A 114,495-nucleotide genomic window follows, 5' to 3' on the forward strand; every position below is an offset into this window, starting at 1 on the left:
GGGACTACGGGGCGGCACTCGGGCTCGGCCGCTGGACCGGTCCCTCCCGCCGTCGCGGCGGTCCGCGCCGCGGGGTGGGAACCGGCGTCGGCGTGACTGCGGGTTCGGTTCGTTCGGTCGTCTGGGGCTGGATGGCCGGCGGCGGAGGGGTTTCAGGCGCCTTCTTCGCGGCCTCTGCCTCCGGCGCCGCAACTGCGGCCGGCTTTGTACTCTCGAAGCCGTTAAGGATGACCGGAATGCCCCCCGGTCCGTTGCCCACCATGACCACCTTGCTGTTCGGCGACTGCGCCAGCTTCAAGGTGGCCTCGATCCCCGTCCAGCGGAGATAGGCGTCGGAAATGGTCGGCGTGACGATCTCCTGGAACCTGCGAATGCCGTTCGCCTCGACCTCCTTGCGCTGGCTCTCGAGGATCTCGCTCTGCACCTTGAAGCGGTACTCCTCGACATATTCGGCCTGTGCGAACTTGCGTTCCACGGCCGCCCGAAGCGTCTCGGGAAGCTTCACCTCCGATATCAGGACGTCGGTCAACGAGATCGGAGCCAGCGGGCCCTGCTCCTCGGTCGCGCCGCCAATGTTCGAGCTCCGGGACGAGACGAGCGTCCGATAGATCGTATCCTGGATGGCGTGACGGTCTTTGGCGTACAGATCCTCGGCCCTGGATCTGGATATCGTTTCGCGCAGGATGGATCCCACCTCGGGAATCAGAAGCAGCCTGACATAGTCCGGACCGATCGAGCGGTGCAGCGCGCCCAGCTGATTGCGTCTCGCCCGCCAACGGACGCTCGCGGTCACCCGCAGGTTCAGTCCGTCATTGGAGACGACCCCGAAATCCTCGGTGAACTCCTGCAGCCTCGTGTCGTAGACAATGAGCTGGTCCCACGGGAAGATCAGATGAAGGCCTTCGTCCCTGGCAGGACTGACCATGTCGGTACCGCCGAAAAAGCGCCACCACATCACGCCTGCATGTCCTGCCGGTACCGTGATCACCATGTGACGCCAGAGCATGAACACGACGAAGAGCGTGAGCAGGATCAGGAAAATCAAGCCTGTCGACAGCTGGCGGATGGTGCGTTGAACATTCATGCCGGGCCGACCGGCTTCAGTCGCCCGTCCTCCATGTGGTAGCGCCGGTCCGCCAGCTCGAAATAGCGCTCGTCATGCGTCACAGCGATGATCGCCTTGCCGGTCGCCTTGATGCGGGGGAGAATGGTTCGATAGAAACGCTCCCGGTAGCCGGGATCCTGATCCGCGGCCCACTCGTCGAGGACCAGGATCGGGCGCGCGTCGGCCATCGCCAGCGACAGCGCCAGCCGCTTGCGCTGGCCGGTGGAGAACGCCTCGGGGTCGTAGCCCTGTTCGAAATCCGGCGGCAGTTTGTCGGCAATATCGAGGTCCTGCGCGTTCTGCCGAAACAGCGCCAATCCCGCCTCGTCCAATCCATAGGGCTTTCGAAACGTGTGGAAGTCCGCAAAGACCGTCGAGAACAGACCACGATAGCTCTCCATCGTCGCCTCGGACATCACCTGGCCGTCGACGGAGATCGTACCGTGCCCGGCCGGGTAGAGCCCCGTCAGCACCCGCAGCATCGTCGTCTTGCCGGATCCGTTGTTGCCGGTGACGAACACGAGCTCGCCCGGCGCCAATTCGAATGTCACGTCGCGGATTGCAAAGCCCTCCTCGCCGACGCCGCGCCGATGAGCATAACCGACGCGGTCCATCTGCATGCGCTCGAACGTCCGCGGCGCTGGGGATGCAACCTGTGCCACCTTGCCACGCTGGTCGAGCGAGGCTTCGAATTCATCGATGCCGCTGAGGGAGAAGCGTGCGATGGAAAGCGGCTCGGCGGCCCGCACCAGTGCTCCGAGCGGCCCAAGCAGGAACAGCTCGGTGGTCACGATCCTGGAGAGCTCCTCCCCCGCGACGCTGGAGATCAGCGGCAGGATGAAGACCACGGTCGCGCCGAGCATGTAGGACGTGGAGCCGGCCAGGATGACCAGATCGCTGATCACGGCCGCGCCCTTGGTGCGGCATTTCGCAACATTGCCCGAGAGCTCGACGATCTCCCGATGGATCGCGTCCTGCTTCAGCCGGCTCAGGCGTAGTTCCTTGAAGCCGTCGACCAGGTCCTCGGCGGTCGCGCGCAAGGCCGCATCCGCGCGCGCGGCCCCGATCATCTGCGTCTTCAGCTCGCCTTCGCGGTTCAGATAGTACTGAATGATCAACCCGACGAAGATCACGGTGAGAACACCGGTGACGAACGATTGCCAGAACAGATCGATCATGACGAGCAGCAGCAGGATGCCGTTCTGAAATCCGCTCAGCATCGGCATGACTGCCTGCGACACCGCCTCGTAATGGCGAGCCATGCCATCCAGCAAGGCCGTCCGGCTGACCTGATTGAGATCGCTCAGGTCGAGCTGCAGGACCTTGACCGCGACACGCACCCGCTGCTCATGGAGCGCATCCTCGATCGCCCGGGCGCTTTTCCTCAGCAGCAGAGTCTGGGCATAGCGATAAATCAGCAGCAAGCCGACGAATGCCAGCCCCAGTTCAAGGGACTTGAATTCGTCGTTCTGCTCGCTGACGCCGGCCGTGATCACCATGATGATGAACGTTCCGGAGACTGCCGAAAGCATTGCGACCAGCAGCAGGTCCAGCGGCGAAGCCAGCGCAATGACAGGTAGTCGCTTTGGAACCGAGAGCCGGATATCCCGGCTCTTCAGCAAGAGCCCGATCAGCCGCCTGCCCAAGTTCGAACCTGGCTCGGCCGCGGATGACTCGGATGTACTCATTTTGAAATCCGGCTAGGACGCGCTGCGCCGCATTCCGAGAATAAAGACGATGAACATGACCAGAGGCGTCAACACGAAGGACAGCAGGAAAAAGCCGGCGAAACCGATCACCCGGTCACGGGCGAGATACCCGACCAGCAGGCAGCAAGCCAGATAGACGAGGAATGGCCCGACCATCGGGCGGCGCTACGTCGCCGCCGGCGGCTTGCCGCGCCTGAACTCGGCCTTCAGATCATCCGCAATCGATGTAGCGCTGAAATCGCCGGGCTTGCCGCCTCCCGCCAGATGGCGGGCGAAAACCTTGCCGATGGCGTAGGTCGCGGCGGCACCAAATGCCGACACCGACGCAATGCCCGCCAACGTGCCCACACCCGGTACGGCCTTCATCACCGCCCCGGCGGCCGCGCCTGGTATCAGCGTGCCGGGAAGAACGGACACAATGGCGTTGGCTGCTTCCTTGCCGAACGAATGGCCATACACATTGCTGAGATCCATCAGCATCCGCGTCTGAACGGCTCCGAGGGCAACGAGGTCCACGAACGGTAGCGGGACGAGACCGGCTGCGGCCGACCATTTCACGGCCGACGACACGATCTGGCCAACGTTGTCCAATTTGGCTTCGTCGAGGCCGCCATCGCGAACATCGGCATCACCAGTGGTTGCGCCGGTCACGGTCGATACGGTGGTCATCGCTGCAATCCCCCAATAAAGCTCGCGACCATACACTCGATTCTAATCAAGACAAAAGCCGCAGTTGCATGCGTAGCGGTTTTCCACGTCATTGCGAAGCTGAGAATTTTCAGCCGCGCATGTAACGCACGCAGCGAATCGTAGCGGGCTGCTCTATGCTGAGACGTTCTTCATGCAACTCCTTGTTGCGTTCGCCATTGCTTGACCGAAAAATGCATCCGGAGCCCCGAGAAGCGCCAAATGATCAACACCCAGCAAGTCAGAAGCACTGTCGACGGCATCATCGTCGAGGTCATGAAATCGTCAGGGGCCGGGCGAAGCCGCCTTGGCAATTGCCAGTCCGTCGAGCCGCAAATGCAGCTGAAGGACTTCGGCCTCGACAGCCTCGACATCGTGGAGCTGGTCAGCGTGCTCGAGACCAAGTTCGACATCGAAGTGTCGGACGATGTCTTTGAGGCCATCAAGACGGTCGACGACCTCTACACCTACATGTCCGCGACATTGGCGCAGAAAGCTGCATTGGCGCAGAAGGCGACACCGGCGCAGCAAAAAGCAAGTTGACGCCGTCGCATGTCGAGCTGGCGAAGCTCTTCCTGAACATCCTGGGAAGCGGCAATCTGTCTTCGCTGAAGGACATCTTCAGCGAAGACATCCGGATCGAGTATCCGGGGCTGCGCGCCGTGGCGGGCAGCGGCAAGGTCGTGCTGTTGCTCAAGAGGATCTTCTCGCAATTCGAGACATTGCGGTTCGAGGCGCTCGACTTCATCCAGGATGGCGAGAAGCTCTGCGTCACCTGGAAGAACGACGGACGGCTGAAGACGGGCGATGCGTTCCGTAACGAGGGCGCTACCGTGCTCCACATCAGGAACGGCGCCATAGAATACGTCAGCGACTATTTCAAATACGATCGGAAAGATACCCAGCCATGACGATCGAAGGATCTGCTTCAGTGATGCCCAATCCCGCATTCCGCAAGTCGGTGGGCGACGGGCACGCGGCGATCGACCTGAAGGATCCCGATTTTCATTCCCGTCCCGATCAGTATCAGCTGCTCAAGCAGCTGCGCGACAACGATCCGATCTACTGGAATCCGGAGGTCGGCGGCCCCGGCTTCTGGGCGGTGACCCGCTTCGACGATGTCGAGGCCGTCACCCGCGCCCGTGACGTCTTCTCCACCGACTACAGGCGGGGCGGAATGCGCATCTTCGACGCCAAGGACGTGACGGCCAATCCCCGTCCGGACATCTTTGCCATCGACCCGCCGGACCACACCACCTTCAGGAAGGCATTTCAGCCGGTCTTCTCCGCCGAAGCGGTTGCGACCTTCAAGGACAGGGCCCGGCAGCGAATCCGGCGTCTGATCGCCGGCATCGCCCCCCGGGGGCGCGCGGAGTTCGTCTCGGAGATCGCCAATCCCGTCGCCGCCGGCCTGCTGACCGACCTCCTCGAGGTCCCCGAGGCTGACGGGACGACACTGATGACATGGTCGAACGCCATGATCGGAGACGACGACGATGACTACGTTCCATCCATCGACCACCGCATTCAGTGCGTCCGCGCGCTGGACCGGTATGTCGAGGCGCTCATCAAGGAGCGGGCGGGATCGGACCGGACCGATTTCCTGACCGTCGTGACCCGCCTGACGATCGACAACAAGCCGCTGGACCTCGATGCACTCTGCGAGAACTTCGCGAGTTTCGTGGTCGCCGCCAACGAAACCACACGGCATACGATGACGCGATCCATCGTCGCGCTCACCGAGAATCCGTCCGAGCGCGCCAAACTTCAGGCCGATCCCGCCCTGGTGCCCCAGGCAACGAAGGAATTCGTGCGCTGGGCCACGCCGCTCATTCACGCACGCCGGACCGCCACCCGGGATACCGTGCTGGCAGGCCAGAACATTCGCGAAGGCGACAAGGTCGTGCTTTGGTACAAGTCCGCCAATCGCGACGACAGTCGTTGGCCGGATGCCATGCAGTTCAAGGTCGATCGCTATTGCAGCAAGGACGCGCCGAACCACATCTCGTTCGGCTCGGGGATCAATCACTGCCTGGGCTGGCGATACGCCGAGATGCAGATCACGATCCTGTTCGAGGAACTGCTCGCGACGCTGCCCGACATTCACGCCATCGGCGCCCCGAAGCTGCTGCGGTCGAACTTCATTGCCGGCATCAAGGCGCTCGATGTCGCATTCACCCCGGTTGGTCGTCCGGCCTGACCGACGAATTGACGGGTTCGGCCGCCGCTTCCGATCACGATCCTCGGGTCGCTGCCCGGATCATGTTGCGGCTCAGGATGGCGCCAATCCTGGCCGCGTGCGGCGGTTCGAACACCGAATAGTGGCCGGCGTCCACCCCCACGATTTCGATGGCGCCGCTGGTCACCGCCCCGAGCGACGAGCTTAGATCCGCATCGAGATTGTCGGTGGCGCGGACGAAGACAAGAGGCGCGCGGACGCGACGCGGCGTATGGTCCGCAAGCAGCCGACCGCTCCATTCGAAAGCCGCGGCGATCCGGTCAAGCAGGTCCTCCGACGTTTCGTCGCCACCGGACAGCGACGCATCCCCCTCTCCTCCCAGCATCGAGCCCGGCACGGTGCGGGGACCCGCGACGTCGGCGCTGACGTTGGAGAAGTAGGAATCAATCAGAAACAGAACAGCCACCTCATCACCCTCGGCCTCCAGCAGGCGCGTCATGTCGTGGGCGACAACCCCGCCGAACGACCAGCCCATCAAATGATAGGGACCGCGAGGCTGCACAGTCCGGAGGGCGTCGACATACCCCCGCGCCATGTCGGCAATTGACCCGGGCGGCGGCGCCGCATCGACGACACCAGCCGCCTGCAGCCCATAGACGGGAATTCGGACGTCGAGGCCGTCCAGCATGCGATAGTACACTTGGGCCAGCCCCGCGGCGGGAGGGACGCAGAACAGCGGCCTCAGCGAGCCGGAGACGCGCAGACGCACGAGCTGGTGATGGGCCGCGGCGAATTCGCGCGCGGTGATCGCCTTCGCCAGTGCCCTCGGGGTCGGATTGTCGAAAACCAGCTCGATCGGCAGTTCGCGGCCATGGTCGGCCCGCAGACGCGAGGCCAGTTGCATCACCATCAGCGAGTGCCCGCCGAGCAAGAAGAAATTGTCCAGCACGGTGACGCGGTCGGCGCCAGTGAGCGAACCGAACAGCCGGCAAATGTCCGCCTCGAGATCGCTCTCGGGTTCAACACGATCAGCCGACACGTCCCGCTGGCCTCTCGGCAATGACCTGCGGTCGAGCTTGCCATTGGGCAGGAGCGGCATGGTTTCCAGCACGACCACGACCGACGGCACCATCACCGGCGGCAGCGTGGTGACCAGCACCGCGCGCAAACCGGAGCCGTCGAGCCGGACGTCGCCGGACGGCACCACATAAGCCACCAGGCGCGCATCCGCACTGCTGTCGTCGAAGATCGCCGCCGCTTCGGCAACCCCGGCCTGCCCCAGCAACGCTAGCTCGATTTCTGCCAGTTCGATCCGCACACCCCGAAGCTTGACCTGTTCGTCCTTGCGACCGCAGAAAACGATCTCTCCATCCGCATCGCGATAGGCGCGATCGCCCGTACGATACATGCGCTCCCCGGCTGCGCCGAACGGACACGGCAGAAAACGCTCGGCCGTCAATCCGGGCCGCCGCCAATATCCCCGGGTAAGGCCAGCGCCGGAGATATAGATCTCTCCGACAACCCCGAGCGGCATTGGGCGCAGGCATTCGTCGAGGATGTGGACGCCGTAGCTCGGCAGGGCGCGACCGATCGGAATGGCCTGGTCAACGGCAACGGCGGCAATCTCGAACGCTGTTGCGTCGATGCAGGCCTCCGTCGGCCCGTACATGTTGAAGAACCGGCAGGATGGCAGGCGCGAACGGAGCTTCTCCAGCAACGGCGCCGGCAGCACTTCGCCGCCCAGGATCAACACACGAAGCGTGGACAATCCGATCGGAATGGAATCGGCGATCACGGCGGCGAATGACGGAACGACATCGATATGCGTGGCGGCCAAATTGACCACCGACCGCATGAACAGCGCCGGATCACTCGTCTCGGCCGGCGACAGGACGATGCAGGTTGCTCCCGCCACCAGCGGCAGGAGCATCTGATGGATGCTCGGATCAAAACTCATCGAGCTGGAGAACACGAAACGCGACGATGGCCCGACATCCCACAGGCCAAGCTGGTCGCCGAGCTTGCCGACCAGGTTCTGATGCGTGAGCGCCACGCCCTTGGGCCTGCCTGTCGAACCAGAGGTGTAGATCAGGAACGCAATGTTCTGCGCCTGCAACGGTGCCGACCGGTCCGACTGGCTCAATGGCTCCGGGTCGCACGCCGCGATCCCCTCTTCCACCGCACCATTGCCAAGCACGATTGCCGCAATGTCGTGCCCTGCGAAAATGTCCGCAGTGCCGCGCTGAGTGAGCACGACCGGAGCGCCGCTGTCCGCGATCATATGGCTCAGCCGCTCGGCTGGATGTTGTGGGTCCAGCGGCAGACAGCCGCCTCCCGCCTTCAGCACCGCCAGCACGGCCGCCACCGCTTCCAGACTGCGGTCCAGTCCGATGGCGACCACTGTTTCCGGGCCAACGCCGCGATCGATGAGATAACGTGCGAGGCGGTTCGAGCGCTTGTCGAGTTCGTCATAGGTCTGCGACTGGCCACCGCCGACGATGGCGACCCTGCCGCTGGCGGCGGCGAATGCAGCAGCCAGAACGTCAGGGAGCGTCTTGCCGATCGTTGCTGCGGTAGTGGTGGTCACCGGATCGGCGCGTGGCTCGTCGATGTCGACCGGCAGCGCGAGCGCACCGACGGGAAAGCCTGTTGTCGCGATCTGTGCGGCGATGGCGACGATCCGCGACAAATGCGACTGCAGATCCGTCCGACGATAAAGGGCGGCATTGCCATCGAGATCCATGCGCAATCGTCCCTCCGCCTTGTTGTCGATCAGGCTCAGGGACAGATCGCGGACGGGACCGTAAGAGAGATAGTGCGATGATGACTGCGCGCCGCTGAACTGCAGATCCTGGTCCACCAGCATGATGTTCACGGACAGGCTGAAATAGTCCGGCTCGCCCGGCCGCAGCCCCAGATCGTTGCGGACGTGTTCGAAGCGATAGGCTTGATGGCGCAGCGCAAGCCGCATCTGCCGCGAGATATCCCTGGCGACCGCATCGAAGCCAAGTCCCGGCGAAACATTGACCCGCAGGTGGCATTCGTTCGACGCCATCGCCGGGAAGGCTCGCGCCGCGCTTGCCAGGCGGCCCAGCAGTTGCGTGCCGAGCACGACCTCGTGCTGCCCCTGATAGACCGATTGCAGGACCGCGGCGGCGGCCATCAGCAGGTGCTCGGGTCTGATCCCGGCCTGTCGTGACAGTTCGCGCAGTTGATCGGAGACCGACGCCGGCAAATAGCAGGTCTCGCGCAGAACGGCATCGGACGAGCCGCCGGCGCGGGCACCGGTCGCGGACCAACTGCTCATCTTTTCGGCGCCGGCGAGAGTCGTCTTCCAGTAGCGGCGGTCGTCGTCACATCGGGATGACTTACGATAAGCCTGCGCTTCGCTCGCCATCGCGGCCGTGCCGCCCAGCGGATAGTCGGGACACGACTGCCCTTCTCGCAGCGCTGAATAGGTTTCAGCCAGGCGATTGCCGACGATCCAGGCCGACTGACCGTCGAAGGCAATGTGATGATAGATCTGGCCCCAAAGCCAGCGCGCATCAGCGGTCTGAAGCAGCAGCCAGCGGAACGGCGGCTCGGTCTCCAGCCGGAAGGGACGGCGGAGCTCCGAATTGATCCGACCGACCGCTGCTGCCGACGGATCCGGCGCCTGCCTGACATCGATGATCGACAGTATCTCGCCGCGAGCCGCAACCACTTCCTGCCATAGCGCGTCGTCGCGCGCATAACATCTGAGGCGGAGCGACTCGGTGTGGTCGACGACATGCTCGGCGGCCGTCGCCAGCGTCCGCAGATCCAGCTCACCGACGATCTCGGTGTACAAGCCTATGTTGTAGACACAGCCCGTCTTATCGAGCAGCTGTCCAAACCAGATGTCACGCTGGGCAACCGACAGCGGAAAGCGTTCTGGCGCAATCGACGCTTCCCTCATCACACCGAAGCTCCCGCGGATCTGCAAGATTCAACCGTTCAACGCTGGACGGTCCGGTCCGGGAGTTTGCCGGCACGCATGTCGATCCAGCAGCTTTCGACGAAGGCCAGACAGTCGGCCTTTTGCGCCGCCGAATGTGCCTGATTCCAGCCAGCTGGAATCGGCTTGGCAGCCGGCCAGATCGCATATTGCGCGTCATGATTGACAAGGACGACGAATTCATCGCCGTCGATTGACCAATTGCCAGACGCTGGCTCCCCATCCATCGCGCCTTACCTGATCATGGCCTGACCGATCACGCCGGACGGCATCGATTTTCGTCTCGCACGGCCGATGATTCGAGTCCAGCAGCGGCCCTTCATCGCTACCACAGCGATGCGGCCTCGCGCGCATCCGCGATCGCGAATTTCGCCTCAGGCGGCTAGATCGTCACCTGCGTTCCGACCTCGACCACGCGGCCGGAGGGGATCTGGAAATAGTCGGTTGCGTCGTTGGCGGAGCGGCTGAGCGAGATGAACAGCCGGTCCTGCCAGCGGGGCATGCCGGAATGGGCGGCGGGCTTCAGCGCCCTGCGCGACAGGAAGAACGAGGTCGACATGATGTCGAACTGCCAGCCGAGCTTGCGGGCGATCGCCAGCGCCTTCGGCACGTTCGGCGATTCCATGAAGCCGAACTTCAGCGTCACCTTGGAGAAGGTCGGGCTGATCTGCTCCAGCCTCACCCGCTCGGCCGGGTCGATGCGCGGGGTCTGCGCGGTCTCGATGGTGAGAATGACGTTCTTCTCGTGCAGCACCTTGTAGTGCTTCAGACTATGCATCAGCGCGGTCGGCGCGCTCAGCGGATCGCTGGTCAGGAACACGGCGGTGCCGGGCACCCGCTGCGGCGGCCGCTTCTCCAGCATCGCCACGAGATCGGCGAGCGGAAATTCGAGCTTGCGCGACTTCTCGAACAGCAGCCGGCTGCCGCGCCGCCACGTGTACATCAGGATGATCATCAGCGCGCCGAGCGCCAGCGGCACCCAGCCGCCTTCGAACACCTTGAGCAGGTTGGCGGAGAGAAAGGTCAGGTCGAGGAACAGGAACGGCGCAATCAGCGCGGCGGCCGCGAACGGCGACCACTTCCAGACCTTCCAGATCACGACAAAGCCCATCATCGCCGTGACCACCATGGTGCCGGTCACGGAGATGCCATAGGCCGAGGCGAGCGCACTGGAGGAACGGAACAGCAGCACCAGCAGCACCACCGCGACCAGCAGCAACTGGTTGATGCGCGGGATGAAGATCTGGCCGGAATGGGCTTCCGATGTATGACGAATTTCGAAGCGCGGCAGCAGGCCAAGTTGAATCGCCTGGCGTGTCAGCGAATAGGCGCCGGTGATGACCGCCTGGCTCGCGATCACGGTGGCGGCGGTGGCGAGCACGACCATGCAGCCGCGGAAAAAACCCTGCGGGAAGAGCTGGAAGAACGGGCTCACGATCGCGCCGGGATCGCCGAGCACGAGCGCGCCCTGCCCCAGATAGTTCAGCGCCAGCGACGGCAGCACGATGAACAGCCACGCGGTCTGGATCGGCCGTTTGCCGAAATGGCCGAGATCGGCATAGAGCGCCTCGGCACCGGTGACGGCCAGAAACACCGCGCCCAGCGTCACGAAGCTGATGATGCCGTGGTGGAGCATGAAGGACACGGCGTAGAGCGGGTTCAGCGCATACAGCACCTGCGGCTGTTCGATGATCGGATGGATCGCCGCCAGTGCGATCACCGCGAACCACACGCACATCACAGGGCCGAAGAAGGCCGCGACCCGGGCGGTGCCGCGCGACTGCACGGCAAAAAGGCAGGCCAGGATCACCACCGTCAGCGGCACGATGTAGGGCTCGAACCGCAGCGTGACGTCCTTCATGCCTTCAATTGCCGACAGCACCGAGAGCGCCGGCGTGATCACGGCATCGCCATAGAACAGCGCGCCGGAGATGATGCCGAGCATGACGATGGTCGCCCCGCCAGTGCCGACCGCGCGCTGCGCCAGCGCCATCAGAGCGAGCGTGCCGCCTTCGCCGTTGTTGTCGGCGCGGAGCAGGATCACGACGTATTTCAGGGTCACCACGACGAGCAGCGCCCACAGGATCAGCGAGAGCACGCCGAGCACGGCGGCCTGGGTCGGCGCCCCCTCAGTCCCCGACGCAGCCATCACGGCTTCCCGGAACGCATAGAGCGGGCTGGTGCCGATATCGCCGTAGACGACCCCGATGCTGCCGAGCGTCAGCGCACCGAAACGGGCGGTCGTATGGGCTTCGCCATGCCCATTGGCCGCCGCCGTTTCCGGGGCGGAAATCGCTATATCACTTGTCATGGGAGAGCCCAGTGGCCTCTAAAATGCTTCACTGCACAACGGCGGAAGAGCGCGCGGCTTATAGTCCTGCGCTGCCGGCATAGCCTAGCCCGTTTCTGGGCCCTCACCATGCAAAAATCGCATAAGTCCGTCGATTGCAATCAGATGGTGACTTGTGTGCCGACTTCAACCACCCGCCCGGTGGGAATCTGGAAATAGTCGGTGGCGTCATTGGCGGACCGGCTCAGCGCGATGAACAAATGGTCCTGCCACAGCGGCATGCCGGACTGCGCCGAGGCCTTGAGCGACCTCCGTGACACGAAGAATGACGTCGACATGATGTCGAACTGCCAGCCCTGCTTGCGCGCGATCGCGAGTGCCTTGGGCACGTTCGGCTGCTCCATGTAACCGAACCTCAGCCGGACCTTCGAGAACTTCTCGCTGACCTTCTCCATCCTGAACCGATCCACCAGATCGACCCGCGGCGTATGCGCCGTCTCGATGGTCAAGATCACGTTGTGCTCGTGCAGCACCTTGTTGTGCTTGAGATTATGCAGCAGCGCGGTCGGCACAAAGGAAGGATCGCTGGTGAGGAAGACCGCGGTGCCCTTGACGATGTGCGGCGGCCGCTTCTCCAGGCTTTTGATCAGGTCGTCCAGCGGCACCTCGATCCGGCGCGTCTTCTGGATCAGGATCGCCGAGCCGCGCCGCCAGGTCCAGATCGTCCCGGCCATGGCGACGCCGAACAGCAGCGGCACCCAGGCGCCCTCGAGCAGCTTGAGCAGATTGGCGCTGAAGAAGGTCATGTCGACGACGACGAAAGGCACGATCACGGCAGCCGCCGTCGCGGCACGCCAGTTCCACAGCTTCCAGATCACGACAAACCCCATGATGCCGTCGGCAACCATGGTGGTGGAGACCGCGATGCCATAGGCCGAAGCCAGATTGCTGGAGCTGTGGAACAACAACACCAGCAGCATCACGCCGATCAGCAGCAGCCGGTTCACGCGCGGCAGATAGATCTGGCCGGCATGGGTCTCGGAGGTGTAGCGCACCTCGAAGCGCGGCAAGAGGCCGAGTTGCACCGCCTGATAGACCAGCGAATAGGCGCCGGTGATCACCGCCTGGCTCGCGATCACGGTCGCCGCGGTCGCAAGTCCGACCAGCGGCAACACCAGATACTCGGGCACCATGCTGTAGAAGGAATGCTCAATCGCGCTGGGATCGGACAGCACCAGCGCGCCCTGTCCGAAATAGTTGATCAGCAGCGACGGCAGCACGAAGAACATCCAGGCGGACTGGATCGGCTTGCGGCCGAAATGGCCGAGATCGGCATAGAGCGCCTCGCCACCGGTCACCGCCAGGAACACCGCGCCGAGCGTGACCAGACCGATCGTGCCGTGCGACAGCAGGAATTGCAGCGCGTAATAGGGATTGATAGCGGCCAGCACCGACGGATCGTCGGCGATGTGAACGATGCCCATCACCGCCAGGCAGGTGAACCAGATCACCATCACCGGGCCGAAGGCCGAGGCCACCAGCGCCGTCCCCTTGCTCTGGACCGCGAACAGCAGCGCCAGGATGAAGACGGTGAGCGGCACGACATAGTGCTCGAAGGCGGGCGTGGCGAGCTTGAGACCTTCGACCGCCGACAACACCGAGATCGCCGGTGTGATCATGGAATCGCCGATGAACATGGAGGCGCCGACCACGCCGAGCGCGAGCAGGAACCAGCTTCGCCGCCCGAGCGCACGCTGGCCCAGCGCCATCAGCGAGAGCGTGCCGCCCTCCCCGTTATTGTCGGCGCGCAGCAGCAGCAGGACGTATTTGGCGGTGACGACGATAAAGAGCGCCCACAGGATCAGCGACAGCACGCCGAGCACCATGACCCGCGACACCGGCTCGCCGTGGGCCGCGCCTCTGACCGCCTCGTGGAATGCGTAGAGCGGCGAGGTGCCGATATCGCCAAAGACGACGCCGATGCTCCCGAGCGTAAGGGACCAAAAGCCCGAAGTGACCGGCCCTTCCTGGGTCTCGGTCGATGTGATGCTCGCCGTCATGTGGATGGAAAACGCTTCGTCCCTGGAATTGATCCGGCGCCTTTCGACGCTTCCGGCGCGGCTGTCAATCGGCACAGCACCTTAGCAGGCGGCGAGGCAGATGCTGTGACGCCGCAGCAACGGTTGCCACCAGCGCGACGACATGCCTCAGGTAAGATGGTAGCGCAAGACCTCTAGGGCTTCAAATTCGGCGGCAGCGGCGGATCTTCCCGCATCAGGGTGATCGTCACCCGGCGGTTGGCCGCCAGCGAGGGGTCGTCCGGAAACAGCGGCTGGGTGTCCGCCTTGCCCGAAACGGCGAAGACGTGCGACGGCGGCAGGCCCTCGCGTTCGAGGATCTGGCGCACTGCATTGGCCCGATCGGCCGACAGATCGAAGGCGCCGTAGTCGCTGCGGCTCGGCACGAAACCGGCTGCGGTGTGGCCGGCGATGGAGACGCGGAGCGGCGTGGCCTTGAGCGGAATGGCGAGCTTCTCGATCAGGCGGCGCGTGCGGTCATAGGGCACCTTTGAGCCGTCCGCGAACATCGAGCGGCCGTCCTGGTCGACGATCTCGAGGTTGAGGCCCTGCTTGGTCTCCTCGAACATGATGTGCTTGGACATCTCGGTCAGTTCCGGCATGTCCTGCAAGGCCTGACGCAGCGACGCTGCGGCGAGCGCGAAACCGCGGTCGACCTTGAGCCTCGCGCCGGACGTCTTGTCGTGATCCTCCTGGTCCGGCGTCGGCGTGTTCGACGACTCCTCAGGCTGGATGTGGTCGACGTTCTTCAGCCGCGCGCGGGTCGGCAGGCCGTCGGATTCGATGATGCCGGCGTAGCGCGCCTCGCTCTGGACGCCGAAGGCCTCGCGCATGGAGCCCGCGACGATCTTCAGCTTGTTGGAGTCCTGGGTGGAGAACGCGACCAGCATCACGAAAAACGCCAGCAGCAAGGCCATCAGATCGGCAAACGTCACGAACCAGCCATGGCCGCCGTGAGCTTCTTCGCGTTTCTTCTTTGCCATCTGTCAGATCCCGGCGTCCGGCGTTACGCCGGAACCGGCTCGCCTTCGGCGTGGCGGTGCTTTTCGGGCAGATAGGCCAGCAGCATCTCGCGCACCAACGTCGGACTCTTGGAGTCGCGGATCATCAGAATGCCATCGATGATCAGCGTACGATTGGTTTCCTCGTCGATCAGCTTGCCATGCAGCTTGTCGGCGATCGGCAGGCAGAGCAGGTTCGCGACCAGCGCGCCGTAGAGAGTTGCCAGCAGGGCGGTCGCCATGAACGGGCCGAGCTTCGAGGGATCCGACATGTTCGAGAACATCTGCACCATGCCGATCAGCGTTCCGATCATGCCGAACGCAGGCGCGCAGTCGCCGACGGCGCGGTAGATCTTGCTGCCTTCGTTGAGATGCAGCAGGAAGTTGTCGCGGTCGCGCTCCATATTGTCCCTGATGAAATCGAGGTCGTAGCCGTCGGCGACGTAGCGGATACCCTTCGCCAGGAACGGCTCGTCAGTCTCGACCTTTTCCAACCCCACCGGGCCCTGCTTGCGGGCGATCTCGGCGATGCGGGCGAGTTCGTCGACCAGGTCGTGCGCCGACAGCCGGCTCATCGTGAAGGCGAATTTCATGCCGAGCGGCAGGCCATGCATCAGCACCGAGAGCGGAAAGCGGATCATGGTCGCAGCGGCCGAGCCGCCGAAGATGATGATCGCCGCATGATCGCTGATGAACATGTGCAGATCGCCGCCCATGAACACCATCAGCGCGATAACTGCGAGGCCGCCCACAAGCCCGGCGCCCGTCATGATATCCATGGGAGACTCCAACGCGAACGCAACAACGGCCGTCCTGGCCGGTGGCGCGGCCCAACCCCGAACCGCATTGGAAACCCTAGTGAGCCGCGATTAAAGACGCGTAAAGGTTAAGTCCGGACAGCGTGTCCCGCCGCTGCTGATGGTACCGCGATTGCCGTACAGCGACATGAATCTCAACACTTCGCTAACCATGATGACGTCGCCATGCGACGAAAACCTCGGCGTCTCGTGCAGGCCGATGTCTGGAATGGCCAGGCGCTTCTGAAGAAGCGATTTGTCTTGAGATGCGATGTGTCTTGCGCGTCAGGACCACACCCATGTCGCCGGCCCGCGCGAGCCGGCGACATGGCTGGCAAGTCAGGAGCTCAGTGAATTTCCGCGGAGCGCTTCAGCGCGGCCTTCAGCTTCTCCAGCGAGAAGTCGGGGCTGCGGGCAATCTCGAGGATCGGCGTCTCGCGGCGGCCGCAGAGTTCGGCCGCTTCAGGCAGCTTCGCGGCGATGTCGAGCGGGATCACGATCGCGCCATGCTGGTCGGCGTGAATGAGGTCATCCGACTTCACGGTCATGCCGGCGACGCGCACTTCGCCGCCGAAGCTCTCCGCATGCACCCACGCATGCGACGGGCCGATCGAACCGGCCAGCGCCTGGAAGCCCGGGGCCCATTGCGGGATGTCTCGGATCGAGCCGTCGGTGATGACGCCGAGGCAGCCGAGCGCCTTGTGTACGTTGCTCTGCACCTCGCCCCAGAACGCACCGTAGCCGACATCGGGACCGTCGATGTCCTGGATCACCGAGATGCGCGGACCGTGGCCGGTACCGACATATTCGTAATAGTCGATGCGGCGCTTGGACTGCTCTTCGGCCGGCAGCGAGGATTTCAGCACCGAGCGGATCGCGACCGTGCGGGCGTAACCGACGATCGGCGGCAGATCGGGGAACGGGCAGACGAGTTGCTTGGTGGTGTAGCCGATCAGCCGGCGCTCGGGCGCGACGATCTCCATGGCATTGCAGATCGTCGGGGTGTCGTAGCGGCCCAGCGCTTCGAGGACGGAAGCGGGCAGCGGCCCGGTCGCGGAATTGGTCACGGCGTTCTCTCCCAGATTGGCGGCCGCTGTTGGCGCGGTGCCGCCTGCACAGGCGATATAGCCGAGATCAGGCTTCAACCCAACTCAGCACGCCCTCATGGCAGATATCCGTGTCTTGTCGTTCAGTGCAGCCGTCCGGGCCGGTCGTCCTCGTCCGGCGGCTCCGCCAGATTTGCCAGCGTCGGCGCGGAGGGCGGCGACGGGACCTCGCCTCCTCCTGCCGGCGCGGCGGTTTCCATCGCACGGGCCTGGTCGCGATAGGATTTGAAACCGAGTGGCAGTGAGGCCAGATACAGCACCGTGCCGATCGAGAGCACGTACCAGGGATAGCTGATCAGCAGCGCGATGAAGAAGATCACCGCGACGAAGGCCGGCAGCACCAGCTCCGGCGGCACCCGCATGCGCATGCTCTTGCCGGAGAACACCGGCAGGCGCGACACCATCAGGAAGGCAATCAACAGCGTGTAGCCGGCCGTGAGCGACGCGGGCCAGCGGCCCAGATCCAGGAACGCGGCATAGATCGGCAACATCACGGTGATTGCGCCGGCCGGCGCCGGCATGCCCGTGAAGAAATTGGCGGCAAAGGCCGGCTTGTTCGGATCGTCCAGCGTCGCGTTGAAGCGGGCAAGCCGCAGGCACATGGAGATCGCAAACACCATGGCCGCGATCCAGCCGGCATTGCCGAGCTCGTGCAGCTGCCAGAAATACAGCATCAGGCCGGGGGCCACGCCGAAATTGACGAAATCGGCGAGGCTGTCGAGCTCGGCGCCGAACTTGGACTGGCCCTTGATCAGCCGCGCGATGCGGCCGTCGATGCCGTCGAGCGCGGCCGCGAACACGATGGCATAGACGGCGAGCGTCATCCGCCCTTCGATCGACAGCCGGATCGCCGTCAGGCCGGCGCAGATCGCCAGCAGCGTGATGACGTTGGGCACCAGCATCCGCACCGGGATCGGGCGGAACCGGCGGCGGCGCACGTCTGGATCTCTGGAGTCGTAGGGCGTCATGGATCGTCCTCACCTCAAGGCGAGATATAGCAAGCCCCGCCCCCTCCGCCATTGCGGCGGAAGGCCCTCATGGACCGACTTATTGGTTAATTGGCGCGGAAGGCGCGGCTCGGGTCGTCGCCGGCAAGGTCGGCCAAAATCGTCTCGCCTGCGATTGCGGTCTGCCCTTCCGAGACCAGCGCCTTGGTGCCGACGGGCAGATAGACGTCGAGGCGCGAGCCGAAGCGGATCAGGCCAAAGCGCTCACCGGCCCCGATCGCCTGCCCTTCCCTGACGAAGCAGACGATGCGCTTGGCGATCAGCCCTGCGATCTGGACCACGCCGATCCGTGCCGTCGGCGTCGTGATCACCAGCGAGTTACGCTCGTTGTCCTCGCTCGCCTTGTCGAGTTCGGCATTGATGAAGAGGCCGGGCCGGTAGGCGATGCGGTCCACCCTGCCCGCCAAGGGGGCGCGGTTCACATGGCAGTTGAACACGCTCATGAACACCGAGATGCGCGGCAGCGGGCGGTCGCCGAGCCCGAGCTCGGCCGGCGGCAGCGCCATGGTGATCATCGAGACACGGCCGTCGGCCGGCGACACCACGAGCCCCTCGCGCACCGGCGTCACCCGCACGGGGTCGCGGAAGAACAGCGCGCACCACACGGTCAGGATCGTGCCGATCCACCCGAGCGGCGACCACAGCCAGAACAGGATCAGGCTCGCCAGCGCAAAGCCGCCGATGAAGGGATAGCCCTCCTTGTGGATCGGCGGGATCTGACGCTGGATCGAATCGAGAATGGACATCACTATCTGCCGCCTGAGGGTTGATGGCACGCGGGGTGCCCCGCGCGGTTGTTTAGGCCAGAGTTGGGACCGGAGACAAGGTCACTCCGCGGCCGCAGGCGCTGTCAGGGCGTCCTGAACCGGCGGCGGCTCCCGGTTTGGCGCCTCGCTGGTATCAGCCATCTTGGCCAGCTTCTCGCGCGCGGCCTCGGCCTCGCGCTGCCTGTTCCACATGCTGGCATAGAGGCCGCCCTGCGCGAGCAGCTTGGCGTGGGTGCCGCGCTCGGCGATGCGGCCCTGGTCCAGCACGATGATCTCGTCGGCGCCGACAATGGTCGAAAGCCGGTGCGCGATCACCAGCGAAGTGCGGTTTTTCGCCACCCGCTCGAGCGCGCCCTGGATCTCGTGCTCGGTATGGGTGTCGAGCGCCGACGTCGCCTCATCCAGCACCAGGATCGGCGGTGCCTTCAGGACGGTCCGCGCGATGGCGACACGCTGCTTCTCGCCGCCGGACAACTTCAGGCCGCGCTCGCCGACCTGGGTCTCGTAGCCCTTCGGCGCCATGCGGATGAAATGGTCGATCTGCGCCAGTTGCGCCGCCTGCTCGACCTCGGCATCGCTGGCGTCCCAGCGGCCGTAGCGGATGTTGTAGCGGATGGTGTCGTTGAACAGCACGGTATCCTGCGGCACCATGCCGATCGAAGCGCGCAAGCTGGCCTGCGTGACCTCGCGGATGTCCTGGCCGTCGATCAAAATCCTGCCGCCGGAGATGTCGTAGAGCCGGAACAGAAGCCGCGAGAGGGTCGACTTGCCCGCGCCCGACGGGCCGACGATCGCCACCGTCTTGCCGGCCGGCACCTCGAAGCTGATGCCCTTCAGGATCGGGCGCGCAGGCTCATAGGCAAAGCGCACGTCCTCGAAACGCACATTGCCGGCGGAGACCACCAGCGGCTTCGCATCGGGCACGTCCTTGATCTCGGCTTCGCGGCCGAGGACGCCAAACATCTTCTCGATGTCGATGATCGCCTGCTTGATCTCGCGATAGACCATGCCCATGAAGTTCAGCGGCTGGTAGAGCTGAATCATCATGGCGTTGACCAGAACGAAATCGCCGACCGTGTTGGTGCCGTTGCGCACGCCGATTGCGCACATCAGCATGGTCGCGGTCAGCCCCATCGTGAAGATCACCGCCTGTCCGGTGTTGAGCACGGCGAGCGACGTATAGGCCTGGACGCTCGATTCTTCGTAGCGCGCGACCGACTTGTCATAGCGCTGCGCCTCGCGCGCCTCGGCGCTGAAATATTTCACGGTCTCGTAGTTGAGCAGCGAGTCGATCGCCTTGGTATTCGCCTCGGTGTCGGAATCGTTCATCTTGCGGCGAATGCCGATCCGCCACTCGGTCGCGATGTAGGTGTAGTACATGTACACCGTCACCGTGATCAGGGTCGCGACCACGTAGCGCCAGTCGAACTGCCAGAGCAGCACGGCCATCAGCAGCGAGACCTCGACGATGGTCGGGATCAGCTGGAGGATCACCATGCGCACGATGACCTCGATGCCCTCGCGGCCGCGCTCGAGCACCCGCGTCAGGCCGCCGGTCTTGCGTTCGAGGTGAAAGCGCAGCGAGAGTTCGTGCATGTGAATGAAGGTGATGGTGGCAAGCTTGCGCACCGCATGCATGGCCACGCGGGCGAAGATGCCGTCGCGCCATTGCGTCAACACCGCCATCATGATGCGCATCACGCCGTAGCTCGCGGTCAGCAGCAACGGCGAGGCGATCACCCAGAGGTGCCAATTGTCGGGCTGCACCGGCGCGGTGTTGGCGCCGGTCAGCGCATCGGTCGCCCATTTGAAGCTGAATGGAACCGTGAGCGTGATCAGCTTGGCGGCGAGCAGCAGCACCATCGACCAGACCACACGCATCTTCAGGTCGAAGCGGTCGCCCGGCCAGATATAGGGCCACAGATGCGCCAGCGTGCCCATCAGCGTGGCCCGTTCCAGCGGTCCGCCGGCCGGCTCGGGCGCTTCGGCGCCATGGGGCGAATGGGGATGAGTCATCAAAACAGCCTGAAAGCCCGCCGGATGCGGGCTGCGTTGCGATTAACGATTTTCGCTCGTCATATAGAAGCTTCCGGAGCCGAACGCACCCCGCCAGATGGCGAATCTTCGATTGTTTGTCGCCATTTACCGGTAGATTTCCGGATGCTCCGAATCACCGATTGGGCTTGACGCCCTTTCGCTGCAATGCATCATGGCACCAATGAGCACCATCAAAACCGTCTGTGTCTATTGCGGCTCCGGCCCGGGAACCAATCCCCGTTTCACCGAAGGCGCCAAGGCGCTCGGCAAGGCGCTCGCCGAGAACAACGTCCGTCTGGTCTATGGCGGCGGCTCGGTCGGCCTGATGGGCGCGGTCGCGACCTCCGTGCTCGATCACGGCGGCACCGTCACCGGCATCATCCCCGAATTCCTGCGCAAGCGCGAGAACGCGCTGACGCGCGTGCAGGAGATGATCGTCACTCCCGACATGCATGAGCGCAAGCGGCTGATGTTCGAACGCTCCGACGCCTTCGTGGCATTGCCGGGCGGCGTCGGCACGCTCGAGGAGCTGGTCGAGCAACTGACCTGGAAGCAGCTCGGCCGTCACGCCAAGCCCGTGCTGCTCGCCAATATCGACAATTTCTGGGAGCCGCTGTTCTCGCTGCTGTCGCACATGCGCCAGACCGAGTTCATCCGCGCCGGCCTGTCGGTCGACATCCTCAAGGCCGATCGCGTCGAGGAGATCCTGCCGAAGCTGAAGTCCGCGGTGGCCCAGCTCGCCGAGGCCGAAAAGCAGCTCGCCCCGGACGTGGCGCGCAAGCTCTAAGAGCTGCAGTCCATCGCAGCCTCCCCGTCATTGCGAGCGAATCGAAGCAATCCAGAATCCCTCCGCGGAAAGATTCTGGATTGCTTCGTCGCTTCGCTCCTCGCAATGACGGCGTTTGTGGCGACCGCCTACGCCGGCGCGCCGGACTTCACGAGCTTGTAGATCACCGAATCCATCAGCGCCTGGAACGAGGCGTCGATGATGTTCGGCGACACGCCGACCGTGGTCCAGCTGTCGCCGTTCTCGTCCCTGCTCTCGATCAGCACGCGCGTCACCGCGCCGGTGCCGCCATTGAGGATACGCACGCGGTAATCGATCAGCTCCAGCCCCTCGATGTATTTCTGGTACTTGCCGAGGTCCTTGCGAAGCGCGACGTCGAGTGCGTTGACGGGGCCGTTGCCTTCAGCGGCCGAAATCAAATGCTCGCCGGCGACGTCGACCTTGACCACGGCAAGTGCCACGGTGACCCGTTGACCCAGCGCATTATAGCGCTGCTCGACATTGACGTCGAACTGCTCGACCTCGAAATAATGCGGCACCTTGCCGAGCGTGCGGCGCGCCAGGAGGTCGAACGAGGCGTTGGCGGATTCATAGGCGTAGCCGGCCGCCTCGCGCTCCTTCAACTCCTCCACCAGCCGCGTCAGCTTCGGATCGCTCTTCTCATAGGCGATGCCGGCGCGGTCGAGCTCGGCGATGACGTTGGAGCGGCCGGCCTGGTCGGACACCAGCACCTTGCGGTGATTGCCGACCGTCTCGGGCAGCACGTGCTCGTAGGTGTGCGGGTCCTTCAGCACGGCGGAGGCATGAATGCCGGTCTTGGTGACGAAGGCGCTCTCGCCGACATAGGCCGCATGCCGGTTCGGCACGCGGTTGAGCATGTCGTCGAGCGTGCGCGAGACCTTGACCAGGGTCGCCAGCTTCTCCGACGTGACCGATATCTCGAAGGCGTCGGCAAACTCCTGCTTCAACTTCAAGGTCGGGATCAGCGAGCAGAGATTGGCATTGCCGCAGCGCTCGCCAAGGCCGTTCAGCGTGCCCTGGATCTGCCGCGCGCCGGCGCGCACAGCGGCGAGCGAATTCGCCACCGCCTGCTCGGTGTCGTTATGGGCGTGGATGCCGAGATGATCGCCGGGGATGTGCTTCGTCACCTCGGCGACGATCGCCTCGATCTCGTTCGGCATGGTGCCGCCGTTGGTGTCGCACAAGACCACCCAGCGCGCGCCGGCCTCATAGGCGGCCTTGGCGCAGGCGAGCGCGAAGCTGGAATCTTCCTTGTAGCCGTCGAAGAAATGCTCGCAGTCGAGCATGACCTCGCGGCCGGCCGCCTTCGCCGCCGCGACGCTGTCGCGGATGGAAGCGAGATTTTCCTCCTTCGTCGTCTCCAGTGCGACGCGCACCTGATAGGCGGAGGACTTCGCGACGAAACAGATCGCATCGGCTTTCGCTTCCAGCAGTCCGGCAACACCGGGATCGTTGGAGACCGAGCGCCCTGCCCGGCGCGTCATACCGAAGGCGGTGAAGCGCGCATGGTTGAGCTTCGGCTTGCTGCCGAAAAATTCGGTGTCGGTCGGATTGGCGCCGGGATAGCCGCCTTCGACATAGTCGATGCCGAGATCGTCCAGCATCGCGGCGATGATCTGCTTGTCGGCCAGCGTAAAATCGACGCCGTTGGTCTGCGCGCCGTCGCGCAGCGTGGTGTCGAACAGATAGAGGCGCTCCTTGCTCATGACGCGGCCCCGAGCGTCTTCTTCATCGTGGTGTTGGCCAGCCACTCGTCGTTGACGGTGATGCTGTTGCGCTGCATGGCGACGTAGCCGCGCTTGGCAAAAAAGCCCTGCGCGGTATCGCTGGCGTCGACCGAGAGGCTGGTCGCCCCGCGGCCGCCGGCAAGCTTCTCCAGCGCGTCGACCAGCATGGTCGCGATGCCCTGCCCGGTCACGGCGGGATGCACATAGAGCATGCGGAGGTGATCGGCGCCGTGCAACGAGGCGAAGCCGATGGGCGAGCCCTCCAGCGTCGCAACCAGTGTCAGGTCTGCAGCAAGCCGCTTGCCGAACTCTTCGCTGTCCGCAGCCTCCATCCAGGCCTGCTGCTGCGCCTCGTTGTAGTCCTCGCCGGTCAGCTCCTCGATGCTGGCCGTGAAGATCGCGGCGAGGACCTGCACATCAGCCGGCAGGAAGGGCCGCAGGCCGGGCTTTGGCAAAGTCTGTCCCATGGTCTTCACCATATCCCATAGAGCTTGAGCGCCAGCGCGATCGCGGCGCCGAGCAACAGGATCTTGAGCGCGATGTAATAGAGCCAGTGCCGCGGAAACGGCGTGTCGGGGCGCTTCATCGCACAACCTCCCAGGTCGTCCCGTCCCTGGAGTCCTTGATCGCGACGCCCATCGCGGCGAGCAGATCGCGGATTCGGTCGGACTCTCCAAAATCCTTGCGGCCACGGGCCGCCGTCCGCTCCGAGAGCAGGCGCTCGACCTCCTTGGCATCGACGCCGCTGGCCTGCTGCTTGCGCCCTTCCCACTGCGCAGCGCTTTCGGACAGGAAGCCGAGCATCCGCAATGAACCCGCCAGCGCGGGTACGTCGCTGCTGCGCAGGCCGTGCAGCGCCGCGATCGCGAGCGGCGTGTTGAGGTCGTCGAGCAACGGATCGACCACGGACGCAGCCGGCTTGCCCGGCGCGACGTCGGCCGCGACGCGATACCAGTCGTCGAGCGTCTTGGCGCTCTCCTCCAGCGACTTCATGGTCCAGTCGATCGGCGAACGATAATGCGTCTTCAGCATGTTCAGGCGCAGCACCTCGCCCGGCCAATCCGCGAGCAACTCGTGGATCGTGATGAAGTTGCCGAGGCTCTTCGACATCTTCTCGCTCTCGACCTGCAGGAAGCCATTGTGCATCCAGTAGTTTGCCATGCGCTCGCGGTGAAAGGCGCAGCAAGTCTGCGCGACCTCGTTCTCGTGATGCGGGAACACGAGATCGATGCCGCCGCCATGGATGTCGAAATGCTCGCCGAGATGCTTCCAGGCCATGGCCGAGCACTCGATGTGCCAGCCGGGACGGCCCTCGGCCTTGATGCCGGCCGGCGACGGCCAGGACGGCTCGCCGGGCTTCGACGGCTTCCACAGCACGAAATCGGTGTTGTCCTTCTTGTAAGGCGCGACATCGACGCGGGCGCCGGCGATCATCTCGTCCAGCGAGCGATTGGACAGCGCGCCGTAACGCGGCAGGCCGGCATTGGCCGCGTTCATCGCCTGCGGCGAGAACAACACGTGGTCCTCGGCGGCATAGGCAAAGCCGCCCTTGACCAGCTTCTCGATGATCTCGCGCATCTCGCCGATATGCTCGGTCGCGCGCGGCTCGACGCTCGGCCGCAGCGCACCGAGGGCATCGACGTCGGCGTGAAACTGCTGTCCGGTCTGCTCGGTGACCTTGCGGATCGCCTCGTTCAGCGGCAGGCCGGGAAAATCGCGCGCGGCGCGGTCGTTGATCTTGTCGTCGACGTCGGTGATGTTGCGGACATATTTGACGTGCGCCTCGCCATAGAGATGGCGCAGCAGCCGAAACAGCACGTCGAACACGATCACCGGCCGTGCATTGCCGATATGGGCGAAGTCATAGACGGTCGGTCCGCAGACATACATGCGGACGTCGTTGGCATCGAGCGGCACGAACGGCCGCTTCTCCTTCGTCAGCGTATCGTAGAGGCGCAATTCCATATGGATACCCGTCGGCTGTTGGCCGGGCGTCCAGTGCTCTCAATGGTTTTGAGAAAAGACGGCTCCAGCCAGCGAATCGCTAGCTCGTAATCTCGCGGCAAATGGCGCAAATGACGAGGAGACCGTTCATGGCGGAACATATGGGCTATGAGGCGGCCCCGCGTCAAGAGTGCCGCGGAAATGCCGTTTTGTCTCCGCGCTTCCCCCTCGCCGGCCTTAATGGTTCATGATCCTTAACTATTTGCGCCCATTCTGGAACTGGCAGTTCCTGCTTTTTTGCCTCCGGTGTTCTCATGCGATCATTGCTCGCGCTCATTTCCTGCGCCTCCATCATTTCAGCATCCAGCGCTTTCGCCGAAACCCGCGTCTTCATTATTCCCAACCAGGCGGACGGCTACGGCGTCGATCATTGCTTGGCCAAGGGCGACAAATGCGGTGCACAGGTCGCACGGACCTACTGCCAGTCACGGGATTTTGCCCAGGCATCGAGCTATCGCCGGATCGATCCCGACGAAATTACCGGCTCTGTCCCCAAAACCGGCGCAAACTGCTCGCATGGCCATTGCGACGAATATGTCGCAATCACCTGCCAGCGCTGAATTCGCTCGGAACTGGCGTATCTTAGGCCCGGTCTTTGGCCCCGAAACGACGTGACGATCCCGCGGGAAGCGGCTATGGGAGGGCGCGCTTCGGCCCTCCAATGTCACATGGGGCCGTGACCTCGCTAGAATGGCGGATATGCCTGAATTTTTGTCTCTCTCCCGTGCCCGCTTGATCTCTGCCTGCACCGTGCTTCTGAGCACCGTCGTGCTCGCCACCGGCGCTTTCGCGCAGGCCGGCCCGCCCGGTCCGCCGCCTCAACCCGGCCAGAATGGGCTTGGCCCCAATCCGATGTGCGTGCGACTGGAAGGCCAGCTCGCCGCGCTCGATCGCGGGGGCGGCGGCGGTGATCCCGCGCGCGACGACCAGATCCGCCGCTACCAGGACTCCCAGGCCAAGCAGCAGGCCGAGCTCGACCGCGTCACCATGCAGGCCAAGCGCATGGGCTGCGATTCCTCCGGCTTCTTTTCGCTGTTCAACGGCCAGTCGGCGCAATGCGGTCCGGTCAACACCCAGATCCAGCAGATGCGCGCCAATCTGGACCAGATCACCGGCAATCTCGAACGCCTGCGCGGCGGCGGCCCCGGCGGCTTCAGCCCGGAGCGCGACAGCCAGCGCCGCTCGGTGCTGGCGGCGCTGGCGCAGAACAATTGCGGTCCGCAATACGCCAACGCGGCGCAGTCGCAGGGCGGCAACTTCCTGAGCAATCTGTTCGGCGGCAACAATCCCAACAATCCGCAAGGCGGCCCGCCCTCCGATCTCGGCCCGCAATCCGGCACCTACCGCACCGTGTGCGTGCGCACCTGCGACGGCGCCTATTTCCCGGTCTCGTTCGCCACCGTGCCGGCGCGCTTCCCCGACGACGAGAAGACCTGCAAGGCGCTGTGCCCGGCCGCGGAAGCCGTGCTCTACACCCACCGCAATCCCGGCGAAGACATGAACTCCGCGGTCTCCACCAGCGGCCAGCCCTACACGGCGCTGCCGACCGCGTTCAAATTCCGCAGCGAGTTCAACCCGTCCTGCTCCTGCAAGGCGGCGGGACAGACCTGGGCCGACGCCTTGAAATCGGCCGACGACAAGGCGGCAGCCGAGCAGCAGGGTGACATCATCGTCACCGAGGAGAGCGCCAAGAAGATGCAGCAGCAGCGGCTCGGCAAGGGCACGCCTGCGACGACCGCGAAGAAGGGCACGACCCCGGCGCCGACGACAGCGAACGCTCCGGCCGCAACGCCGCCGGCAGACACGGGCACGGCGACATCGACCGAGAACAAGCCAATCCGCTCGGTGGGGCCAAGCTTCCTGCCGCAGCAGCAGAAGTAGGTTTTTGTTCCCTTCTCCCCTTGTGGGAGAAGGTGGCGCGGAGCGCCGGATGAGGGGTTCTGTCCGCGCTCACATGTCCAAATGAGTACGTGGATAGAACCCCTCACCCGAATGAGTTTGTTTCGACTGCGGTGCTGCCCTCTCCCGCAAGGGGCGAGGGCACAATAACGCCCATCTCGCTTGCGGGTGCGGAAGCGATAATCCGCAAAAGCCGGAGCCTACCCCTCGAACGCGTCGATCGACGCCCTGCTGCCGCGCGAGACCAGCGTCTCGTCCGCCACCGGCAGCCCCTCGCCCTTGTCGCGAAAGCGATTGGTGATGGGATAGCGGCGGTCGCGGCCGAAATTCCGAGCCGTCACCTTCACGCCCGGCGCGGCCTGGCGGCGCTTGTATTCGGCGACGTTGAGGAGATGGTCGATGCGGGTCACCGTCTCGCGGTCGAAGCCGGCCGCGATGATCTGATCGAGCGGCTCCTCGCGTTCGATGAGACGCTGCAGGATGGCATCGAGCACTTCGTAAGGCGGCAGCGAGTCCTGGTCGCTCTGGTTCTCGCGCAGCTCCGCGCTCGGCGGGCGCGTGATGATGTCTGGCAGGATGACCTCGCCCGCAGGCCCGAGCGCGCCGTCCGGCTTCCAGGCATTGCGCAAGCTTGCCAGCCGAAACACCTGCGTCTTGTAGATGTCCTTGATCGGATTGAAGCCACCGTTCATGTCGCCATAGAGCGTGGCGTAGCCGACCGACATTTCCGACTTGTTGCCTGTCGTGACCACCATCAGCCCGGTCTTGTTGGAGATCGCCATCAGCAGCGTGCCGCGGGTGCGGGCCTGCAGGTTCTCCTCAGTGATATCGGGCGGCAGGTTCTTGAAGATGCCGGACAAGATTGTCTCCAAGCCGGTCACGGCTTCGGCGATCGGCAGCACCTCGTAGCGGATGCCGAGATGGCCGGCGAGCTCGCCGGCGTCGGCGATCGAATGTGCGGCGGTGTAGCGATAGGGCAGCATCACGCCGTGGACCTGGTCGGCGCCGAGCGCATCGACCGCGATCGCCGCGCAGAGCGCCGAATCGATGCCGCCGGAGATGCCGAGCAGCACGCCGGGAAAGCCGTTCTTGGCGACGTAGTCGCGCAGGCCCAGCACGCAGGCGGCGTAGTCGGCGTGGTCGCCCTCGGGCAGCTGCGCGATCGGCCCCGCGCAGCGCCAATCGTCGCCATGTCTGGTGAAACGCAGCGTCGTGGTCGTCTCTGCGAAAGCGGGCAATTGCGCGGCGAGCGAGAGATCGCCGTTGAGCGCGAAGGAGGCGCCGTCGAACACCAGCTCGTCCTGGCCGCAGACCTGGTTGAGATAGACCAGCGGCAACCCGCTCTCGGTGACGCGCGCCACCGCCACCGACAGGCGCACGTCGTTCTTATCGCGGGCGTATGGCGAGCCGTTCGGCACCAGGATGATCTCGGCGCCGGTCTCGGCCAGTGTCTCGACCACGTTCTCGTAGTCTTCGGACTCCTCCAGCCAGATGTCCTCGCAGATCGGCACGCCGATCCGCACGCCGCGCACGGTCACCGGGCCGGCCGCGGGCCCGCGCGAAAACAGCCGCTTCTCGTCGAACACGCCGTAATTCGGCAGATTGCACTTGAAGCGCAAGCTCGCGATACGGCCGCCGTCGAGCAGCGCGCAGGCATTGTAGAGCCTGCCGTCCTCGACCCACGGCGTGCCGACCAGCATCGCAGGCCCGCCGTCGGCGGTCTCGCGCGCGAGGCTCTCGATCGCGGCGCGACAGGCGGCCTGAAAGGCCGGCTTCTGCACCAGATCTTCCGGCGGATAGCCGGCGATGAACAATTCCGGAAACAGCACGAGATCGGCGCCGTCGGCGATCGCCTGCGCGCGCGCGGCCCGCACCTTGGCTGCATTGCCCTCGATGTCGCCCATGGTCGGGTTGAGCTGGGCGAGCGTGACCGCGAATGCGTTGAGACGTTCGGTCATGGCCGCCGCGCTCCGATCCCTTGGCTAGACGAAGCCCAATCGTTCGACGATGGCAAGGATCCAGAACGCGCCGGCCATCAGGAGGGCGACGCCGACCGCGGCGGAGCCCATGTCCTTGACCCGGCCGATCTGCTTGTCATGGTCCATGGTCAGGCGATCGGCGAGCTTCTCGATCGCCGTGTTGAGCAGCTCGACCACCAGCACGAACGCAACTGAACACACCAGCTCGACCGAGCGCGTCGCGGTCGCGCCGACGAACCAGGCGAGCGGCAGCGACAAGAGGAGCGCAACAACCTCCTCCCGGACGGCCTGCTCCGAGCGGAACGCAAAGGCAAGACCATTGCGGGAATTGATCGTGGCCTTCCAGATCCGCAGCAAGGTCCTAGAGCCCCGCTGCGACCGGCATCGGCCTCGCCTTACCCACGCGGTCCTGCTTGAGGAGCTCGGCGACCAGGAAAGCCATGTCGATGGACTGCTCGGCGTTGAGCCTGGGATCGCAGACCGTGTGATAGCGGTCGTTGAGATCTTCGTCGGTGATGGCGCGGGCGCCGCCGATACACTCGGTGACGTCCTGGCCGGTCATCTCCAGATGCACGCCGCCGGCGTGGGTGCCTTCCGCCGCGTGGATGGTGAAGAACGACTTCACCTCGGACAAGACGCGGTCGAACGGCCGCGTCTTGTAGCCCGACGTGGAGGTGATGGTGTTGCCGTGCATGGGATCGCACGACCAGACCACGACCCTGCCCTCGCGCTTCACGGCGCGGATCAGGCCCGGCAGATGGTCGGCGACCTTGTCGGAGCCGAAGCGGTTGATCAGCGTCAGCCGGCCCGGCTCGTTGTCCGGGTTGAGCACGTCGATCAGCTTGAGCAGCTCGTCGGGCTTGAGCGACGGGCCGCACTTCAGGCCGATCGGGTTCTTGATGCCGCGGAAATATTCGACATGGCCATGGTCGAGCTGGCGGGTGCGGTCGCCGATCCAGATCATGTGGCCCGAGGTCGCGTACCAGTCGCCGGTGGTGGAATCGACGCGGGTCATGGCCTGCTCGTAGCCGAGCAGCAGCGCCTCGTGGCTGGTGTAGAAATCGGTGGCGCGCAGCTCCGGATGGCTCTCGAGGTCGAGGCCGCAGGCGCGCATGAAGTTGAGCGCGTCCGAGATGCGGTCGGCCAGCTCCTTGTAGCGGCGGGACTGCGGTGAGTCCTTCAGGAAGCCGAGCATCCACTCATGCACGCTGCCCAGATTGGCGTAGCCGCCGGTCGCAAACGCGCGGAGCAGGTTCAGCGTCGCCGCCGACTGGCGATAGGCCATCAGCTGACGCTGCGGATCCGGCACGCGCGCTTCCTTGGTGAAGGCGATGTCGTTGACGATGTCGCCGCGATAGCTCGGCAGCTCGACGCCGCCGATCTTCTCGGTCGGCGAGGAGCGCGGCTTGGCGAACTGGCCGGCGATGCGGCCGACCTTCACCACCGGCACGGCGCCGGCATAGGTCAGCACCACCGCCATCTGCAGTAGCACGCGGAAGAAGTCGCGAATGTTGTTGGCGCCGTGCTCGGCAAAGCTCTCGGCGCAGTCGCCGCCCTGAAGCAGGAAGGCCTCGCCGGCCGCCACGCGCCCCAAGGCCTTCTTCAGATTGCGTGCCTCGCCCGCGAACACCAGCGGCGGAAAGGTCGCAAGCTGCGCCTCGACGTCGGCCAAAGCCTTGGCGTCGGGATAATCGGGCACCTGTAGCACCGGCTTGCTGCGCCAGGACTCGGGCGTCCACCGCTCGGACATCGCAATCTCTCCGTGAAGCAAAAAACACAACCTGATCTGTGGGTTGCGAGGGCCGCCTTATACACAGGCTGGCCCCGCCCCGCCAGTTGTAAATCCATTTCGCACTGCAAACCCTTGCGGGAAAAGCTGAATTCGCATTTGCTAGGGGCGTAGAAGAAACTGGCAGCACACCATCCCTCCATGGACGCCGCACCGGACGACGTTTTCATCGACGAGATCAGCTTCCCGGCGACCGACGGGTATGCGCTGACCGGCACCCTGTTCCTGCCGCGCGGCGCCAAGCGCCATGCCGTGCTGATCAATTCGGCCACCGCCGTCCCGCGAAAGATCTACCGCGGATTTGCCTCCTACCTTGCCCATCGCGGCTGCGCGGTCCTCACTTACGACTATCGCGGCATCGGCGACTCCCGCCAGCCGGCGATGGTCGGCTACAACCAGCCGAAATCGCTGGTCGGCTTCAAGGCCTCGATGTCGGACTGGGCCGCGCAGGACGTCACCGCAGCGGTGCGCTGGATGCGCGAGCGCTACACCACCCTGCCCCTTGCCTATGTCGGCCATTCCTTCGGCGGCCAGGCGCTCGGGCTTATCGCGAACAACGCGGAAATATCGCGCGCCGCGTTCGTGGCCTCGCAGGCCGCGACCTGGCGGCTGATGACGTCGCCGGAGAAATACCGCATCTTCGCCTTCATGAATTTCATCGGTGTGCCGCTGGTCCACGCGCTCGGCTACGCGCCGGGCTGGGCCGGGATCGGCGAGGACTTGCCCAAGGGCGTCTTCCTGGAATGGGCCGACTGGGTCTCGAGCCCGCGCTATCTCTTCGATTCAAAGCTGCCCGCGCTTGAGAATTTCGCGAAGTTCAAGGGCGAGCTGCGCGCGCTGTGCTTCTCCGACGATCCCTGGGCGACGCGGCCTGCGGTCGAACTCCTCACCGGCGGCTTCAGCGCGATCAAGCCGGAGGTATTGACGGTGAAGCCGTCCGACGTCGGCGCCCAGGCGATCGGCCATTTCGGCTTCTTCCGCCCCGAGCACCGCGACACGTTGTGGCGCGGCGTGGCGGAATGGATCCAGGGGGAGTGAGAGTCAGGCGATTGCCGCTGGCAGCTTGATGACGATCCGCAATCCGGTTCGCTCACCCTCCGTGATGTTCACGGCGTCGATCGACCCTCCGAGACGTTCGACGATCCGCTTGACGATCGAGAGGCCGAGACCGACACCCTCACCTTCCGGCCGCTGCCCACGGAAGAACGGCTCGAAGATCCGGTCGATCTCGTCGGGCGGCACGCCCGGTCCATTGTCCTCGATCTGAAGCACGGCCATCGCGCCGTCCCGGTAAATCGCCACATCGATCCTGCCACCCTGCGGCGTGAAACGGAGCGCGTTGTCGATGAGATTGCGGATCATGGCCGCGAGCATGACGGGCTCTCCGCGCACCGGAACGGACTCGGCCCGTTCGAAGCCGAGATCGACGCCGCGGCTGATCGCCTCCTGCAGGAGATCGGCGATGACCCCTCTCGCTGCACGATCGAGCTCCACCACATCCCATTGCACGCGTTCGGCAGGTGCAGCGTCGTGCCGCGCCAGTGCAAGCAACTGCTCCAGAAGGTGCTTGCTGCGGCGCATGCCCTGTCGAAGCGACGCTAGGCGCTCGCGCGCGGCCGGCGGCAATTCGACCTGGTCGAGATTTTCGGCTTGCAGGCTCATCGCCGTCAGCGGCGTGCGCAGTTCGTGCGCGGCGTCCGCGATGAACCGCCGCTGCTGCCCGATCATCTCGTGCATGCGCTGCAATAGCCCGTTGATCGAGGATACGAACGGCTTCAGTTCGCCTGGAAGGTCGCGGAGCGGCAAGGCCGTCATGTCGTCAGCGCGCCGGACGTCGAGCTCGTGCGCCAACCGGACCATGGGTCGAAGCGATCCGGCGATGACGAAGGCGATCACCAGCATCAGGCAAGGGATCAACGCCGCGATCGGAAGCACGGTGCGCAGCGCCATGTCACTTGCGATCTCATCCCTCACCCCCGTGCTCTGCGCCACCGCGAACCGGCTGCCGTCGGACCGCGTCTTCAGCACCACCCGGACCGGCTTTCCCTTCCGCGTCGCATCGCGCATTCCGTCCTGGAGCCGCCACAGCTGGCGGTCCTCGGGTGTGCCCTGCGGCGTCTGTCCCAATTCCATCAACCAGACTTCGGAGGCCTCATCGACCCCGTGGAGGTCCTGACCTCCCGTGAAGCCACCGCTCTGAACGAGGCCCGCGATCTGGATCAGCACGGAGTCCTGCGTCTCGATGGCTTCGTCAGCCGCCCACCGGTGCGCAAACACGCCTCCGATGAGGCCCGTGAGCAGGACAATCGTCGTCAAGCTGATGAACAGCCGGCCGCGCAGCGAGTTGATCATGGCGCGCGATCCACCATCCATCCCATCCCGCGCACGTTACGGATCGCCTCGTTGCCGAGCTTCCTTCGGATGGTGTGGATCAGGAATTCGACCGCATTGCTTTCGACCTCCTCGTTCCAGCCGTAGAGCTGCCGCTCGAGCTCGCTCCGCGACAGGATGGTGCCGGGCCTGGTCAGCAAGGCCTGAAGCAGCGCGAACTCGCGCGCGGTCAGGAGCGCGGTTTGACCACACAGCGACGCCTCTCGGGTCGCAGGATCGAGCGTGAGCTTGCCATTGCCAAGCACGGCGCTCGCGCCACTGCCCTCGCGGCGCAGCACCGCCCGCATGCGCGCCAGCAGTTCGCGGATCTCGAACGGCTTGACCAGATAATCGTCGGCACCGAGATCGAGGCCTTCGACCCTGTGGTCGACGCCGTCCCGCGCGGTGACGATGATGACGGGGCACTTGCAGCCATTCGCACGCAACTGCCGCAGGACATCGCGGCCATCCGCGTTCGGCAGCCCGAGATCGAGCAGCAGCACCTCGTAAGTCTCGCTCGCGGCAGCAAGCAGTGCGGTTTCGCCGTCCCTGACCCAGTCGACGGCATAGGCGGCATCTTTCAACGCCTGCTCGACGGCGGCGCCGACCATCCTGTCGTCCTCGATCAACAAAACCCGCAAAACGCGATCCTCGCACCCGCCGGGCCATCCGGCCGTCAAAATCATGCCGATTCCGACTTAGCGCAGAGTTAGCAAGCGCCGGCGGGACCAAATTGCGGCGAAGTTCGTCCTGCCCCGAAAATCCTCGTCCCTAAGCCGGGCCTAAGTCGGCTGCGCGACGGTCCCGCACCGTTTCGGTTTTGGGAGATTTGGGCGTGTCGCGATATTCAGGCTTTGGCGCAGGACGGATGCTGAACAAGGTCCCGGAGGTCACCGCGATCTTCTGGGCCATCAAGATCCTATCGACCACAGTCGGCGAGACCGGCGCCGACTACCTCGCCGTGCATGTCGGCCTCGGCGCCAGCCTGACCGCAATCTGCATGTCCGGCCTGCTGCTCGCCGCGCTGCTGGTGCAACTCAGCCGTCGCGCCTACGTCCCCTGGATCTACTGGCTGACCGTCGTCCTCGTCAGCATCGTCGGCACGCAGCTCACGGACCTTCTCACCGACAAGCTGGAGATCAGTCTCTACGTCAGCACCGCTGCGTTCGCCTGCGCGCTCGCGGCAACATTCGCAATCTGGTACGGCGCCGAGCGGACGCTGTCGATCCACAGCATCGTCACGACACGGCGCGAGCTGTTCTACTGGACGGCGATCCTGTTCACATTCGCGCTCGGCACCGCCGCAGGCGATCTGGCGACCGAAGCGCTGGGGCTCGGCTTCCAGCTCGGCGTCCTCGCCTTCGGCATGCTGATCGCGGCGGTGACGATGACCTATTACATGGGCGCCAATCCGGTCCTCACCTTCTGGCTCGCCTACATTCTCACCCGCCCACTCGGCGCCTCGCTCGGCGATCTGCTGTCGCAGTCGCGCGAGTACGGCGGCATGGGCCTCGGCACGATCCAGACCAGCATCGCCTTCCTGACCGTGATCATCGGCCTCGTCGCATGGGTGACGTTCGAGGGCGACGGCAGCCGCCGCGCCGATCCGGCGCAATAGCTTCAACCGCGAAATCTTCACCGCTCCCTGCATGGACGCAGGAGCACAGTAGGAGAAACCACATGATGAAATTCGTTACCGCCATCGCCGTCGGCCTGCTGACCACCTTCACGGCCGAACCGAACATGCATGCGAGCCAGCACTTCACGTTCGTGCCGCTGACGGAAGCCGCGACCGCAAAACTCGGCGACCTCACGCCGTTCCGGAGCATCGTGGTCGATGTCGCCGCGCTGATCGACAAGGGCGACCTTGCCGCCGCCAAGACCCGGATCAAGGATCTCGAGACCAAATGGGACGAGGCCGAAGCCGGCTTGAAGCCGCGCGCGGCGGCCGACTGGCACACCGTCGACAAGGCGATCGACCGCGCGCTGGAGGCATTGCGCGCCGGCACGCCGGATGCGGCCAAGTGCAAGCAGGCCATCATCGATCTGCTCTCGGTCATGGACAGCGCCGCCAAGGCCTGACGCTGCCCGCGCACCGTCGTTCAGTCAGCCGCGGGTCCAGGCCGCGGCTGATGCAGCGGAGAGGACACCATGGAAGACCAGACCAAGAGCGGCATCGTCAGCGACAGCAAGGTTCCGGAAGTCACACTCGGCTTCTGGATCATCAAGATCGCCGCCACGACGCTTGGAGAGACCGGCGGCGACACCGTGACGATGACGCTGAACTGGGGCTATCTCACAGGCACCGGCCTTTTTCTGGTCGCCATGATCGTCCTGGTCGCGGCGCAAATCCGCTCGCGCAGATTTCACCCCACGCTGTACTGGGCCACGATCGTCGCATCGACCACATTCGGTACGACCATGGCCGACTTCGCCGACCGCTCCCTTGGCATCGGATACACCGGCGGCTCGACCTTGCTGCTCACCTGCCTCGTGCTGGTGCTCGGGGTCTGGTATCGCACCGAAGGAACAATCTCGGTCAACAGCGTCAGCACGCCGCGCATCGAGGCGTTCTATTGGGGCGCAATCACGTTTTCCCAGACGCTGGGCACCGCGCTCGGCGACTGGATCGCCGACACCGGCAACATGGGCTACCGCGGCGGCGCGCTCATCTTCGGAGCGGGCCTCGCGATCATTGCCGTGCTCTACCTCTGGACGCGCATCTCATGTGTCACGCTGTTCTGGGTAGCCTTCATCCTGACGCGTCCCTTGGGTGCGACAGTGGGCGACTTCCTCGACAAGCCGCTCGATCATGGCGGCCTCGCCTTGAGCCGTCCGCTTGCCTCGGCCGTGATCGCGGCGTTCATGCTGGTGTGCCTGCTGCTGATCCCGCAACGCGCGGGGCAGCATCCCCGCGATCAAGAGGTGGCAGAGCAGGCCTGAGACGTCGATGGCGGCGTGACGTTAACGAATGATCGTCGTCAGAGACGAGTAACGCCTGTTCGGCCTGGCTTCGCTCGGCGCGAATTGCGCAAAGGCTTCGCTGACGCGCGCCGCCGGCGGCGTGTCGCCGGCGAAGCGAAATTCCTTCGGCCGCGGCGCGTAGGTGCTGGCGCTGTAATAGGCGTCGTCGAAACGCGCCTCGCCGACCCCGAACAATGCGTCGCACACGAACAGGAGCGCGTAGACTCCCGCGACCGCAGCGACGATCTCCCTGACAACTGACATGCTGATGCCCCACCCTTTGCAGGCAGCATGCACGCCGGTTGCAAAACCCAGGTTTAAGGCGCCGCGTGACTTGTCGGGAGGGTTTGCAGCCGCTGAGCGGATCGCGGACAATTTTATCGATCGTCAAAACCGAGCCCGCCTGACCGGACGGGTCAGGCGGGCTCCAGGACTGGCCGGCTCGGGAGGTGTCAGACGGCCAGATTCATCCACACCGCCTTGGGCTCGGTGAAATTGTCGATCGCGGCCGTGCCATGCTCGCGGCCGAGGCCGGAGTCGCGCTCGCCGCCCCAGGGCAGGCGCACGTCGGTATAACCATAGGTGTTCATCCAGACCGTGCCCGCGCGTGCCCGCTTGGCAAAACGCTGCAGCTTGCCGATGTCACGGCTCCACACGCCGGCGGCGAGGCTGTAGGCGGTGCCGTTGGCGATCCGCAGCGCATCGGCCTCGTCCTTGAACCTGATGACGCTGACGACGGGACCGAAGATCTCCTCCTGCGAAATCCGCATCTCGTGCGCGACATTCGCAAACACCGCCGGGCTGATGAAATAGCCGCGCTCGCCAACCCTCGCCCCGCCGGTCACGAGGCTCGCGCCCTCCTGCCGACCGATGTCGACATAGTCGAGGATCGACTTCATCTGCTTCTCGGAGATCACGGGGCCGAGCGCCGTCTTGCGATCGAGCGGGTCGCCCATCCTGAGCGACTTGGCCCGCGCCGCGATTCGTTCGACGACTTCGTCATAGGCCTTCTCCTGCACCAGCACGCGGGAGCCGGCCGAGCAGACCTGCCCCGCGTTGAAGAAGATGCCGGACGCCGCCGCCCTGGAGGCTGCTTCGAGATCGGCATCGTCGAAAATCACGTTGGCCGACTTGCCGCCGAGCTCGAGCGAGACGCGCTTGAAGTTGCCGGACGCGCCTTTCATGATTCCGCGGCCCACACCGGGCGAGCCGGTGAAGGTGACCTTGTCGACATCGGGGTGATTGACCAGCGCGTCGCCGACGACGCGGCCGGGTCCGGTGACGACGTTGAACACGCCCGGCGGAAGGCCCGCTTCGAGCGCGAGCTCGGCGATGCGCAGCGCCGACAGCGAGGTCAGCTCGGCCGGCTTCATCACGACGGTGCAGCCGCAGGCCAGCGCCGGCGCGAGCTTCCACATGCCGATCATCAGCGGGAAATTCCACGGCACGATCGCCGCGACCACGCCGACCGGCTCGCGCACGGTGTAGGTCAACGCGTCGTCGCGGACCGGCACGACGTCGCCGCTGATCTTGTCGGCCCAGCCAGCGTAATAGATCAGCGTGTCGATCGCAGCCGGAAAGTCCTGGCGCAGCGTCGCCGAGATCGGCTTGCCGGCGTCGATCGACTCGATCTCGACGATCTCGTCCGTGTGCTGCTTGAGCAGCTCCGCCCAGCGCAGCAGGATCTGGCCGCGCTTGGACGCGCGCATCGTGCGCCACGGACCTTCGAACGCCCGGCGGGCGGCGGCGACGGCGTGATCGACATCGGCCTCGTTGCCCTCGGCAATGATGGCGATCACCTGGCCGGTCGCGGGATTGAGGGATTTGAAGGTGCGGCCGGAGCTTGCGGGCACGCGGCGGCCATCGATGAGCAGGTCCTGGGGCCGGGCCATGAACTCGGCGGCGGGGGACCGCGCAAAGTCATATGCAATTGACATCATATTTCCTCCGTTTCTGGTATACCAGATTAGGAACGTATTGGCCGCAGTAAATATGATATGGTTTGCCTATGGGTGCTCTTCATATGAATTCTACTTCATAAAGTCTGTTGCATGCTCCAGATCGAGATCGAGGTTGTCTGGCGGTTTCACCGGGAGGGCAGCCCGCGCACGGCGGTCGTCATGCTCGGCGTCCTCAACGAGATCCGGAAGACCGGAAAGATCTCCAGCGCCGCTACCGATGCTCACCTCTCCTACCGCCACGTCTGGAATCTGATCGAGCAATGGTCCGAGTTCTTCGGCACGCCCCTGGTGGAAACCCGGCGCGGCAAGGGCACCAAGCTCACCGCATTCGGCGAGCGGCTGGTATGGGCGGGCGAGCGCATGCAGGCGCGGCTTGGCCCGCAGCTCGAAAATCTCGCGCAGGAGCTGGCCAGCGAGATCAAGCCGTTCCTCGAGCAGCGGCCGTCGGTGATCCGGGTCCATGCCAGCCACGGCTTTGCGGTGGCAAAACTGCGCGAATTCCTCGACCGCGAGCCCGGCATCGGCGTCGACCTGCGCTATGTCAGCAACCAGAATTCGCTGGTCTCGCTGGCGCAGGGCGCATGCGATCTCTCCGGCCTGCACCTGCCGCACGGCGCGCTGCGGGCACAGGGCATCAAGTCGGCGCGCGAATGGCTCGATCCGCGCGAGGATCGCGTCATCAGCTTCGTCACGCGCGAAATGGGACTGATGGTCGCGCGCGGCAATCCGCTTGGCATCCAATCGATCGAGGATCTCACCCGCTCCAAGGTGCGCTTCGTAAACCGCGACCACGATTCCGGCACGCGCCTGCTGTTCGATCAGCTGCTCGCCGCGAACCACATCGATGAGGCCAGGATCAACGGCGCGCAGCAGATCGAATTCACCCACGCCGCGGTCGCGGCCTATGTCGCGAGCGGCATGGCGGATGCGAGTTTCGGCGTCGAAGCCGCGGCCCGGCAATTCGGCCTCGATTTCATCCGGATTCTCACCGAGGATTATTTTTTCGTCTGCAAGCGCGCGTTCCTCGACACCGAGCCGATGCAGCGCATCCTGGAGATCATGCGCAGCGCCGATTTTCGCACCGCCGTCGGGAGCCTGCCCGGCTACGTCCCGTCGGATACCGGCGAGGTCACCGGCGTGAAGGCATTCCTGGAGAAGCACGCCGTGCGATGATGTGGCGGACCGCGCTTACCTTGTCCGCGACGGGCAGGAGTGGCAATCTCTGATGCAATTGACTCAAGAGACCCGATCATGTCGCGCGCGAGCGCAAGTTCAAGTCCCCAGCTGAGCATTCGCATCGATCTTGACGACCGGGGCCGTATCGGGCCAGGGAAGATCGAGCTGCTGGAGCAGATCCGGGAGCATGGCTCGATCTCGGCGGCCGGCCGGGCGATGGAGATGTCCTACAAGCGCGCCTGGGATCTCGTGGACGAGATCAACCGCATCTGCGGTCGTACTGCGGTCGAACCGCAGGCGGGCGGCAAGAATGGCGGCGGCGCGATGCTCACCAAGTTCGGCGCGACCCTGGTCGCGCGGTACCGCAAGATCGAGCGCGACGCCGCGCGCGCGGTGCGCAAGGAGCTGACAGCACTCAAGTCGGACATCGCACGCTCGCGGAAATCCTGACAGGCCCCGCTCAGATCGCCGGCTCGTCCTTCAGCGCCGAGATCACCTGCTCGCCTTGCGTCGTCAGGCGATAAGTCACCAGCGGACGGCTCGACGGCGGCTTGCGTGCGACTTCGACGACATAGCCGCGCACCATCAGGGCTTCGAAACTGCCGTAATAGCCGAACATGCTGATCTGGTTCTGCTTGAGCAGCTTGAACTCGCGCAAGAGACGAATCTCATTGCCCGACAGCAGCGACCGGCGCACGCGCTGCACGAAACTTGCGCGCTGCTCGAACCAGGCCTGATCGGGCAATTCGTGCGAGACCGGCGCCGGGTCGCGTTCACACGGGCGCGCGTCCGGCGCAGCTCCGACCGTGACCTCCGGCAGGCGCGGCATGCTGCTGACAACTGCGTCCCTGGCAATATCGAGCAACGCCAGCGGCCAGCGCCGCTTGTTGTCCACCATGACCGGCGGCGGCACGACATTGTCGCGCACCAATTGCTCGAAGCGGCCGGCGGTCACGCCGACATAGGCCGCGGCCCGGCGGCGGTCGACCATGCGGGTGTCCCGCACGACCTCGCAAGCAACGTTCTCGTCCACCCCAAAATCCCCTGGCGCCTCGTCGCGCAAGCCCGGCGGCGAACCTAGGGGGGACCGCCGCTCTCGAAAAGCAGAGAATTTCGCACATGTTGATGCCGTTTCGGCAACGGCTATAGTCGGACCGGGGTCCCCTGCGCTTTCACTCACCGTCGATCCAATATTTCCATGCGGTCCGCCGCACCGGCTCGATCCGGGCCGCGGCGCGTGTCCTGAACGTCGCCTCATCGGCGGTGAGCCGCCAAATTCTCAAGCTCGAACAAGAGGTTGGATCGCCCCTCTTCGAGCGCAATGCGCGCGGCCTGACGCTGACCACGGTCGGCGAGATGCTGGCCCGGCACGTCATGAACGTGCTTCAGGACCTCGACCGCTTCCGCTCCGACGTCGCCTCGCTCTCCGGCGCCTGGCACGGCACGGTCAGCATCGCCTGCATCGAGTCCCTGACCGAGTCGGTGCTGCCGGACCTGATCGCCTCGCACCGCGGCCGCGCCCGGCGCGTCAGCTTCACCACGGAGGTGAAGGGGTCCTCAGACGTGCTGGAAGCGCTCAGCCGCGGCGAGGCCGACATCGGCATCGCCATGGCGCTGCGGCATCCGCCGGACCTGCGCCAGGTCGCCTTGAAGCGGTTTCGCCTTGGCGCCGTCGTCGCCCGCGAGCATCCGCTGGCGCGTCGCAAGACGGTCACGCTGGCACAATGCCTCGCCTTTCCCGTCATCAACGCAATGCCGGAGCTGTCGATCTATCATTTGCTCCAGCCGCTGATCGCTCAGCTCCCGGAAACGCCGGAGCCCGCAATCCAGGCCAACTCGATCGACCTGATGCGCGAGCTCGCCGCGCGTGGCGCCGGCGTCGCCTTCCAGACCCAGCTCGGCATTGGCCGCCTGTCGCGCGAGAGCCAGCTCGTTTTCCTGCCGCTCGACAATGCCGGGAGCCCGGTCTGGTCGGACCTCGGCATCTATGTCCGTGCCGAGCGCACCCTGCCCGCCTACACCGAGTCATTTCTTCAGGAGCTCGTGAGTGAGCTCGGCGAGCGCGAGCGGCGCGAGAACGCGGCCTATCCGCATGTAGCGTGATGGCCTGACAGTAGTTTCCCGGGATAGGGCCGATGCTCGCCATCTGGTAACCTCTGCGCCCGCTCACTCCTGAGGAATTCAAATTGCCGTTAGCTCGGCTCAAGCCTTCGCGAGTCCTCGGCATCGAGCGTTTCACGGACTTCGGCGAATTTCGCGCCAACGAGGTGCTCGGCCTCGCCACCTCTACGCCGCTCCGTCCGCGTGAGTTCTCGCTGACCCGCGCCATCCTGCCGCTCCAGAACGGGCTCTTCGTGCTCCAGCGCGCCTTCGCACGCCAGCTCGAGCTCGATGTCGGCACCGATCAGGGCATGGGCCTCGTGGTCCCGTTCAGCTTTCACTCCCTCTACAACGGCCGCGAGATCGATAATTCGACGGTGAGCGTCGTACGCGGCAGGGTCCCGATCAAGTCTGTCGAGCCCCAGCCCAACACTTACCTGATGATGCGCTTCAACTCGGACATGCGCCATCGCGGCTGGGCGGACTACGACAGCGGGCTCGGCTTCTTCCGCACCCACGACGCGCCGATGGCACGGCTGCGCGCCACGATCCTGAACATGTTCTGCCTGGCCTCGGAACATGGCGAACCCCGGCAGTTCGAAGCGATCAACCGGCCGATCCAGGAAACCTTGCTCGACTGCCTCGACGCTGCGCTCGTGCCGGCGGACGGGCTGGCTGCGCGGCGCGGGTCGTTCGACAAGCACCGCAAGCTGATCGCGCGGCTCGACGAAATCGTCGCGCTGTTCGGCAGCAAACCGCTCTACAGCGACGACCTCGCCCGCGCGCTCGGCGTCTCCGTGCGCACGCTGCAGACCGCAACGCACGCCGTGCATGGCGTCAGCCTGCATCACTATCTCAGGCTCAAGCGGCTGTGGTCCACCCGCATCCAGCTGATGACCGGCGGCGCCGGATTGAGCGTCAAGGCCGCGGCGCTCGGCAACGGCTTCTGGCACCTCGGCGACTTCTCGCGGGGTTACAAGATGACGTTCGGCGAGGCGCCGTCAGAGACGCTGGCGCGGGGCCGGCGTCTCTGAGCGCGCCCGCTCAGCCGTGATTGGACTCCTTGCGGTGCCCGTGCCCGTGTCCGCTCTCGCTGAGACGGTCGACCCAGGCGATGCCGACCGCGGAGATGATGAAGGTCAGGTGGATCAGCACCTGCCACATCACGCCGCTTTCGGTGAAATTGCTCCGCGTCGTGCCGAGATTGCCGGCCTCGATGAAGGTCCGCAGCAGCGAGATCGAGGAGATGCCGATGATCGCCATCGCCAGCTTGATCTTGAGCACGCTGGCATTGACGTGGCTCAGCCATTCCGGCTCGTCGGGATGGCCGTCCAGGTTCAGGCGCGAGACGAAGGTCTCGTAGCCGCCGACGATCACCATCACCAGCAGGTTGGAGATCATGACGACGTCGATCAGTCCGAGCACGACCAGCATGATCTGCTGCTCGCTGGCGTCGAACGAGTGCAGAACCAGGTGCCAGAGCTCCTTCAGGAACAGGAACACATAGACGGCTTGCGCGACGATGAGGCCGACATAGAGCGGCACCTGCAGCCAGCGGGAGCCGAAGATCAACTGGGCGAACGCGCCGATTTGCGGCGGCGGCAAAGGCGCAGCAGACGGTGCTTTGGGTTCAGACGTCATTGATCACTCCGGAGTGCGGTCAGAAAACGTCACCTCAGAGACTCGCGATCACAGGCGCAAGCTCGAGCGAGCCCCGATAGATCATTTCGAAGGCGACGTAAACGATGATGGCGAGACCGACATAGGCGATCCAGCGCTGCTTCTGGAGCACGCGGCCAAGCAGGTCGGCGGCCACGCCCATCAACCCGACCGACAACAGCAGGCCGAAGGCGAGGATATAGGGATGCTCGCGCGCGGCCCCGGCGACCGCAAGCACGTTGTCGAGCGACATCGAGATATCGGCTGCGACAATCTGCGCCGCCGCCATGGCTGAACGCAAGCTCGCTGGACTGTGCGGCCTGCTCGCGCAGCTCGCGCCACATCTTCCAGCAGACCCACAGCAGCAGCACGCCGCCGGCCTGCAGCAAGCCGATCACCTGCAGAAGCTGGGTCGCGACGCCGGCAAAGACGATGCGCAGGGCGGTTGCTGCAATGATGCCGACGACGATGGCGCGGCGGCGTTGCTCGGCCGGCAGGCCCGCGGCAGCAAGGCCGATGACCACGGCGTTGTCGCCGGCCAGCACGAGATCGATCAGGATGACCTGGAGCAGCGCGGACAGCGCGTCGGCGGTGACGAATTCAAACATGTTTGATCATTTTTTCGGTAAGGACGGATCGAGCCAATGCGGCTTCTTTCGCTCGATCCAGTCGAAGACCTTTGAACGGGAGGAGCGCAATGCGGGCACGTCTTCGGCCAGCAGCGCAAGCCCCAGCGGCAGCATCCAGACGCCGAGCACGGGCAGGAACGACAGCACGCCGCCGACGACGAGCAGCGTCCCCGAAGGGATCCTCACCCAGCGGCTGGACGGTTTGAGCAGATAGGAGACGGTGTCGCCCACACGGGACGGCATGCGATCGACCAGCTTGTCGAGGCGCGGGTCGCCGCCGGCCATCTGGCCGGTGCTGCGCTTGGTTCTACGTTCGTCCGATGCTGCGCTCATGTTTGCTCCATCAAGCGGTGCGCTATTCGGCGCGCACCGCGTTCGGCGTGACCTGCTTGGCCCGTGGCAGCACCAGCGTCAGCAGGCGCAACAGCTTGATCGCCTGCACCTCGTGGGGATGCACGTCCTCGTCCGCGGCCGCAACGCGCTCCGACAGCTCCATCAGATGCGACGAGAGCGGAAGATTCGAGACTGGCCGCAGCGTATCGATCACCACGTTGGCAAAGTCCGGCTCCTCGAGTCGTTCCGCCAGTTCGTCGAATATCGCAAACAGCCGATCGTCGCTCATGTGCGGCGCCAATCCGCGATCCCTGATGAAACGGACCACCTCGTCGCGCTCGACCGGCGAGACGCGGCGGTCGGCGACCGCCACAAGCGCGCCGGCAATCACCAGCACGACCGCAGCCTGCTCATTGAGGCGGGACGGTTCTGTGATCTCGGGTTCGGTCGGATTGGAAAGGGCGGCGTCAGACATCGGTGCTCCTCAGTTGCGAAATGACCGCGCGGAGCTGCGATGGGGACGATTGGGTCGGAGGGAACAGAGAAGGCCCGACGATCGGCCAATCCATCGCATTCGCGCGGGACAGGTCATCCGACATCGCGAGGTTCGCTGACATCGTCAGCGGCCTCGCCAGAGGGGCCCGGATTCGTGTTCGTTCCAGACATAAAGATGGGGCCGCCGGAATCAAGGCGGCAGCCGTGCGACCAGCCGCCGCATCGGGTTCCATGGTGCTGCGTTTGGTAAAGCAATGGTGCGCGTGTCCCGGACGCGCTGCAGCGTGCAACGCTGCTGCGCAGAGTCGGGACCCAGGAGGCGACGGAGGCCGCTGCTACATGGGCCCCGGCTCTGCAGCGCATCGCCAAGTGGCGCTGCGCTGCGTCCGGGGCACGAGGCCATCGCAGCGTCGCTCGCAACGTCTAACAACGGCTAACGAGCCAGCGATCTGATTTGGATGCAGATTGGCTGGGGCGCCCCGCTATATCGGGCCGCACACAGGAGCGTGAACCGATGGCACGGTTGCTTTCAGTAAATGTCGGCCTGCCGCGCGACGTCGCGTGGCAAGGCAAGACCGTCCATACGGGCATCTGGAAAACGCCCGTCGAAGGCCCGCGAATGGTGCGCCGCCTCAACATCGATGGTGACGGCCAGGGCGATACGGCGGGTCATGGCGGCGAGCAGCGCGCCGTCTACGTTTACCAGCAGGAGTCCTGTCTGTTCTGGCAGAAGCATCTGGGCCGATCGAACCTCGTCCCCGGTCAGTTCGGCGAGAATTTGACAGTCGATGGCCTCGCCGACACCGAGGTCTGCATCGGCGACTGCTACAGGATCGGCTCTGCCCTGCTCGAGGTGACGCAGCCGCGCGTCACCTGCTACCGGCTCGGCATTCGCTTGGAGGAGCCGGATATGGCCGCGCTGCTCGTCAAGCACGGCCGGCCCGGCTTCTATTTTCGCGTGATCGAGGAAGGCAATGTCAGGGCCGGTGATGAGATCACGCAGGTCGCCGCGGGCCCCGAGCGCATGAGCGTGTCCGACATCAATGCATTGCTCTATCTGCCGCCTCACCCGCGCGACCACCTCGAGCGCGCACTGCGGATTCCCGCGCTGAGCCGCGGCTGGCGACATTCGTTCGAGGCGTTGCTCGCGCAGCAGCGCAAGGACAAGACAGTCGCGGGAAATGCCGGGCTTGGCCCAACGGCAAGCCCGGCTCCGGCCTGGCGCGGCTTCCGACCGTTTCGCGTCGCGCGCAAGACCGCCGAAAGCGACACCGTGACGTCGCTGACCCTCGATCCCACGGACGGACATCCCGTCGCCGCCGCCCTGCCCGGCCAGTTCATCGTAGTGCGGCTCGGGCCGTCGGCGGCACCTGCGATGACACGCAGCTATTCGCTGTCGAGCCGCTCCGATACCGCGTCCTATCGCGTCAGCATCAAGCGGGAGTCACACGGGGCGGCCAGCCGATATATCGCCGACGAGCTCCGGATCGGCGACGTCGTCCAGGTCGGCGCGCCGCGCGGCAGTTTCACGCTGCGTCAGGACGCGCGGCCGATCGTCTTGCTGAGTGCCGGCATCGGCGCGACGCCGGTGCTCGCCATGCTCCAGTCACTCGCCGCGGAAGGCGCCACACGAGAGGTTTGGTGGCTGCATGGCACCCGCAACGGTCGCGAACATGCATTCGCCGCGGAGGTGCGCGGGCTGCTCGCTGGGCTCGCTCACCATCGCAGCCACAACTGCTACAGCGCGCCCGATCCCGGCGATCGTGCCGGCACGGATTTCGACTGCACCGGGCATCTGGATGCGGGCTTGCTGCAGCGGCTCGACGTGCCGCGCGACGCTGACTTCTATATCTGCGGGCCGGCTGCATTCACGACCGACCTTGCGGCGGGTCTCGGCGCGCTAGGCATCGGGCCGGATCACATCTTCACCGAGCTGTTCGGCACCAAGCCTTCACTGACGCCGGGCATTGCAGCCGCGCCGAAGATCGCAGCACATCTGCCGGCCGGAGCCCCCGGCCCGGGTCCGATGGTGTCGTTCGTCCGCAGCGGCCTGAATGTCCGCTGGGGGCCGTCCTATGCCAGCCTGCTCGAGCTCGCCGAAGCGTGTGACGTGCCGGTGCGCTGGTCGTGCCGGACCGGCGTGTGCCACAATTGCGAGAGCGGGCTCATAGCCGGCGACGTCAGCTATGCGCCGGATCCGCTCGACCCACCGGCGGACGGAAATGTGCTGATCTGCTGCGCACGGCCGCAGGGCGACGTCGTCATCGATCTGTGAAAGCGTCGGCGTATTCAAAACTGACATGGGAGGGCTTGATGCGTACTGACATGTTGCCGGGAGTGGCTTTTCCGGATTACGAGCTCAGCGACCATACCGGCAAACACCGCAAGCTCTCGGAGCTGCAAGGAGGCGACCCCACGGTGGTCGTTCTCGGCCATGGCGGCTTTTGTCCAAAGCAGGCCGAAGGACTGCTGCAGCTCCATCGGGAGATGGAAGTCGGCTATTGCCGGATGGTGACGATCACGACCGACAATATCACCCAGACGAACGAGTAACGCAGCGGCGTCGGGGCGCACTGGCCCTTCCTGTCCGATTCCCGGCGGATCGTTCAGAAGGATCTCGACATCGCCGAATACACCGATCCCGTCCACAATCCGATGATCCCGCATGTCGTCGTGCTGGAGCCCCGCCTCGTCATCCACAAAGTCTACAACGGCTACTGGTTCTTCGGACGTCCGACCGTCGAAGAGCTTCGCCAGGACCTGCGGGCCGTCACCATGAAATGCCGCCCGGATTGGGACATCACGGCCCCCGGTCTCAAGACGCTCTGGGACCAGGGCCGCAAGGAGCACTTTTATCCCTACGGCAAGGCTTACGTCGAAACTCTCGGCGAACGGGATTAGCCCTCGGCCTCGTTGCGCCAGCGCTGGGCGTATTCCGCGCCCCATCCGAGGCCGAGCGTCACGGAAATCAGCGAGCCGAGCAGCACGCCGAGCTTCGCGGCATCCAGCAGTCTGTCGTCGGTGAACGCGAGCATCGCGATGAAGATCGACATGGTGAAGCCGATGCCGGCCAAAAGCCCGATCAGGCAAACGCCGCCCCATGACACGCCGGGAGCGAGGCGGCACCAGCCGGTGCGCACCGCCAGCCACGTTGCACCGATCACACCGACCGGCTTGCCCGCACACAGGGCCAGCGCGACACCGAGTGTCACGAACTGTGCGCCGCCGGAGAGCTCCGTGCTCGCGAAGCCGACCCCGGCATTCGCGAGCGCGAACAGCGGCATGATCCCGTAAGCGACCCAGGGATGCAGCGCGGTCTCGACACGCATGACGGGCGGGACGATCTCCGGGCTGGCCGACCGCACCGGCGTGATCAGGCCAAGCACGACACCGGCCAGCGTCGGATGAACCCCGGCCATGAGGAAGCCCGCCCAGACGATGAACGCCGGTACGACATAGGCATAAGCAGAGTTGAGCCCGAACCTCTGAAAGCCGAATGCAAGGACGACCCCGAGCGCCGCGACGGCGAAGCCGGTGGAATCGAGTCCGCTGGTGTAGAACGCAGCGATGATGAGTACCGCGATGATGTCGTCGATGATGGCGAGCGCCAGCAAAAAGACCCGCACATTGCCCGGGATCGATTTTCCGAGCAGCGCGAGCACGCCGACGGCGAAAGCGATGTCGGTTGCCGTCGGGATCGCCCAGCCTTGGCTGCGCCCGGGAGCGGCGTTGAAGCTCAGGTAGATCAGCGCGGGAACGACGACACCGCCGACAGCGGCGAGCACTGGCAGAATGGCCTGATCAAACCGGCTCAGTGCGCCCTCGTGGATCTCGCGACGGATCTCCATGCCGACGACCAGGAAGAAGATCGTCATCAAGGCGTCGTTGATCCAGAAATGCAGCGGCCTCTCGAAGGCGAACCCGCCAAGGCGAAGCGGAATCTCCAGGTGCCAGAGATCATGATACGAATGGGCGAAGGGTGAGTTGGCCCAGAGCAGCGCGGCCGCGGCGGCCACGAGCAGCACGATGCCGCTGATGGCCTCGACATGCAGGAATTGCTGGAGTGTGGAAAGCGCCCGCTCAACGAAAAGAGGTGTTTTGGGCAGGTCCCCGCCGGGCAGCTGGTCGTTCATGGGCACACGCATCCTGCGTGGCGGCCCGACCATCGCTTGACCTGTCGCTGCCACATGCAGCGAGCACCCGGACCCGTTCTACACGGCGCCGGGCGTAAGGCAACCCTGCTCCACGCGCATATGCGTCCAGCCCATGCGGCGGGAACTCCGGAGCGGCAAGGATCGTTGGTGCACCTCACGACACATTCTGACGGGAACCCCATGTGCCGCTGGATCGCATACCGGGGCGAGACGACCTCGTTCGAGCCTTACGTCACCGAGCCCGAGCATTCGCTGATCGCGCAGAGCATCCGCTCGCTGCAATCGACAGCGGGCTCGAATGGTGATGGCTTCGGTCTCGGCTGGTACGGCGAGCACCCGGAGCCTGGGCTTTATCGCGAGACGCGCCCCGCCTGGTCGGATGAAAACCTCCGCTACCTCTGCCGCCATCTCCGCTCGCACCTGTTCTTCGCCCATGTGCGCGCCGCCACCGGCACGGCGGTCACGCGGCAGAACTGTCATCCCTTCGCCTGCGGCCAGTGGATGTTCATGCACAACGGCTTCATCGGCAGCTGGAATCGCCTGCGTCGGAAGGTCGAGGCGCTGATCCCCGATGCCTATTATCCGTCGCGTTTGGGCTCGACGGACTCGGAAGCCGTGTTCCTCGCCATCATGGGCGCCGGTCTCGACAGCGACCCGGTCGGCGCGACGCACCGCGTGCTGCAATCGCTTGCTGGCCTTGTCAACGAAGGCGAACACCGCGAGCGGCTGCGCTTCACCAGCGCGATCGCGAACGGTCGCGATCTCTACGCCTTCCGCGTTTCGGTCAACGATGCCGCGAACACGCTGTATTTTCGCGAATCCGGCGGCCAGGTCGTCGTCGTGTCCGAGCCGTTCGACAAGGAAACGGACTGGACCGAAGTGCCGCCCAATCACGCTCTAATCGCGCGCGCGTCCGAAAGCGTGAAGATTGTTCCGTTCGACCTTGCAATTTCCAGTGTGTCCGGCGCGGAACCCGCCTCCGTCAGGAGGATTATCGCCCGCAGGTAATACCATCGCCGGGTGGACAATGACATTTGCTTCGGACGTTTTGAAACTGCTGCGCCTCGATTCCTCCGACGACAAGCAGCACCTCGTCATTCGCTCGGCCGGCGGCCGCGGCAAGGCGGCCGAATATTCGTTCGGCATCGAGGAGGAATACTTCCTCGCCGATCGCCGCAGCTTTGAGGTCGCGATCGAAACGCCCAATGCGCTGTTCGAATCGGCGAACTGGTCCACCGGCGGCCAGGCCATGCGCGAGATGCTGCAATCCCAGCTCGAGGTCGCCACCAACGTTCACGTCGACGTCAATGACGCACGGGAAGAGCTGAGGTTCCTGCGCCGCGAGGTCGCCAACGTCGCCGCGCAATACGGCTTCGTCATCATGGCCTGCGGCACCCACCCGACCGCGGTCTGGCGCATGTCGCAGCCGAGTCCGAAGCCGCGCTACGAGGAGATGATCGAGGATCTGCGCAGCATCGGCCACCGCAACATGATGTGCGGCATGCATGTGCACGTCCAGTTGCCGGATCCCGAAAGGCGGATGGCGGTGATGCGGGCGATGCTGCCGCATCTGCCGCTGTTCATCGCGCTGGCCGCGTCCTCCCCGTTCTGGAATTCCCACAAGACGGGACTGAAGGGCTACCGGCTGGCGGCCTATAGCGAGCTGCCGCGCACCGGCATGCCCGAATTGTTCGAGAACAGGCAGGACTACGACGCCTATATCGGCGCATTGCAGCGCTCGGGCGCGATCCCCGACGAGAGCCACATCTGGTGGGCGATGCGTCCGTCCATGAAGCATCCGACGCTCGAGCTTCGCACGCCCGACACCTGCACCTTCGTCGATGACGCTATTGCCATAGCCTCGCTCTATCGCTGCCTGACGCGGCACCTCTATCTGCGGCCTCATCTGTCGAAGGAGGTCACCGTGGTCGAACGCGCGATCGCGGTCGAGAACAAATGGCGCGCCCAGCGCTATGGCACCGACTGCATCTTTGCGTCCAAGGATGGGCCGGTCACGATCTCCGAACTGCTCACACGCATCATCGACGACACCGCCGAGGACGCCGCCGCGCTGAACTGCGCCTCGGAGGTCGAGCATTGCCGGACCATCGTCGAACGCGGCAGCTCGGCCGAGTTCCAGCTTCGCGCCTACCGCGAAAACGGCGACGACATCGCATCGGTGTCACGATGGATTGCTACAGCTACGATCTCGGGAACGAGCGCTCCGATCGGGCGCAGCGTTCAGGCGCCGACATAGCGTCCGCACAAGCTTCGAAAACGATAAGGGCGCTGCGGAGTTTGCCGTGGCGTGGAGGAACGCATGACCGACATCACCTGTTGCGCTGGCTGTGGCCACAGCCTGGTCCCCATGCTGACCAGGAAGGGCTCGACGGAGTTCAGCTGCCTCTGGTGCGAAGGCATCGACGCACGGGCAATGGACATGGCGAAGTGGGCGGACAGCCCGACCGGCAAGCCCCAACGGTCCTCGGCTGCACATCCCCCATCACGCCTGCCGCCAAATTAGACAACCGGCGGCACATCCGGGGGATCGCACCGCTTGCAAAGCGAGCAAATCGTCCGGCGAATCGGTCGACCTAACTACCGGTGCAACCACCGGATTTTGCTTGCTCCGCGATGGCGCGCGGGCCGTCCCATCGCTGGAACCGAACTGGCCCAGAATTCGCAACGCGGCATTCAGACCTTCAGTCTCCGCTGCCCGCCAGATCGCGCGCGGATGACCGGCCAGATCGGAGAATGCCATGAACGTGCATGCTGCCGCCGATATCAAATTCACCGGACTCACCCGCCCGAACGGCGCGCCGCTTCGCCTCAACGACCAGGATTTCGTCGCGATCGACCGCGACAAGAATGCGAAATATGAGGCGACCTACCGGCCGCAGGCACTCTACAACCGCGCCAATGAAGGCTTTCACGCCAACAACGAAACCTTCCTGCTGCACGAGGTCGCCACCAACCTGCCGATCTACCGCCCCGACACCGGCCCCACCGATTTCCATCTTCATCTGCCGCCGGGCGGCTTTCAGCTCGTGCTGGTCACCTCGGGCGCGTTCACCTTCGACTACGACGGGCGCTTCTACAATGTCGGCCCCGGCGCGGTGATGCTGCAAAGCGCGATCGTGCACCGCCAGCTGTTCTACACCTGGTCGGGACTGTCGACCGAAGAGAACCTGAAGACGGCGCAGACCGTGGTGCCGGACCCGATCTCGATGGGCTATTCGAGCAAATTCCTCGAAGCCTTCATCACCGACCCCACGACCTTTCCGAACCCCACGATCGTGGGTCCGGACCAGATCAACGAGGCCGAGACGCCGCGCGTGGCCTGGAATCATCCGTTGCATGATCGCCCGACCGATGCCGGCTTCTGGCTGCAGGACCCGCTGGCGCTGGATGCGCTGTTCAAGCCACTGACCGACAATTCGGTCAAATCGGCCCTGCCGGTCTATGTGCGCGATATCGGCATCGAGATTCCGAGTGGCCATCTCGTCACCGGCCACATCATCGCAACCGACCCGCGCGGCCAGTCGCTGCTGCCGAAGAGCACGTCGATCGCCGCGGACACCGCCTTCTTTGCCAAGGGCGAGGTCGTGATCTATCGCGTCATTCGCGGCACGGCCGAGTTCAGGAAGAGGTCCGGCGAGAGCTTTGAACTCTCCGCCGGCGATGTCGTAACGGCGGGCAAGGAGTCGGTCAGCCTCATTGGCCTCGGCGAAAACACCCAGGTGCTCAGGCTCGGCTGCTCAAGGGCATGAACGAGCTGCGCAGCTGGACCCCGACGCAGCGTGACGAGATCGACGGCCTCGCCGGCCAGATCATCACGCAGAGGGACGTTCGTCCCCTGCGCACCGAGGGCAAGCCGGTCGGGTATCTGTACGGCTAGCGCAAAAAGAACGGCCCGCCGAAGCGGGCCGCCGAACTCTCATTTAGCGGAGCGATCCGCCGTAGAGCTGCCGCTCCTTGCGAACTTCGTCGGCGCCATAAGGCTTGCTGGCGGGGTCGAAGGACTTCCACCCGGCCTTCTGCCAGGCAGCGCTACGGTCGCGCAAATCGACCGACGACTCGTTCAGGATTGTGTCGAGGCGCGCGCGATCGGCCTCCGCAACGCGCGCGGACACCAGCGTGCCTCCACGACGAACGCCCTCGGCATAAGAGTCAGCATCCTCCTTGGAAATGCCGGCTTCAGTCAGCGCCCCAACGACGCCGCCGGTTGCAGCGCCTGCAGCCGCGCCGACGGCAGTCGCAGCGAGCCAACCTGCTGCGACGACAGGACCGAGGCCGGGGATCGCGAGAAGGCCGAGACCGGCCAAAAGGCCGGCGGTGCCGCCCACGCCCGCACCGATGCCAGCGCCCTTGCCCGCACCTTCGGCGCGGTCGTCGACACCGTCGCGGTCACGATCCACCTTCTTGTCGGTATTGAACCAGCTGTCCGAATTGTTGGCGACGATGCTGATGTCCGAGTGCGGCACGCCGGCAGCTTCGAGCCGCTGAACCGCCTGCTGCGCATTGGTGTAGTTATCGTAAAGACGAGAGATTGTAACGGTCATTTTGATTCCTTGCTTACTTGGCCGAATTGACGTTGCCCTGGAAGTCGACGCTGACCGCAGTGGCTGATCCGCCCTTGCTGGCCTGGCCGCGCCACACACCCTTGTCGTCCTTCTTCAGTGCGGTGACGTTGGCGTAGCCGGCGTCCTCGATCTTGGACTTGGCCTGACCTTCAGTGAAACTGTTGCGACCCGCGACAGGCGCATCGGAGTTGTTCTGACCTGGACTGTTGACCGCGTTGTTGTTCGGCCCAGACTGCGCCGGCGGATTCTGCGCTGAAGCGGGGGCAGCTACGAAAGCCGTGGCCGCGGCGAATAAAGATATGCAAACGAAAAGTGTCGGGCGCTTCATGATTGTCTCCAGTGACTAAGGACTGAGCCAAGCTCCCAACGGAGCTTTCGTTCCTACGCCGCGCTCCGAGACATCGCCTGCGCGATTAAACTCTAAACGGCGCGACATCTCCACGCCGGTTGATGCCGCATCCCGCGTTGCGCACGCTGTTCACGTCGAATCGTCAATGAGGCCTCAATCGGACCCCCGGAGGTTCGTTCCTAAACATTCAGCAAAAGATCCAGGGGGCCGGCGAGGCATCGGCGATTTTAGCCTAGTCCCGAGCAGGTATGTGTCGGCACGCCGCAGAAAGCGCATTGCCTAGGTTGGAAGCCGCCGTGCGGGAGACGTCAAGCACGCGTTGATATCGGCAGCCATCTTGTTGCGATGCGCCTTCTTCAAGAGCGCCTCCCGTTCTGCACCGGGCTCGAGGCATGAGGCCTGTTCAAGCAGCCTCGATGCATCCGCCGCGAGACGTTCGGCAAGTGAATCAACCTGGCGTACGCGATTGCGCTTCTCAGTCATGACGAAATCTCCCCGAGATGCGGCAACATCGACACATCTTCCCAGCGCACTTTGCGACTGAGGTCGCGAGACCGGTGGCATCGTGCCGTCGAGCCAATCCTGCGTCTGCGCAAGAGCCGCCGATACCCTCGATGTGGTGTCTCGAATGACGTTCGCCAGTGCGCGCCCCCGAGAAACCGCTCTTGGCAGCACTAAGTTAGGAACAACTCTCCTTCGCTCCAGTTGCGCCTGCATGACATGATCCGTGAATGCGCATGCGACGACGTCCGGGCCCACAATGCTCCCGGCCCCAAGAATACGAATTCCAAGAATACGAAGCCGATCCGTGCTCCATGGTGCCGATCCAGCCGGCCTCGAAAACGCGCCCAGGCACGGCACTCTCCCCCGACAGAGGCCCGCGTCATCAAGGTCGTGACGAGACCGGGACGGTATTCCGGCGTCGACTCCTGCTCTCCAACAGCTGGCTCCCGCCAGCGAAAGTGCACATGCGCATCCTGAAAAGACGCTCGCCGTCGTTGGCGACCATGACTCTTCGTGCTCTCGCGGACTATCCCATCACCTCCGCCCTCGTCGCAACGGCCGGCCTGATGGCTGCCGGCGAGGACGATCGCCTCATCGACATCGACGAGCAGTCCGGCCGGCTGCATGACGAAATCAAGCACAGCAAGATGCGCCGCGTCCCGAATGCGGGTCACATGATCCAGCAATCGGATACGGCCGATCTGATGGCTGCGGTCGACGAGGCCGCGGCGGAAACGCTGCATTGACTCGCTGGACACTTCCCGAGAGGCTCAACATGACCGCGAAAATCAAGGAGCATATTTGCTCGACCTGCAACGGCACGGGTTTTCCCCCATCGGGGCAATCGACATTCCCGGGCCGCAAGATCTACCCAACCAAATGCTCGACCTGTCTTGGAAAGGGAAGGATTTCAGAGGCCAGCCAAAGCGACCTCGGTGCGCTGAACCTGGCGCGCGCCAAGCGATAGTCCGCTGAGTACAACCCCTACTCCGCCGCCTGCCGCACGTGGCGCGCGGTTGGCGTGCGCATGGTGACGAGCTCTTCGGCCGCGGTCGGATGCAGCGCGATGGTGGAGTCGAAATCGGCCTTGGTCGCCTTCATCTTGATCGCGATCGCGACCGCCTGGGTGATCTCGGCCGCGGCGTCACCGACGATGTGACAGCCGAGCACACGGTCGGTCGAGCCGTCGACGACGAGCTTCATCAGCACGCGGGTGTCGCGCCCCGACATCGTCGCCTTGATCGGGCGGAAATTCGTCTTGTAGATGTCGACGTGGCTGAACTGCGCACGCGCCTCGGTCTCCGTCAGGCCGACCGTGCCGACCTCCGGCTGAGAGAATACGGCGGTCGGAATGGTCGAATGATCGACCTGCACCTCGCGCTTGCCGAACACGGTGTCGGCGAAGGCATGGCCCTCGCGGATCGCGACCGGCGTCAGGTTGAAGCGATGGGTGACGTCGCCGATCGCATAGATGCTGTCGACCGAGCTTTTGGAGAAATGATCGACCGCGATGCCGCCATTGTTCGGGTTGATGGCGACGCCGGCCTTCTCCAGGCCGAGATTGGCCACCGCCGGATGCCGGCCGATCGCGAACATCACCCGGTCCGAGGCAAGGCTCGACCCGTTGGACAGATGCGTGGTGAACTCGTCGCCGTGGCGATCGACCTTCGCGACCGTGCAGCCGGTCAGGATGGTGATGCCCTGCTTCTCCATCTCGCTGCGGACGTGAGCGCGGACGTCCTCGTCGAAGCCGCGCAGGATGTTGTCGCCGCGATAGATCACGGTGACGTCGGAGCCGAAGCCGGCGAAGATGCCGGCGAATTCGAGCGCGATGTAGCCGCCGCCCTGGATCACGATCCGCTTCGGCAGCTTCTTGAGGTGAAACGCTTCGTTCGACGAGATCACGTGCTCGATGCCGGGAATCGCAGCGCCGTGGTTGGGCGCGCCGCCGGTGGCGATCAGGATGTATTTCGCCGTGATCTTCTTGTCGTCCACGAGCAGGCGGACGGTGTGCTTGTCCTCGATCACCGCACGGCTCTTGACGATCTGCGCGCCGGACTTCTCGACATTCGTCGTGTAGGCCGCCTCCAGCCGGGCGATCTCCTTGTCCTTGTTGGCGATCAGCGTCGGCCAGTCGAAGCTGGCGGGCGGAACGGTCCAGCCGAAACCGGCGGCGTCCTCGAGCTCGTGACGAAAATGCGAGCCGATCACGAACAGCTTCTTCGGCACGCAGCCGCGGATCACGCAGGTCCCGCCCATGCGGTACTCTTCCGCGATCATCACGCGGGCGCCATGGCCGGCCGCGATGCGGGCGGCACGCACGCCGCCCGAGCCGCCACCGATGACAAAGAGGTCGACGTCGAATTCAGCCATTGTCCACTCCGACCTCTGTCATCAACTCCTGATCAGATAGTGCCGATCAGATCTCCTTGCCACGCTTGCGCATCTCGGCGCGGAAGGCGCCCATCACGGTCTCGGCGAAGTTCTGGGCCCAGGAGTTCATGAAGGCCATGCTGAGGCCAATGGCGCGCGGCTCGGCGTCGATCAGCTTCTTGCCCAGCGGCGACTTGTAGAAGGTGACGAGGTCCTTCAGCTCCTGCTCGGTGAACTCGCTGGCGTAGATCTGCGCCATGCCTTCGCCGATCTCGTTCTGGCGGCCGGCGAGCTGCTGGGCGACGACCTGGGCGACCTCGTTGAGGTCCTTCTGGTAGTTCAGGTTCTGCTGGATCAGCGCGATCTTGGTCTTCTCGACCAGGCCCGGCACGGCGCCGGTATACATCGCGGTGGCGTTCTTGATCTGCAAGATCTCCCTGGCCGCGGCGATCGCCGCCGGCGAGGACTTCGGCTGGGCCGGCGCGGCTGCTGCCTTGGGCTGAGCCGGCGCCGGCTGCTGCGCGACGGCCGGGGCTGCCGAAAGCGCCAGTCCCACAGCGAGGGTCGCGGCCGGCAAGAACTTCAATACGCTCGTCATTCCTAGTCTCCTTTCGGCTTTCGCCGTTCAATCACGCGGATTCCCTCGCCACCCGCCAAAACAGCCGAGCTGGCCAAGCCGATGAACAACCCATGCTCGACCACCCCGGGGATCGCGCTCAACGCCTTGGCGAGGCTGGGCGGATCCACGATACGTCCGAGCTGGGCATCGAGGATCCAGTGGCCGCCGTCGGTGACGAAAACGTGGCCGTCCTTGTCCCCCCCTTTGGTCTTGCGGACCGCCATTTGCCCGGAAACACCGCATTCCGCAAATGCCTTCTCGATCGCGCGGCGCGTCGCGCCAAGCCCGAACGGGATCACCTCGACCGGCAGCGGAAAGCGGCCGAGCGTCGGCACCCATTTGGTGTCGTCGGCAATCACGATCATGCGATCCGAAGCGGCCGCCACGATCTTCTCGCGCAGCAGCGCGCCGCCGCCGCCCTTGATCAGATTGAGCTCGGGATCGATCTCGTCGGCGCCGTCGATGGTGATGTCGAGATGGTCGATCTCGTCGAGCGTGGTCAGCGGCACACCGCAACGTTCCGCATCGAGGCGCGTCGCCTCGGAGGTCGGCACGCCGATGACCTTGAGCCCGGCGGCGACGCGCTCGCCGAGCAGTTCGACGAAATGCTTGGCGGTCGAGCCGGTGCCGAGCCCGAGCTGCATGCCGTCACGCACCTCCTCGAGGGCGCGCGCCGCAGCCTGCCGCTTCAACTGGTCCATGTTCACGATGCGCCCGCCCCTGAATAATAAGTAGAGTGTGCCGCCGAGTCTGGCCGCTTGCGGCGGCCTATGTAGCCTCGTTTTCCCGGCGGGAACAGGCCCATAAGCTGATCTTATGGCCCCGCCCCTTGCGCAGCTCCGGCCGGGCCGGTAGCGCTTGGACCATGACCTCCTCCTATACCCTCGTCTTCGATCTCGACGGCACGCTTGTGGATACGGCGCCCGACCTGATCACCGCGCTGAATTACGTGCTCGACCGCGAAGGGCTGCCGCCCGTGCCGATGGCCTCGGCCCGCAACATGATCGGCGCCGGCGCCCGCAAGCTGATCGAGCGGGGGCTTGAGGCCGAGGGCCGCACCGTGAGCCTCGCGGACATGGACCGGATGACGGCGGATTTCATCGCCTATTACGCCGACCACATCGCGGTCGAATCCCGGCCCTTCGAGGGGCTGGAAGCCGCGCTCGACCATTTTGCCGCCGAGGGCCACCGGCTGGCGGTCTGCACCAACAAGCTGGAATGGCTGTCCAAGCGGCTGCTGGACCAGCTCGACATGAGCCGTCGCTTCGCAGCGATCTGCGGCGCCAACACGTTCGGGGTCCAGAAGCCGGATCCGACCATTTTCCGCGAGACGGTCGCGCGCGCCGGCGGCGATGTGAAGGCCAGTATCATGGTCGGCGATGCCGGAACCGACGTCGGCGTGGCCCGGCGCGCCGGGGTCCCCGTGATCGGGGTCAGCTTCGGCTATACAGACGTGCCGATCGCCGAGCTGAAGCCGGACCGGCTGATCCATCACATGCGCGACCTGCCGGCGGCTGCCCTCAGCCTGATGACAGGCTAGCCCGAACAAGCCACTGATTTGGCAACGCTATTTTTCGGAACCCTGCGTTAACCATCTATTATCTATGCGCCGTGCGCCGGTTGCCTGCCTGAAACGACACTCCTATGGTCGGCCGGGGATGTGGCGGTTCGTCGCAGTAGAAGTGGATGGTCATGCGTCGTGTCATCGCGATTGCGTTAGCGGGGGCGAGCCTCCTGGGGGTAATCAGCCTTGGGGGCTGCTCCTCGATGCCTTCAATGGACATGTTCAAATCGGCGCCGCCGACCGTTCAGGTCCGGCTCGAATCCAATCCCCCGGGCGCTGACGCCACGACCTCGCTGGGTTCGGGCTGCAAGACCCCCTGCTCCGTCTCGGTTCCAGCTCCCGATGCACCGTTCACGGTCGCTTTCGCGCTGCCAAAGTACCAGCCGGCCAGCGTGCCGGTGAACGTCATCAGGAATCCCGGCGATTTCACCACACCCGCCTCGGTCACCACCGACCCCAATCCGGTGTTCGCCGAGCTTCAGCCGGCCGCGCCGCCGAAACCGGTTCGCAAGCCGCACCGGCCGAAGAAGCCGAAACCGGCCGCAGCCGCGCCCGCCGCGGCGCCGGCCGAGACGGCTCCTGCTGCAGGCTCGCCGTTCCCCGATCCGAACGCAGGCAAACGCTGATTACGTATACCACCCGATTGTCCTAGACGCGTCCGATGCTTAGATTGCTTCCAGAGCACCGCTGAAGCAAAAGGTGCGCCCGTCGCCGTAAGTGACAAGGCATTTGGTATGAACGGATCTTCCGCGAGCTCTCTCGCAACGGCGAGCCCTCTCGCCGCGCTGTCGAGCGCCATGACCGATCCGTTCGGGCGGACCATCTCTTACTTGCGCGTCTCCGTCACCGACCGCTGCGACCTGCGCTGCTTCTACTGCATGTCGGAAGACATGACGTTCCTGCCCAAGGCGGACCTGCTGACGCTGGAAGAGCTCGACCGGCTCTGCTCGGCGTTCATTGCCAAGGGCGTCAAGAAGCTGCGCCTTACCGGCGGCGAGCCGCTGGTCCGCCGCAACGTGATGACGCTGGTGCGCTCGCTGTCGCGGCATCTTTCCAGCGGCGCCCTGCACGAGCTGACGCTGACGACCAATGGCACCCAGCTTGCGAAATACGCGCAAGAACTGGCCGATTGCGGCGTCCGCCGCATCAACGTCTCGCTCGACACGCTTGATCCCCAAAAGTTTCGCGAGATCACCCGCTGGGGCGAGATCGACAAGGTGCTGGAAGGCATCGAGGCCGCGCGCGCCGCGGGCCTCAGCGTGAAGATCAACGCGGTGGCGCTGAAGAACCTCAACGAGGACGAGCTTCCCGAGCTGATGCGCTGGGCCCACGGCAAGGGCATGGGCCTGACGCTGATCGAAGTCATGCCGATGGGCGAGATCGGCTCGGGCCGCATCGACCAGTATCTGCCGCTGTCGCTGGTGCGCGCGCGCCTGGCGCAGCAATTCACCTTGACGGATCTGGCCGAGAGCACTGGCGGCCCCGCCCGCTATGTCAGCGTCGCCGAGACCGGCGGCAAGCTCGGCTTCATCACGCCGATGACCCATAATTTCTGCGAATCGTGCAACCGGGTGCGCATCACCTGCACCGGCACGCTGCACACCTGCCTCGGCCACGAGGATGCCTCCGATTTGCGCAAACCCCTGCGTGCATCGAGCGAGGATGCACTGCTTGCGGATGCGATCGACCGCGCCATCGGGCTCAAACCCAAGGGCCACGATTTCATCATCGACCGCCGCCACGACCGCCCCAGTGTCTCCAGGCATATGAGTGTGACCGGCGGCTGAGGGATTCGCGCCAGCGTCGCTAACCTAAGCTTTTGAGCGCGCGTCAATTTGTCCATTTTCCGATTGACGGCACGTGAAGCCGCTGGTTTGGTGCACCCGCCTTTGCTTGCCCGGCAGCAATAAGCCGGCCCGCCCCTCTGGCGGTCGCGGTCAAGACGGCAAGGCACGAGGGGAGGACTGACGCCGCAATCGCTTTCGGAAAACGATTCCCGCGGTCGCGTGCATTTTGCACGCGGGTCGAGCGATGCGTGCTGAAGCCTCCCGTGAAGTCTGAAGCGCGATGAGATGTGATGAATCATCTCATCGCGCTTCAGGTTGTTGTTCGAGCCTGGTCTCTTCGGAAAGCCGCTTCGCAACTCGCGCTGGCGCGGCCCTCCGGGTCCGGATCACGCTCATGGCCGCGACGGAGAGAAAGTAAGATGCGTCCCTTGCTGGCGGTGAGCAACGCCATCGACCTCCTCAACGAAAAGATCGGGTACGTCTGTAACCTGCTGGTGCTGCTGGCGTGTCTGGTCAGCGCGGTCAACGCCATGATCCGCTATGCCTTCAGCAACTCCTCCAACGGCTGGCTGGAGCTTCAATGGTACATGTTCGCGATCCTGGTGATGTTCGGCGCGTCCTACACGTTCAAGCGCAACGAGCATGTGCGGGTCGAGATCTTCTATCTGACGCTCTCCGAGCGCGGCCAGCTCTGGCTCGACATGATCGGCACGCTCTGCTTCCTGATCCCCTCCTGCCTGCTGCTCGCCTATCTGTCGTGGCCGTTCTTCATGCAGGCCTATAGCGTCGGCGAGATGTCCGGCAATGCCGGCGGCCTGATCCGCTGGCCGATCAAGTTCGTGATCCCCGCCGGCTTCGTCCTGCTGGCGCTCCAGGGTGTTTCCGAAGTCATCAAGCGTATCGCGGCTCTCAAGGGCTACGTCACGATCGACGCCAAGTACGAGAGGCCGACCCAATGATTACGCTGGAGATGATGCCGCCGTTGATGTTCGGCGGCCTGGTTCTGGCGATGCTGATCGGCTTCCCCGTCGCGTTCACGCTCGCGGCGGTCGGCCTCTCCTTCGGCTTCCTCGCCATCCATCTCGGATTCTTCGACCTCAACTTCCTCCAGGCGATCCCCGGACGCGTGTTCGGCAGCGTGCTCTCCAACGAGCTGCTGCTCGCGATTCCGTTCTTCACCTTCATGGGCGCGATATTGGAGAGATGCGGGCTCGCTGAGGACATGCTGGATTCGATGGGCCAGCTGTTCGGCCCGATCCGCGGCGGCCTCGGCTATTCCGTGATCATCGTCGGCTTCATTCTCGGCGCCATCACCGGCACGGTGGCGGCACAGGTCATCGCCATGGCGCTGATCTCGATGCCGATCATGATCCGCTACGGCTACAACATGCGCTACATCACCGGCGTGCTCGCGGCCTCCGGCACGATCACGCAGCTGGTGCCGCCTTCGCTGGTGCTGATCGTGCTCGCCGACCAGCTCGGCAAGTCGGTCGGCGACATGTATCTCGGCGCCTGGGGTCCCTCGGTGTTCCAGATCATGCTGTTCGCCGGCTACACCTTCATCCTCGGCCTGATCAAGCCGGACCACGTACCGCCGGTGCCGCTGGAAGCGCGCACGCTGAACGGCTGGGCGCTGTGGAAGAAGTGCCTGATGGGCATCATTCCCTCGGCCGTGCTGATCTTCGTCGTGCTCGGCACCATGATGATGGGCCTTGCGACCCCGACGGAAGCCGGCGCCATGGGCGCGGTCGGCGCCATCGTGCTCGCCGCGATCCATCACAAGGACTTCACCTCGAATGATCGCAGGGTCCTGATCATCGGCGTGATCGCCGCCGGCATCGGCACCATCGTCGCGATGCTGTTTACCGAGAACCTTGTGTTCAGGCTTTCGTTCGCGGTGTGCTATATCGCCGTGGCCTGGATCTGCATCCAGGCTGCCCGCATCCCCGACCTGCGCGACCTCATCAAGCAGGGCTACGAATCCACCATGCGCCTCACCTGCATGGTCACCTTCATCCTGATCGGCTCGACCTGCTTCTCGGTGGTGTTCCTGGGCGTCTCCGGCGGCGTCTGGCTCGAGCATCTGCTGACCTCGCTGCCCGGCGGCGTCTGGGGCTTCCTGATCTTCATCAACCTGTTCATCTTCTTCCTGGCGTTCTTCCTCGACTTCTTCGAGATCGCCTTCATCATCCTGCCGATGATCGCGCCGATCGCGCAGAAGGTTCTCGCGCCGGTGGTGGGACCCGACGCGGCGCTGATCTGGTTCGGCGTGATGCTGTGCGTGAACATGCAGACCTCGTTCCTGCATCCGCCGTTCGGCTTTGCGCTGTTCTATTTGCGCGGCGTCGCGCCAAAGGAAGTGAAGAGCTCCGACATCTACTGGGGTGCGATCCCGTGGATCGGCCTGCAGATGATCATGGTGCTTCTCGTGATCATCTTCCCGGTCACGGTGACGGGCCTGCTCGACAAGCCGCTGAACGTCGACCTCGACAAGGTCAAGATCGAGGTGCCGCAGATCGACCTGCCGCCGCTGGATCTGGGACCACCGCAGAAGTAACGGACGGTGTAGCAGCGATCGCTGACACTTCTTCCCTTCTCCCCTTGCGGGAGAAGGTGGCGCGAAGCGCCGGATGAGGGGTATACCTCCGCGCGTTCGATTGAGAGTTGGACTCGCGGATAGAACCCCTCACCCGTCTCGCCGCTATCGCCATAGCCGATGCAAAGCATCGGCGTTATCAGGACGGCGGCCGAGGGCCGCCTATGCCACCCTCTCCCGCAAGGGGAGAGGGCGCAGCGTCAGTGCCGCGCGAATTCTTCCCCGCGACGTTGACCTTCTCCGCCAGCCGAAACCGCAGCGTGAACTCCGCGCCGCCGCCCGGCAAATTCTCCACGGCCACCGTGGCGGCGTGATCGTCCGCGACACCGCGCACGATCGACAGCCCCAGGCCCGCGCCGTCGCTACGCTGACGGTCGGCGCGCCAGAAGCGCTGGAAGATCAGGTCGCGCTCGGCCTCCGCGATGCCGGGACCGCAATCGCGCACCCGCACCGAACCGTCGTCACTCACCTCGATATCGACGGAAGTGTCCTTTGCGGTGAACTTGATGGCGTTTTCGGCGAGGTTGAAGATCGCGCGCTGGAGCATCTCGGAATTGCCATGGATCAACACCGGCTCGTCCGTGCCCTTCAGCGCGATGTCCTTGTGCTGCGCGATCGCCAACGGCGCGATCGCGGCGACCACCTCGGCGCAGACGGCGCGCAAATCCGCGGTCTCGCCGGGATCGAGCACCAGGGTGTCGAGCTCGGCGATCTCCAGCAGCTGCGCGACGATGCGGCTCATGCCTTCGATGTCGTCATGCAGCGCCTGCCGCGCGGCGGTGTCATGCAGCGTTTCGATCCGTGTCCGCAGGATCGCAAGCGGCGTGCGCAATTGATGCGCGGCGTCGGCCGTGAACTGGCGTTGCACGCGAAAGCCGCCTTCGAGCCGGTCGAGCGCCTGGTTGACGGCGGTGACCAGCGGCATGATCTCGCGCGGGATCTGCCGGGTCGGCAGGCGGATGTCGGTGCGCGCCGGCCCGATATTGCTGGCTTCCTCGGACGCCTTCCACAACGGCGCGAGCGCGCGGCGGAAGATGATGATGTCGATGGCGAGCAGGATCAGCAGGATCGGAATGGTGATCCACCCCACCCGCCGGAAGAAGTTCGAGATGATGTCGTCGATGATGACGTCGCGATGCGCCAGATCCTCGGCGACGCGGATACGCACGATCTTGCCGTCGATGATGCGCGTGACGCCGGCGCCGGAAATCGTCTCGGACAATGGCGGCGCCTGTGCCGCCGCGGCTCCCGTCTTGCGGCGCGACGAGAACAGCAATCGGCCGTCGGCATCGCGGATGTCGTAGAGATAGCGGCCATAGGCTTCGGAATAGAGGCCGCGAAGGCTGTCCGGCAGATTGAACGTCAGCAGGCCGTCCGGCGCCGCGACGATGCGCTCGGCCAGCACTTCGGCCTGCGCCCGCATGGCCTTGCGGTGCAGCTGGTCGACCTCGGAATTGAGCAGCCAGAACAGCACCAGCGGCAGGAAGATCGCGACCACCGCGACCGCCACGATGTGCATGAACACGATGCGCGAGATCAGCGATTTGAACGTCGGCCTGACGAACGCTCCGCCGGCCACGTTATTTCTCCTCGGCCATGAGATAGCCGACGCCGCGGATGGTGTGGATCACGACCTTGGCGCCGTGTTCAGCGAGCTGCTTGCGCAGCCGTGAGACGTAGACCTCGACCGCGTTGGAGGCGACCTCGCCTTCGAGCCCGAAGATGTGGTCCTCGACGTTCTTCTTCGGCACCACCCGCCCCTGCCGGCGCAGCAGGATCTCCAGCACCGAGGTCTCGCGCGCGGAGATGATCCGCGGCTGGTCGTCGACGAATATCTGGCGGCTCTCGGTGTCGTAGACGAGGTTGGCGAGGCGCAGCGAACGGCCGAGCAACTGACCGGGACGGCGCAGGATCGCCTCCAGCCGGGCCACCAGCTCCTCCATCGCGAACGGCTTGGCAAGATAGTCGTCGGCGCCGCTGCGCAGGCCGGTGACGCGGTCCTGCAAGCCGCCGCGCGCGGTCAGCACCAGCACCGGCAGTGGCTCCATCTGCCGGCGCAATTCGCGCAGCACCGACAGGCCGTCGCCGTCGGGCAGGCCGAGGTCGAGGATCATCGCGGCATAGCTGACGCTGCTGACCGCCTCGCGCGCCTCGGCGGCGCTGCCGACGATGTCGCTCTCATACCCCGCCGTCGCCAGCCCGGCGGCGACCAGCCGCGACAGTTCGGCATTGTCCTCGACGATCAGAAGACGCATCGCATTCCCGCCGGATGTTCCGGTGCAATCGCGGCTCGCGCCGCATCGCTGATCTCTTCCATCATTCGCGCAGTTTCGGCCAGCAAAAAGGCGGGGCTTGCCGGCCTTTTGGTGCGCTGTCAGGTTCGTGTAAGCCACTCAGGCGAGTGCGCACAAGTCTTACCGCAAAATCGCCAGCTTGCGATATATAGACCATACGGTCTATATATCAGGAATGCGCAATCAGACCCCAGTGCAGTCGCCCCGTGGCCGCCCCCGGAGTTTCGACCTGGACGTCGCGGTCGAACGCGCGATGGACGTGTTCTGGTCGCGCGGCTATCACGCCACGGCGCTCCCCGATCTGCTGCGCGCGACCAGGCTCTCGCGCGGCAGTCTTTACGCCGCGTTCGGCGACAAGCACTCGCTGTTCCTGCGTGCGCTGGATCGCTACATTGCCGACGCCCTGACCCGGATCGACACCGAACTCGCCCCCGACAGGTGGCCGGTCGACGGCCTGCGGGCCTTCCTTGCCGGCTACGTCGACCGCACCAGCGGTGCCAATGGCCGGCGCGGATGCCTGCTCGTGGCCACAGCCATGGAACTGGCCGGCCAGGATGCCGAGGTTGGCCGTCGCATCGCGAGCTTCTTCAAGGCGCTGGAGACCAGGCTGGCGGCTGCCTTGTCCCGCGCGAAGGCGGCGGGCCTGCTGGCCGATGGTGTCGAGCCCTCGAGTGCCGCCCGAATTCTGGTCTGTTTCGTTGAGGGGATGCGCGTGGTCGGAAAGACGGCGCCGGCACGGACGACGTCGAAGGCCACCGCTGACGCTCTTCTCGATCGCTTCATCAAGTGAGCAACCCAATCATATGAACGATCATGCCGCGCCTTCCGCCATCAGTGCATCTATATCTGGACCGAGCGGTCTCGAAATTAGGAATGCCATGTCGGCTCTCCAGGTCGTCTGCGCCGTCGCCGTTCCCCTGCTCTGGGGCTACCAGTTCGTGGCGATCAAGGTGGGCGTCACGGAGTTTCCGCCGCTGTTCTTCCTCGCGCTGCGCTTCCTCGCCATCGCGCTGCTGCTCGTTCCGTTCGTCAAGAGGCCCACGCGCCGACAGCTTGGCCCCATTGCCGCTATTTCGCTTTTCCTTGGCGGACTGAACTTCGGGCTGTTCTATGTCGGCCTTGGCCTCGGCTCGGGAAGCATGTCGGCCGTCGCATATCAGCTCGCCACGCCCTTCACCGTCCTGTTGGCCTGGCCGCTGCTCGCGGAGAGACCGTCCCTCATCACGTCGGCCGGCGTGGTACTCGCATTCGTCGGCGTGGTCGTGCTGGCAGCGCAGCCCGGCCTGTCGGCAAACCCGCTGCCGCTGCTACTCGTGGTCGGGGCAGCCTTCGCTTTCGCGGTGTCCAACGTCCTGGCCAAACGTTACGGCCCTTTCGATCCGCTGATGTTGATGGGGTGGTCGTCGCTGTTCACGGTGCCGCAGGTCATGGTGATGTCGCTGCTGCTCGAACACGGACAGTTGGCGAGCCTTGCCACCGCGGATGAAAATGGTTGGCTCGCCCTCGCCTACACGATTTTCATCGGCGGAATCGTCGGCTTTGGCCTCTGGTTCTGGCTGATCGCCCGCTGCTCGATGGGCCGCGTCGCCCCCTTCGGCCTGCTGCTGCCGGTGTTCGCCCTGATGTCGAGCGTGCTGTTCCTTGGCGAGCGTGTGACCCCGAGATTGATCGCCGGCGGGCTGCTCGCGATCTCCGGCGTTGCCATTACACAAATCCGACCGAGCGCGCGGCCACGCTGAACGCCTACAGTCCCTCTGAGCTGGTGCCCTGCCGCTGATAAGCCACCCTGAGTTCAGCCAACTGATCGCTTGTTGCTCCCTGCTCGGCGTTGGCGCGGCTTGCAGGCAAGTCCATGTAAGCGATCGGCTGCTCGAACTGGCTCGCCGTGAAGTCGTACCTTTCGCCTCCGATCCGATTGTAGAAATGATCGCCGGCCGGCAGGGGCGTCTTCAGCAGCTCGCCGCCGAAGAGGTCGTGGATCAGCAGCGCGGTGACGTTGCATTGCCCGGCCGCGGGGTTGCCCGCCGTCCATTGGCTGGCCGTCGACAGCGACCACGCCTTGCGTAGCGCGCGTTGAATATCATCGGGATCGAAGCGCATCGTCAGCTCCCAACGGATCCGCGTCGAGAATCAAATTTCGGATTATTCGATTTTTGCTTTATGCCATTGTTTTGCCCGACGTGTCAAACGGGTCCGTTGCGCGGCTGAGCGCAACTCCATCCGCGTGTCATTGCGAGCGGTGTAGAAGCGGACGCGCGCCTTCCTGCAAATTTACCCGGTAAGTCAAACTGTTGTCGGCCGCTATCGAGCCATTTTCCCGCACCCCGCGTCTACTGTGCATGGGGTTGTTTTGCGGACTTTGAGTACGCACATGCGCCGCCAAAGAAAAAGCCCGGCCTCGCGAACGCGGCCGGGCTCATTCATGTTGCGACGTTCATCGAAGGATCAGCCGCGGGTGCGCGAGCGGATCATGAAGCTGTCGTAGGTGTACTCGGCGACCTGCCACCACAGATATTCGTCGGAGCGGTAGGCCTGCATGGCGTCGATCGACTTCTTGAAGTCGGGGTTCTTGGCCGAGATCTCGCCCCACAGCTCGTTGGTCGCCTTGAGGCAGGCTTCGAGCACTTCGTTGGTGAAGGGACGAAGCTGGGTACCGCCGGCGACCAGACGCTTCAGTGCGGCCGGGTTCTGCATGTCATAGCGCGCGGCCATCCAGCTGTTGGCGTTGGCCATCGCATTGGTGAGGATCGCCTGGTAGTTCTTCGGCAGCGAATTCCACTTGTCCAGATGGACGAAGGAATGCACGGTCGGGCCGCCTTCCCAGAAGCCCGGATAGTAATAATACTTGGCAACCTTGGCGAAGCCGAGCTTCTCGTCATCGTAGGGACCGACCCATTCGGCAGCGTCGATGGTGCCCTTCTCCAGCGCCGGATAGATGTCGCCGCCGCCGAGCTGCTGCGGCACCACGCCGACCTTCTGGAGCACCTGGCCGGCGATGCCGCCGATGCGCATCTTGAGGCCGGACAGATCCGCAACGGTCTTGATCTCCTTGCGGAACCAGCCGCCCATCTGCGTTCCGGTGTTGCCGCAGGGGAAGCCGATCACGTTCGACTTCTTGAAGAACTCGTTGCCGAGCTCCATGCCGCCGCCCTGGTACCACCAGGAGTTCTGCTGGCGTGCGTTGAGGCCGAACGGCACCGAGGCGTAGATCGCGAAGGTCGGGTCCTTGCCGACATAGTAGTACGAGACGGTGTGGCACATCTCGACCGTGCCGTTCGAGGTCGCGTCGAGCGCCTGGAGGGCGGGGACGATTTCGCCCGCGGCGAACACCTGGATCTGGAACTTGTTGTCGGTCATCTCGGCGACGTATTTCGCCACCTGCTCGCCGCCGCCATAGATGGTGTCGAGCGACTTCGGGAAGCTCGAGGTCAGGCGCCACTTCACCTCGGGCGAGGACTGCGCGATCGCCGGCGAGGCCACAGCGGCGGTTGCCGCAGCACCAGCTGCCGACACTTTCAGAAAATCACGACGCTTCATCTTCAGGCTCTCCTTGCTGGGGCGTTTCCCCTAACTTCCTCTTTGCTGCCGCTCATTCCGGCGACGCGTTTTTGGGCCGCGTCGAACCGAAGGGGCTTGACTGCCGTGGGCCTTTAACACGGACCGCACGGTTTCGGAACGCGACATTGGCATGACGGGGCTCTACGAAAGTCGCACGTCCCCGGAAAAGACCGCTCAGACTGTGGCGACAACGCCCTTGAGCTGGTCCCGGACCTGGCCCGCAATGGCGCGGTAGATCGCCGCATGAGGCCCGTCCGGCTCGCTGTCGACCACGGGGCTGCCGGCATCCGAGCTGGCGCGAATCGCCATGTGCAGCGGGATCTCGCCCAGGAACGGCACACCCAGCTTCTCGGCCTCGTGGCGCGCCCCGCCGTGGCCGAAGATGTCGGATTTCGTGCCGCAATGCGGGCACTGGAAATAGCTCATGTTCTCGACGATGCCGAGCACGGGCACGTTGACCTTCCTGAACATCGCAAGCCCCCGCCGCGCGTCGATCAGGGACAGGTCCTGCGGGGTCGAGACGATCACGGCACCCTTCAGCGGCACGTTCTGCGCCAGCGTGAGCTGGGCATCGCCGGTGCCCGGCGGCATGTCGACCACGAGCACGTCGAGCTGGCCCCAGGCGACGTCGCGCAGCATCTGCGTCACCGCCGACATCACCATCGGACCGCGCCAGATCATCGCGGTCTCTTCCTCGACGAGGAAGCCGATCGACATGATGGCGAGGCCGAAGCGCCGGAGCGGAATCATTTTGCGCTCGCCGTCCAGCTCCGGTTTCTCGTGCAGGCCCGTCAGCCGCGGCACCGAGGGGCCGTAGATGTCGGCATCGAGCAGCCCGACCTTGAGGCCGAGGTCGCGCAGACCCAGCGCCAGATTGAGTGCGGTGGTCGATTTGCCGACGCCGCCCTTGCCCGAGGCCACCGCGATCACGGCGGCAACGCCCGGAATCTCGGACTGCCGTGCCATCGGCGATTGGGCACCGCCCTGCGGCGGCGGCTTGTGGGCGTGGACCGGCTGCACACCGGGTGTGCCGCGGCTCGGCGTTGGCGGCGGAGGCGGTGCGGCGCCGGCCTTGCGCTCGGCGGTCAGCGCCACCATCACGGTGATGACGCCGGGAATGGCGCGCACGGCGGCCTCCGCTTCGGCCCGGACGGATTCCCAGGCCCGCGCCTCGGCGGCATCGACGTTGATCGAGAAGAACACCTTGCCGTCGGCCGCGCTGATCGCGCTCAGCACATTGGCATTGGTGAGCGCGACCCCGCGGGGCGACTTGATCCGGGCGAGGCTGTCGAGAACCTGTTGCTGCGTCACGCTCAAAGCGCATCTCCTAAAGAGAGCATGATCCGGAAAAGAGTGAAGCGGTTTTCCGACCAGATCATGCTCAAGACCTTGGGATGCCCCATTAGAGCGGAAACGGCCAAAAGGCTACTGCCTGCCGATATCACCAGCCATCTCGACGGGTGCCGCCCCCTGCTCCAGGGCCGCCTCGTAATTCAGCTCGATCATGACCCCGTTGGGGTCATAGACGAAGATCTGCCAGAGCTCGCCGCCGGGCACCTGGCGGGCGTCGAAGGTCATGCCCTTGGAGGCCAGCCGCTGCTTCATGCCGTCGAACCCGCGGCTGACGAAGGCGACGTGGTGGACCACGCCCGAATCCGGCTTTTGCGGCTCCGAGGTTGGAGAAATATCGACGAGGTGCACCACCGGCTTGCCATCGCTGTACATCCACGCGCCGGGGAAGGCGAAGTTCGGCCGGGCGCCTTTTTCGAGGCCCAGCACGTCCTCGTAGAAGCGGACCGTCTCGGCCAGATTACGGGTCCGGATGTTGAAATGATCGAGGACGCCGACACTTGTGCCACCCATGCTTTCACTCCCTTTCCTTGAAGTCCTTGGCTCCGCCATCCTAGCACAGGGGGCCGCCAAACGAAGCCGTTGCCCTCCGGCCTCAAGGGTTTATGGTGCGCCCGATCCGTCGTTCGGCGGAACCTCAGGAACGCCGGCTGGCGCCCCTCGCCCGGCTGCAACCGTAAAACTCAAGCTACGGACAAGGTACCACACATGGCTAAAGTCGCTTTCCTCGGTCTCGGCGTGATGGGCTTCCCCATGGCCGGACACCTCGTGAAAAAAGGGGGCCATGAGGTCACCGTCTACAACCGCACCGCGGCCAAGGCGAAGGAATGGGCGGACAAATTCGGCGGCAAGACGGCGGCGACCCCGAAGGCCGCCGCCGAAGGTCAGGATTTCGTGATGTGCTGCGTCGGCAACGACAATGACCTGCGCTCGGTCACGATCGGCGCCGACGGCGCATTCGTCGGCATGAAGAAGGGCGCGACCTTCGTCGACCACACCACCGCCTCCGCCGAAGTCGCGCGCGAGCTGGACGCCGCCGCAACCAAGGCCGGCTTCAAGTTCATCGACGCCCCGGTCTCCGGCGGCCAGGCCGGCGCCGAGAACGGCGTGCTGACCGTGATGTGCGGCGGCGCGCAGGACGTTTACGCCGGCGCCGAGCCGATCATCACGGGCGCCTATGCGCGGATGTGCAAGCTGCTCGGGCCCGCCGGCTCCGGTCAGCTGACCAAGATGGTCAACCAGATCTGCATCGCAGGCCTCGTGCAGGGCCTCTCCGAGGGAATCCATTTCGCCAAGAAGAGCGGCCTCGACGTCGCGGCCGTGATCGAAACCATCTCCAAGGGCGCGGCGCAGTCGTGGCAGATGGAGAACCGCTACAAGACCATGAACGAGGACAAGTACGATTTCGGCTTCGCGGTCGAATGGATGCGCAAGGACCTCTCGATCGCGCTCGCCGAAGCCCGCCGCAACGGCGCCAATCTGCCGGTCACCGCACTGGTCGACCAGTTCTACTCCGAGGTCGAGAAGATGGGCGGCAAGCGCTGGGATACGTCGAGCCTGCTCGCGCGCCTCAATCGCTGACACCTGACGGACTGATCCCGCCTTGCTGATCGCACTCGCCGCCATCTTCGTTCTGGCCTATGCGGCGATTGCCCTCGAGCATCCGATCGGGGTCAACAAGAGCGCGTCCGCGCTGCTCGGCGCGGGCCTGCTCTGGACCATCTACGCCATGGCAACGGGCGACCATGCACTGGTCGGCCGTCAGCTCGACGAATCCGTCGCCTCCACCGCGCAGATCGTGTTTTTCCTGATCGGTGCGATGACCATCGTCGAGGTGATCGACGCCCACGACGGCTTTGAGGTCATCACCTCCCGCATCAGCACGACGAGCCAGGTCAAGCTGATGTGGCTGGTCGGATTCGTGGCGTTCTTCCTCAGCGCGATCCTCGACAATCTCACCACCACGATCGTGATGATCTCGCTGATCCAGCGGCTGATCGCAAGGCGCGAGGACCGCCTGCTGTTCGCCTCCCTCATCGTGATCGCGGCCAACGCCGGCGGCGCGTGGACCGTGATTGGCGATGTCACCACGACCATGCTGTGGATCGGAGGGCAGATCTCGCCACTCAAGATCATGGGTGCGGTGTTCCTGCCCTCGCTGGTCAATCTGCTGGTGCCGCTCGCCTTCATCAGCTTTGCGCTCAAGGGCAAGACCATCGCGGCACCACCGAAGGACAACGGCCTGCTCGCCGTCGAGCGGGCCGAGCGCAACCTGATGTTCTATCTCGGGCTCGGCGTGCTGATCGCGGTGCCTGCCTTCAAGACCGTCACCCATCTGCCGCCGTTCATGGGCGTCCTGCTCGGGCTCGGGATCGTCTGGCTGGCCGGCGAGATCGTGCATCGCGAAAAGGACGAGCATGTGCGCCGACCGCTGTCGCTCGCGCATGCCCTGACCCGGATCGACATGGGCTCGATCGTGTTCTTCGTCGGCATTCTGCTCGCGGTCGCCAGCCTCGAACATGCCGGTCTGCTGTCGATGCTGGCCAAATGGCTGGATACCGCGATCGGCCGCCAGGACATCATCGTCGTCGTCCTCGGCCTGCTCAGCGCCGTCATCGACAACGTGCCGTTGGTCGCCGCGACCATGGGCATGTACGACCTCGCACATTATCCGACCGACAGCTTCCTCTGGGAGTTCATCGCCTATTGCGCCGGTACCGGCGGGTCGATCCTGATCATCGGCTCGGCCGCCGGCGTCGCCGCCATGGGGCTCGAACGGATCGAGTTCCTCTGGTACGCGCGCCGCATCGCCGTCCCCGCGCTCGCGGGCTATCTGGCGGGGGCGGTCGTCTATGTCGCGCAGCATACCTGGCTGCACTGAGCGGCACGAGCGCGCCCGGAATTAACGCAGGGTTAACGTAATTCTTTAGCTCCTTAAGTCACCTCTTAAGGATTTCTTGCCAGAGATAGACAATGCAGAAGGCCCGCGTCCGACGCGGGCAGGAATCGTGTTGCTTGATGAGTAACCCCGCTGAAAAGCCTGAAGTCGTGCAGCTTCCGGCCGAGCCAATCAGCGCTCCGTCGGCGAGCAGCCGACGGGCTGCGGCGCAACGGGTCCGCGAGGCGCGCGATAAGTTAACGTCGACCAGTGGAACCCGGCCGGCCTTCGACGCCGAGATGCTGCGCCAATATGCCCAGACGCGGCTGTCGGCTTCCTATGTCGTGATGCTGCTGGTGGTCGCCACCGGCGTGCTGTTCGGGCTGTGGATGCAGCCGATCCCGGCCGCGGCCTGGACTGCCGGCATGCTCTGCATCCACGCCGCGATGATCCGCAGCTGCCACCGCTTCCTGGCCGAGCCCACCTCCCCGACCGCGACGCGTGCGTGGCGGACGCGTTTCGTCGTGCTCGATCTGCTCTATGGCCTGTGCTGGATGGCGATCCTGATCCACCCCGTGCTCGATATGGTCACGGAAACGCTGATGATGTTCTTGATGCTGCTGGTGATCGCAGTATCGAGCATGCTCGCCGCCAATCTGCCGATCGCAGCCCTTGCCGCCACCGCGCCGGTTGCGGTTGCGATGGCGCTGAGCTTTGCGATGACCGGCTCGCTGGACAACTACATTCTTGCGGCGCTGGCGCTTGCGGCCGAAGGCTATTTCGTGCTGCTGGCGCACCGCCTGCATTCCTCGACGTTTGCCACGCTGGAGGCGCGCGCCGAGAAGGACGCGCTGATCGGCGAGCTCGAACAGGCCAAGGCGATCTCGGACGAAGCGCGCCATCGCGCCGAAGCCGCCAACGTCGCCAAGTCGCGCTTCCTCGCGCAGATGAGCCACGAGCTGCGCACGCCGCTGAACGCGATCCTCGGCTTCTCCGAGGTGATGAAGAGCGAGATCTTTGGCGCGCACGCGGTGCCGGTGTACAAGGAATATTCCGCCGATATCCATAATTCCGGCGTGCATCTGCTCAACCTCATCAACGAAATCCTCGACCTCTCGCGGATCGAGGCCGGCCGCTACGAATTGAACGAGGAAGCAGTCTCGCTGGTCGGCATCGTCGCCGATTGCCATCATCTGATGAAGCTGCGCGCCTCCAGCCGCGGCATCACCATCCACGAGGTGTTCGAGCAGGCCATGCCGCGGCTCTGGGCAGATGAGCGCGCGATCCGCCAGGTCGTGCTCAATCTGCTCTCCAACTCGATCAAGTTCACCCCGCAAGGCGGCGAGATCTGGCTCAAGGCCGGCTGGACCGCCTCGGGCGGACAATATCTCTCGGTGAAGGACACCGGCTCGGGCATTCCCGAGGAGGAAATTCCGGTCGTGCTCGCCTCGTTCGGCCAGGGCTCGAACTCGATCAAATCGGCCGAACAGGGCGCAGGCCTCGGCCTGCCGATCGCCAAGAACCTGATCGACCTGCATGGCGGCACGTTCACGCTGAAATCGAAGCTGCGCATCGGTACCGAAGTGATCGTCACCTTCCCGCCAGAACGCGTGATGAGCGCGCTGGCGCCACTGTCGGAGGAGGCACCACCGCTGCAGCCGGAGGGGTCCCTCGTTCCAGACGAGAGGCGCCGGCCGCGCCACAAGCCGATCATGAGCGCCGGCACGGGCTCTTAACGAGATGCTTGCAGAAATGCCCGACGATCCCCCACTATATCCAAATGAGCAAAGAAACGCCGTGCGTCGCCGTCTGCATGATCGATCCCAAGACCAAGCTGTGCTTCGGCTGCGGCCGGACCTTGCCGGAGATCGCGCGCTGGCACGCCATGGAGAGTCCGGAACGCCAGTCCGTCATGGCGCTGTTGCCGACACGCATGGCGGACGCCGGACTCGTGCCGATCGCGGGATCACCGAAACGCGCCTGACCAGCCTGCGCGCCTTCGGAGGCGCGCGATGATCCGCTTCCTGCTCGTTCTCATCATGCTCGCCGGCACGGCAGGTGCGGTCGTCGCCTATGGCGATTCCGATCAGATCGTGCGTGCGAGCAACAAGGTCTCGCACATCTTTCGCGGACAGAGCGCGTCGCCCGCCCCGGCGGTGCAGATCCCGCGCGGCCAGGGCGGCGAATTCGCGCTCCGCGCCAAGATCAACGGCGTCGCCGCCCCCATGGTGATCGACACCGGCGCCACCTCCGTGGTGCTGACCTGGGAGACGGCGAAGGCGATCGGACTGCCGCTCGAGATGCTCGAATACGACGTCGATCTCGAAACCGCGGGCGGTCACACCAAGGCGGCTCGCCTCACGCTTGACCGTCTCTCCGTCGGCCATCTCGTCGAGAAGTCGGTGCCGGCGCTGGTCGTGCAACGCGGACAGATGAAGACCAATCTGCTCGGCATGAGCTTTCTCGATCGCCTGGAGAGCTGGGGCGTGCGCTCCGACAGGCTGATGCTCACCGGCTATCCGGAACTCCAGAGCAACCATCGCCGCTCACGCACGGCAGTGGATTAGGCGGCCGCCGCCTCTGCCGGCACGCGCGCGCCGACACGCGCGATCGCATCGCGCAGCACCTCGAGGCCGGCGCCCGGCTTTACCCCCTGCTCGGCAAGATGGCGACGGAACGCGCGTGCGCCGGGCACGGCGTGGAATGCGCCGACGAAATGCCGCGTGATGGCGTGCAGCCGCGTACCGCGCGCAAGCTGCTGCTCGATATAGGGCATCATCGCTTCGAGCGCGTCCTGCATGGTTGCATGCCGCCCCGCCTCGCCGAAAATGTCGGAATCGACGGCGAGAAGCCGCCACGGCTCCTGATAGGCGGCGCGGCCGAGCATCACGCCGTCGACATGTTCGAGATGTGCTTTCGCCTCTTCGATGCTCCGGATGCCGCCATTGATGATGACAGGTACGTTCGGCATCGCGCGTTTGAGCCGATAGACGCGATCGTAGTCAAGCGGCGGGATATCCCGGTTCTCCTTCGGTGACAGACCGCTGAGCCAGGCTTTCCGGGCATGCACGATCAGTGCGTCGCAGCCGGACGCGACCACCGCGCGGGCGAGCGTATCCAGCGCGACTTCCGGATCCTGGTCGTCGATGCCGATGCGGCATTTGACGGTGACGGGAACGACAACCGCACGCTTCATCGCTTCGACGCACCTCGCCACCAGCTCCGGCTCCGCCATGAGACAAGCGCCAAAGCGGCCGTCCTTCACGCGGTCGGACGGACAGCCGACATTGAGGTTGATTTCGTCATAGCCGAACTCCGCGCCGATCCGCGCCGCCGTCGCGAGCTCATGCGGATCCGACCCGCCAAGCTGCAGCGCCACGGGATGCTCCACCGCGTCGAACCCAAGCAGCCGCGCCCGGTCTCCATGAATAATGGCGCCGGTGGTCAACATCTCCGTATAGAGCAGCGCCCGCCGGCTCAAGTGACGGTGGAACACCCGGCAATGCCGGTCAGTCCAGTCCATCATAGGTGCACAGCTAAATTTCCAATGATTCTCAATCACTTAAGATTCTCTGTCGGTCCAGTCCTGGGAAGACGCGGCAACGTATCTATACTGATTTCGTTGGGCTTTTTAGGGGTGGTTCGATTATCTAGCCAGTTTTTGGCGGCCCTTTGCTACAAATTTGCTACCGAGCCGACTCGCGGGATGCGCTTCGCGTTTGGTAGCAAATCGAGACGCCGAAGATCGCATCTTCGCGCTAGATTTAGTCAATTCGGAAACTTGAAATGTCGTTTTGACTGTTGATGGTAATCGTGCGCTCGTTATCAAAGAAGAAAGCGACTTTGCCTCCAGCGACGGCGGTCTGCATTGCGTATTCTTTGAGACGGTGCCCGATAACGCCAGCGATGACGCCAACGTCAACGTGAGGATATTCCCACCCCTCGCTCGCGATCGTTGATGGGCTGGGCCGCCCCGGTGATGGCCGCCAAATTATGACACCGTGGTCGATGACCAGCCTGTGCCAAGCACCGGCGAAGCAAAGGTGAACGACGTTGGCATTAGCTACGAGTTCGCCGTTGTGAACGAACCCCTCGCAAATAAATGCCTCACACAAGAGCCCAGCCAATTCAGGCGCGCAACCAACTATCTCCATCGTTCCCACTACCTGAGGCGCCGCTGTGCTGATGCGATCAGAGATGGTTCGAAGCTATCACCAAATACGCGAATGCATTTGCTACGGTTTTGCTACGAGATGCAGGCGCACCCGCACTAACCTGTTGCGATCGCGCAAAAATCCCGTCTATCCGTTCTGTCCATCATGGGGGCGACGGAAAAGCGAAAATCCTGTGACTTCAATGAGCTATCTCATGCGGAGCAACGGGCTCATCCCGGCACCGGGAGAGAGTTTGCGTCCATCCTTCGCCCGAATGGGCATCTGATTCAATTGAAATAAGCATCGGATCCAGGAATGAAAAGCCCGATGGCCGGATCGCTAGTCCGGGCATCTGATCGCGCGTTCGGTACGATGGCGCCGACGGCGCCAGTGTAGCTCGACCATTGCTCAACTCAACATACAGGCGTACGAAGCCGAACAAGGACCACTGCCATGCCCGTTGATTTCGCCGAGATCGACCCGATCCGCGTTGCCGCCATTCTCTACCGGCCGCAAGATGACCTCGACACGTTGCTCGCCGACTTCGCGCAAGACCTGGTGCGGAAGGGTGAGCGCATCGGCGGTATCGTCCAGCGCAACATCAAGGACGGAGGCGGCTGCCAAGTCGGCATGCAGGCCATCGACCTCATGACCGGCCGCGAGATCTCGATCTGCCAGCCGCTCGGCAGCGGTGCCATGGCGTGCAAACTGGATGCCGCCGGTCTTGCCGACGCGTCCGTCGCGGTCGCAAGCGCGATCACGCAGGATGTCGACCTCATTGTGATCAACAAGTTCTCCAAGCAGGAAGCCGCCGGACAAGGGCTGCGCGACGAACTCGCCGACCATTGCGGCCGGTATTCCCGTGCTGACCGCCGTGCCCGAAAAATGCCTGGACGCCTGGATCAGCTTCACCGGCGGGATCGGCACGACGCTGCTCTGCGAGCGTCAGGTCATCGAAGCATGGTGGCAGGATATCTCTTCGCGCAAGAAGCGCATGCACGAAGATCGCGACGGGGTCTCGACCGCCGACCGGGCGGCTATTTGCCGATCACTACATCCGACGACTTGATCACGGGCGAGACAGTGTTGCCCACTTTCAGGGCGAGATCGTCGGACGGCTGGGCCCTTCAGCCCCTCTCGACGACCACCAAGCGGCGCAAATCGTGCCCCCGCTTCTCCTCACTCGTCCAGAAGATCCATCAGTTCCTCCACCCGGCCGAACGTATCCTCGTGCCCCCCGCCGGCGTAGACCACGCGATCGCCATCGCGCTGGAGCGACCGCGCCCTGGTTTTGCGCAGCCGCCCGGGGAGGAATGTGGCGGCGACGGCCTCAGGTCCGACATCGAGCCTGACGATGCCACGCCGCTTGCAATCGAGCCTGAGTCTCGCTGCGGCGAAGAAATCGTGCGCCTCCGGGGGGAGCTTTCCGAAACGGCGCGAGATCTCCTCCTCCAGATCCACCAGATCGTCTTCGCTCCGGCACCTCGCAGCGCGACCATAGATCTCGAGCCGCATCGCTTCGGATTGCACGTAGCCTTCGGGCAACGTGTCGGCACACGGCAGGTTCAGATCAGGCACCCACAGAAAGGCGCCGGTGTCGTTGGCTCGCTCGGAGGCCAGCTTCAGGAGATGACTGTAGAGCACCGGTCCGAACACCTGAACGTGGCCGGACTGCTGTTCCGAGAACAGGTCGCCGGCGCCCCGAAGATCCAGATCGCGCTCGCTGATGGCGAAGCCCGCGCCCGGCTTGCTGAACTCCTCGAGGACGGCCAGACGCTTCTCGGATTGTTCAGAGGCCGACTCCGTCAGCAAATATGCAAAGGCGCGTGTTCCACCCCGTCCGACCCGTCCTCTGAGCTGATGGAGCTGCGCGAGACCAAACTTCTCGGGCCAGCACACGACGATGGTGTTTGCGCGCGGAATGTCGAGACCGCTCTCCACGATATTTGTCGCGAGGAGAACATCAGCCTCGCCGTTGACGAAACTCATCATGCGCTCGTCGATCTCGTCGACTGGCAATCTGCCATGGAGACAGACGATGCGCAGGTCGGGAGCCACCGATTGCACACGCGCCAGCATCGGCTCCAGATCCTGAATGCGCGGGCAGATCAGAAAACTCTGTCCATTCCGCCTCCGCTCGCGAAGCAATGCGCCGGCGATGGCCGCATCCGACAGCGGGGCGATCTTGGTCACGATCGGAAGCCGGTGAACGGGCGGCGTTGCGATCACGCTGAGATCCCGGAAGCCCGCAAGTCCGGCAGCGAGCGTGCGCGGGATCGGCGTCGCGCTCATCCAGAGCGTATGCGCGCTCTTCGCCAGGCCCGAAAGCTTGGCCTTCTCGGCAGCCCCGAAATGCTGTTCTTCATCGATGATGACGAGACCAAGGTCGGCGAACTTCACATCCTTCGCGGAGAGCGCTTGCGTGCCGACTACGACTTTCAGCTTGCCGCTTCGCAGCCCCTCTTTCGTCTCTCGGGTCTCCGGGCCTGATATGGCCCGCGACAGGTTTCCGACTTCAATGCCGAGAGGACCGAAACGTTTGCGGAAGGTTTCGACGTGCTGCCGCGCCAGGACCGTCGTCGGCACCGCGATCGCCACCTGTTTCCCCGACAACGCCACCGCGGCCGCAGCGCGTAGCGCTACCTCGGTCTTTCCAAATCCGACGTCTCCGCACACCACCCTGTCCATGGGGTGACCTGCCGCCAGATCGTCGAGGACGTCCTGAATGGCCTTGGCCTGGTCGACCGTGGTGAAATACGGAAACCGTGCGACGAACCTCTCATAGGCCTGCCCCGGCGCGACCAGCTTGGGTGCACGGCGACGGTGGCGCTGGCTGATATGCTTGGCGAGCGCCTTGGCGGCAATCTGAATTTCCGCTTCAGCCTCGGTCCGGCGTGCCCACCATGTACTTCCGTCCGCCTTGTCCCGCGTCAGCTTGCCGGGCTCCGCCGCATACGGCCAGATCAGGGCAAGATCGGCCGGCGGCACGAGAACGGCATTGTCCGATGCGAAAGCAAGCCTGACCATCTCGCGCCGCGCCCCCTTGCCCATATCGAAGATCTGCAGGCCGTCGAGCACGGCCAGGCCGCGCTGCAGATGGACCACCGCCGTGCCGCGCCCCGGCACGTCGGGATGATCGAACGCGGTGGTCCAGACCTTCGCCATCGGCTGCGGATGATGAGCCCTGCTGCCGAGCACGTCGGATGCCGTCACGACGACCAGGGGCTTACGGCCGGCCCCGATGAAGCCGGCATCGAAGTCAGCCAGCAGCGCCGTCTCGCGATCGCGTCCCTTGGTCGCCTCGTTCCAATCGGCACAGCGTTCTGCCTTGATGCCGCTCATCCGCTCCATCGCGCGCAGGTCGTCCTCGACCGCCGCAACCAAGAGCAGTTGCGATCCGGCGCTTTGCATATCGGCAACAAACGCGCGAAGGATCTTTCTCGGCGAGGCGGCCTTCGAGAAATCCGGCGTCGGGGTGAAAGCCGACTTTTGCGGCAGCACACTCATGCGCTTCTTCAGCCGCTTCCAGTCCGCCTGTCCCAGATACTCGCGCTCCGCATCCCTGCGGCCGGCTGCCTCCTCGATGGTCCCGAGCCAGCTCTCGGCGTGGGCCAGCACGCCGGCATCCACGATCCACCGCGCACGGCTGCAATAATCCGGCAGCGTCGCCCGCTGTCCGCGCTTGTTTCCAAACGCGATCCGCTCGGACATCGGATCGATCAGCAGTTCCCGGGTCTCGAACAGGACCTCGTGCTCGACCGGATCGACGGCGACGATTCGGCGGAGAGTGCCGTCGGAATGCTCGATCCTGAACGGACCAAGCGCACCGGCTGGAAACACTTCGAACGTCTTGCCGTGGAACAGGACGCCTCCCGGATAATCCGCCTCTTCGTCGAGATCGTAGCCGAGAGCCTCCAGGCGGCGCTCCAGTTCCTGCTCGGAATAGGCTGCGCCCACCTTCAGGCTGAGGCTGGTCTTCGACCAGCTTGCCGGCAGCGGCAGCCGCTCCATGATGGCCTCTGCGGTGGACACCAGGAACACGGGCTTCTTTGTCCTGGCAAGGCGCCTCAGCACCGAGCTCCGCCGGCCCGCGATCTCGCGTGACGGCTCCAGACCGTCGAATGGCAAATTGTTGAGTCGCGGGAACACCAGCGCCTCGACCGACGGATCGAGCGCGTGGATCACGCTCCCCAGCCGCTCCGCCCTGTTCTCGTTGTCGCAGAGGAAGACGAGGCCATCGCTGCCGGACTTGCTCCATTGCGCAAGCAGATGGAGAGCCAGCATGCCGAGAGGCGATGAGGAGGAGATCGCGGGACGCGATGTCGTCTTGCTTTTCGTCTTTATCGCACCCGCCGCGGCGCGGGCTTTCCTTGTGGCCGCCAATTTGTATCCATCATTGTTTCGCAAAAACAGGCGAGCGACGACGAGCCCTCAGTCGAGCTCCGTCCATGACGCGCGCGGGGCCCCGAGGCCCGGGGACGTCATTACAATTTCGCGATCATATTGGAAAGCGGAGACACAAGCCCGGGAAAACGGCCCGAAGGCGCCTGAAGGCTATTGCAGGACCTTTGGCAGCACTACGACCACGTCGACGCTCTGCCTGAGGATTTGCGTCGCGACCACGGCGAGGTGATGCGAGAATTCGTCTTCGATCTCGCTTGCACAGTCTTCGTCCCTGGCGATGGCAAACAGCAGATTGCCGTCGACTTCGTCGAATCGGATGCCGGCGAACAGGCGATCGAACGTCTCGGCGCCCGCGATGGCCGCGATTCGCGCCTGGATAGCCTGATCTTCGACGAGGGACAGTTTCATCATGCGCAATCAGATATAGGCGGACCGCTCGAATGCAAGCGCTGGCACGGCGGGCTGGTCGAACTATATTTGATGATATCGTCCCGCCTGATCCTCGTCCGTCCTTGAGGAAAATCTTGATTCTCTTTCTGCTGCTGATCTTCCTGCCGATAGGACTGTCGGCCGGTCGCTACTTTGTGTTCGGCGATGGCCGCGGCAATTGGCAGACAGCGGATCGATCGAGCGCCGGCCTGCTGCAGCCCGCATCCGCCAGTCCGGAGGCGCTGATCCGGGTCTTTGCGGCGCGCACGGTACGCTGGCGCGGCATTTTCGCCGTTCACACCTGGATCGTCGTCAAGAACAAGGGCGCCGCGACTTACAACCGATACGATTATACGGCATGGGGTGATCCGATCCGCAGCAACGGCTTCGCGCCCGACGGCCGCTGGTTCGGCGCCGTGCCCGAAACCGTCGTGGCGGTCGACGGCACACTCGCCGAAGAGCTGATTCCCAAGATCCGGCACGTCGTCGAAACCTACAGGTTCCGCGCCTATGGCGATTACAGCGCCTGGCCGGGACCGAATTCCAACACCTTCGTGCAGGCGACGTTGGACGCCGTCCCCGAGCTTCGTGCTGTCCTTCCTCCGACTGCCGTCGGAAAGGATTATCCCTACAGCGGACGCTGGGTCGGCATCACCCCGTCCGGCACCGGCCTCTACGCCTCGCTTTCGGGTTACCTCGGAATGACGGTCGGCTGGATCGAGGGGATCGAGGTCAATTTCTTCGGAGCGGTGCTCGGCGTGGACATCCGGCGGCCAGCTCTCAAGCTTCCCGGCATCGGCCGGCTTGGCATAGCGGCTGGCTTCTAGCGCCACCGCCGGCACCCTCACGCCAACACGCCGAACAGATTTCCGAAAACAACCCCATGCACAGTAGAACAGCCACCGGCCGGCTGCCGGCCGTGGCGCGGCCTAAGCTGCGATGAGATCTGTTGAATCCCGGCAGAATTGCCGACGCCGGGTATCACCTGACTCACGTTCCCGAGGGACACCGAATTAACAGTTTAGTAACGATATGGATCTGCCTCGGCTGCGTTAATCCAAATCGCAGCCTGCCGGTGTCTCGACCGCAACGCCCCTGCTATAAACGCAGCGATCCGGCTCGATCGACTTTTCCGGACGATCCCGTTTTCCTGGTCATTCATGAATAAGCCCAGCAATACATTCGATATCGCCATCGAGCAGGCGTTCGATTTTCTGTCTCCCGAATACGCGGAGCTGTTCGCCAGCTCGGCCGCGACCGCGTTTCAGCATCCGCTCTGGCTGGACAGCCTCTACGCCAAACTCGCCTCCCATGCGGGGGCCAGGCCGCTCGTCGTCGTGGTCCGCCGCCGCGCGACGGGGGCGCTGGCGATGGTGCTGCCCCTGCTCCGAATCCGCCGCGGTCCGGTCCGCACCGTCGAATTCGCCGATCTGCGTGTCTCCGACTATCTGGCGCCTGTCTGCAGTCCCGAGGTGTTCTCCAGCCTGCTGGAGGACGAATCTGCATGCGAAGAGATTCGGCGCCTCGTCAGGCCGTTCGACCTGCTGCGCATGACCAAGCTGCCGGACGGACGGCTTCCGATCGAAAGTCTCCTGGGCGCACCGCGCCGGGTGTCGATGGATACGAATGCCTACGCGACCGTGCTCGTCGCCCCGTTCGAACAATGGCGCACGAGCACGCTGGATCGCTCCTATCAGAAAGAGCTCGCAAAGAAATATCGCCAGCTCCAGAAGAAGGGCGCGCTGGACTTTTCATGCTGTGACGGCAGCGCCTCCATTCTCGAAGCGATGGACGCGATGAAGCAGTTTCGTGGCCCTCGGTTTCAGGCCCAGGGCGACGGAGACCTGCTGCAGCGTCCCGAATATTACGACTTCTATTCCGGCATCGCGCTCAGCGGCCTCGGCTCGTTCGTCCGGCTCTATGCCATGAAGATGGACGGCAACGTGATCGCAGCCGTGCTGGGCCTGTGCCACCGCGGCAGCTTCCTCATCATCATGAGCGCCTTCGATATCGCGGGGTACAAGAGCCAATCCCTGGGATCGCTGATGTTCGAGCAGGTCGCGAGGGATTGCATCGAGCGCGGCGATCAGATGCTCGACTTCACCATTGGCGACGAGCCCTACAAGAAATTGTTCGGTGGGCAGCCTTCGCCGATGTGGATGGTGACGCAGGCCGGCAGCACCGCGGGTGCCATCAGCCTGTTCGCGCTGAAACAGGCGCCCTGGCTCAAGCTGGCGGCCAAGCGGCTATCGGATTTCAGGCTCCTGCCGGCCCGCACCCCAACGCCCACGCGGTGATCGGCGGCGGGCAAGAGGGCGCCGAATTCAGGCGCGCAGCACGCCGCGAACCCGTCCAAGCCAGCCCGGATGCATCTGATCGACGCGATGCGTGAGACTGCGCCGCAGGAAATGCAGGCGCCGCCGCACATCCCATCCGATATCGCTGCGGGACGTCAGGGCCTGACGAAAGCGCGCCATCTTCAGCGATCGCTGATCTGCCGCGACCTTGTCGAGATCGGAATAGAACTGCGATATCTTCTCGGTGCCCATGCCCGCGCTTGCGAGCCAACGCGGCGCGTACTCGGTGCAGAGACGATCGACGTCCACCAGCAGGCGGGCGACGCCCGTGCCGGCGGCAGGACAATTGGTCTGGAACGCATCGCCGATGAGGACGATTCCGGGCTGCAGATGTCCTTCCACCACGGTCAGGTCCATCACCCAGTTTTGAACCTTGTCGGTCACGCGGAAGTCGCCGAGATAAGGCCATAGTCCCGGCAGCAGGCGCAGAACGGTCGCCTCTGGTTCGCGGCGCAACTCGCGCATGATCGGATCGGTCGGATCGCGGAACATGAAGAGATTGGCCCGCATGCCCGATGGCACGGGAAACAGGCTGAGATAGTCGATCCCATCGGCCGTTCGCTCGCCATAACAGGTCAGCGCCTCGAAATCGAACGGCGTGCCGTCCTTGCGGGCGATCGTGAAGCCGAATGAAACGGAGTGGCGTTCGGCCAGCACGCGCCGCCTGATGCCGAGCTTGTAGCCGAGCGCGCTCGCCATGCCGGTGGCGAGAACGACCAGGCGTGCGTCCAGGCGTTTTCCGGAGGCAAGCTCGATGTGCTGGACATCGTCGCTGCAGCTGATTGCGGTGACTTCGTCGACGATCAGACTGGACGGATCAGGCAACTGGCTGCGCGCCATCGCCACGAGATTGGCGTAGGGAAGTCCGTAGGCTTGGCCGACGCTGACATCGACCACCTTGCCTTCCCGGATATTGAGCACCTGATCATACCGACAGGCGACGTTCGCGAGCGCATCGAGGAAGCCGAGCTTGCGGAACATCTCCAGCTGCTGGCCGCCGATCTTCTCGACCCGGAATTCGTCCGGATGCACCGCGCGCTTGTCGACGAGAACGACGCGGTGCCCTGCCCGCGCAAGCACGGCAGCGGCAAGCGATCCTGCGAGGCCACCGCCGACGATCGCAATATCGGCGATAATGGTCGCGGTTCCGGCAATATCGCCCGGCTCGGTCACGGCTCTATCCGTCGTCATGATCTGGGCTCCACGGTCAACTGTGGTTCCATGTGCAATTCTCTCGCCTGATGTCGTATCGCAGCGCCGGAGGCGATCATTTCCGAAGATCGAGGTTAATGGGGTGCGGGACAAACCTGTCCCGGCATGCGCCTTGCTCAGAACAGTCTTGAAATCCCGCTCTCTCGTCCGATCGGCCGCGCCAATCCCTTTTCAAGGACCATTCCGATACTGGAACAGCCGCACACCGACCGGCCGCGCCTCCGGACGCGCGTCAGTGCAGCATCGATCCGGGACAGGCGGAACGCAGCTGTTCCATGGTGACGCAGCAACTTGCGACTTTCGTCGACCACAGCTGACTGGCACAACGGAGCGCGCATTAACACTCGCGATTTCCCGGCATGCTAGGTTGGCGCCGTACTTGAAACCGGTATCTTCGGGGGACGCCCCGTATTTTCCATGATCGATTCCATTGTTCAGTTTCTGCGGCGCGACGTGACGCGCGGTGTGGTCGGGACCATCCTGCTCAAGGTTGGCAGCGGCGCACTCGCCTTTGCGTTGTTCTCGCTCGCGGCACGAACGATGACACCGGACGGTTTCGGCATCTTTGCGACCTGGCTTTCGGTAGCGCAGATCGCGGCGGTGGTGGGGCTGGTCGGCCAGGAATCGCTGCTGGTGAGATTCCTGAACGAGTATCAGGTCGGAGACAGGCCCGACCTCACCAAAGGCGTCCTCCTCTCGAGTTTGAAGATCGCCTGCGTCGCGATGCTGATCGCGATCGCCGCAGTCGCACTGATCGCGAATTTCCGGGGCGATTGGTGGCTGCTGATTCTGGCGGTCTCGGCCTACACGGCCGTGAGCGCCGGACTGATGCTTGGCAGCCAGATCGCGCGTTCGCTGGTCAGCATTCTCATGGGGGAAGGCAACCGCGAGCTCTTCTGGCGGGTGATCGTGGTCCTGTTCCTGCTCGCGATGCTGTTCGGCCACAAGCAGCTCGATCCCACCGAGCTGATCGCGGTGATGACGATCGCGATGTCGTTGGGCCTGGTGGCGCAGATCGTTGCGATCGCGCGGGCGCTGCCGGATCTGCGCGGCACGACCGCGCGTTCAGAGCGATCGCGCTGGCGATCGAGCTCGTTTCATTTCTGGGTTGCCTCGATCCTCGAAGTGGCAAACCAGTATTTCGACGTCATTCTGGTCTACTGGATGATGGATCCCGCGACCGCCGGCATCTACTTTGCGGCATCGCGCCTCGCCAACATCTTCGCCATGCTGTCCGCCGCGTTGTACACGTTCGGCGCGCGCCGGCTTCCTTCGCTGTACTTCAGCAAGAACCACCGGGAATTCGAGCGAACGTTGCAGCTGATGGCGGAGGTGACCGCGCTCTGCGTGGCCGCAGGCCTCGCCCTGATCTGGATTGGCGGCCCCTATCTTCTCAATTTATTCGGGCCACATTTCACCGCGCAACACTCCGTCCTGATCGTGCTCGCGATCGGCACGGCCATCCAGGCCGCGGGCGGTCCATCCGCGGCGATCCTGCAGCTGACCGGCCATGAGCGCATCTACGTCCCGGTCGTCGCCGCGAACGTCGCGCTGCGACTGGTCGGGTTTGTCGTCCTGATTCCCTGGCTCGGCGTGCTGGGTGCCGCGATCGCAGCAACCGTGTCGCTGGCCCTCACCACCGTCGCCCTCAACATCCTGTGCCGACGGCGAACCGGGGTCGATCCTTCGGTTCTCGTGCTTCTGCGCTTCTCTGCATGGAAGCGAGGAAGCTACGCGGTCCGCGGCGCAGACTCTGCCGAATAGGCGCGCACACGGCCAATTGGTTAACGAAAGCGCTGCACGCTATCCCGAAATCCGCGCAAAGCCGGCCAATGGGCAGGTTCCGCATTAACTCCGTTTGTCACTAGTCGATGTCTGCCCCGGGCCTGCGTGATAGGTACGGGGTTAAGAAGGTGAAGAATTCGTTTCTTTTTTAGCGGGTCGGAATCCGTGCTCCACTACCAGCCGAACAAGGACGAGACAACCGCGACAGCGCTTGCGCAGCCGAACGGCGGCGAGCGAAAGCTGCACGTGCTTCTCGTCCAGACCCAGGCCGAGAACGCGGGGGCGCAGGAAATCTCGAGACTGCTGGGCGCCGGCCTCTCCGCGCGCGGCCATCGCGTCTCCAACCTGTTTTTCTTCCGCAAATCGGACTCGTTCGACGAGCCGCCGGACACGTTCTACTGCGCGACGAGCCGGCCCGGAAATCCGCTGGCGCTGCTGCGCATGCTGTGGACGCTCGGCGGCCACATCAAGACGATCAGGCCCGACGCCGTCCTGACATTCCAGCATTTTGGCAACGTCATCGGCGCAGGCATGACGCGCCTCGTCAGCCGCGCGCCGGTTGTCGCCAACCAGGTTTCATCCGCGCTGGCGATGAGCTGGCCGGTCCGCACCGCCGACATCGCCATGGGCAGCATCGGCTTCTTCGACCGCATCACGCTCAACTCGAAGGACATGGAGCGCGAATATTCGCGTTACCCTCGGGCCTACCGGTCGCGCATGGTGCATGTCCCGCACGGCTTCGAAGACAAGGCGCTTATCCTGTCGAAGGACGCCGCGCGGCAAAGTTTCAATCTGCCGCCGGACTGCGTCCTGCTCGGATGCGCGGCGAGGCTGCACCCTCACAAACGGCTCGATGCGGCAATACGCCTGTTGCCGGATGAACCATCCTGGCACCTCGCGCTGGCCGGCCAGGGGGCCGACGAGACGCGGCTGAGGCAGCTCGCAGATTCCCTGAAGGTCTCGGACAGATTGCATCTGCTCGGCGAAATCGCTCCGCGTCAGATCGCCGGTTTTCTCGCCTGCCTCGACGTGTTCGTGTTTCCGACGCAGGCCGAAACCTTTGGTCTGGCCGCGGTCGAAGCCGCGAACGCCGGCGTTCCTTCCGTCGTCACGGATCTCCCCATATTGCGCGAGGTTCTGTCCTTCGAAGGAAAGCCGACGGCGCTCTTTGTTGACACATCGGATCAGAAGAAGCTGGCGGCTGCCGTCTCCAGGCTCCTGTCCGACCAAGCACTGAGCGCCGAACTGCAAGACAACGCCAAAGGCCTGAGGTTGCGCTATTCGGTCGACGCGATGGTGGAGGAATACGTTCGAATCCTCGGCCAGGTGATCTGACCCGATGCGCCGGAATGGATTGGCTCGACATGATCATCGAGTTTCGCTGCGAACGTGAACATGCGCGGCGGTGGATGCACCGCGAGACGCTGTCGATCGATGGCCGGGACGTTCCAATTCAGATCGCGTGGACGACGACCACGGAGCCTCGGCCCGCAGGTCTCGACGCGCTGTTCGGGCTCGAGCGCCTGGTGCTGCACAAGGGCAAGCCCGGCGGCGCCGACAGGCTGACGATCATTCCGGAGCAGATGCAGACGCGCACCGGAGCGGCCGACGTGGTCGTCGACTTCACCAGCGCCGCGCGCGATCCGAACAGCGCGGCGAAATTGTATCTGCGCCCGTTGTTCAATGGGACCGCTGGCGAGAACGCCGCGCTCGCCGCCATTCTCGGCGGTGACTTGCCCGTCATCGAGATCGTCAACGAGATCGATGGAGCGGTGCTCGATCGCGGCCACCCCTCCGCGGAAATCGCAGCCAGCCTGAGCGGCGGGCTCGAGACGGTCACGGCGCGAACACTGACCATGGTGGCGGCGATTCTATCCGGAAGGCCACGCATCGTGCCGCAGCTGGCGCGTCCCGCGCGGAGCGGCAACGGGCGTGGACCGGCAGCCTATGTCGTGCGCGGCCTCGCCGTATCGATCGCCAAGGAGATCTATCGCCTCTGCTGCTATGCCCCGCATTGGCACGTCGGATGGCGCTTCAATGATGGCGCCGGCGTCTGGCAGACCGGCGATCTCTCCGGACCCAATTGGAACGTGCTGGGCGATCCCGGAAACCATTTCTACGCCGATCCCTTTCCCATCACCTGGCAGGGGCGAACGTTCGTCTTCTTTGAAGACCTCGATCACCGGGTCGGAAAAGGCATCATCTCGGCGATCGAGTTCGGCGACACCGGACCGGTCCGCGACGTCGTGCCCGTGCTGGAGGAGCCCTGGCATCTCTCCTATCCATTCCTGATCGAGGACGACGGCGAGTTGTGGATGATCCCGGAGAGTTCGCTCCACGGGGACGTCGCGCTCTACAAATGCGTCCGGTTTCCGGACAAATGGGAGCGGCACGCGACGCTGCTCTCCGGCCTCGAGCTCGCCGACGCGACGATCACGCGGCACAACGGGCTGAACTATCTGTTCGGGGCCTGGCGCGACGGAACCGGCGGCTATTCGGATTCGCTGGCGATCTACTACGCCGACCGCCTGCACGGCCCCTGGACGCCCCATGCCAGCACCCCGGTCCTGATCGACCGCGCGAGCACGCGGCCGGCGGGGAATTTCGTCACCATCGACGGCAAATTGTGGCGGCCGGTGCAGGATTGCGCCGACGGATATGGTGCGGCGCTCGCTTTGGCGGAGATCGTCGAACTGTCGCCGACGACGTTCAAGCAGATAGTCCGCCACTCGCTCAAGCCCGGACCGCTGTGGCCGGGCCGAAAGCTGCACACGCTGAACCGCTGCGGCCGGCTCGAGGTGATCGACGGATCGCGGGTCCAACCCAAGACCCGCGCCTTCGCCGGCAAACTCCCAGCGGCGGTCTTGCCGACGCGGACCAGCCCGCGCACGGCCTGAACGACCCAAGCCTCTCGCTTTAGAACTGCACCCCGCGCGTCAGGGCGCCGTCGACGACGAGGTTCGTCCCCGTGATGAAGCTCGCGGCGCGGCTGGCGAGGAAGACGGCGGCGTTGGCCATTTCCTGCGGCGTGCCCATCCGCCCGGTCGGATTGAGTGCCAGCGCGGTCTTGTAGAGCTCGGGATTGTTGTCCTTGATCATGTTCCAGACGCCGCCCTCGAAATAGGTATTGCCCGGCGAGACCGAGTTGGCGCGAATGCCCTTGCCGCGTCGATCCAGATTCCCGGCTCTGAATGTTCTCGGATGTGGCTGACGAGAAAGTCGGAAAACACCCTGATCTTGGCGGGCAGCCGGACGCGGTTCTGATAAGCGATGTTCATGGTGAGCAGCGGCAGCTCCCAACCCATCAGCACGGGCACCAGACGGCCGGCCGCGATATCGCTCTGCACAATGTAAAGCGGCTGGATCAGGATGCCGAGCCCGGCGCGCGCGGCACCGCAGATGATCTGCCCGTCATTGCTGTCGAGCGTCGGTGCGATCCGGATCGTCTGCGTCGTACTGCCCTGGCTCAGCCGCAGCGAATAGGGATCGTTGGCGAGATTGTAGATCAGCATGTTGTGGCGGGCGAGATCGGCGGGATGCTCCGGCCGGCCGTGCTTCTCCAGATAGGACGGGGCAGCCGCGAGCACGCGATGCATCTGGCCGATGCGGCGGACGATGATGTTGGAATCCGGCTCCTGCTCGCGCGTGCGGATCGCCACGTCGATGCCGGCCTCGATGAAGTCCAGATAGCGGTTTGCGCTGATGATCTGCACGCTGAGATCGGGATAGAGCGCGCGGAAGGCCGGCAGCATCGGCGCGAGATAGATCATCGCGAAGGACAGCGAGCTCGTCACCCGCAGCATGCCCTTCGGCGACAGCGCTCGGTCGGAGACGGCGTCTTCGGCTTCGGCCAACTCGTTCAGAAGCGGGCTGCAGCGCTGCAGCAGCTCCTGCCCCGCTTCGGTCAGCCATTGCCGGCGCGTGTTGCGCTCGATCAGCCGGACCGCGAGCCGCTCCTCCAGCGCGCTGAGATGGCGGCTGGCAGCCGCGTTCGACATCCGCAGGGTTTCGGCGGCCTTGGACAGGCTGCCGAGCTCGGCGGTTCTGGAGAAGACTTCGAGTTGGAGCAACCGGTCCATTTTTGCATAAATCGGAAAAGAGACTTACAAATTTTGGTCTTTATTTCCACTTTCCGCAAGGCAAAATAGCGCCAACAAAGCACAATGGCAGGCGAGGAAATCAGGAAATGTCGGGCCCGATCAGGCACATCGTGATGTGGCGGCTGCGCGGGGAGACCCCTGAGGAGCGCGCCGCGGCCCGCTCCAAGGTCAAGACCCTGTTCGAGGGCCTGCGCGGCCGGATCGACGGCCTCACCCACATCGAAGTCGGTGTTGACGTCAGCGACGTCGACTATGCCTGCGATGTCGTTCTGTTCTCCGAATTCACCGACCACGCCGCGCTGGCAGCCTATGCCAATCACCCCGAACATTTGCGCGTCCGCGAGGCGCTGGGCGACTTGCGGATCGGACGCTTCCAGGTCGATTATCCCATCAAAGAGACCGGCGCATGATCGGTTCGTTCACCTTCGAAAACCTGCCCTGCCGCGTCGTGTTCGGCAGCGGAACGCTGGCCTCGGCCAAAGCGGAGGTGGAGCGTCTCGGCGGCAAGCGTGCGCTGGTGCTGACGACGCCGCAGCAGGAAGCCCAGGGCAAGAGCCTCGGCACGGCGCTCGGCTCGCTCTATGCCGGCATCTTTCCTGGCGCCATCATGCACACCCCGGTCGAGGTCACGGAGCGCGCGCTCGCGGCGATGAAGGCGTGCGAGGCTGACTGCGTGGTCGCGCTCGGCGGCGGATCCACGACGGGCCTCGGCAAGGCGCTCGCCTTGCGCACCGGCGTCAACCAGCTCTGCATTCCCACCACCTATGCTGGCTCGGAGATGACGCCGATTCTCGGCCAGACCGAGAACGGTTTGAAGACCACGGTGCGCGATGCGGCCGTGCTGCCGGAGACCGTGATCTACGATGTCGATCTCACCCTGACGCTGCCGGTGGGCCTCGCCGCAACGTCCGGCATCAACGCGATCGCCCATGCGGTGGAAGCGCTCTACGCGCGCGACACCAATCCAGTGACATCGCTGATGGCGGAAGAAGGCATCCGCGCGTTGGCGCGCGCCCTGCCCGCCATCGCGGCCAAAAGTGACGATCGCGAGGCCCGCACCGCGGCGCTCTATGGCGCGTGGCTGTGCGGGGTCTGCCTCGGCACCGTCGGCATGGCGCTGCATCACAAGCTCTGCCACACGCTCGGCGGCACCTTCGATTTGCCGCATGCGGAAACCCACACCATCGTGCTGCCGCATGCGCTCGCGTACAACGCGCCGGCCGTGCCCGATGCGACGGCCCGCATCTCGCGCGCGATCGGCGCAGCCGATGCCTCGCAGGGACTTTTCGACCTCGCGAAGCGGCTGGGCGCCAGGCTGGCCTTGCGCGACATCGGCATGCCCGAGAGCGGCATCGACAAGGCGGCCGATCTCGCCGTCACCAATGCCTACTGGAATCCGCGCCCGCTTGAGCGGGGCGCCATCCGCGACCTCATTGCGCGTGCCTGGGCCGGCGAGCCGCCGGTTGCCATCAAAGCGGCGGCGTGAAGCAATGCGGCGCACGCTGATCAAATCCGCCACGGTCATCAGCATGGATGATGCGATCGGCGATCTCAATACCGGCGATGTCCTGGTCGAGGGCAGCCGCATTGTCGACGTGCGTCCGTCGATCGACCTCGGCAGCGGTGCGAGCGAGACCGAGATCATCGACGGCAAAGGTCGCATCGTCATCCCCGGCCTGATCAACGCGCATATGCACACCTGGCAGACGGGCTTGCGCGGCTATGCCGCCAACTGGACGCTGCTGGAATATTTTCGCCGCATGCACGCCGGGCTCGCGACCGTATTCCGGCCCGAGGACATCCATATCGCCACCCTCGTCGGCGCGCTGAACCAGATCAATTGCGGCACGACCACGCTGGTCGACTGGTGTCACAACAATCCGACGCCTGCTCATACCGACGCTGCCGTGCGCGGCCTGATCGAAAGCGGCATCCGCGCCGCCTTCTTCCACGGCTCGCCCAAGCCCGAGCCGAAACCCGGCGAGCCGCATTTCTCCGAGGTTCCGCATCCGCGCCGCGAGATCGAACGGCTGCTGGCGGGGCCCCTCGCCGACCGCGATGGCCTCGTCACGCTCGGGCTTGCCATCCTTGGCCCGCATTATTCGACGCTCGACGTCGCCAGGCACGATTTTCGCCTGGCGCGGGAGCTGAAGCTGATAACATCGATGCATCAGGGCGGCGGTCCGGCCAAGACGCCCGGCGGCTGGGAGAAGCTGATCGAGGCCGGCCTTGTCGGTGCCGGCATCAACATCGTCCATGGCAACGACCTGCCCGACCATCTCCTCGACAGGCTGGTCGATCTCGGCGTCTCCTTCTCGGTCACGCCTGAGAACGAGATGATCCAGGGTCATGGCTTTCCGATCACCGGCCGTCTGCTCAAGCGCGGCGTGCGGCCGACCATTGGCATCGATCTGGAATCCGTGCTGGCTGGCGACCTCCTCTCCGTTGCGCGCATCGCTTTGTCGATGCAGCGGGCGCTCGACAACGCGGAGTCGCGCAAAGACAGTGGCACCATTCCGGCGACGAGCACGATTCCCGTGCGCGAAGCCCTGCGCTGGATCACGACGGAAGGCGCCCGCATGCTCGGCCGCGAGGACCAGATCGGATCGCTGACGCCGGGCAAGCTTGCCGACCTCGTCATCATCAATGCGTCCGATCTCAACCTCGTCCCGGTGCACGATCCCGTCGCGACCGTCGTGATGCAGACGGGCCTTGCCAATATCGAGGCCGTCATGATCAGCGGCGCCTGGAAGAAACGGAACGGCAGGTTGCTGGTCGATGGCTTGGAAGCAAATAAGGAGTTGCTGGCGCAATCCGGCCGCCGGCTGGTGCAGGACATCGAACGACAGGGACGTGCCGCCTGAGCGGCCAACGGACAACAACAATGACAGACGCATCAAAGAACGTCGCTTTCATCGGGATCGGCAAGATGGGCCTGCCGATGTCGGCCCTCGTCGCCAAGGCCGGCTATGCCGTCACCGCGTTCGATCAGAACGCGGCGCGGATCAGCGAGGCGCGCGCGCAACGCATCTCGATTGCCGCCTCGCCGGCCGAGGCCGTGAGCGGCAAGGCGGCCGTGATCACGTCCCTGCCCGATGATGCCGCGCTGCGCGGCGCCTTGCTCGGCCCGACCGGTCTCGTCGCCGCGATGGCGCCCGGAGCCATCTTGATCGAGACCAGCACCGTGAGCGTCGAGGCTTCAACCGAGGTCGCCGTCGCAGCTCAAGCGCGGAGCATTGCCTATCTGCGCTCGCCGGTCTCCGGCAACGCCAGCATCGTCCACACCGGCGCGCTGACCTGCTTCGTGTCAGGGCCGAAGGACGCCTTCGAGAACGCAAGGCCGCTGTTCGCAGCCTTCACCCGCGCCCAGACCTATCTCGGGCCCGCCGAGGAAGCGCGCTACGCAAAACTCTCGGTCAATCTGATGATCGCGGTATCCGCCGCGATGATGGCGGAAAGCCTGGCGCTGGCGCGCAAGGGCGGCATCGCCTGGCAGGACATCCTGAAGGTGCTCGACGACAGCGCCGTGGCATCGCCCATGGTGAAATACAAGACCGCACCGCTGCGCAGCCGCGATTTCGAGTCGACCTTCTCCTGCAAGCAGATGGCCAAGGATCTCGATCTGATTCTCGGCGCCGGCCATGCCGTGGGCGTGCCACTGCAGCTCGCAGCGCAAGTGCGCGAGACCTACGGCTCGCTGGTGGCGCAGGGCGACGGCGACGCCGACTTCATCGCGACCGTCAAGCACCTGGAACGGCTGTCTGGGCTTGGCGAACCCAAACTCTGATCGCGGAGACATAGATGCGCAACTTCGACGAAAACACGATTACCGACGCGGTGCTGGAGCGGATCAAGGACGCAACCGATGCGCGTATCAAGCACGTGAGCGAGGCGCTGGTGCGTCACCTTCATGCCTTCGTCCGCGAGGTGCGGCCGACCCAGAAGGAATGGGAATACGGCATCGACTTCCTGACCCGCACCGGCCACATGTGCGACGACAAGCGCCAGGAGTTCATCCTGCTGTCGGATGCGCTGGGTGTCTCCATGCTGGTCGATGCAATCAACCACCCCGTGCCGGAAGGCGCGACCGAGACCACGGTGCTTGGCCCGTTCTTCGTCCAGGCCGCACCGGAGAAGGATAGCGGCGCCGATATCTCCGGCCCGATGGAGGGCGATCCGATGCTGGTCACCGGCTCCGTCTCGACCGTCGACGGACAACCGCTCGTGGGTGCCACCGTCGACGTCTGGCACTCCGACGACGACGGCTATTACGACGTGCAGCAGCTCGACGACATCGGCGATCTCGCGATGCGCGCCCGCTTCCACACCGACGGCAACGGTCGCTTCCATTTCTGGTCGATCAAGCCTGCCGCCTATCCGATCCCGCATGACGGCCCGGTCGGCGAGATGCTGGAGGTTCAGGGCCGCCATCCCTGGCGCCCCGCGCATGTCCACTTCATGATCTCGGCGCCGGGCTTCGAGCAGCTCGTGACGCACGTGTTCGTCGCCGGTGACCAATATCTCGACAGCGACGTGGTGTTCGGCGTCAAGGACAGCCTGATCCGCGAGTTCGTCCGGCATTCTGCCGGCCGTGCGCCGGATGGTCGCATGGTGGAGCGCGACTATTTTCACCTCAATTACGATTTCGGCCTGAAGCAGGTCGCAAGCAACGCAAGAGCCGCCTAGACTTAAGCGGCGGCGGACCACCAAGAGTCCGGCGACAGGGAGCAGACGGGAGTTAGGGATGGGACCGCGGGTCAGCACAAGCATATTGGCCGAACGCCTCACCGGCATGATCGGCCCGCGCGCGAGCGTTGCGCGCGGCGTGCTCGATCAGCATGGGCAGAGCGAGTCGCATTATCGCAACCTGCCGCCCGACATTGTCGTCTTCCCAGAGACGACTCAAGAGGTCGCCGCGATCGTCAAGCTGTGCGCCGGCGCGGGCATGCCGATCGTTCCGTTCGGCGCCGGCACCTCGCTGGAAGGAAACGCTGCGGCGGTTGCGGGCGGCGTCTGTTTCGACTTCGCGCGCATGAACAAAGTTCTGAACGTGCATGACAGCGACATGGACGTCGTGGTGCAGCCCGGCATCACGCGAAAGCAGCTCAATGCGGAGCTGCGCGGCACCGGCCTGTTCTTCCCGATCGATCCCGGCGCCGACGCCTCGATCGGCGGCATGGCCTCGACGCGCGCATCCGGCACCATGGCCGTGCGTTACGGCACCATGAAGGACAACGTCATGGCGCTGGAGGTGGTGCTGGCCGATGGCCGAATCATCCGGACCGCCAGGCGCGCGCGCAAATCGGCTGCCGGCTATGATCTCACGCGCATGTTCGTCGGGGCGGAGGGCACGCTAGGCGTCATCACTGAAATCACGCTGAAGGTGCACCCGGTGCCGCAGGCCATCTCGGCCGCGGTCTGCAGCTTCGACACCCTGCATAACGCAGTGGATACCGCGATCTCCGTGATCCAGTCCGCGATCCCCGTGGCACGCATCGAGCTGCTCGACGACGTCATGATGCGCGGCATCAACGCCTACGCCAAGCTCGGCTATCGCGAGGCGCCGACCCTGTTCTTCGAATTCCACGGCTCCGAGAGCTCCGTCGCCGAGCAGGCCGAGGCCGCGCAAGCCATCGCCGCCGACCATGGCGGTCATGGCTTTGCCTGGGCCAAGGCACCGGAAGACCGCAGCCGGCTCTGGCACGCCCGCGACAATACGCTCTATGCCGGCCTCGGCTTGCGACCTGGTGCACGCGCCGTGATTACCGATGTCTGCGTGCCGATCTCGCGGCTGGCCGAATGCCTGACCGAGACGCGTCGCGATGCGGACGAGCACGGCTTTACCGCGCCGATCGTCGGCCATGTCGGCGACGGCAATTTCCACATGCTGATCCTGATCGACCCGGCCAGGCCCGAGGAAACCGAAGGTGCCAAGGCGCTGCAGGCCCGCATGGTCGCCCGCGCCATCGCGATGGATGGCACCTGCACCGGCGAGCACGGCATCGGGATCGGCAAGATCGATTATCTCACCGACGAGCTCGGCGAAGCCGTCGATGTGATGCGATCGATCAAGACGGCACTCGATCCCGATGGACTGATGAATCCCGGAAAGATCTTTGCGAGCGGAGCGCGCGCATGAGCAATGCTGCGTTGGCCATCGAGACCGCCTTACCGGCGCCGCTGCTGGAGCTGCGCGGCATCAGCAAGGAGTTTCCCGGCGTCAAGGCGCTGGATGACGTGTCCTTTGCCGTTTACCCCGGCGAAGTCCACATGCTGCTCGGGGAGAACGGCGCCGGCAAATCGAGCCTGATGAAGGTGCTGTGCGGGGCCTATCGCGCCGATTCCGGCGAGTTCTACTTCAGGGGCGACAAGGTCGATATCTCATCGACCGCGGATGCGCAGAAGCTCGGCATTGCCGTGATCTTCCAGGAATTCTCGCTGGTCCCCCATCTCGATATCGCCCAGAACATCTTCCTCGGCCGCGAACCGAAAGGCCGCATCCCCGGTACCATCGACCGCCGCAAGATCCTGGCCGATGCCAGGCGGGTGCTCGATACGATCGGCTTCGAGATCGATCCCTCCACCACCGTCGACAAGCTCGGCGTCGCGCAGCAGCAGATGGTCGAGATCGCCAAGGCGATCAGCCAGGACGCCCGCATCCTCGTCATGGACGAGCCGACCGCGGCGCTGTCGGACCGCGAGACCGAGCTGCTGTTCGCCCTAATCGCGCGGCTGAAGGCCGACGGCGTTTCCATCGTCTACATCTCGCACCGCATGGCCGAGGTGTTCGCGCTCGGCGACCGCATCACGGTGCTGCGCGATGGCCGCCGCATCGACGGCGTCAAACCTGCCGACGTCACCCCGGACCAGCTCGTCCGGATGATGGTCGGCCGCAACGTCGACATGACCTATCCGCGCAATTTTGCCGACAAGCCCGGCGAGCTGCTGCTCGAGGTCAAGGGCTTGAGTTCACCGACCGGTATCTCCGACATCAATATCGAGGTGCGGCGGGGCGAGATCGTCGGCCTGTGCGGCCTGGTCGGCTCCGGCCGCAGCGAGGTCGCGCGCGCCATCTTCGGCGCCGATCCCACCAGCGCGGGCGAGATCATCTTCGACGGCAAGACCATGTCCGGCGAGCCTGATCTGGCCGCCCGCCGCGGCATCGCGCTGATCCCGGAAAGCCGCAAGAGCGAGGGCCTCGCCCTGCTGCGGTCGGTGAGCGACAATCTGGTGGTCTCGGCGCTGCGAAAGCTGTTCCCGAGCGGGCTGTTCGACCAGCGCGCTGCGCAACGCACCGCAGACGGCCTGATCCGGCAACTCAGGATCGCGACGCCCAGCGCGCGCCAGACCGTCGGCCTGCTCTCGGGCGGCAACCAGCAGAAGGTCGTGATCGGCAAGTGGCTGGCGGCGGGCTCGAAGCTCTTCATTTTCGACGAGCCGACCCGGGGCATCGACATCGGTGCCAAGTCCGAGATTTTTGCCCTGATCGATCGTCTCGTCGCCGAGGGCGCCGCGGCCCTGATGATCTCGTCCGAGCAGATCGAAATCTGCCATGTCTGCGATCGCGCCTACGTGATGCGCGAGGGCCGCATCGCCGGGCACCTGACGCGCAACGAACTGACCGAGGAGAACATCGTGCGACTGGGGATGCATCATGCGTGAGGCCGCGATCGTCTCGCAACCCAACCCGCTGCAGCGTATTCCCGGCGTTGCCATCGTGCTCGTGCTCCTGATCGCGCTGTTTGGCGCAATCGCACCCGGCTTCCTGTCGGTTGCCAATCTCTCCAACGTGCTGGTGCAGTCGACCATCCTGACCATGCTGGCGCTGCCGATGACGCTGATCATCATGACCGAAGGGCTGGACCTGTCGATGGGCGCGGTGCTGACGCTGACTTCGCTCTGCGTCGCCATCGTGTCGCTGGCAACCAAGTCGATGCTGCTGGGCCTCGGCGCCGGCCTGCTGGTCGGCACGGCCTTCGGCTTCGCCAACGGCTGGCTGGTCGCCATCGTCGGCATTCCACCCTTCGTGGCGACGCTCGGCACGCTCGGCATGGCGCAGGGCCTGTCACTGATCGTCAGCGACGGCCAGAGCGTGGTCGGCATCCCCCATAGCGTGCGCGACATCTATTCGGCCACGCTGCTCGGCGTTCCCATGCCGATCGTGATGGCACTGGTGACCTACGCGGCATTTCACGGCCTACTCTATCACACCCGCTTCGGCACCTACATCTTCGCGCTCGGCGGCAACCGCGAGGCGCTGCGCTATGCCGGCCTCTCGCCGAACAAGCTGCTGATCGCGGTCTATGCGATCGGCGGCGCCATGGCCGGCATCGCCGGCCTGCTGATGACCGCGCGGATGAATTCCGGTCATCCCACGGCCGGCCTCGGCCTCGAATTCGACGCCATCGCGGCCGTCGCCGTCGGCGGCACCTCGTTCGAGCGCGGCAATGGCTGGCTGCTCGGCACCCTGCTCGGCGTCCTCTCGGTCGGGGTGTTGCGCAACGGGCTGAACCTGATCTCGCTGCCGTCCTCGGTGCAAGTCGCGAGCGTCGGCGTCCTCGTCATCGTCGCACTGTTCCTCGACGGCCTCCGGAGCCGCGCATGACCGACATCACCAAAGAGGCGATGATGCCGCCCCGCTCTTTCCTGTCGCAGGATGCGATCCAGGTGTTCTACCGCCTGCTCGCGGCGCTCTTGATCTGCGCGGTGCTCGCCGTGCTCAGCGATTCCTTCCTGAGCCTCGGCAACATCCTCAACGTGCTGCGCCAGGCGAGCCTGACCTTCTTCATCGCCTCCGGCCTGACGCTGGTGGTGCTGACCGCTGGCCTCGATCTCTCGGTCGGCGCCAACGTCGCACTGTCCGCCTGCATCGCCGGCACGGTGATCCACAAGACCGGCTCGCCGGCGCTCGGCATCCTCGCCGGGCTTGCCTGCGGCGGCATCGTCGGGCTGCTCAACGGGGTGATGGTCACTGCTCTGCGCATCCCCTCCTTCATCGCCACCTATGGCATGCTCTGGGTGCTGAACGGCCTCACCTACTGGTACATGGCGGGCGAGACGCTCCACGGCTTCCCCGCCGGGTTCCGCCAGATCGGCAGCGGCTATCTGTTCGGCCTGCCGATCCCGGTCTACCTGCTGCTGGTGTTCCTCGGGATCGGAACGCTGTTTGCCCAGCGAACGATCTGGGGACAGGAGATCTATGCGATCGGTGCCAATCCGGTTGCGGCCCGGCTCTCCGGCATTCCGGTCGCGCGGCGCTTGCTGCTGGTCTATTCCGTCTCCGGAACCATGGCAGGGCTCGCCTCGATCATCTTCCTGTCGCGGCTCAATTCCGCGGAGGCCGACATCGGCGAAAGCCTGACGCTGCCCGCGATCGCGGCCGTGCTGATCGGCGGCACCTCGCTGTTCGGCGGCGTCGGCACCGTGTTCGGCACCTTCATCGGCGCGCTGATCCTGACGCTGGTACTGAACGGCATGAATCTCCTGTCAGTCAGCGCCAACTGGCAGCCGCTGGTGACAGGCATCATCGTCATTCTCGCAGTCTGGCTCGACATGAAGACCCGCCACCGCGCGCAATGAGTTCCTGGACGACCAACAAGCAAAACGAGGGATGGAGGCAACATGAAACATAAACTGGGTTATCTGGCGCTGCCGCTGCTGATGGCGGCCGCGTTCACGACGCAAGCCCGCGCTGACGGCGAGACCATCGCCGTCTTCACCAAGAACCAGACCAACCCGTTCTTCCAGACGGTGCGGGTCGGCGCCGACAACATGGCGAAGGTGCTGAACGCCAAGACGCTGCAATACATCCCAACCAAGCCGGACTCGATCCCCGAGCAGCTCAGCCAGATCGAGGACGTGGTGGTAAAGAAGCCGAGCGCGATCGTCTTCACGCCGGTCGACTACAAGGCGATGGTGCCGGGCGTCGAGAAGATCAACGAAGCCAAGATCCCCGTCGTCAACATCACCGACCGCTCTGCCGGCGGCAAATTCCTCTCCTTCGTCGGCGCCGACGATTACAGCCTCGGGCTGGAGACCGCGCGCTTCCTGCTCAAGACGCTGGGTGGCAAGGGCAACATCGTCATCATCGAGGGCGTCAAGGGCTCGCTGACCAATGTCGACCGCGTCCGCGGTTTCAACGACGCGCTGAAGGAAAACGCCGGTGCCAAGCTGCTGGCCTCGCAGCCCGGCAACTACCAGCGGCTGCAGGCGCTCCAGGTGATGGAGAATTTGATGCAGTCGAACTCGCAGATCGACGGCGTGCTCGCTGCCAACGACGCCATGGCGGTCGGCGCGATCGAGGCGCTCGACGGCGCCAACCGCAAGGCGCAGGTGATCGGCATCAACGGCACCAAGGAGGCGATCGACGCGATCAAATCCGGCAAGCTGCTTGCCAGCGGCGACTACAACGGATTCGCGCAGGGCTGCCTCGGCACCATGATGGCGATCCGCTCCTTGCGCGGCCAGCCTGTCATCAGCGAGATCGTGCTGAAGCCGACCGTCATCACCAAGGACAACTACCAGCCGTTCGACGTGCCGCTGGAGCAGCGGACCTGCCCGACCTTCGAGGACGCCGGCAAGCTCGGCGGCAAATAAGCCACCTCATCACTCGAGCACGGATGGCCGCCTCGGCGGCCGTCCCAAGAAAACGAAGACATCAACGGAGACCACCATGCTGTTCGCCATTCACGCCCTCGACCGCGCCGGCGCGCTGCCGACCCGGCTCGCCAACTACGACGCGCACAAGGCCTTCCTGAGCGACACCTCGCGCTTCGGCGTCAAGATCGTGATGTCGGGACCGCTGGTCTCCGACGATGGCGCGACCATGATCGGGAGCCTGTTCCTGATCGAAGCGCCCGGCCGCAGCGAAGTCGAAGCCTTCAATCGCGCCGATCCCTTTGCGGCAGCGGGCATCTGGGAAAAAGTCACGATCACGGGCTTCCTGCGCCGCCAGGGTTGAGGGCCGGCTCAAGCCAGGACGCGAAAACAACCCCATGCACAGTAGAACGAGGTTGTTTTGACTTGCGAATTTTCGCTGCGCGCGGACTTTGACACGTCGGGCAAAACAGGGGCATATTGGCACCATCGCCAGATTGCGGCTCCGGCGCTCTCATCCAGACCCAGGCCCCTACAAACGTCAGCGTCGCTGACCGCGTCGGCGCGTATATGCATTCACTAGCGGCTGTTTGCATATCACCCCTTCCGCGTTGGTGACAGCTCACCAGCCGGTCAACGCAAGTCAGACTCTTCCATATCACCCAAGCTTTTGATGCGCGGCGAGGATTGCGTCGCGCCAACAATGCGCGGTGCTTGACAAGCCGTGTTCAGCGGAGGGAAGCGCATGCCGTTAATCGTGGCCTCGCGTTGCAGGTTCCCATGACAAGCGAGCGTCGCGATTGGCCGGCGGTCTCGCTCGACGAAGCCACCTGCATCCTCACGGGCCCCGGCGCGCCGTTCGAGATGGAGACGATCCAGATCGCGGGGCGTCCTGTCCGGATCTACAAGAAAGCCCATCGCGATCTTCGCGCAATCTTCGAGGCCAGCAAGGCGTGGGGCGACCGCACCTTCATCGTCTTCGAGAACGAGCGCCTCACTTTTCACGAGCACTATCGCGCAGCGTCAGCACTGGCGTGGCGACTGGCGGACGATTACGGCGTGAAGAAGGGTGACCGCGTCGCCATTGCGATGCGGAATTTTCCGGAGTGGCCGCTGGCGTTCTGGGCGGCGACCATCATCGGCGCGGTAGCGGTGCCGCTCAATGCCTGGGGAACCGGCGATGATCTGGCCTATGGCCTGCGCGATTCCGGCGCATGCGTCGCCATCGTCGACGGCGAGCGTCTGGCGCGTCTCAAATCGCTCGCTCCTGGCGATCACGGCGCCGCGCTCATCGCGGTGCGCGCTACGCCGGAGACCCTGGGCGACGCGACCGCGCTAGAGGATCTGATCGGCCCACGATCGAATTACCCCGCCTTGCCGGACCGGCCGCCGCCCGACCGGGACATCCAGCCGGACGACGACGCAACCATCCTGTACACGTCAGGCACCACCGGCCGCTCCAAGGGAGCGCTGGGAACGCATCGCAACATCATGTGCAACCTCGTGAACATCACGTTCTCGGGGGCCCGCGCGGCGATCCGGCGCGGCGATCCCCTGCCCGCGCCGCCGGACGCGCAGAAGGCGGTCCTGCTCCCGGTGCCGTTCTTTCATGTCACCGGGTGCCACTCGATCATGATCCCGGCATTGGCGAACGGCGCGAAGATCGTGCTCATGTACAAGTGGAATGCGGAAGCGGCCCTCGAACTGATCGAGCGCGAGCGTGTCAACGGCATGTCCGGCGTGCCGTCCATGACGTGGCAATTGCTGGAAACGCCGGACTTCCGGCGCCGGGACGTTTCAAGCCTGGAAGGGCTTTCCTACGGCGGCGCCGCCGCGTCGCCGGAACTGACCCGGAAGGTCGCTGCGCTGTTCCCGGGCAAGTTCGGGGGCACGGGCTATGGCGCCACCGAAACGTCCTCGGTCTCGACGTCGAACGGGGCCGAGGATTATCTGGCGCGGCCGGACTCGGTCGGGCCGGCCGTTCCCGGCTGCGACCTGCGCGTCATCGACGATGCTGGAAACACGCTGCCAACAGGCACGATCGGCGAGCTCGAGATCTACGGCGGCAACGTCGTGAAGGGCTACTGGAACAATCCGCAGGCGACTGCGGCCGCCTTTCGCGACGGCTGGTACCGGACCGGCGACATCGTCCGGATGGACGCAGACGGCTTTGTCTACCTGCTCGATCGCGCCAAGGACATGCTGATCCGCGGCGGCGAGAACATCTACTGCGTCGAAATCGAGGACGCCCTGCTCGCTCATCCCGATATCTTCGAAGCCGCCATCGTCGGCATCCCCGATCGCGTGCTCGGTGAACTCGTCGGGGCCGTCGTGCGCGCAAAGGCCGGATCGCGCCTCACGCCAGAACAGGTGATCGAGCACCTGCGCCCAAGGCTCGCGATTTTCAAGCTGCCGGTCCACGTCGACATCCGCTTCGAGGAGCTGCCACGCACCGCGAGCGGCAAGATCGTCAAGCGACAGCTCCGCGAAGAACTCGCAGCGAAGGCAAGTGCACCCGGATGAGGGTAAGAAAACAAAACATAATCGGGAGGATGAAATGAAGAAACATCTGTCGGCCATGGCGGTCTTATCGGCCGGGCTCTTCTTCGTGACAGGCGCAACGGCAGCCGAGAAGAAATACGACGAAGGCGCCTCGGATACCGAGGTCAAGCTCGGCCAGACCATGCCTTATAGCGGCCCGCTGTCGATCCACGGCATCCAGGGCCGCACCGAGGTCGCCTATTTCAGAATGCTCAACGAGGAGAAGGGCGGCATCAACGGCCGCAAGATCAATCTGCTCTCGCTCGACGACGCCTTTTCGCCGCCCAAGACCGTCGAACAGACCCGCAAGCTGGTCGAGAGCGACGGCGTGCTCGCGCTGTTCGGATCGTCCGGGACCGCGGCGCAATCCTCCGTGCAGAAATACCTCAACAACAAGGGCGTACCGCAGCTGCTGGTCTCGACCGGCGCGAACAAGTGGAACCAGCCAAAGGCGTTCAAATGGTCGACGCCCGCGTTCCATCTCTACGGCACCGAGGGCGAGATCCTCGCAAAGTACCTGCTCTCCGTGAAGCCGGACGCGAAGGTCGCGATCCTCATGCAGAACGACGATTTCGGCCGCGACTACGTCTCCGGGTTCAAGAAGGGCCTCGGCGACAAGGCCTCCACCATGATCGTCAAGGAGGTCACCTACGAGCTGACCGATCCCACGATGGATTCCCCGGTCGCGCAGCTCAAATCATCCGGCGCCGACGTGTTCTTCAACGTCTCGCTCGGCAAGGCCGCGTCGCAATCGATGAAGAAGGCCTTCGAGCTCGACTGGAAGCCGTTGCAATTGGTGGTGAGCCCGTCGGTCGGCCGGCAGTTCCTGGAGGCCGCCGGCTTCGACTCCGTCACCGGCATCATCGCGGCTACCCCTTACAAGCAGGTGTCCAGCCCCAAATGGGCCGAAGACCCCGACGTCGTCGCCTATCAGGCGTTCATGAAGAAGTATCTCCCCAACGAAGACCCCAAGAACGAGATCGGTTTCGCCGTCTATTCGTTCGCCTACATCATGGGGAAGATCATCGAGGCCTGCGGAGACAACCTCACACGGGAAAACCTGCTGTACCAGGCCACCCATCTGAACAACGTTCCGGCACCCTCGCTGCTGCCCGGCACCACCTACAGCACGACGCCGGACAATTACGTCCCGTTCAAGCGGCTGGTCGTGCAGAAATTCGACGGTAACGACTGGATCCAGGTCACGGCCGTGACGGTCGAGTAGCGATGCACCAAACGGCGACGGCTATCAGGCCGTCGCCGGCACACCGTCTTCGAGGTGGCAGGCCACCCACTGCTCGGGTGCGGCCGCGCGCAGCGTCGGCTCCTCAGTCCGGCAGCGATCGAACACGTAGGGGCATCGGGTGTGGAAGCGACACCCGCTCGGCGGGTTGATCGGGCTCGGCACGTCCCCCTTGAGGATGATCGGATTGCGCTGAGCGCCGGGCTCCGGTAGCGGCACCGCCGAGAGCAGCGCCTTGGTGTAGGGGTGCTTGGGCGCGGCAAAGATCTCGAAGCGCGGCGCCACCTCGACGATCTTGCCGAGATACATCACCGCGACGCGGTGGGTCATGTGCTCGACGATCGCGAAGTCATGGCTGATGAACAGCAGCGCCAAGCCGAACTCGCGCTGGAGATCCTGCAACAGATTGACGATGGCGGCATTCGTGACCGTCGATGCGGAGGGCGCCCGCCGTGCCGCGGCCATCTGCGACGCGGCGACTGCGCCGGCTCGCCGACGCTGTCGGCGCGGCTGCTCGATTCCCTCTTCATGTCGCCTCTGGTGCTGCCGGCGCTGGCTTTTGGTCTGGCTGCGCTGATGCTGTTCTCGCTGGTCGGGATGCAGGTATCGTTACTGACGCTGGTGATCGGCCACACGGTCGTTTGCGTACCCTATGTCGTGCGCAACACGGTCGCAGCGCTCGCCCAGCTCGAACCGACCCTGCTGGAGAGTTCCGCGGTGCTGGGCGCGAGCCGGCTCTACACGTTCCGGCGCATCGTGCTGCCGCTGATCCGGCCGGGCATCATCGCCGGCGCCTTCATCGCCTTCATGTCGTCGTTCGACAACGTGCCGGTCTCGCTGTTCCTGCGCGATGCCGCGACCGATATGCTGCCGATCCGGATGTGGCAGGACCTCGAGGGCAAGCTCGACGTCACCATTGCCGCGCTATCGAGCGTGCTGATCATCGCCACCGTTGCGATGGTCGCGGTGATGGAGCGCGTCACCGGCCTGTCGCGGCGGCTGACCAACTGATCAGGCACCGCGGAACAGCGAATAGCCCCAGCGCGTGAATTTCAGCGGCAGATGAAAATGCTCGTCGACATGCTTGATGCGGAAGCGGAACGGCGTCACCGTGAGAAAGCCGTCGCTGTCCGCAAAGAACTCGCCGAGATGAAACAGCACCTCATACTCGCCCGCCGTCACACCGGCGCCCTGCGCGACGGGATGATCGAGCACGCCGTTGGCGCCGAGCCGACCGTCGGCGATACGCGAGGAGTCCGGATCGATCCGCCAGATTTCGATGCGCAGACCCTGCGCCGGCCGACTGCTGGCCACGTCGACCGCGTGAATGGAAATGCCGCCTGCCATTGTGCCGTTCCTCCTGAGAGTGCCGCGCCATGGTAGACGCAAACACCGCCGCTCGGCCAGCGCCGCCGTTGCTGCCGGCGCTCGGCGCGATGACCTGGCTCCAGGCCCTGGTGGCGCTCGCCCTGTTTGCCCCGGGCGTGGTCGCGCCGCGCGCCCATATCGAGGTCTGGCAGCTCTCGATGTTCTCCTGTGCGGTGTTCGCCGTCGGCATCCCCGCCTCGTTCTGGGGCGGCGGCTTCATCGCGCGGATGGGCTCGATGCGGATCGCAAGCCTGTGCGCGGCGGCCATCGTCATCAGCATGGCGCTGGCCTCACTTGGATCGACCGCGGCCCTGCTCGCTGCCGGCCTCTGCCTTGGCCTTGCCTTCGGACCCGAGACGCCGGCGAGCGCGGCGCTGCTGTCGCGGCTCGTAACCGCGGAGCGGCGCGCCTTCGTGTTCTCGGTGCGCCAGACCGGCAACCAGATCGGCGCTGTCTGCGGCTCGCTGGTTCTGCCAGCGATCGCCATCTGGCTGGGACCTGCCTGGTGCTACGCGGCCGTCGGCGCCTGCGCGCTCGTCGCGATCGGGCTGTTCGAGCACCTGCGGCCGGCCTATGCCGGCAAGTCCGTCCCGCTTCCGCAACTCGATCTCCGCGCGCGGCTGGCACTGGTCACCGCCGACCGGCGCATCGCGATGCTGGCGCTGGCCTCGATGCCGTTCAGCGCGATGCAGGTGTCGCTCAACACCGTCTTTGTCATGCTCGGCACGCGCGAGCTCGGCCTTGGCCATATCGAGGCCGGCATGGCGCTCGCCTGCGCGTAGGCCGGCGGCCTCGTTGGCCGGCTCGGCTGGGGCTATGGCAGGGCGTAGATCAGGCCGCAAGAGTTGACCGCAACCGCCGCCAGCCGATGACGATGCCGGTGATGGAGAACACCAGCCCGAGCGCACAGAGCCCGACGATCAGGACATCGCGCAAACGCGGATGCGCGAGCAGGACCGGAACATCGAGCGTGTGCAGCGCGCTGCAGAACCAGCGATAGGCCCGCCGCGACGCATCGAGCCTCTGCAGCACGCGGCCGTCGGCCCCGTCGATATCGAACCAGAGGTCGCCGCAACGAGAACGATAGACCGGTGCACCCGCAACGATGGACTGCGCGGGATAGGCATCATCACCGGCAAGACTGGAGGGTGCGCCGCAGCCGTCCGCGACGCGCGACATCAAGCTTCCGACTTCCAGCGCGCCGAGGGAGTCGGGCTCTCCGTCGTCGGGACCGATCAGAACCTGCTTGTCGAGACCAACCCGCTCGCGTCGATGGAGTTTGCCGTTGAAGGCAAACCATTCGAGCTCGCCGGCCGCTGACGATATCGGCGTCCGATCAAGCGACGCGGCCGTCGTCCAATCCGGAGAGACTTCGATCACGCCCGCCTCGGCCGGGGTCAACTCCCCGCGCGAGAACAGCCGGCCGTGATCCATCGAGAGCCAGCCGCTGAATATCCAGGTCAGCACGAAAGCCGTCGCGACGAGGCCGATGACGTGATGCAGGGCGTGCCAACCGCGATAGGGCGAGAACAATCGCCGACCGCGAAGCCTGAGCCGCGCGAGCCCGAGCGCCGCGCCCAGCACTGCCGCAATCAAGGCCAGCAGCGATAGCGTCCAGACCACCCTGTCCCACAGCGCCCAATTGCTTCGCAGCACCGTCGGATAGATCCAGTGCAGCACACTGCCGGCCCAATTCCAGCCGCGCTCGCTCCGCGTCGTATCCAGGACGACCTCGCCGGTCAGCGATGAAACATAGACCTCCGTGCCGGCGGCATCGCCGAGGGCGACGCGGAACAGGGGCCGGTGGCGATCAAAGCCATTCGGCACGCTCCATTGATCGTAATCCGCGCGCGCGAGGATCGCGGCGCCGATGACATCGAGTCCGCGGCGTCGAGCGTCCTCCCGCGCGATGGCGAGTGCGACATCGGACGACATCACCGACGCCTCGGCTCCATCCAGGGCACGAACCGCGTGAACACGCGACGGTCCCGAAACGATATAGACCGGTCCATCGCTCCGCCGGATCAGGCGAACCCGCCTGGCATCCGCGATCCCGCTGGCGACCACGGCGTCATGGGCCGACATGGTCACCTGCGCGCCACCCACCGGTGCCAGTCCGGCAAATCGTTCCGCTTCCGTCAGCGACGGAAACGGAACGAAGTGCATCACGATTCCGGTCGCGAACCACATCGCGAACAGCAGGCAGAACGCGATGCCGAGCCAGCGGTGCAGCAGGACGATCGCGCCCATCATGTGGTCAGCGTCCTACCATTTGAACGCGGCCGACAGCTCATAGGTGCGCGGCGCGCCGAGCAGGATCTGGTCGGGATAGAACGGATCGCCCCAGATCGCGTAGCGCTTGTCGGCGATGTTGCGCACGCGGAAGGTCAGGCGGGCCTGATCGACCGCGTTGAACACCGTCTTCGGGATGTCGACGAAGGCGTGGACGTCGGCGACGGTGTAGGCCTTCATCGTGACAACGTTGGCGTCGGTGTTGTAGCGGTCACCGACATGACGGCCGGTGATGCCGAGCTCCACCGGCCAGGGCGTGAAGAAGCGCCATGACGCGCCGGCGTTGGCAACGATGCGCGGCACGTTCGGCGGCGTGTTGCCTGAGAACGAGCCGCCAACAAAATTGTAGTCGGCGTAGCGCGCATCGACATAGGCGACGTTGCCCCACAGCCGCAGCGGCTCGATCGGACGCACCGAGGCGGCGAGCTCGACACCCTTCGACTCCTGCTTCCCTGCGATGTTGAGCGCCATGCCGCCGGCCGCGGCATAGACGTTCTTGCGCAGGATGTCGTAGGCCGAGAAGGACCACTCCGCGCGGTTGTCCCAGAACAGGTGCTTGACCCCGGTCTCGTAGGTTCGCGAGGTCGTCAGGTCCAGCGGCTGGGTCGGCAACAGCAGAAAGCTGGTGTTTGCGGCAACGTCGGCGCCGGTCGCGTACTGGCTGAAGAAAGTCAGGCCGGGCACGGCCTCCCAGGTGTAGCCGATGCGGCCCGTCACCGGCGCCCAGTCCTTCGTGAACGGGAAGCCGGCGTTCTGCAAACCGAACTGGTCGGTCGAGTTGCGGTCGAGCCCGATATGCTCGACGCGCAGGCCGCCGATCAGCGCGAAAGTCCGCGTCAGCTTGAGCCGGTCCTCGAACGACAGCGCCTCGTTGTCGATACGCGCGGTCTGCAGCTTGGTCGTAAGCAAGCCGTAATAGCCGCGGGGAGGACCGACCAGCGGAACGTAGTCCCAAGGGAAGTTCGCCGCGCCAGGCCTGACAAAATCCAGATAGCTTGACGACAACGTCGTGACGAGACGATTGTCGAAACCCGCGATGTTCGCATCCCAGGTCAGGTCGGTGATGTTGCCGACAAGGCGCTGGCTGTGCGCGACATAGAAGCGCTCGCGATAGACCTGGTTGTTGGTGGAATCGAACGCCTCGATCTCGTTGTTGAACCAGGTGCGCTCGGCGCCATAACCATAGGCCTGGCTCTTCAGGGTCAGGTCCGGCGCCAGCTTCAACTCGAAGCCGCCGCGCAGCCACACCTCCTGCGCCACGTTGCGATTGTCGAGAACGTTGTAGTTGGTGTTGAAGGTGCGGTCGTCGATCGTGACGGCGCCGAGATCAGTCCTATTGGAATAGTTACCGGACACGATCCCCGTCGTCGCGTGCGAACCGCTGAAAGCAACCGGCACCAGCGGCGCCCCCCAATAGGCCTTCGAGCGGTCCTCGCGATACTCGATCGCGCCCCAGATCTTGAGGCTGTCGGAGATGCGGTAGTTGAGCTGACCCGACACATCCAGCGTCCTGGTGTTGGTATCGTCGGCAAAGCCGTTGAGCGAGGAGCGGCTGATGTCGAAGCGGTAGTCGAGCCCCTGCACATTGGTGCTGCCGCCCGAGCCGTAATGCGCACGAAACGAGTTCAGCGAATCCCAGGAAAAATCCGCCTCGTTCCGGATTGGCCCGGTGTGCGGCTGCTTGGTGACGAAGTTGATCGCGCCGCCGGCGGCGCCCTCGCCCGAGATCAACGAGGCCGGGCCCTTCAGGACTTCCACGGCCTCCAGATTGGCGGTGTCGGTGATCCGCGAGGTCATGTTCTGCGGGCCGATCTTGATGCCGTTGTAGAGCGTGTTGATCTGGCTGTTGGTGAACCCTCGCATCGAGAAGGCCGCGGGCTCGGCCGGATTGTCGCCGGAGGTGACGCCGACCGCGCCTTGAGCAACCTCGGACACGGTGCGATAGCCCTGCTCGCGCATGGTCTCAGCCGAAATCACCTCGACGGTCGCAGGCGTTTCGCGCACCGTCAGGCCGAGGCGCGATGCGCTTTCGGCGACAACGTTGCTGTTGAGCGGTGTTTGCGCTTGGGTCTGCGCCGCCGCAACCGGCGCGACGGGTTTGGGCGCGGCCGCTGCAGTCGCGGACCGGCGCGCCGCCGCGCGGCGCGGGCTCTGGCCTTCCCGGCCGGCTGGCCTCGCCTGCTTGCGGGACTCGACCGGGGACACTTCGATCGGCGGCAGGGGATCGCGGACCTGCTGCGCCATCGCGCCCGACAGATCGACGGCCGCAAGCGAGGTGAGAGCGGCGGACGCGAGCAGGACGCGGCGCGGTCGTACAATACGAATGGAAAACACGGTTTTGGACCTCGGTGTGACGTCAGTGGCACGTCACAGCGAATTAAGGTCCCATCTTCCGGCTCTTAGCCGTCCGATGAAGCCGAATGTCTGTACTCCCCGACCGACATCTTCGCGTGTGACCACGGCTGACGGCAGGTCTCCTGGCTCGCGGGTCGTCACCTTGCGTCGCCTTCCCGGGACCGAGATACCCAGTGGCTCGTGACGCAAGATTCGCCGCTTACAGTTGCGGGGGCAGCCACGGCATTGGAGACGACGTCTCCGCACCGCATTCCCTTTTCATCCCCTCTCGGGGAAACCGTCGCGGCCATCTAGGATTAGGAGCAAGACAGAGTCAATGTGCAGCGTGCGGCGATATTGCCACAGCGACCAACTTCCCGGGAGACGAGCATGGAAGGCGAGACCTTCCTCTGGCTGATACGACATGCGCCCGTCGCCGGCGTCGCAGGGACGATCCACGCGTCCGATGCGCCGGCGGATCTCGGCGATCTCGCGCAACTGGAGGCGCTGCGGCAACGCCTGCCGCGCGATGCTGCGAGCTATGCCAGCCCGTCGCGGCGCACGGTCGAGACCGCGCGGGCCCTTCGGCTCGAACCGTCATTGATGACCGAATTCAGCGAGCAGAACTTCGGCGACTGGACCGGCCGCAAGCACGACGAACTCGCCGCGACCGGTGGTGAGGCCTACACGGAATTCTGGAGCGATCCCGCCCACCAGAGACCGCCGGGCGGCGAAAGCTTCGAGGATCAGGTCGGGCGCGTGCGGCTGGGACTGTCGCTGATCGCCTCCGGCCCAGCGACGCTTGTCGTGCATTCCGGCACCATCCGCGCGGCGCTCTGCATCGCGCTGGATCTGACACCGGAAGCGGCGTTGCGCTTCGTGATCGATCCGCTATCACTGACCCGGATCGACCGGCTCGCGACCGGCTGGCGCGTCGTCTCGGTCAATCAGCGCATGCCCTGAGGCGGTTCAGGCGGGACGATCCGGCACGTTGGCCTGCGCGAACGTCGCCATGCCGTTGTGGAGCGCGCAGGCCGACCGCACCAGCGGCAGCGCGATGGCGGCGCCCGATCCCTCGCCGAGCCTGAGATCGAGGCTGATCAGCGGCTGCACGTCGAGCGCGCGCAGCACCAGCCGGTGCCCCTGCTCCGCCGATTGGTGCGACGGCAACAGGAATGGCTGGCACGACGGATTGAGCCGCACTGCTGCAAGCGCCGCGACCGAGACGATGAATCCGTCGATCAAGACGGGGATGCGGCGTTGCGCTGCCGCAATGATCGCGCCGCAGATCGCCGCGATCTCGAGTCCGCCGACCGCGCACAGAATTTTTTTGGGCGAGGCCCCGGCAACGCCATGGCGCGCGATCGCAGCGTCGATCACGCGCGCCTTGTGCGCGCGGCCAGCGGCATCGATGCCGGTACCGCTGCCCGCGATCTCCTCAGCGCTCACGCCGAGAAGGCTCGCAGCCATCGCCGCCGATGTCGTGGTGTTGCCGATGCCCATCTCGCCGAAGATCAGGAGATCGGGCTGACCCGCCTCCGCGCGCACGACTGCGCGTTGGCCGGCTTCGAAGGCAAACGCCAGTTCGGTGGCAGTGAGCGCGGCTTCGACGCTGAAATCGCGGGTGCCATGGCGCGGCTTGTCGGCGACGACCCCGGTCATCTCCCCCTGCGCCAGCGTCCCGGCATCGACCACCTCGAGGCTCGAGCCGAGCTCGCGCGCCAGCACGGAGATCGCGGCGCCGCCGGAGGCAAAATTCGCCATCATCGCGATGGTGACGGCTTGCGGATAGGCCGACACGCCTTGCGCGACGATGCCGTGATCACCGGCGAAGACGATGATCGGCACCCGCGCCGCGCGCGGCTGCTCGGTCGCCTGCAGACCCGCAAGCTCGATCGCGAGCTGTTCCAGCCGGCCGAGCGCGCCGGTCGGCTTGGTCAGCTGCGCCTGCCGCGCGATCGCCGCCTCGCGATGGATCGCGGAGACATCGGGGCATTTTCGAGTGACCCATTCGGGAAGCATGCTGCCTCGCTCGCCTTACGGCCTGCGCTTGAGAATGTAACTATCCATGATCCAGCCATGCCGCTCGCGCGCCTCCTGGCGTGCGGCCAAGATGCGCGGGCCGATCTCAGCCAGCGCGCCGGACATGACGATCTGGTCGGGCATGCCGAGATAGGCGCCCCACCAGATCTGCAGGCCTTCGGGATCAAGCGACTGGAATGCGGTGCCGCCGTCGAGCATCACGACCACAGTGTCGACGCCCTGTGGCCAGCCGCCTTCGCGCAGACGGCGCCCCGTCGTGACCAGAAAGGGCTCGCCGATGTCGTTGAGCGGCAGCGCGTGCGCCGCGCACAGCGCCTGGATCGAGGTGATGCCGGGCACGACCTCGATATCAGGCAAGGGAGAAAGGCGCCGCGCAATCCGCAGCGAGGAATCGTA

The 114,495-nt window shown here is 64.7% G+C and carries 100 protein-coding genes, 9 pseudogenes and 1 riboswitch (1 of these 110 cut by a window edge); of the genes and pseudogenes, 55 read left to right on the forward strand and 54 right to left on the reverse strand.

Annotated elements, in window-relative coordinates:
* Window positions 1-4 precede the first annotated feature (4 nt).
* Genes F8237_RS03225 through F8237_RS03235 form a run of 4 tightly spaced genes read right to left on the reverse strand, consistent with a single transcriptional unit; the run spans window position 5 to window position 3,483 of the window.
* Window positions 5-1,084 carry a prohibitin family protein gene (locus F8237_RS03225; RefSeq protein ID WP_151642370.1) on the reverse strand — a complete coding sequence of 360 codons (1,080 nt, stop codon included), beginning with the start codon at window positions 1,082-1,084 and terminating at the stop codon, window positions 5-7.
* Window positions 1,081-2,793, reverse strand: a complete 1,713-nt coding sequence (locus tag F8237_RS03230; RefSeq protein WP_151642371.1) for an ATP-binding cassette domain-containing protein — start codon at window positions 2,791-2,793, stop codon at window positions 1,081-1,083. Before F8237_RS03230 ends, F8237_RS03225 begins: the two co-directional genes overlap by 4 nt.
* Window positions 2,794-2,805: 12 nt before the next feature.
* Complete coding sequence (locus F8237_RS36225; protein ID WP_167527460.1) at window positions 2,806-2,970, reverse strand: hypothetical protein; 165 nt, start codon at window positions 2,968-2,970, stop codon at window positions 2,806-2,808.
* Window positions 2,971-2,979: 9 nt separating this feature from the next.
* Complete coding sequence (locus F8237_RS03235; RefSeq protein ID WP_151642372.1) at window positions 2,980-3,483, reverse strand: YcjF family protein; 504 nt, start codon at window positions 3,481-3,483, stop codon at window positions 2,980-2,982.
* 240 nt (window positions 3,484-3,723) lie between these two features.
* Here F8237_RS03235 and F8237_RS03240 point away from each other — a divergent pair, with 240 nt between their 5' ends.
* From F8237_RS03240 to F8237_RS03250, 3 genes are read left to right on the forward strand one after another with little or no spacing between them, the layout of a single operon-like run.
* Complete coding sequence (locus tag F8237_RS03240) at window positions 3,724-4,044, forward strand: acyl carrier protein (protein WP_201280182.1); 321 nt, start codon at window positions 3,724-3,726, stop codon at window positions 4,042-4,044.
* On the forward strand, window positions 4,041-4,412 hold the full coding sequence (locus F8237_RS03245; protein WP_162005849.1) for a nuclear transport factor 2 family protein: 372 nt from the start codon (window positions 4,041-4,043) through the stop codon (window positions 4,410-4,412). Before F8237_RS03240 ends, F8237_RS03245 begins: the two co-directional genes overlap by 4 nt.
* A gap of 23 nt (window positions 4,413-4,435) precedes the next feature.
* The gene (locus F8237_RS03250; protein ID WP_162005850.1) at window positions 4,436-5,701 is read left to right on the forward strand and encodes a cytochrome P450; all 1,266 of its coding nucleotides are present in this window, start codon (window positions 4,436-4,438) and stop codon (window positions 5,699-5,701) included.
* A gap of 34 nt (window positions 5,702-5,735) precedes the next feature.
* Here the strand turns inward: F8237_RS03250 and F8237_RS03255 are convergent, their stop codons facing one another.
* From F8237_RS03255 to F8237_RS03300, 10 genes are all read right to left on the reverse strand, one after another.
* Window positions 5,736-9,617, reverse strand: coding sequence for a non-ribosomal peptide synthetase (locus F8237_RS03255; protein ID WP_151642375.1), 3,882 nt, complete (start codon window positions 9,615-9,617; stop codon window positions 5,736-5,738).
* 38 nt (window positions 9,618-9,655) lie between these two features.
* The gene (locus F8237_RS03260; RefSeq protein WP_151642376.1) at window positions 9,656-9,883 is read right to left on the reverse strand and encodes an MbtH family NRPS accessory protein; all 228 of its coding nucleotides are present in this window, start codon (window positions 9,881-9,883) and stop codon (window positions 9,656-9,658) included.
* A gap of 155 nt (window positions 9,884-10,038) precedes the next feature.
* Window positions 10,039-11,967 carry a potassium transporter Kup gene (locus F8237_RS03265; protein WP_151642377.1) on the reverse strand — a complete coding sequence of 643 codons (1,929 nt, stop codon included), beginning with the start codon at window positions 11,965-11,967 and terminating at the stop codon, window positions 10,039-10,041.
* A gap of 140 nt (window positions 11,968-12,107) precedes the next feature.
* Window positions 12,108-14,006, reverse strand: coding sequence for a potassium transporter Kup (locus F8237_RS03270; RefSeq protein WP_162005851.1), 1,899 nt, complete (start codon window positions 14,004-14,006; stop codon window positions 12,108-12,110).
* 173 nt (window positions 14,007-14,179) lie between these two features.
* A complete protein-coding gene (locus F8237_RS03275; protein WP_151642379.1) occupies window positions 14,180-15,007 on the reverse strand; it encodes an OmpA/MotB family protein in 828 nt (275 codons plus the stop codon).
* 23 nt (window positions 15,008-15,030) lie between these two features.
* Window positions 15,031-15,804, reverse strand: coding sequence for a motility protein A (locus F8237_RS03280; protein ID WP_015686922.1), 774 nt, complete (start codon window positions 15,802-15,804; stop codon window positions 15,031-15,033).
* A 365-nt stretch (window positions 15,805-16,169) separates the two neighbouring features.
* The gene (locus F8237_RS03285) at window positions 16,170-16,889 is read right to left on the reverse strand and encodes an RraA family protein (protein ID WP_151650445.1); all 720 of its coding nucleotides are present in this window, start codon (window positions 16,887-16,889) and stop codon (window positions 16,170-16,172) included.
* Window positions 16,890-17,011: 122 nt separating this feature from the next.
* Window positions 17,012-17,896 carry a CDP-alcohol phosphatidyltransferase family protein gene (locus F8237_RS03290; RefSeq protein WP_151642380.1) on the reverse strand — a complete coding sequence of 295 codons (885 nt, stop codon included), beginning with the start codon at window positions 17,894-17,896 and terminating at the stop codon, window positions 17,012-17,014.
* A gap of 86 nt (window positions 17,897-17,982) precedes the next feature.
* Window positions 17,983-18,687, reverse strand: a complete 705-nt coding sequence (locus F8237_RS03295) for a phosphatidylserine decarboxylase (protein ID WP_259172404.1) — start codon at window positions 18,685-18,687, stop codon at window positions 17,983-17,985.
* A 75-nt stretch (window positions 18,688-18,762) separates the two neighbouring features.
* Window positions 18,763-20,718: an ABCB family ABC transporter ATP-binding protein/permease gene (locus F8237_RS03300; protein ID WP_151642382.1), complete on the reverse strand. Its 1,956-nt coding sequence runs from the start codon at window positions 20,716-20,718 to the stop codon at window positions 18,763-18,765.
* A gap of 202 nt (window positions 20,719-20,920) precedes the next feature.
* On the opposite strand from F8237_RS03300, the gene F8237_RS03305 reads away from it, so the two are divergent.
* A complete protein-coding gene (locus F8237_RS03305; protein WP_162005852.1) occupies window positions 20,921-21,526 on the forward strand; it encodes an LOG family protein in 606 nt (201 codons plus the stop codon).
* 128 nt (window positions 21,527-21,654) lie between these two features.
* Here the strand turns inward: F8237_RS03305 and cimA are convergent, their stop codons facing one another.
* The 3 genes from cimA to cysS form a co-directional block, all read right to left on the reverse strand.
* On the reverse strand, window positions 21,655-23,253 hold the full coding sequence (gene cimA, locus F8237_RS03310) for a citramalate synthase (protein ID WP_151642384.1): 1,599 nt from the start codon (window positions 23,251-23,253) through the stop codon (window positions 21,655-21,657).
* Window positions 23,250-23,741: a GNAT family N-acetyltransferase gene (locus F8237_RS03315; protein WP_162005853.1), complete on the reverse strand. Its 492-nt coding sequence runs from the start codon at window positions 23,739-23,741 to the stop codon at window positions 23,250-23,252. The genes cimA and F8237_RS03315 overlap by 4 nt, the downstream gene beginning before the upstream one ends.
* 115 nt (window positions 23,742-23,856) lie before the next feature.
* Window positions 23,857-25,239, reverse strand: coding sequence for a cysteine--tRNA ligase (cysS, locus tag F8237_RS03320; RefSeq protein WP_151642386.1), 1,383 nt, complete (start codon window positions 25,237-25,239; stop codon window positions 23,857-23,859).
* Window positions 25,240-25,532: 293 nt separating this feature from the next.
* On the opposite strand from cysS, the gene F8237_RS03325 reads away from it, so the two are divergent.
* Window positions 25,533-25,838: a hypothetical protein gene (locus tag F8237_RS03325; protein ID WP_151642387.1), complete on the forward strand. Its 306-nt coding sequence runs from the start codon at window positions 25,533-25,535 to the stop codon at window positions 25,836-25,838.
* A gap of 130 nt (window positions 25,839-25,968) precedes the next feature.
* Complete coding sequence (locus F8237_RS03330) at window positions 25,969-27,159, forward strand: DUF2865 domain-containing protein (RefSeq protein ID WP_151642388.1); 1,191 nt, start codon at window positions 25,969-25,971, stop codon at window positions 27,157-27,159.
* Window positions 27,160-27,377: 218 nt separating this feature from the next.
* Here the strand turns inward: F8237_RS03330 and F8237_RS03335 are convergent, their stop codons facing one another.
* Genes F8237_RS03335 through F8237_RS03345 form a run of 3 tightly spaced genes read right to left on the reverse strand, consistent with a single transcriptional unit; the run spans window position 27,378 to window position 30,906 of the window.
* A complete protein-coding gene (locus F8237_RS03335; RefSeq protein ID WP_151642389.1) occupies window positions 27,378-29,135 on the reverse strand; it encodes an NAD+ synthase in 1,758 nt (585 codons plus the stop codon).
* Between the two features lie 24 nt (window positions 29,136-29,159).
* Window positions 29,160-29,513: a diacylglycerol kinase gene (locus F8237_RS03340; protein ID WP_151642390.1), complete on the reverse strand. Its 354-nt coding sequence runs from the start codon at window positions 29,511-29,513 to the stop codon at window positions 29,160-29,162.
* 4 nt (window positions 29,514-29,517) lie between these two features.
* Complete coding sequence (locus F8237_RS03345) at window positions 29,518-30,906, reverse strand: class II 3-deoxy-7-phosphoheptulonate synthase (RefSeq protein WP_151642391.1); 1,389 nt, start codon at window positions 30,904-30,906, stop codon at window positions 29,518-29,520.
* 180 nt (window positions 30,907-31,086) lie between these two features.
* Between F8237_RS03345 and F8237_RS03350 the strand changes: the two genes are divergently transcribed.
* Window positions 31,087-31,983 carry an alpha/beta hydrolase family protein gene (locus tag F8237_RS03350; RefSeq protein ID WP_151642392.1) on the forward strand — a complete coding sequence of 299 codons (897 nt, stop codon included), beginning with the start codon at window positions 31,087-31,089 and terminating at the stop codon, window positions 31,981-31,983.
* A gap of 3 nt (window positions 31,984-31,986) precedes the next feature.
* Here F8237_RS03350 and F8237_RS03355 read toward each other — a convergent pair whose 3' ends face one another.
* Both F8237_RS03355 and F8237_RS03360 read right to left on the reverse strand, forming a co-directional pair.
* A complete protein-coding gene (locus tag F8237_RS03355) occupies window positions 31,987-33,297 on the reverse strand; it encodes an ATP-binding protein (RefSeq protein WP_162005854.1) in 1,311 nt (436 codons plus the stop codon).
* Window positions 33,294-33,956, reverse strand: coding sequence for a response regulator transcription factor (locus tag F8237_RS03360; protein WP_151642394.1), 663 nt, complete (start codon window positions 33,954-33,956; stop codon window positions 33,294-33,296). Before F8237_RS03360 ends, F8237_RS03355 begins: the two co-directional genes overlap by 4 nt.
* Window positions 33,957-34,183: 227 nt before the next feature.
* Between F8237_RS03360 and F8237_RS03365 the strand changes: the two genes are divergently transcribed.
* From F8237_RS03365 to F8237_RS03375, 3 genes are all read left to right on the forward strand, one after another.
* Window positions 34,184-34,933 carry a COG4705 family protein gene (locus F8237_RS03365; RefSeq protein WP_151650446.1) on the forward strand — a complete coding sequence of 250 codons (750 nt, stop codon included), beginning with the start codon at window positions 34,184-34,186 and terminating at the stop codon, window positions 34,931-34,933.
* A 62-nt stretch (window positions 34,934-34,995) separates the two neighbouring features.
* Window positions 34,996-35,397, forward strand: coding sequence for a hypothetical protein (locus F8237_RS03370; protein WP_201280183.1), 402 nt, complete (start codon window positions 34,996-34,998; stop codon window positions 35,395-35,397).
* A gap of 69 nt (window positions 35,398-35,466) precedes the next feature.
* On the forward strand, window positions 35,467-36,258 hold the full coding sequence (locus F8237_RS03375; protein WP_151642395.1) for a COG4705 family protein: 792 nt from the start codon (window positions 35,467-35,469) through the stop codon (window positions 36,256-36,258).
* Between the two features lie 21 nt (window positions 36,259-36,279).
* On the opposite strand, the gene F8237_RS03380 is transcribed toward F8237_RS03375, so the two are convergent.
* Together F8237_RS03380 and F8237_RS03385 are read right to left on the reverse strand one after the other, a co-directional pair.
* A complete protein-coding gene (locus tag F8237_RS03380) occupies window positions 36,280-36,543 on the reverse strand; it encodes a hypothetical protein (protein WP_151642396.1) in 264 nt (87 codons plus the stop codon).
* Between the two features lie 188 nt (window positions 36,544-36,731).
* Window positions 36,732-38,216: an aldehyde dehydrogenase family protein gene (locus tag F8237_RS03385; RefSeq protein ID WP_162006343.1), complete on the reverse strand. Its 1,485-nt coding sequence runs from the start codon at window positions 38,214-38,216 to the stop codon at window positions 36,732-36,734.
* A 114-nt stretch (window positions 38,217-38,330) separates the two neighbouring features.
* Between F8237_RS03385 and F8237_RS03390 the strand changes: the two genes are divergently transcribed.
* Both F8237_RS03390 and F8237_RS03395 read left to right on the forward strand, forming a co-directional pair.
* A complete protein-coding gene (locus F8237_RS03390) occupies window positions 38,331-39,413 on the forward strand; it encodes a substrate-binding domain-containing protein (RefSeq protein ID WP_151642398.1) in 1,083 nt (360 codons plus the stop codon).
* Window positions 39,414-39,491: 78 nt separating this feature from the next.
* The gene (locus F8237_RS03395; RefSeq protein ID WP_151642399.1) at window positions 39,492-39,866 is read left to right on the forward strand and encodes a winged helix-turn-helix domain-containing protein; all 375 of its coding nucleotides are present in this window, start codon (window positions 39,492-39,494) and stop codon (window positions 39,864-39,866) included.
* Between the two features lie 10 nt (window positions 39,867-39,876).
* Here F8237_RS03395 and F8237_RS03400 read toward each other — a convergent pair whose 3' ends face one another.
* Window positions 39,877-40,449 carry a hypothetical protein gene (locus F8237_RS03400; RefSeq protein WP_151642400.1) on the reverse strand — a complete coding sequence of 191 codons (573 nt, stop codon included), beginning with the start codon at window positions 40,447-40,449 and terminating at the stop codon, window positions 39,877-39,879.
* A gap of 131 nt (window positions 40,450-40,580) precedes the next feature.
* Between F8237_RS03400 and F8237_RS03405 the strand changes: the two genes are divergently transcribed.
* Together F8237_RS03405 and F8237_RS03410 are read left to right on the forward strand one after the other, a co-directional pair.
* Window positions 40,581-41,519 carry a LysR family transcriptional regulator gene (locus tag F8237_RS03405; protein ID WP_151642401.1) on the forward strand — a complete coding sequence of 313 codons (939 nt, stop codon included), beginning with the start codon at window positions 40,581-40,583 and terminating at the stop codon, window positions 41,517-41,519.
* Window positions 41,520-41,602: 83 nt separating this feature from the next.
* Window positions 41,603-42,550, forward strand: a complete 948-nt coding sequence (locus tag F8237_RS03410; RefSeq protein WP_151642402.1) for a helix-turn-helix domain-containing protein — start codon at window positions 41,603-41,605, stop codon at window positions 42,548-42,550.
* 10 nt (window positions 42,551-42,560) lie between these two features.
* Here F8237_RS03410 and F8237_RS03415 read toward each other — a convergent pair whose 3' ends face one another.
* The 4 genes and pseudogenes from F8237_RS03415 to F8237_RS03430 all read right to left on the reverse strand — a co-directional run bounded on the left by F8237_RS03415 (window position 42,561) and on the right by F8237_RS03430 (window position 44,612).
* The gene (locus tag F8237_RS03415; RefSeq protein WP_151642403.1) at window positions 42,561-43,157 is read right to left on the reverse strand and encodes a TIGR00645 family protein; all 597 of its coding nucleotides are present in this window, start codon (window positions 43,155-43,157) and stop codon (window positions 42,561-42,563) included.
* Window positions 43,158-43,191: 34 nt separating this feature from the next.
* A pseudogene (locus F8237_RS03420) lies at window positions 43,192-43,783 on the reverse strand (TerC family protein).
* Between the two features lie 6 nt (window positions 43,784-43,789).
* The gene (locus F8237_RS03425; RefSeq protein ID WP_151642404.1) at window positions 43,790-44,137 is read right to left on the reverse strand and encodes a hypothetical protein; all 348 of its coding nucleotides are present in this window, start codon (window positions 44,135-44,137) and stop codon (window positions 43,790-43,792) included.
* 22 nt (window positions 44,138-44,159) lie between these two features.
* Window positions 44,160-44,612, reverse strand: a complete 453-nt coding sequence (locus F8237_RS03430; protein WP_151642405.1) for a TerB family tellurite resistance protein — start codon at window positions 44,610-44,612, stop codon at window positions 44,160-44,162.
* Window positions 44,613-45,146: 534 nt separating this feature from the next.
* Between F8237_RS03430 and F8237_RS03435 the strand changes: the two genes are divergently transcribed.
* Window positions 45,147-46,907, forward strand: coding sequence for an MOSC and FAD-binding oxidoreductase domain-containing protein (locus F8237_RS03435; protein WP_151642406.1), 1,761 nt, complete (start codon window positions 45,147-45,149; stop codon window positions 46,905-46,907).
* Between the two features lie 38 nt (window positions 46,908-46,945).
* A pseudogene (locus tag F8237_RS03440) lies at window positions 46,946-47,533 on the forward strand (peroxiredoxin family protein).
* On the opposite strand, the gene nhaA reads toward F8237_RS03440, so the two are convergent.
* Entirely contained in the window at window positions 47,530-48,765 is a 1,236-nt protein-coding gene (nhaA, locus tag F8237_RS03445; RefSeq protein WP_151642407.1) for a Na+/H+ antiporter NhaA, read from the reverse strand. The pseudogene F8237_RS03440 and the gene nhaA sit on opposite strands and share 4 nt — an antisense overlap.
* A 201-nt stretch (window positions 48,766-48,966) precedes the next feature.
* Here nhaA and F8237_RS03450 point away from each other — a divergent pair, with 201 nt between their 5' ends.
* From F8237_RS03450 to F8237_RS03465, 3 genes and pseudogenes are all read left to right on the forward strand, one after another.
* On the forward strand, window positions 48,967-49,794 hold the full coding sequence (locus F8237_RS03450; RefSeq protein WP_162005855.1) for a class II glutamine amidotransferase: 828 nt from the start codon (window positions 48,967-48,969) through the stop codon (window positions 49,792-49,794).
* 19 nt (window positions 49,795-49,813) lie between these two features.
* Window positions 49,814-51,043: a carboxylate-amine ligase gene (locus tag F8237_RS03455; RefSeq protein WP_151642409.1), complete on the forward strand. Its 1,230-nt coding sequence runs from the start codon at window positions 49,814-49,816 to the stop codon at window positions 51,041-51,043.
* 502 nt (window positions 51,044-51,545) lie between these two features.
* Window positions 51,546-52,684 (forward strand): annotated as a pseudogene (locus F8237_RS03465) (hypothetical protein).
* Between the two features lie 43 nt (window positions 52,685-52,727).
* On the opposite strand, the gene F8237_RS03470 reads toward F8237_RS03465, so the two are convergent.
* The 3 genes from F8237_RS03470 to F8237_RS03480 form a co-directional block, all read right to left on the reverse strand.
* On the reverse strand, window positions 52,728-53,348 hold the full coding sequence (locus F8237_RS03470; protein WP_151642411.1) for a general stress protein: 621 nt from the start codon (window positions 53,346-53,348) through the stop codon (window positions 52,728-52,730).
* A gap of 13 nt (window positions 53,349-53,361) precedes the next feature.
* The gene (locus F8237_RS03475; RefSeq protein WP_151642412.1) at window positions 53,362-53,697 is read right to left on the reverse strand and encodes a hypothetical protein; all 336 of its coding nucleotides are present in this window, start codon (window positions 53,695-53,697) and stop codon (window positions 53,362-53,364) included.
* Window positions 53,698-53,997: 300 nt separating this feature from the next.
* Complete coding sequence (locus F8237_RS03480; protein ID WP_151642413.1) at window positions 53,998-54,201, reverse strand: hypothetical protein; 204 nt, start codon at window positions 54,199-54,201, stop codon at window positions 53,998-54,000.
* Window positions 54,202-54,794: 593 nt separating this feature from the next.
* Between F8237_RS03480 and F8237_RS03485 the strand changes: the two are divergent.
* A pseudogene (locus F8237_RS03485) lies at window positions 54,795-54,968 on the forward strand (alpha/beta fold hydrolase); the annotation flags it as partial.
* 29 nt (window positions 54,969-54,997) lie between these two features.
* Window positions 54,998-55,189 (forward strand): hypothetical protein, encoded by a 192-nt coding sequence (locus F8237_RS03490; protein ID WP_151642414.1) that lies wholly within the window; start codon window positions 54,998-55,000, stop codon window positions 55,187-55,189.
* 17 nt (window positions 55,190-55,206) lie between these two features.
* Here F8237_RS03490 and gor read toward each other — a convergent pair whose 3' ends face one another.
* The 3 genes from gor to rpiA are packed head-to-tail and all read right to left on the reverse strand — an operon-like array spanning window position 55,207 to window position 57,921.
* The gene (gor, locus tag F8237_RS03495) at window positions 55,207-56,595 is read right to left on the reverse strand and encodes a glutathione-disulfide reductase (protein ID WP_151642415.1); all 1,389 of its coding nucleotides are present in this window, start codon (window positions 56,593-56,595) and stop codon (window positions 55,207-55,209) included.
* A gap of 46 nt (window positions 56,596-56,641) precedes the next feature.
* Window positions 56,642-57,193, reverse strand: coding sequence for a DUF2059 domain-containing protein (locus F8237_RS03500; protein ID WP_151642416.1), 552 nt, complete (start codon window positions 57,191-57,193; stop codon window positions 56,642-56,644).
* A gap of 2 nt (window positions 57,194-57,195) precedes the next feature.
* Entirely contained in the window at window positions 57,196-57,921 is a 726-nt protein-coding gene (gene rpiA, locus F8237_RS03505) for a ribose-5-phosphate isomerase RpiA (RefSeq protein WP_151642417.1), read from the reverse strand.
* Between the two features lie 158 nt (window positions 57,922-58,079).
* Here rpiA and F8237_RS03510 point away from each other — a divergent pair, with 158 nt between their 5' ends.
* From F8237_RS03510 to F8237_RS03530, 5 genes are all read left to right on the forward strand, one after another.
* The gene (locus tag F8237_RS03510) at window positions 58,080-58,754 is read left to right on the forward strand and encodes an HAD-IA family hydrolase (protein ID WP_151642418.1); all 675 of its coding nucleotides are present in this window, start codon (window positions 58,080-58,082) and stop codon (window positions 58,752-58,754) included.
* A gap of 152 nt (window positions 58,755-58,906) precedes the next feature.
* Window positions 58,907-59,404 carry a hypothetical protein gene (locus F8237_RS03515; RefSeq protein ID WP_151642419.1) on the forward strand — a complete coding sequence of 166 codons (498 nt, stop codon included), beginning with the start codon at window positions 58,907-58,909 and terminating at the stop codon, window positions 59,402-59,404.
* Between the two features lie 108 nt (window positions 59,405-59,512).
* A complete protein-coding gene (moaA, locus tag F8237_RS03520; RefSeq protein WP_151642420.1) occupies window positions 59,513-60,565 on the forward strand; it encodes a GTP 3',8-cyclase MoaA in 1,053 nt (350 codons plus the stop codon).
* A 419-nt stretch (window positions 60,566-60,984) separates the two neighbouring features.
* Window positions 60,985-61,524, forward strand: coding sequence for a TRAP transporter small permease subunit (locus tag F8237_RS03525; RefSeq protein WP_151642421.1), 540 nt, complete (start codon window positions 60,985-60,987; stop codon window positions 61,522-61,524).
* A complete protein-coding gene (locus tag F8237_RS03530; RefSeq protein WP_151642422.1) occupies window positions 61,521-63,122 on the forward strand; it encodes a TRAP transporter large permease in 1,602 nt (533 codons plus the stop codon). The genes F8237_RS03525 and F8237_RS03530 overlap by 4 nt, the downstream gene beginning before the upstream one ends.
* Window positions 63,123-63,300: 178 nt before the next feature.
* Here the strand turns inward: F8237_RS03530 and F8237_RS03535 are convergent, their stop codons facing one another.
* Together F8237_RS03535 and F8237_RS03540 are read right to left on the reverse strand one after the other, a co-directional pair.
* Window positions 63,301-64,680, reverse strand: coding sequence for a sensor histidine kinase (locus F8237_RS03535; protein WP_244626174.1), 1,380 nt, complete (start codon window positions 64,678-64,680; stop codon window positions 63,301-63,303).
* 61 nt (window positions 64,681-64,741) lie between these two features.
* Entirely contained in the window at window positions 64,742-65,416 is a 675-nt protein-coding gene (locus F8237_RS03540) for a response regulator (protein WP_151642424.1), read from the reverse strand.
* Between the two features lie 292 nt (window positions 65,417-65,708).
* On the opposite strand from F8237_RS03540, the gene F8237_RS03545 reads away from it, so the two are divergent.
* Together F8237_RS03545 and F8237_RS03550 are read left to right on the forward strand one after the other, a co-directional pair.
* Complete coding sequence (locus tag F8237_RS03545) at window positions 65,709-66,245, forward strand: TetR/AcrR family transcriptional regulator (RefSeq protein ID WP_244626071.1); 537 nt, start codon at window positions 65,709-65,711, stop codon at window positions 66,243-66,245.
* 88 nt (window positions 66,246-66,333) lie between these two features.
* Window positions 66,334-67,194 (forward strand): DMT family transporter, encoded by an 861-nt coding sequence (locus F8237_RS03550; RefSeq protein ID WP_151642425.1) that lies wholly within the window; start codon window positions 66,334-66,336, stop codon window positions 67,192-67,194.
* 4 nt (window positions 67,195-67,198) lie between these two features.
* Here the strand turns inward: F8237_RS03550 and F8237_RS03555 are convergent, their stop codons facing one another.
* From F8237_RS03555 to F8237_RS03570, 4 genes are all read right to left on the reverse strand, one after another.
* Window positions 67,199-67,555 carry a YunG family protein gene (locus F8237_RS03555; RefSeq protein ID WP_151642426.1) on the reverse strand — a complete coding sequence of 119 codons (357 nt, stop codon included), beginning with the start codon at window positions 67,553-67,555 and terminating at the stop codon, window positions 67,199-67,201.
* Window positions 67,556-67,900: 345 nt separating this feature from the next.
* Window positions 67,901-68,992: a TRAP transporter substrate-binding protein gene (locus tag F8237_RS03560; protein WP_015686979.1), complete on the reverse strand. Its 1,092-nt coding sequence runs from the start codon at window positions 68,990-68,992 to the stop codon at window positions 67,901-67,903.
* A 195-nt stretch (window positions 68,993-69,187) separates the two neighbouring features.
* Window positions 69,188-70,330 (reverse strand): Mrp/NBP35 family ATP-binding protein, encoded by a 1,143-nt coding sequence (locus F8237_RS03565; RefSeq protein ID WP_151642427.1) that lies wholly within the window; start codon window positions 70,328-70,330, stop codon window positions 69,188-69,190.
* Window positions 70,331-70,438: 108 nt separating this feature from the next.
* A complete protein-coding gene (locus tag F8237_RS03570; RefSeq protein ID WP_151642428.1) occupies window positions 70,439-70,876 on the reverse strand; it encodes a VOC family protein in 438 nt (145 codons plus the stop codon).
* 195 nt (window positions 70,877-71,071) lie between these two features.
* On the opposite strand from F8237_RS03570, the gene F8237_RS03575 reads away from it, so the two are divergent.
* The 5 genes from F8237_RS03575 to F8237_RS03595 all read left to right on the forward strand — a co-directional run bounded on the left by F8237_RS03575 (window position 71,072) and on the right by F8237_RS03595 (window position 75,808).
* A complete protein-coding gene (locus F8237_RS03575; RefSeq protein WP_151642429.1) occupies window positions 71,072-71,944 on the forward strand; it encodes an NAD(P)-dependent oxidoreductase in 873 nt (290 codons plus the stop codon).
* Between the two features lie 22 nt (window positions 71,945-71,966).
* Window positions 71,967-73,244 carry a sodium:proton antiporter NhaD gene (gene nhaD / locus F8237_RS03580; RefSeq protein WP_151642430.1) on the forward strand — a complete coding sequence of 426 codons (1,278 nt, stop codon included), beginning with the start codon at window positions 71,967-71,969 and terminating at the stop codon, window positions 73,242-73,244.
* 137 nt (window positions 73,245-73,381) lie between these two features.
* Window positions 73,382-74,977, forward strand: a complete 1,596-nt coding sequence (locus tag F8237_RS03585) for a sensor histidine kinase (RefSeq protein WP_162005857.1) — start codon at window positions 73,382-73,384, stop codon at window positions 74,975-74,977.
* A gap of 44 nt (window positions 74,978-75,021) precedes the next feature.
* On the forward strand, window positions 75,022-75,225 hold the full coding sequence (locus F8237_RS03590; RefSeq protein ID WP_151642432.1) for a DUF1289 domain-containing protein: 204 nt from the start codon (window positions 75,022-75,024) through the stop codon (window positions 75,223-75,225).
* A gap of 28 nt (window positions 75,226-75,253) precedes the next feature.
* Window positions 75,254-75,808, forward strand: coding sequence for a TIGR02281 family clan AA aspartic protease (locus tag F8237_RS03595; protein WP_151642433.1), 555 nt, complete (start codon window positions 75,254-75,256; stop codon window positions 75,806-75,808).
* Here F8237_RS03595 and dusA read toward each other — a convergent pair.
* Complete coding sequence (gene dusA / locus F8237_RS03600) at window positions 75,805-76,803, reverse strand: tRNA dihydrouridine(20/20a) synthase DusA (protein ID WP_151642434.1); 999 nt, start codon at window positions 76,801-76,803, stop codon at window positions 75,805-75,807. The genes F8237_RS03595 and dusA overlap by 4 nt on opposite strands.
* A 1,045-nt stretch (window positions 76,804-77,848) precedes the next feature.
* Between dusA and F8237_RS03605 the strand changes: the two are divergent.
* Window positions 77,849-78,464, forward strand: a pseudogene (locus F8237_RS03605) (DUF2478 domain-containing protein).
* Between the two features lie 110 nt (window positions 78,465-78,574).
* On the opposite strand, the gene F8237_RS03610 reads toward F8237_RS03605, so the two are convergent.
* Together F8237_RS03610 and F8237_RS03620 are read right to left on the reverse strand one after the other, a co-directional pair.
* Window positions 78,575-81,679 (reverse strand): DEAD/DEAH box helicase, encoded by a 3,105-nt coding sequence (locus tag F8237_RS03610; protein ID WP_151642435.1) that lies wholly within the window; start codon window positions 81,677-81,679, stop codon window positions 78,575-78,577.
* A gap of 270 nt (window positions 81,680-81,949) precedes the next feature.
* A complete protein-coding gene (locus F8237_RS03620; RefSeq protein ID WP_151642437.1) occupies window positions 81,950-82,210 on the reverse strand; it encodes a hypothetical protein in 261 nt (86 codons plus the stop codon).
* A 113-nt stretch (window positions 82,211-82,323) separates the two neighbouring features.
* Between F8237_RS03620 and F8237_RS03625 the strand changes: the two genes are divergently transcribed.
* The gene (locus F8237_RS03625) at window positions 82,324-83,055 is read left to right on the forward strand and encodes a DUF3750 domain-containing protein (protein WP_151642438.1); all 732 of its coding nucleotides are present in this window, start codon (window positions 82,324-82,326) and stop codon (window positions 83,053-83,055) included.
* A gap of 333 nt (window positions 83,056-83,388) precedes the next feature.
* The gene (locus F8237_RS03630) at window positions 83,389-84,525 is read left to right on the forward strand and encodes a GNAT family N-acetyltransferase (RefSeq protein WP_151642439.1); all 1,137 of its coding nucleotides are present in this window, start codon (window positions 83,389-83,391) and stop codon (window positions 84,523-84,525) included.
* Between the two features lie 27 nt (window positions 84,526-84,552).
* Here F8237_RS03630 and F8237_RS03635 read toward each other — a convergent pair whose 3' ends face one another.
* A complete protein-coding gene (locus F8237_RS03635) occupies window positions 84,553-85,776 on the reverse strand; it encodes an FAD-dependent oxidoreductase (RefSeq protein WP_151642440.1) in 1,224 nt (407 codons plus the stop codon).
* A 438-nt stretch (window positions 85,777-86,214) separates the two neighbouring features.
* On the opposite strand from F8237_RS03635, the gene F8237_RS03640 reads away from it, so the two are divergent.
* The 3 genes from F8237_RS03640 to F8237_RS03650 all read left to right on the forward strand — a co-directional run bounded on the left by F8237_RS03640 (window position 86,215) and on the right by F8237_RS03650 (window position 90,479).
* Window positions 86,215-87,561: a lipopolysaccharide biosynthesis protein gene (locus F8237_RS03640; protein ID WP_151642441.1), complete on the forward strand. Its 1,347-nt coding sequence runs from the start codon at window positions 86,215-86,217 to the stop codon at window positions 87,559-87,561.
* Window positions 87,562-87,747: 186 nt separating this feature from the next.
* The gene (locus F8237_RS03645; protein ID WP_151642442.1) at window positions 87,748-88,917 is read left to right on the forward strand and encodes a glycosyltransferase family 4 protein; all 1,170 of its coding nucleotides are present in this window, start codon (window positions 87,748-87,750) and stop codon (window positions 88,915-88,917) included.
* 29 nt (window positions 88,918-88,946) lie between these two features.
* The gene (locus tag F8237_RS03650; RefSeq protein ID WP_151642443.1) at window positions 88,947-90,479 is read left to right on the forward strand and encodes a glucosamine inositolphosphorylceramide transferase family protein; all 1,533 of its coding nucleotides are present in this window, start codon (window positions 88,947-88,949) and stop codon (window positions 90,477-90,479) included.
* Between the two features lie 19 nt (window positions 90,480-90,498).
* Here the strand turns inward: F8237_RS03650 and F8237_RS03655 are convergent.
* A pseudogene (locus F8237_RS03655) lies at window positions 90,499-90,744 on the reverse strand (SDR family oxidoreductase); the annotation flags it as partial.
* Complete coding sequence (locus F8237_RS03660; protein WP_244626073.1) at window positions 90,678-91,661, reverse strand: LysR family transcriptional regulator; 984 nt, start codon at window positions 91,659-91,661, stop codon at window positions 90,678-90,680. The pseudogene F8237_RS03655 and the gene F8237_RS03660, both read right to left, overlap by 67 nt.
* Window positions 91,662-91,768: 107 nt before the next feature.
* Between F8237_RS03660 and F8237_RS03665 the strand changes: the two genes are divergently transcribed.
* From F8237_RS03665 to F8237_RS03725, 13 genes are all read left to right on the forward strand, one after another.
* Window positions 91,769-92,092, forward strand: coding sequence for a Dabb family protein (locus tag F8237_RS03665; protein ID WP_151642444.1), 324 nt, complete (start codon window positions 91,769-91,771; stop codon window positions 92,090-92,092).
* Complete coding sequence (locus F8237_RS03670; RefSeq protein WP_151642445.1) at window positions 92,089-93,168, forward strand: maleylacetate reductase; 1,080 nt, start codon at window positions 92,089-92,091, stop codon at window positions 93,166-93,168. Before F8237_RS03665 ends, F8237_RS03670 begins: the two co-directional genes overlap by 4 nt.
* A gap of 4 nt (window positions 93,169-93,172) precedes the next feature.
* Complete coding sequence (locus F8237_RS03675) at window positions 93,173-94,546, forward strand: amidohydrolase family protein (protein ID WP_151642446.1); 1,374 nt, start codon at window positions 93,173-93,175, stop codon at window positions 94,544-94,546.
* 20 nt (window positions 94,547-94,566) lie between these two features.
* Window positions 94,567-95,469: an NAD(P)-dependent oxidoreductase gene (locus tag F8237_RS03680; RefSeq protein ID WP_151642447.1), complete on the forward strand. Its 903-nt coding sequence runs from the start codon at window positions 94,567-94,569 to the stop codon at window positions 95,467-95,469.
* 14 nt (window positions 95,470-95,483) lie between these two features.
* Complete coding sequence (locus F8237_RS03685) at window positions 95,484-96,368, forward strand: intradiol ring-cleavage dioxygenase (protein WP_151642448.1); 885 nt, start codon at window positions 95,484-95,486, stop codon at window positions 96,366-96,368.
* A 58-nt stretch (window positions 96,369-96,426) separates the two neighbouring features.
* Window positions 96,427-97,821: an FAD-linked oxidase C-terminal domain-containing protein gene (locus F8237_RS03690; RefSeq protein ID WP_151642449.1), complete on the forward strand. Its 1,395-nt coding sequence runs from the start codon at window positions 96,427-96,429 to the stop codon at window positions 97,819-97,821.
* Window positions 97,818-99,344 carry a sugar ABC transporter ATP-binding protein gene (locus tag F8237_RS03695; RefSeq protein ID WP_151642450.1) on the forward strand — a complete coding sequence of 509 codons (1,527 nt, stop codon included), beginning with the start codon at window positions 97,818-97,820 and terminating at the stop codon, window positions 99,342-99,344. The genes F8237_RS03690 and F8237_RS03695 overlap by 4 nt, the downstream gene beginning before the upstream one ends.
* Entirely contained in the window at window positions 99,337-100,287 is a 951-nt protein-coding gene (locus F8237_RS03700; protein ID WP_151642451.1) for an ABC transporter permease, read from the forward strand. Before F8237_RS03695 ends, F8237_RS03700 begins: the two co-directional genes overlap by 8 nt.
* Entirely contained in the window at window positions 100,284-101,261 is a 978-nt protein-coding gene (locus tag F8237_RS03705) for an ABC transporter permease (RefSeq protein WP_151642452.1), read from the forward strand. The genes F8237_RS03700 and F8237_RS03705 overlap by 4 nt, the downstream gene beginning before the upstream one ends.
* 42 nt (window positions 101,262-101,303) lie before the next feature.
* Window positions 101,304-102,278, forward strand: a complete 975-nt coding sequence (locus tag F8237_RS03710) for a sugar ABC transporter substrate-binding protein (RefSeq protein WP_151642453.1) — start codon at window positions 101,304-101,306, stop codon at window positions 102,276-102,278.
* Window positions 102,279-102,354: 76 nt separating this feature from the next.
* The gene (locus F8237_RS03715; protein WP_015687161.1) at window positions 102,355-102,642 is read left to right on the forward strand and encodes a YciI family protein; all 288 of its coding nucleotides are present in this window, start codon (window positions 102,355-102,357) and stop codon (window positions 102,640-102,642) included.
* Window positions 102,643-103,058: 416 nt separating this feature from the next.
* Window positions 103,059-104,801: a class I adenylate-forming enzyme family protein gene (locus tag F8237_RS03720; RefSeq protein WP_151642454.1), complete on the forward strand. Its 1,743-nt coding sequence runs from the start codon at window positions 103,059-103,061 to the stop codon at window positions 104,799-104,801.
* A gap of 34 nt (window positions 104,802-104,835) precedes the next feature.
* Window positions 104,836-106,044: an ABC transporter substrate-binding protein gene (locus tag F8237_RS03725; RefSeq protein ID WP_151642455.1), complete on the forward strand. Its 1,209-nt coding sequence runs from the start codon at window positions 104,836-104,838 to the stop codon at window positions 106,042-106,044.
* A gap of 24 nt (window positions 106,045-106,068) precedes the next feature.
* On the opposite strand, the pseudogene F8237_RS03730 reads toward F8237_RS03725, so the two are convergent.
* Window positions 106,069-106,485 (reverse strand): annotated as a pseudogene (locus tag F8237_RS03730) (oligopeptide/dipeptide ABC transporter ATP-binding protein); the annotation flags it as partial.
* Window positions 106,486-106,551: 66 nt separating this feature from the next.
* On the opposite strand from F8237_RS03730, the pseudogene F8237_RS03735 reads away from it, so the two are divergent.
* A pseudogene (locus F8237_RS03735) lies at window positions 106,552-107,073 on the forward strand (ABC transporter permease); the annotation flags it as partial.
* Here the strand turns inward: F8237_RS03735 and F8237_RS03740 are convergent.
* On the reverse strand, window positions 107,074-107,409 hold the full coding sequence (locus F8237_RS03740) for a hydroxyisourate hydrolase (RefSeq protein WP_162005858.1): 336 nt from the start codon (window positions 107,407-107,409) through the stop codon (window positions 107,074-107,076).
* Window positions 107,410-107,438: 29 nt separating this feature from the next.
* Between F8237_RS03740 and F8237_RS03745 the strand changes: the two are divergent.
* A pseudogene (locus tag F8237_RS03745) lies at window positions 107,439-108,209 on the forward strand (MFS transporter); the annotation flags it as partial.
* A 52-nt stretch (window positions 108,210-108,261) separates the two neighbouring features.
* Here F8237_RS03745 and F8237_RS03750 read toward each other — a convergent pair.
* Window positions 108,262-109,683 carry a PepSY domain-containing protein gene (locus F8237_RS03750; RefSeq protein ID WP_151642457.1) on the reverse strand — a complete coding sequence of 474 codons (1,422 nt, stop codon included), beginning with the start codon at window positions 109,681-109,683 and terminating at the stop codon, window positions 108,262-108,264.
* 12 nt (window positions 109,684-109,695) lie between these two features.
* Complete coding sequence (locus tag F8237_RS36035; RefSeq protein ID WP_162005859.1) at window positions 109,696-112,056, reverse strand: TonB-dependent receptor; 2,361 nt, start codon at window positions 112,054-112,056, stop codon at window positions 109,696-109,698.
* 116 nt (window positions 112,057-112,172) lie between these two features.
* A riboswitch (cobalamin riboswitch) is annotated at window positions 112,173-112,374 on the reverse strand.
* A 72-nt stretch (window positions 112,375-112,446) separates the two neighbouring features.
* Here F8237_RS36035 and F8237_RS03765 point away from each other — a divergent pair.
* On the forward strand, window positions 112,447-113,019 hold the full coding sequence (locus F8237_RS03765; RefSeq protein WP_162005860.1) for a histidine phosphatase family protein: 573 nt from the start codon (window positions 112,447-112,449) through the stop codon (window positions 113,017-113,019).
* A 6-nt stretch (window positions 113,020-113,025) separates the two neighbouring features.
* On the opposite strand, the gene cobT is transcribed toward F8237_RS03765, so the two are convergent.
* Window positions 113,026-114,078 (reverse strand): nicotinate-nucleotide--dimethylbenzimidazole phosphoribosyltransferase, encoded by a 1,053-nt coding sequence (gene cobT / locus F8237_RS03770; protein ID WP_151642460.1) that lies wholly within the window; start codon window positions 114,076-114,078, stop codon window positions 113,026-113,028.
* A gap of 15 nt (window positions 114,079-114,093) precedes the next feature.
* Window positions 114,094-114,495 carry the 3' portion of a precorrin-6A synthase (deacetylating) gene (gene cobF / locus F8237_RS03775; RefSeq protein WP_151642461.1) on the reverse strand. It continues 348 nt past the right edge of the window, so the window shows 402 of its 750 coding nt (coding positions 349-750); its start codon lies off the right edge, out of view; it ends in the stop codon at window positions 114,094-114,096.

It is taken from the genome of Bradyrhizobium betae, from assembly GCF_008932115.1.
GTDB classification, from domain to species: domain Bacteria; phylum Pseudomonadota; class Alphaproteobacteria; order Rhizobiales; family Xanthobacteraceae; genus Bradyrhizobium; species Bradyrhizobium betae.

Coding starts and splice junctions, on each gene's coding strand:
- F8237_RS03225 (WP_151642370.1), bottom strand. CDS start 1,084: ATGAATGTTCAACGCACCATCCGCCAGCTGTCGACAGGCTTGATTTTC.
- F8237_RS03230 (WP_151642371.1), bottom strand. CDS start 2,793: ATGAGTACATCCGAGTCATCCGCGGCCGAGCCAGGTTCGAACTTGGGC.
- F8237_RS36225 (WP_167527460.1), bottom strand. CDS start 2,970: ATGGTCGGGCCATTCCTCGTCTATCTGGCTTGCTGCCTGCTGGTCGGG.
- F8237_RS03235 (WP_151642372.1), bottom strand. CDS start 3,483: ATGACCACCGTATCGACCGTGACCGGCGCAACCACTGGTGATGCCGAT.
- F8237_RS03240 (WP_201280182.1), top strand. CDS start 3,724: ATGATCAACACCCAGCAAGTCAGAAGCACTGTCGACGGCATCATCGTC.
- F8237_RS03250 (WP_162005850.1), top strand. CDS start 4,436: ATGCCCAATCCCGCATTCCGCAAGTCGGTGGGCGACGGGCACGCGGCG.
- F8237_RS03255 (WP_151642375.1), bottom strand. CDS start 9,617: ATGAGGGAAGCGTCGATTGCGCCAGAACGCTTTCCGCTGTCGGTTGCC.
- F8237_RS03260 (WP_151642376.1), bottom strand. CDS start 9,883: ATGGATGGGGAGCCAGCGTCTGGCAATTGGTCAATCGACGGCGATGAA.
- F8237_RS03265 (WP_151642377.1), bottom strand. CDS start 11,967: ATGACAAGTGATATAGCGATTTCCGCCCCGGAAACGGCGGCGGCCAAT.
- F8237_RS03270 (WP_162005851.1), bottom strand. CDS start 14,006: ATGACGGCGAGCATCACATCGACCGAGACCCAGGAAGGGCCGGTCACT.
- F8237_RS03275 (WP_151642379.1), bottom strand. CDS start 15,007: ATGGCAAAGAAGAAACGCGAAGAAGCTCACGGCGGCCATGGCTGGTTC.
- F8237_RS03280 (WP_015686922.1), bottom strand. CDS start 15,804: ATGGATATCATGACGGGCGCCGGGCTTGTGGGCGGCCTCGCAGTTATC.
- F8237_RS03290 (WP_151642380.1), bottom strand. CDS start 17,896: ATGACGCCCTACGACTCCAGAGATCCAGACGTGCGCCGCCGCCGGTTC.
- F8237_RS03300 (WP_151642382.1), bottom strand. CDS start 20,718: ATGACTCATCCCCATTCGCCCCATGGCGCCGAAGCGCCCGAGCCGGCC.
- F8237_RS03305 (WP_162005852.1), top strand. CDS start 20,921: ATGAGCACCATCAAAACCGTCTGTGTCTATTGCGGCTCCGGCCCGGGA.
- cimA (WP_151642384.1), bottom strand. CDS start 23,253: ATGAGCAAGGAGCGCCTCTATCTGTTCGACACCACGCTGCGCGACGGC.
- F8237_RS03315 (WP_162005853.1), bottom strand. CDS start 23,741: ATGGGACAGACTTTGCCAAAGCCCGGCCTGCGGCCCTTCCTGCCGGCT.
- cysS (WP_151642386.1), bottom strand. CDS start 25,239: ATGGAATTGCGCCTCTACGATACGCTGACGAAGGAGAAGCGGCCGTTC.
- F8237_RS03325 (WP_151642387.1), top strand. CDS start 25,533: ATGCGATCATTGCTCGCGCTCATTTCCTGCGCCTCCATCATTTCAGCA.
- F8237_RS03330 (WP_151642388.1), top strand. CDS start 25,969: ATGGCGGATATGCCTGAATTTTTGTCTCTCTCCCGTGCCCGCTTGATC.
- F8237_RS03335 (WP_151642389.1), bottom strand. CDS start 29,135: ATGACCGAACGTCTCAACGCATTCGCGGTCACGCTCGCCCAGCTCAAC.
- F8237_RS03345 (WP_151642391.1), bottom strand. CDS start 30,906: ATGTCCGAGCGGTGGACGCCCGAGTCCTGGCGCAGCAAGCCGGTGCTA.
- F8237_RS03350 (WP_151642392.1), top strand. CDS start 31,087: ATGGACGCCGCACCGGACGACGTTTTCATCGACGAGATCAGCTTCCCG.
- F8237_RS03355 (WP_162005854.1), bottom strand. CDS start 33,297: ATGATCAACTCGCTGCGCGGCCGGCTGTTCATCAGCTTGACGACGATT.
- F8237_RS03365 (WP_151650446.1), top strand. CDS start 34,184: ATGCTGAACAAGGTCCCGGAGGTCACCGCGATCTTCTGGGCCATCAAG.
- F8237_RS03370 (WP_201280183.1), top strand. CDS start 34,996: ATGATGAAATTCGTTACCGCCATCGCCGTCGGCCTGCTGACCACCTTC.
- F8237_RS03375 (WP_151642395.1), top strand. CDS start 35,467: ATGGAAGACCAGACCAAGAGCGGCATCGTCAGCGACAGCAAGGTTCCG.
- F8237_RS03380 (WP_151642396.1), bottom strand. CDS start 36,543: ATGTCAGTTGTCAGGGAGATCGTCGCTGCGGTCGCGGGAGTCTACGCG.
- F8237_RS03385 (WP_162006343.1), bottom strand. CDS start 38,216: ATGTCAATTGCATATGACTTTGCGCGGTCCCCCGCCGCCGAGTTCATG.
- F8237_RS03390 (WP_151642398.1), top strand. CDS start 38,331: ATGCTCCAGATCGAGATCGAGGTTGTCTGGCGGTTTCACCGGGAGGGC.
- F8237_RS03395 (WP_151642399.1), top strand. CDS start 39,492: ATGTCGCGCGCGAGCGCAAGTTCAAGTCCCCAGCTGAGCATTCGCATC.
- F8237_RS03415 (WP_151642403.1), bottom strand. CDS start 43,157: ATGACGTCTGAACCCAAAGCACCGTCTGCTGCGCCTTTGCCGCCGCCG.
- F8237_RS03425 (WP_151642404.1), bottom strand. CDS start 44,137: ATGAGCGCAGCATCGGACGAACGTAGAACCAAGCGCAGCACCGGCCAG.
- F8237_RS03430 (WP_151642405.1), bottom strand. CDS start 44,612: ATGTCTGACGCCGCCCTTTCCAATCCGACCGAACCCGAGATCACAGAA.
- F8237_RS03435 (WP_151642406.1), top strand. CDS start 45,147: ATGGCACGGTTGCTTTCAGTAAATGTCGGCCTGCCGCGCGACGTCGCG.
- nhaA (WP_151642407.1), bottom strand. CDS start 48,765: ATGAACGACCAGCTGCCCGGCGGGGACCTGCCCAAAACACCTCTTTTC.
- F8237_RS03450 (WP_162005855.1), top strand. CDS start 48,967: ATGTGCCGCTGGATCGCATACCGGGGCGAGACGACCTCGTTCGAGCCT.
- F8237_RS03455 (WP_151642409.1), top strand. CDS start 49,814: ATGACATTTGCTTCGGACGTTTTGAAACTGCTGCGCCTCGATTCCTCC.
- F8237_RS03470 (WP_151642411.1), bottom strand. CDS start 53,348: ATGACCGTTACAATCTCTCGTCTTTACGATAACTACACCAATGCGCAG.
- F8237_RS03475 (WP_151642412.1), bottom strand. CDS start 53,697: ATGAAGCGCCCGACACTTTTCGTTTGCATATCTTTATTCGCCGCGGCC.
- F8237_RS03480 (WP_151642413.1), bottom strand. CDS start 54,201: ATGACTGAGAAGCGCAATCGCGTACGCCAGGTTGATTCACTTGCCGAA.
- F8237_RS03490 (WP_151642414.1), top strand. CDS start 54,998: ATGACCGCGAAAATCAAGGAGCATATTTGCTCGACCTGCAACGGCACG.
- gor (WP_151642415.1), bottom strand. CDS start 56,595: ATGGCTGAATTCGACGTCGACCTCTTTGTCATCGGTGGCGGCTCGGGC.
- F8237_RS03500 (WP_151642416.1), bottom strand. CDS start 57,193: ATGACGAGCGTATTGAAGTTCTTGCCGGCCGCGACCCTCGCTGTGGGA.
- F8237_RS03510 (WP_151642418.1), top strand. CDS start 58,080: ATGACCTCCTCCTATACCCTCGTCTTCGATCTCGACGGCACGCTTGTG.
- F8237_RS03515 (WP_151642419.1), top strand. CDS start 58,907: ATGCGTCGTGTCATCGCGATTGCGTTAGCGGGGGCGAGCCTCCTGGGG.
- moaA (WP_151642420.1), top strand. CDS start 59,513: ATGAACGGATCTTCCGCGAGCTCTCTCGCAACGGCGAGCCCTCTCGCC.
- F8237_RS03525 (WP_151642421.1), top strand. CDS start 60,985: ATGCGTCCCTTGCTGGCGGTGAGCAACGCCATCGACCTCCTCAACGAA.
- F8237_RS03530 (WP_151642422.1), top strand. CDS start 61,521: ATGATTACGCTGGAGATGATGCCGCCGTTGATGTTCGGCGGCCTGGTT.
- F8237_RS03535 (WP_244626174.1), bottom strand. CDS start 64,680: ATGCACATCGTGGCGGTCGCGGTGGTCGCGATCTTCCTGCCGCTGGTG.
- F8237_RS03540 (WP_151642424.1), bottom strand. CDS start 65,416: ATGCGTCTTCTGATCGTCGAGGACAATGCCGAACTGTCGCGGCTGGTC.
- F8237_RS03545 (WP_244626071.1), top strand. CDS start 65,709: ATGGACGTGTTCTGGTCGCGCGGCTATCACGCCACGGCGCTCCCCGAT.
- F8237_RS03550 (WP_151642425.1), top strand. CDS start 66,334: ATGTCGGCTCTCCAGGTCGTCTGCGCCGTCGCCGTTCCCCTGCTCTGG.
- F8237_RS03555 (WP_151642426.1), bottom strand. CDS start 67,555: ATGCGCTTCGATCCCGATGATATTCAACGCGCGCTACGCAAGGCGTGG.
- F8237_RS03560 (WP_015686979.1), bottom strand. CDS start 68,992: ATGAAGCGTCGTGATTTTCTGAAAGTGTCGGCAGCTGGTGCTGCGGCA.
- F8237_RS03570 (WP_151642428.1), bottom strand. CDS start 70,876: ATGGGTGGCACAAGTGTCGGCGTCCTCGATCATTTCAACATCCGGACC.
- F8237_RS03575 (WP_151642429.1), top strand. CDS start 71,072: ATGGCTAAAGTCGCTTTCCTCGGTCTCGGCGTGATGGGCTTCCCCATG.
- F8237_RS03585 (WP_162005857.1), top strand. CDS start 73,382: ATGAGTAACCCCGCTGAAAAGCCTGAAGTCGTGCAGCTTCCGGCCGAG.
- F8237_RS03590 (WP_151642432.1), top strand. CDS start 75,022: ATGAGCAAAGAAACGCCGTGCGTCGCCGTCTGCATGATCGATCCCAAG.
- F8237_RS03595 (WP_151642433.1), top strand. CDS start 75,254: ATGATCCGCTTCCTGCTCGTTCTCATCATGCTCGCCGGCACGGCAGGT.
- F8237_RS03610 (WP_151642435.1), bottom strand. CDS start 81,679: ATGCTGGCTCTCCATCTGCTTGCGCAATGGAGCAAGTCCGGCAGCGAT.
- F8237_RS03620 (WP_151642437.1), bottom strand. CDS start 82,210: ATGATGAAACTGTCCCTCGTCGAAGATCAGGCTATCCAGGCGCGAATC.
- F8237_RS03630 (WP_151642439.1), top strand. CDS start 83,389: ATGAATAAGCCCAGCAATACATTCGATATCGCCATCGAGCAGGCGTTC.
- F8237_RS03635 (WP_151642440.1), bottom strand. CDS start 85,776: ATGACGACGGATAGAGCCGTGACCGAGCCGGGCGATATTGCCGGAACC.
- F8237_RS03640 (WP_151642441.1), top strand. CDS start 86,215: ATGATCGATTCCATTGTTCAGTTTCTGCGGCGCGACGTGACGCGCGGT.
- F8237_RS03650 (WP_151642443.1), top strand. CDS start 88,947: ATGATCATCGAGTTTCGCTGCGAACGTGAACATGCGCGGCGGTGGATG.
- F8237_RS03660 (WP_244626073.1), bottom strand. CDS start 91,661: ATGGACCGGTTGCTCCAACTCGAAGTCTTCTCCAGAACCGCCGAGCTC.
- F8237_RS03665 (WP_151642444.1), top strand. CDS start 91,769: ATGTCGGGCCCGATCAGGCACATCGTGATGTGGCGGCTGCGCGGGGAG.
- F8237_RS03670 (WP_151642445.1), top strand. CDS start 92,089: ATGATCGGTTCGTTCACCTTCGAAAACCTGCCCTGCCGCGTCGTGTTC.
- F8237_RS03675 (WP_151642446.1), top strand. CDS start 93,173: ATGCGGCGCACGCTGATCAAATCCGCCACGGTCATCAGCATGGATGAT.
- F8237_RS03680 (WP_151642447.1), top strand. CDS start 94,567: ATGACAGACGCATCAAAGAACGTCGCTTTCATCGGGATCGGCAAGATG.
- F8237_RS03685 (WP_151642448.1), top strand. CDS start 95,484: ATGCGCAACTTCGACGAAAACACGATTACCGACGCGGTGCTGGAGCGG.
- F8237_RS03690 (WP_151642449.1), top strand. CDS start 96,427: ATGGGACCGCGGGTCAGCACAAGCATATTGGCCGAACGCCTCACCGGC.
- F8237_RS03695 (WP_151642450.1), top strand. CDS start 97,818: ATGAGCAATGCTGCGTTGGCCATCGAGACCGCCTTACCGGCGCCGCTG.
- F8237_RS03700 (WP_151642451.1), top strand. CDS start 99,337: ATGCGTGAGGCCGCGATCGTCTCGCAACCCAACCCGCTGCAGCGTATT.
- F8237_RS03705 (WP_151642452.1), top strand. CDS start 100,284: ATGACCGACATCACCAAAGAGGCGATGATGCCGCCCCGCTCTTTCCTG.
- F8237_RS03710 (WP_151642453.1), top strand. CDS start 101,304: ATGAAACATAAACTGGGTTATCTGGCGCTGCCGCTGCTGATGGCGGCC.
- F8237_RS03715 (WP_015687161.1), top strand. CDS start 102,355: ATGCTGTTCGCCATTCACGCCCTCGACCGCGCCGGCGCGCTGCCGACC.
- F8237_RS03720 (WP_151642454.1), top strand. CDS start 103,059: ATGACAAGCGAGCGTCGCGATTGGCCGGCGGTCTCGCTCGACGAAGCC.
- F8237_RS03725 (WP_151642455.1), top strand. CDS start 104,836: ATGAAGAAACATCTGTCGGCCATGGCGGTCTTATCGGCCGGGCTCTTC.
- F8237_RS03740 (WP_162005858.1), bottom strand. CDS start 107,409: ATGGCAGGCGGCATTTCCATTCACGCGGTCGACGTGGCCAGCAGTCGG.
- F8237_RS03750 (WP_151642457.1), bottom strand. CDS start 109,683: ATGATGGGCGCGATCGTCCTGCTGCACCGCTGGCTCGGCATCGCGTTC.
- F8237_RS03765 (WP_162005860.1), top strand. CDS start 112,447: ATGGAAGGCGAGACCTTCCTCTGGCTGATACGACATGCGCCCGTCGCC.
- cobT (WP_151642460.1), bottom strand. CDS start 114,078: ATGCTTCCCGAATGGGTCACTCGAAAATGCCCCGATGTCTCCGCGATC.